Annotated in this window: 92 protein-coding genes, 1 tRNA gene, 4 pseudogenes and 2 CRISPR repeat arrays (1 of these 99 running past the window's edge); of the genes and pseudogenes, 11 read left to right on the forward strand and 86 right to left on the reverse strand. The window is 47.6% G+C overall.

The features are described 5' to 3' along the window. Positions 1–218 precede the first annotated feature (218 nt). The 36 genes and pseudogenes from NSB25_RS14235 to spoIIIAA form a co-directional block, all read right to left on the reverse strand. Positions 219–1,923: pseudogene (locus tag NSB25_RS14235) on the reverse strand (AAA family ATPase). Positions 1,924–1,955: 32 nt separating this feature from the next. Continuing rightward, entirely contained in the window at positions 1,956–2,210 is a 255-nt protein-coding gene (locus NSB25_RS14240; RefSeq protein WP_172455016.1) for a hypothetical protein, read from the reverse strand. Continuing rightward, positions 2,192–2,908, reverse strand: a complete 717-nt coding sequence (locus NSB25_RS14245; RefSeq protein ID WP_103238915.1) for an AAA family ATPase — start codon at positions 2,906–2,908, stop codon at positions 2,192–2,194. Before NSB25_RS14245 ends, NSB25_RS14240 begins: the two co-directional genes overlap by 19 nt. 126 nt (positions 2,909–3,034) lie before the next feature. Beyond that, the gene (locus NSB25_RS14250; RefSeq protein ID WP_103238916.1) at positions 3,035–3,499 is read right to left on the reverse strand and encodes an AAA family ATPase; all 465 of its coding nucleotides are present in this window, start codon (positions 3,497–3,499) and stop codon (positions 3,035–3,037) included. 695 nt (positions 3,500–4,194) lie between these two features. After that, positions 4,195–4,851: a class I SAM-dependent DNA methyltransferase gene (locus NSB25_RS14255; RefSeq protein ID WP_172455017.1), complete on the reverse strand. Its 657-nt coding sequence runs from the start codon at positions 4,849–4,851 to the stop codon at positions 4,195–4,197. A gap of 15 nt (positions 4,852–4,866) precedes the next feature. Further along, entirely contained in the window at positions 4,867–5,076 is a 210-nt protein-coding gene (locus NSB25_RS14260; protein WP_016285874.1) for a helix-turn-helix domain-containing protein, read from the reverse strand. Positions 5,077–5,416: 340 nt separating this feature from the next. Then, positions 5,417–5,932, reverse strand: a pseudogene (locus tag NSB25_RS14265) (ATP-binding protein). 26 nt (positions 5,933–5,958) lie between these two features. Further along, positions 5,959–7,084: a CRISPR direct-repeat array (repeat unit 32 nt; unit sequence GTTTCAATTCACGCCCCCGCACAGGGGGCATC). A gap of 101 nt (positions 7,085–7,185) precedes the next feature. After that, positions 7,186–12,050: a CRISPR direct-repeat array (repeat unit 32 nt; unit sequence GTTTCAATTCACGCCCCCGCACAGGGGGCATC). A 188-nt stretch (positions 12,051–12,238) separates the two neighbouring features. Next, positions 12,239–12,529 (reverse strand): CRISPR-associated endonuclease Cas2, encoded by a 291-nt coding sequence (gene cas2 / locus NSB25_RS14270; protein ID WP_103238919.1) that lies wholly within the window; start codon positions 12,527–12,529, stop codon positions 12,239–12,241. A 6-nt stretch (positions 12,530–12,535) separates the two neighbouring features. Continuing rightward, on the reverse strand, positions 12,536–13,552 hold the full coding sequence (cas1c, locus tag NSB25_RS14275) for a type I-C CRISPR-associated endonuclease Cas1c (protein ID WP_103238920.1): 1,017 nt from the start codon (positions 13,550–13,552) through the stop codon (positions 12,536–12,538). After that, the gene (gene cas4 / locus NSB25_RS14280; RefSeq protein ID WP_172455018.1) at positions 13,549–14,229 is read right to left on the reverse strand and encodes a CRISPR-associated protein Cas4; all 681 of its coding nucleotides are present in this window, start codon (positions 14,227–14,229) and stop codon (positions 13,549–13,551) included. Before cas4 ends, cas1c begins: the two co-directional genes overlap by 4 nt. After that, positions 14,204–15,199, reverse strand: coding sequence for a type I-C CRISPR-associated protein Cas7/Csd2 (gene cas7c, locus NSB25_RS14285; RefSeq protein ID WP_103238922.1), 996 nt, complete (start codon positions 15,197–15,199; stop codon positions 14,204–14,206). Before cas7c ends, cas4 begins: the two co-directional genes overlap by 26 nt. Before the next feature lie 5 nt (positions 15,200–15,204). Further along, positions 15,205–17,031 carry a type I-C CRISPR-associated protein Cas8c/Csd1 gene (gene cas8c, locus NSB25_RS14290; protein ID WP_103238923.1) on the reverse strand — a complete coding sequence of 609 codons (1,827 nt, stop codon included), beginning with the start codon at positions 17,029–17,031 and terminating at the stop codon, positions 15,205–15,207. Continuing rightward, entirely contained in the window at positions 17,024–17,716 is a 693-nt protein-coding gene (gene cas5c, locus NSB25_RS14295) for a type I-C CRISPR-associated protein Cas5c (protein ID WP_103238924.1), read from the reverse strand. Before cas5c ends, cas8c begins: the two co-directional genes overlap by 8 nt. A gap of 20 nt (positions 17,717–17,736) precedes the next feature. Beyond that, a complete protein-coding gene (locus NSB25_RS14300; RefSeq protein WP_103238925.1) occupies positions 17,737–19,959 on the reverse strand; it encodes a CRISPR-associated endonuclease Cas3'' in 2,223 nt (740 codons plus the stop codon). A gap of 297 nt (positions 19,960–20,256) precedes the next feature. Further along, positions 20,257–21,681: a SpoIVB peptidase gene (gene spoIVB, locus NSB25_RS14305; RefSeq protein ID WP_103238926.1), complete on the reverse strand. Its 1,425-nt coding sequence runs from the start codon at positions 21,679–21,681 to the stop codon at positions 20,257–20,259. Positions 21,682–21,783: 102 nt separating this feature from the next. Further along, the gene (gene recN / locus NSB25_RS14310) at positions 21,784–23,469 is read right to left on the reverse strand and encodes a DNA repair protein RecN (RefSeq protein ID WP_103238927.1); all 1,686 of its coding nucleotides are present in this window, start codon (positions 23,467–23,469) and stop codon (positions 21,784–21,786) included. Positions 23,470–23,597: 128 nt separating this feature from the next. Continuing rightward, positions 23,598–24,068 carry an arginine repressor gene (gene argR / locus NSB25_RS14315; protein WP_103238928.1) on the reverse strand — a complete coding sequence of 157 codons (471 nt, stop codon included), beginning with the start codon at positions 24,066–24,068 and terminating at the stop codon, positions 23,598–23,600. A gap of 13 nt (positions 24,069–24,081) precedes the next feature. Next, positions 24,082–24,945, reverse strand: a complete 864-nt coding sequence (locus NSB25_RS14320) for an NAD(+)/NADH kinase (protein WP_103238929.1) — start codon at positions 24,943–24,945, stop codon at positions 24,082–24,084. A 39-nt stretch (positions 24,946–24,984) separates the two neighbouring features. Further along, complete coding sequence (locus tag NSB25_RS14325; protein ID WP_103238930.1) at positions 24,985–25,869, reverse strand: TlyA family RNA methyltransferase; 885 nt, start codon at positions 25,867–25,869, stop codon at positions 24,985–24,987. Then, on the reverse strand, positions 25,866–27,728 hold the full coding sequence (gene dxs / locus NSB25_RS14330; RefSeq protein ID WP_103238931.1) for a 1-deoxy-D-xylulose-5-phosphate synthase: 1,863 nt from the start codon (positions 27,726–27,728) through the stop codon (positions 25,866–25,868). The genes NSB25_RS14325 and dxs overlap by 4 nt, the downstream gene beginning before the upstream one ends. 32 nt (positions 27,729–27,760) lie before the next feature. Beyond that, positions 27,761–28,783 carry a polyprenyl synthetase family protein gene (locus NSB25_RS14335; protein WP_103238932.1) on the reverse strand — a complete coding sequence of 341 codons (1,023 nt, stop codon included), beginning with the start codon at positions 28,781–28,783 and terminating at the stop codon, positions 27,761–27,763. Continuing rightward, positions 28,770–29,000: an exodeoxyribonuclease VII small subunit gene (xseB, locus tag NSB25_RS14340; protein WP_103238933.1), complete on the reverse strand. Its 231-nt coding sequence runs from the start codon at positions 28,998–29,000 to the stop codon at positions 28,770–28,772. The genes NSB25_RS14335 and xseB overlap by 14 nt, the downstream gene beginning before the upstream one ends. Before the next feature lie 59 nt (positions 29,001–29,059). Continuing rightward, on the reverse strand, positions 29,060–30,292 hold the full coding sequence (gene xseA, locus NSB25_RS14345) for an exodeoxyribonuclease VII large subunit (protein ID WP_242982355.1): 1,233 nt from the start codon (positions 30,290–30,292) through the stop codon (positions 29,060–29,062). Then, positions 30,286–30,705: a transcription antitermination factor NusB gene (gene nusB, locus NSB25_RS14350; RefSeq protein ID WP_103238934.1), complete on the reverse strand. Its 420-nt coding sequence runs from the start codon at positions 30,703–30,705 to the stop codon at positions 30,286–30,288. Before nusB ends, xseA begins: the two co-directional genes overlap by 7 nt. Before the next feature lie 64 nt (positions 30,706–30,769). Further along, positions 30,770–31,147, reverse strand: a complete 378-nt coding sequence (locus NSB25_RS14355; protein WP_103238935.1) for an Asp23/Gls24 family envelope stress response protein — start codon at positions 31,145–31,147, stop codon at positions 30,770–30,772. 67 nt (positions 31,148–31,214) lie between these two features. Next, complete coding sequence (locus NSB25_RS14360; RefSeq protein ID WP_103238936.1) at positions 31,215–32,477, reverse strand: transglutaminase domain-containing protein; 1,263 nt, start codon at positions 32,475–32,477, stop codon at positions 31,215–31,217. A 24-nt stretch (positions 32,478–32,501) separates the two neighbouring features. Continuing rightward, positions 32,502–34,097, reverse strand: a complete 1,596-nt coding sequence (locus NSB25_RS14365; protein ID WP_103239100.1) for a peptide chain release factor 3 — start codon at positions 34,095–34,097, stop codon at positions 32,502–32,504. An 18-nt stretch (positions 34,098–34,115) separates the two neighbouring features. Next, complete coding sequence (locus NSB25_RS14370) at positions 34,116–35,345, reverse strand: phosphopentomutase (protein ID WP_103239102.1); 1,230 nt, start codon at positions 35,343–35,345, stop codon at positions 34,116–34,118. Between the two features lie 111 nt (positions 35,346–35,456). Then, positions 35,457–36,251 (reverse strand): SpoIIIAH-like family protein, encoded by a 795-nt coding sequence (locus tag NSB25_RS14375; protein WP_103238937.1) that lies wholly within the window; start codon positions 36,249–36,251, stop codon positions 35,457–35,459. Positions 36,252–36,340: 89 nt separating this feature from the next. Further along, entirely contained in the window at positions 36,341–37,018 is a 678-nt protein-coding gene (locus NSB25_RS14380) for a stage III sporulation protein AG (RefSeq protein WP_103238938.1), read from the reverse strand. Positions 37,019–37,088: 70 nt separating this feature from the next. After that, positions 37,089–37,556, reverse strand: a complete 468-nt coding sequence (locus tag NSB25_RS14385; RefSeq protein WP_103238939.1) for a stage III sporulation protein AF — start codon at positions 37,554–37,556, stop codon at positions 37,089–37,091. A gap of 13 nt (positions 37,557–37,569) precedes the next feature. Then, entirely contained in the window at positions 37,570–38,607 is a 1,038-nt protein-coding gene (locus tag NSB25_RS14390; protein WP_103238940.1) for a stage III sporulation protein AE, read from the reverse strand. 40 nt (positions 38,608–38,647) lie between these two features. Beyond that, on the reverse strand, positions 38,648–39,034 hold the full coding sequence (locus tag NSB25_RS14395; RefSeq protein WP_242982356.1) for a stage III sporulation AC/AD family protein: 387 nt from the start codon (positions 39,032–39,034) through the stop codon (positions 38,648–38,650). A gap of 70 nt (positions 39,035–39,104) precedes the next feature. Next, positions 39,105–39,299, reverse strand: coding sequence for a stage III sporulation protein AC (gene spoIIIAC / locus NSB25_RS14400; RefSeq protein ID WP_103238941.1), 195 nt, complete (start codon positions 39,297–39,299; stop codon positions 39,105–39,107). Between the two features lie 17 nt (positions 39,300–39,316). Next, positions 39,317–39,811 (reverse strand): stage III sporulation protein AB, encoded by a 495-nt coding sequence (locus NSB25_RS14405; protein ID WP_172455019.1) that lies wholly within the window; start codon positions 39,809–39,811, stop codon positions 39,317–39,319. Continuing rightward, positions 39,801–40,766: a stage III sporulation protein AA gene (spoIIIAA, locus tag NSB25_RS14410; protein ID WP_103238943.1), complete on the reverse strand. Its 966-nt coding sequence runs from the start codon at positions 40,764–40,766 to the stop codon at positions 39,801–39,803. The genes NSB25_RS14405 and spoIIIAA overlap by 11 nt, the downstream gene beginning before the upstream one ends. Positions 40,767–40,921: 155 nt before the next feature. On the opposite strand from spoIIIAA, the gene NSB25_RS14415 reads away from it, so the two are divergent. From NSB25_RS14415 to NSB25_RS14425, 3 genes are all read left to right on the forward strand, one after another. Further along, positions 40,922–41,644, forward strand: a complete 723-nt coding sequence (locus tag NSB25_RS14415) for an ABC transporter ATP-binding protein (RefSeq protein WP_103238944.1) — start codon at positions 40,922–40,924, stop codon at positions 41,642–41,644. A gap of 35 nt (positions 41,645–41,679) precedes the next feature. Then, the gene (locus tag NSB25_RS14420; protein ID WP_103238945.1) at positions 41,680–42,597 is read left to right on the forward strand and encodes a SufB/SufD family protein; all 918 of its coding nucleotides are present in this window, start codon (positions 41,680–41,682) and stop codon (positions 42,595–42,597) included. A gap of 179 nt (positions 42,598–42,776) precedes the next feature. Continuing rightward, the gene (locus tag NSB25_RS14425; protein ID WP_103239106.1) at positions 42,777–46,337 is read left to right on the forward strand and encodes a 2-oxoacid:acceptor oxidoreductase family protein; all 3,561 of its coding nucleotides are present in this window, start codon (positions 42,777–42,779) and stop codon (positions 46,335–46,337) included. A gap of 76 nt (positions 46,338–46,413) precedes the next feature. Here the strand turns inward: NSB25_RS14425 and NSB25_RS14430 are convergent, their stop codons facing one another. The 6 genes from NSB25_RS14430 to NSB25_RS14455 form a co-directional block, all read right to left on the reverse strand. Next, positions 46,414–48,138 (reverse strand): CocE/NonD family hydrolase, encoded by a 1,725-nt coding sequence (locus tag NSB25_RS14430; RefSeq protein ID WP_172455020.1) that lies wholly within the window; start codon positions 48,136–48,138, stop codon positions 46,414–46,416. 166 nt (positions 48,139–48,304) lie between these two features. Then, positions 48,305–49,858, reverse strand: a complete 1,554-nt coding sequence (locus tag NSB25_RS14435) for a serine hydrolase domain-containing protein (RefSeq protein WP_103238947.1) — start codon at positions 49,856–49,858, stop codon at positions 48,305–48,307. Between the two features lie 319 nt (positions 49,859–50,177). After that, entirely contained in the window at positions 50,178–51,848 is a 1,671-nt protein-coding gene (locus tag NSB25_RS14440) for a DUF3502 domain-containing protein (RefSeq protein ID WP_103238949.1), read from the reverse strand. A 9-nt stretch (positions 51,849–51,857) separates the two neighbouring features. Then, positions 51,858–52,796 (reverse strand): carbohydrate ABC transporter permease, encoded by a 939-nt coding sequence (locus NSB25_RS14445; RefSeq protein WP_242982358.1) that lies wholly within the window; start codon positions 52,794–52,796, stop codon positions 51,858–51,860. Positions 52,797–53,068: 272 nt separating this feature from the next. Then, a complete protein-coding gene (locus NSB25_RS14450) occupies positions 53,069–53,992 on the reverse strand; it encodes an ABC transporter permease (protein ID WP_330406076.1) in 924 nt (307 codons plus the stop codon). Then, positions 53,989–55,110, reverse strand: coding sequence for a hypothetical protein (locus NSB25_RS14455; RefSeq protein ID WP_103238950.1), 1,122 nt, complete (start codon positions 55,108–55,110; stop codon positions 53,989–53,991). Before NSB25_RS14455 ends, NSB25_RS14450 begins: the two co-directional genes overlap by 4 nt. A gap of 365 nt (positions 55,111–55,475) precedes the next feature. Between NSB25_RS14455 and NSB25_RS14460 the strand changes: the two genes are divergently transcribed. The 3 genes from NSB25_RS14460 to NSB25_RS14470 all read left to right on the forward strand — a co-directional run bounded on the left by NSB25_RS14460 (position 55,476) and on the right by NSB25_RS14470 (position 59,159). Further along, a complete protein-coding gene (locus NSB25_RS14460) occupies positions 55,476–56,330 on the forward strand; it encodes a helix-turn-helix transcriptional regulator (protein WP_103238952.1) in 855 nt (284 codons plus the stop codon). A gap of 449 nt (positions 56,331–56,779) precedes the next feature. Next, positions 56,780–57,550, forward strand: a complete 771-nt coding sequence (locus NSB25_RS14465) for a sugar phosphate nucleotidyltransferase (RefSeq protein ID WP_172455021.1) — start codon at positions 56,780–56,782, stop codon at positions 57,548–57,550. Next, on the forward strand, positions 57,531–59,159 hold the full coding sequence (locus NSB25_RS14470; RefSeq protein WP_103238954.1) for an AbiH family protein: 1,629 nt from the start codon (positions 57,531–57,533) through the stop codon (positions 59,157–59,159). Before NSB25_RS14465 ends, NSB25_RS14470 begins: the two co-directional genes overlap by 20 nt. Positions 59,160–59,447: 288 nt before the next feature. Here the strand turns inward: NSB25_RS14470 and NSB25_RS14475 are convergent, their stop codons facing one another. From NSB25_RS14475 to NSB25_RS14580, 22 genes and pseudogenes are all read right to left on the reverse strand, one after another. After that, entirely contained in the window at positions 59,448–60,422 is a 975-nt protein-coding gene (locus NSB25_RS14475) for an RpnC/YadD family protein (protein WP_146039998.1), read from the reverse strand. A gap of 474 nt (positions 60,423–60,896) precedes the next feature. Further along, a pseudogene (locus NSB25_RS29675) lies at positions 60,897–62,242 on the reverse strand (nucleotide sugar dehydrogenase). Between the two features lie 6 nt (positions 62,243–62,248). Then, positions 62,249–63,388, reverse strand: coding sequence for a DegT/DnrJ/EryC1/StrS family aminotransferase (locus tag NSB25_RS14485; RefSeq protein WP_103238955.1), 1,140 nt, complete (start codon positions 63,386–63,388; stop codon positions 62,249–62,251). A 62-nt stretch (positions 63,389–63,450) separates the two neighbouring features. Further along, complete coding sequence (locus tag NSB25_RS14490; RefSeq protein WP_103238956.1) at positions 63,451–64,023, reverse strand: acyltransferase; 573 nt, start codon at positions 64,021–64,023, stop codon at positions 63,451–63,453. 18 nt (positions 64,024–64,041) lie between these two features. Next, positions 64,042–65,130 (reverse strand): Gfo/Idh/MocA family protein, encoded by a 1,089-nt coding sequence (locus NSB25_RS14495; RefSeq protein WP_103238957.1) that lies wholly within the window; start codon positions 65,128–65,130, stop codon positions 64,042–64,044. Between the two features lie 72 nt (positions 65,131–65,202). Next, the gene (gene wecB / locus NSB25_RS14500; RefSeq protein ID WP_103238958.1) at positions 65,203–66,297 is read right to left on the reverse strand and encodes a non-hydrolyzing UDP-N-acetylglucosamine 2-epimerase; all 1,095 of its coding nucleotides are present in this window, start codon (positions 66,295–66,297) and stop codon (positions 65,203–65,205) included. Positions 66,298–66,325: 28 nt separating this feature from the next. Next, positions 66,326–67,456, reverse strand: a complete 1,131-nt coding sequence (locus NSB25_RS14505) for an N-acetyl sugar amidotransferase (RefSeq protein WP_103238959.1) — start codon at positions 67,454–67,456, stop codon at positions 66,326–66,328. Further along, complete coding sequence (locus NSB25_RS14510) at positions 67,434–69,104, reverse strand: asparagine synthase C-terminal domain-containing protein (protein WP_103238960.1); 1,671 nt, start codon at positions 69,102–69,104, stop codon at positions 67,434–67,436. The genes NSB25_RS14505 and NSB25_RS14510 overlap by 23 nt, the downstream gene beginning before the upstream one ends. Then, on the reverse strand, positions 69,101–70,669 hold the full coding sequence (locus NSB25_RS14515) for a lipopolysaccharide biosynthesis protein (protein ID WP_103238961.1): 1,569 nt from the start codon (positions 70,667–70,669) through the stop codon (positions 69,101–69,103). The genes NSB25_RS14510 and NSB25_RS14515 overlap by 4 nt, the downstream gene beginning before the upstream one ends. After that, positions 70,666–71,811: a CapA family protein gene (locus NSB25_RS14520; protein WP_103238962.1), complete on the reverse strand. Its 1,146-nt coding sequence runs from the start codon at positions 71,809–71,811 to the stop codon at positions 70,666–70,668. The genes NSB25_RS14515 and NSB25_RS14520 overlap by 4 nt, the downstream gene beginning before the upstream one ends. Before the next feature lie 21 nt (positions 71,812–71,832). Beyond that, positions 71,833–73,212, reverse strand: coding sequence for a hypothetical protein (locus tag NSB25_RS14525; RefSeq protein ID WP_103238963.1), 1,380 nt, complete (start codon positions 73,210–73,212; stop codon positions 71,833–71,835). A 4-nt stretch (positions 73,213–73,216) separates the two neighbouring features. Then, entirely contained in the window at positions 73,217–74,422 is a 1,206-nt protein-coding gene (locus NSB25_RS14530; RefSeq protein ID WP_103238964.1) for a glycosyltransferase, read from the reverse strand. A gap of 20 nt (positions 74,423–74,442) precedes the next feature. Then, the gene (locus tag NSB25_RS14535; RefSeq protein WP_172455023.1) at positions 74,443–75,516 is read right to left on the reverse strand and encodes a glycosyltransferase family 4 protein; all 1,074 of its coding nucleotides are present in this window, start codon (positions 75,514–75,516) and stop codon (positions 74,443–74,445) included. A gap of 62 nt (positions 75,517–75,578) precedes the next feature. Beyond that, positions 75,579–76,808 carry a glycosyltransferase family 4 protein gene (locus tag NSB25_RS14540; protein ID WP_103238966.1) on the reverse strand — a complete coding sequence of 410 codons (1,230 nt, stop codon included), beginning with the start codon at positions 76,806–76,808 and terminating at the stop codon, positions 75,579–75,581. Positions 76,809–76,868: 60 nt separating this feature from the next. Beyond that, positions 76,869–77,792 (reverse strand): branched-chain amino acid transaminase, encoded by a 924-nt coding sequence (locus NSB25_RS14545; RefSeq protein WP_103238967.1) that lies wholly within the window; start codon positions 77,790–77,792, stop codon positions 76,869–76,871. A 57-nt stretch (positions 77,793–77,849) separates the two neighbouring features. Next, a complete protein-coding gene (locus tag NSB25_RS14550) occupies positions 77,850–78,542 on the reverse strand; it encodes a sugar transferase (RefSeq protein ID WP_207656149.1) in 693 nt (230 codons plus the stop codon). Positions 78,543–78,639: 97 nt separating this feature from the next. Continuing rightward, positions 78,640–79,893, reverse strand: a complete 1,254-nt coding sequence (locus NSB25_RS14555) for a type III PLP-dependent enzyme domain-containing protein (RefSeq protein ID WP_207656146.1) — start codon at positions 79,891–79,893, stop codon at positions 78,640–78,642. Positions 79,894–79,903: 10 nt separating this feature from the next. Next, positions 79,904–80,755, reverse strand: a complete 852-nt coding sequence (locus tag NSB25_RS14560; protein WP_103239119.1) for an aldolase/citrate lyase family protein — start codon at positions 80,753–80,755, stop codon at positions 79,904–79,906. 181 nt (positions 80,756–80,936) lie between these two features. Then, positions 80,937–81,440 (reverse strand): antiterminator LoaP, encoded by a 504-nt coding sequence (loaP, locus tag NSB25_RS14565; RefSeq protein WP_103238969.1) that lies wholly within the window; start codon positions 81,438–81,440, stop codon positions 80,937–80,939. Positions 81,441–81,472: 32 nt separating this feature from the next. After that, entirely contained in the window at positions 81,473–81,976 is a 504-nt protein-coding gene (locus tag NSB25_RS14570; protein WP_103238970.1) for a hypothetical protein, read from the reverse strand. 512 nt (positions 81,977–82,488) lie between these two features. Then, positions 82,489–83,337, reverse strand: a complete 849-nt coding sequence (locus NSB25_RS29420) for an NUDIX domain-containing protein (RefSeq protein ID WP_103238971.1) — start codon at positions 83,335–83,337, stop codon at positions 82,489–82,491. 273 nt (positions 83,338–83,610) lie between these two features. After that, positions 83,611–83,775: a hypothetical protein gene (locus tag NSB25_RS14580; RefSeq protein WP_172455024.1), complete on the reverse strand. Its 165-nt coding sequence runs from the start codon at positions 83,773–83,775 to the stop codon at positions 83,611–83,613. 240 nt (positions 83,776–84,015) lie between these two features. Between NSB25_RS14580 and NSB25_RS14585 the strand changes: the two genes are divergently transcribed. Then, positions 84,016–84,918, forward strand: a complete 903-nt coding sequence (locus NSB25_RS14585; RefSeq protein WP_103238972.1) for a ribokinase — start codon at positions 84,016–84,018, stop codon at positions 84,916–84,918. A 46-nt stretch (positions 84,919–84,964) separates the two neighbouring features. Here the strand turns inward: NSB25_RS14585 and metA are convergent, their stop codons facing one another. The 6 genes from metA to arfA form a co-directional block, all read right to left on the reverse strand. Beyond that, positions 84,965–85,873 carry a homoserine O-acetyltransferase MetA gene (metA, locus tag NSB25_RS14590; RefSeq protein WP_103238973.1) on the reverse strand — a complete coding sequence of 303 codons (909 nt, stop codon included), beginning with the start codon at positions 85,871–85,873 and terminating at the stop codon, positions 84,965–84,967. Positions 85,874–85,909: 36 nt separating this feature from the next. Beyond that, positions 85,910–87,943, reverse strand: coding sequence for an NAD-dependent DNA ligase LigA (ligA, locus tag NSB25_RS14595; RefSeq protein ID WP_103238974.1), 2,034 nt, complete (start codon positions 87,941–87,943; stop codon positions 85,910–85,912). Between the two features lie 52 nt (positions 87,944–87,995). Beyond that, a complete protein-coding gene (locus NSB25_RS14600) occupies positions 87,996–88,739 on the reverse strand; it encodes a pseudouridine synthase (RefSeq protein ID WP_103238975.1) in 744 nt (247 codons plus the stop codon). Positions 88,740–88,769: 30 nt separating this feature from the next. After that, entirely contained in the window at positions 88,770–89,444 is a 675-nt protein-coding gene (locus NSB25_RS14605) for a ribonuclease H1 domain-containing protein (RefSeq protein ID WP_103238976.1), read from the reverse strand. 83 nt (positions 89,445–89,527) lie between these two features. Next, the gene (locus tag NSB25_RS14610) at positions 89,528–90,208 is read right to left on the reverse strand and encodes an MgtC/SapB family protein (RefSeq protein ID WP_103238977.1); all 681 of its coding nucleotides are present in this window, start codon (positions 90,206–90,208) and stop codon (positions 89,528–89,530) included. Positions 90,209–90,404: 196 nt separating this feature from the next. After that, on the reverse strand, positions 90,405–91,904 hold the full coding sequence (gene arfA / locus NSB25_RS14615) for an arabinosylfuranosidase ArfA (protein ID WP_103238978.1): 1,500 nt from the start codon (positions 91,902–91,904) through the stop codon (positions 90,405–90,407). Between the two features lie 226 nt (positions 91,905–92,130). Between arfA and NSB25_RS14620 the strand changes: the two genes are divergently transcribed. Next, entirely contained in the window at positions 92,131–92,916 is a 786-nt protein-coding gene (locus NSB25_RS14620) for a helix-turn-helix domain-containing protein (protein WP_103238979.1), read from the forward strand. Between the two features lie 127 nt (positions 92,917–93,043). Further along, entirely contained in the window at positions 93,044–94,399 is a 1,356-nt protein-coding gene (locus NSB25_RS14625) for a methyl-accepting chemotaxis protein (RefSeq protein WP_103238980.1), read from the forward strand. Positions 94,400–94,492: 93 nt separating this feature from the next. Here the strand turns inward: NSB25_RS14625 and NSB25_RS29240 are convergent, their stop codons facing one another. From NSB25_RS29240 to NSB25_RS14700, 14 genes and pseudogenes are all read right to left on the reverse strand, one after another. After that, entirely contained in the window at positions 94,493–96,907 is a 2,415-nt protein-coding gene (locus tag NSB25_RS29240) for a DUF1848 family protein (RefSeq protein ID WP_103238981.1), read from the reverse strand. A 118-nt stretch (positions 96,908–97,025) separates the two neighbouring features. After that, entirely contained in the window at positions 97,026–98,369 is a 1,344-nt protein-coding gene (gene gdhA, locus NSB25_RS14640) for an NADP-specific glutamate dehydrogenase (RefSeq protein ID WP_103238982.1), read from the reverse strand. Positions 98,370–98,539: 170 nt separating this feature from the next. Then, positions 98,540–98,971: a hypothetical protein gene (locus tag NSB25_RS14645; protein ID WP_103238983.1), complete on the reverse strand. Its 432-nt coding sequence runs from the start codon at positions 98,969–98,971 to the stop codon at positions 98,540–98,542. 161 nt (positions 98,972–99,132) lie between these two features. Further along, on the reverse strand, positions 99,133–100,374 hold the full coding sequence (locus tag NSB25_RS14650; protein WP_103238984.1) for an SH3 domain-containing protein: 1,242 nt from the start codon (positions 100,372–100,374) through the stop codon (positions 99,133–99,135). A gap of 97 nt (positions 100,375–100,471) precedes the next feature. Further along, positions 100,472–100,543: transfer RNA gene (locus NSB25_RS14655), tRNA-Arg, on the reverse strand. An 89-nt stretch (positions 100,544–100,632) separates the two neighbouring features. After that, positions 100,633–101,547, reverse strand: coding sequence for a DUF5688 family protein (locus NSB25_RS14660; protein ID WP_103238985.1), 915 nt, complete (start codon positions 101,545–101,547; stop codon positions 100,633–100,635). A gap of 176 nt (positions 101,548–101,723) precedes the next feature. Continuing rightward, on the reverse strand, positions 101,724–102,281 hold the full coding sequence (gene efp, locus NSB25_RS14665; RefSeq protein ID WP_103238986.1) for an elongation factor P: 558 nt from the start codon (positions 102,279–102,281) through the stop codon (positions 101,724–101,726). A gap of 148 nt (positions 102,282–102,429) precedes the next feature. Next, positions 102,430–102,858 (reverse strand): type II 3-dehydroquinate dehydratase, encoded by a 429-nt coding sequence (aroQ, locus tag NSB25_RS29680; RefSeq protein ID WP_103239122.1) that lies wholly within the window; start codon positions 102,856–102,858, stop codon positions 102,430–102,432. Positions 102,859–102,924: 66 nt separating this feature from the next. After that, positions 102,925–103,392 (reverse strand): annotated as a pseudogene (locus tag NSB25_RS29685) (shikimate kinase); the annotation flags it as partial. 22 nt (positions 103,393–103,414) lie between these two features. Continuing rightward, positions 103,415–104,293, reverse strand: a complete 879-nt coding sequence (gene aroE, locus NSB25_RS14680; RefSeq protein WP_242982359.1) for a shikimate dehydrogenase — start codon at positions 104,291–104,293, stop codon at positions 103,415–103,417. A 51-nt stretch (positions 104,294–104,344) separates the two neighbouring features. Then, on the reverse strand, positions 104,345–104,890 hold the full coding sequence (locus NSB25_RS14685; protein ID WP_103238987.1) for a YqeG family HAD IIIA-type phosphatase: 546 nt from the start codon (positions 104,888–104,890) through the stop codon (positions 104,345–104,347). 149 nt (positions 104,891–105,039) lie between these two features. Then, positions 105,040–106,803 carry a single-stranded-DNA-specific exonuclease RecJ gene (gene recJ / locus NSB25_RS14690; RefSeq protein WP_103238988.1) on the reverse strand — a complete coding sequence of 588 codons (1,764 nt, stop codon included), beginning with the start codon at positions 106,801–106,803 and terminating at the stop codon, positions 105,040–105,042. A 27-nt stretch (positions 106,804–106,830) separates the two neighbouring features. Next, entirely contained in the window at positions 106,831–108,198 is a 1,368-nt protein-coding gene (locus NSB25_RS14695) for an MATE family efflux transporter (protein WP_103238989.1), read from the reverse strand. A gap of 111 nt (positions 108,199–108,309) precedes the next feature. Beyond that, entirely contained in the window at positions 108,310–110,526 is a 2,217-nt protein-coding gene (locus NSB25_RS14700; protein ID WP_103238990.1) for an extracellular solute-binding protein, read from the reverse strand. A gap of 327 nt (positions 110,527–110,853) precedes the next feature. Here NSB25_RS14700 and NSB25_RS14705 point away from each other — a divergent pair, with 327 nt between their 5' ends. After that, positions 110,854–111,372, forward strand: a complete 519-nt coding sequence (locus NSB25_RS14705) for a DUF4352 domain-containing protein (RefSeq protein ID WP_103238991.1) — start codon at positions 110,854–110,856, stop codon at positions 111,370–111,372. Positions 111,373–111,644: 272 nt separating this feature from the next. Next, positions 111,645–113,615 carry a methyl-accepting chemotaxis protein gene (locus tag NSB25_RS14710; protein ID WP_103238992.1) on the forward strand — a complete coding sequence of 657 codons (1,971 nt, stop codon included), beginning with the start codon at positions 111,645–111,647 and terminating at the stop codon, positions 113,613–113,615. 158 nt (positions 113,616–113,773) lie between these two features. Here the strand turns inward: NSB25_RS14710 and gtfB are convergent, their stop codons facing one another. Together gtfB and NSB25_RS14720 are read right to left on the reverse strand one after the other, a co-directional pair. Continuing rightward, complete coding sequence (gtfB, locus tag NSB25_RS14715) at positions 113,774–115,207, reverse strand: accessory Sec system glycosylation chaperone GtfB (RefSeq protein WP_242982360.1); 1,434 nt, start codon at positions 115,205–115,207, stop codon at positions 113,774–113,776. Between the two features lie 74 nt (positions 115,208–115,281). After that, positions 115,282–115,343 carry the final stretch of a glycosyltransferase gene (locus NSB25_RS14720; RefSeq protein WP_103238993.1) on the reverse strand. 958 nt of this gene lie beyond the right edge of the window, so 62 of the gene's 1,020 nt are visible here — the last part of the coding sequence; its start codon lies beyond the right edge, outside the window; its stop codon occupies positions 115,282–115,284.

Raw genomic sequence — 115,343 nt, forward strand, 5'->3', positions numbered from 1 at the left:
TTTCAAGGCATAGTACCCACTATGTCCAATGTTTATGTCCATTTTTCTCAAATTTCTTTTCCTGCACCATATTCAGTTGTCAATTTTCAGTTAGAATCACATTCATTGAGATTCCGAGAAGTTATTCGTTGTTGGAGCTTGCTGCGATTCTTTTTGAATATTTTATTTTTCAGTTGCAGCAAGCTCTGTAAAGGCGCTTTTGAGGGCTAAAAATTCTATCACCCTCTTATCAGGACTTCTTTTCCTTCAAAAGCGAAACCATAGCTTCTAATCCTTTCTCTTGAAATGCCGCTGTTCTCCAATACCGCTTCATACCGCTGGTCTCTAATCTGCTTCAGCGCAGCATCTGCTGTATTCTCCAAGGATGCCTCTTCCCTTGAATCTCTGACTTTAAATTCCATAACGATAGCATTGTCTGTTCTGTTCTTTGGTTCCATTACCACATCATATCGTCCAAAGCCACTCTCCCGGTTGGATGTGATGATATAGCGGTCCGCCAGTTCTACAGCCAGCCCCAGAACAAAGCCATGGTAAAACCGTTCCGGTTGAGTCTCCGCGGATGGATTTCTTCCACTGTCAAAATAGCTGAATGTGGACAAGGCTACACGGTTCATGTAGGCATTCATGGATTTTATGTCATCCTGAAGCAGCGCTCTGATAAAGCCATTATAGACTGTCCCTGAACGGGTAAACCATTTCTTTATCATCTTCCGGAACATAAACTGCACTTCCTTATTCGTCAGCGCCAGTTCATAAATATCTGCTCCTGTCTCCTCATTTAACATGTAACTCTCCGCTTTCAGATATCCGCTTGCCAAAAACAGGCTCCAGATAGCACTCTCATCTGTGTCCAACTGGTCAAAAATAATCTGCTCGTCAATTTCTTTTTGCAGATGTTCACCTTTCAGGAGATTTTCCATGGAAATTTTGATTTCCGCGCTTCCCTCACGAATCAGCTTATCCACCAGGCCATTGCTGCTGGTGTTGGCCCAGTAAGTGGCAAATCGCCCCGTTTTCAAGTAATTTATGATTGACCAGGGATTATAAATATCTCTATGTTCTCCAAAAGTAAAACCGTCATACCATCTTTTCACATCCGTACGCTTATCCTGCATCCCATATTCATCCAATGCAGAAAATACTTCTTCCTCCGTAAATCCAAAGCAATCCCCATACATCTCCGATGTGGATGTCACTACTGTCAAATGATTCAAATCCGAAAAAATGGACTCCTTTGCTTCGCAAGAAGCAATGTGACCACTTGTAATTCCTGTCATAACCGCCCGTTCCAGATACGGGTTCGTCTTGAACGTGGAGTTGAACAGCCCCCTTATGAGTTCCACCATTTCCTGCCAATAGCCGTACACCCAGGCCTCCTGAAGAGGTGTGTCATACTCATCCAGCAAAATAATGACTTTTCGGCCATAATAGCGATATAAAAACTCGGACAGTGTGCCCAAAGAAGAGATGGCAGAATAGTCATCCATATTTGCAGAAATGTTTTTTATGAATTCTCTTTCTTTTTCGTTCAAGCTGTCTTCTTTTAGAAGAAATTCATATCGGTTATATAATTTTTCTATCAGATAATATAGGCTTTTTTGCCTCAGAGAAAGAAGGTGCTTTTATTCCGGCAAAGCTTAAAAAGATTACCGGCCAGATTCCCTGAAGATTGCGGTATTTCTCTTCTTTCCATATGGCTAATCCTTCAAAGACTTTACCTCTCCCTGAATACTCTACCGAAAGAAATCGCTCCAACATATTCATGTTCAGCGTTTTCCCGAATCTACGGGGACGGGTAATCAGAGTCACATCATCTCTATTCTCCCACCACTGCCTGATAAAATCTGTCTTATCAATATAAAAGCTATTTTCCGTTATCAGCTTCTCAAAACTCTGAATTCCTATTCCTACGGTTCTTGCCATAATAATATATCCTCCACATATTTACGTAATAGCTATACTCCAAATGGCAATGATAACTGAACTATTTCATCTATAGAGTTTTCTTCCAACAAATCCACATCTACAGAAATATCCGTTTCTTTAGAGGATTCCTCATATTCTTCCAATTTATTTATATCATCATCTTGCAGCATATTAGATTGAAGACTTTTTAATATATTCTTAATTTCTATTGGAATATCGCTTTCCTCCATTGCTTCTAATATATCATCTTTATTTAGATTTAATCTCATTTCAGAAGTTTCCATTCCTCCGGCAATCCATCACTATCTCGAATAAATATTATATCTATATCCTTCTTTAAAAAATCTTTTAATAAAGGCTTAATTTGAAATGGCATTTTATCATCTTTACTTCTCCCCTTATGTATTGATACTGTGTTAGCCCCATAGAAAACCTTAGTTCCCAGAATCTTATCTACCGTTTCCCAAATTTCAATGTTAGCATCTTCAATAAAAACCATCTTTCCGCTAATAACAGATTTAGCCAGTTCATAATTATCAAGTTGCGCTATCTGCTCTTCAACATCTTCTTTCGCCGACAATGGTTTGCATATTAAATTATTCACAGTAATCGGCACTACACTTGAAGGTTTTACTGTTTTTATGATTGCCGCAGAATGAGTAGAAATAATAATCTGTATATTTAATTCTTTCTGAATCTTTTGTAATGATTTTGCCAGAGCAATTTGCATATTAGGATGTAAATGTGCATCTGGTTCATCCAATAACACAACTTTACATTCATTAGGACACACAGTATAAATTGGTGCCAAAATCTGCAATACCTGCATAAAACCACTACCAGATGAATTAAAGTCAAATGTAATCTTTTTATCGTCAAGATTTTCGCTATAAGCTGCCTTGATGTACATATCTTTCTGTTCATTAAAGATTACGTCATCCAAATAAAAACCCAAATCTTGTATTAATCTTTGTTTTAACATTCTATAATTTTCATCATTGTTCTTTTTTAAATCTAAAACTAAGTTTCTGACAATGGCACTTACATTTCCCGATGATAAATGCTGTCTTATATTAACTGGGAATGATCTCTGTTCTGTTTCTTGTAATCAAACAAATCCAGAAATCAATAGCGGAGTGAAATTATATATTGTAGGTGAATTTTTTAAATCATCAGCACTGGATAAACATTTCAAATTGAATCCGCCAAAAAGAGAAGATACCTGTAATTTATAAATGTTTCTTTTATCATCTTCAATATCAACTATCGCCCCAAAAGATTTATTACTTTTCTTGCTTTGACGGGATACTTTTCCATAATACAGTTCTCTAAAATCAGAGATATTTATCCCTGGCAAATCTGTTGCACCTATCCCTCTTGCTTTTGGGATTGCTTTCTCATTTTTTAATGTAATCAAATCACTTTTTGCAAAAGTATTCAGCGAAAGGTTAATTGCCTGTATGACCGTTGTCTTTCCACAGCTGTTTTCTTCCATTAGAACGGTAAATGGTTTCAGAACTATCTCATTATTCTTAAATTTTTTAAATCTTTGTAGTTTCACCTTTGTAATCAAAACAGTTTCCTCCTACTACAATATATTTATGGTTAATATTCCTAACATCCAGTTAGGATGTTATCCAACTTGTTGCTTAAGCTGTTAGAATGATAAGAGCAATCGGTATAGTGGAATCCTCCTTGGGCTTCGCGCCCGTTTTTAAGTCTGCTAACCAGCTCTTCATTCGCAGCGTTCGTTTTATGCAGGTTGTAATTGAAATTTATCTTCTATATCATTCCATTTTTAGTATCTTACCATTCTCCTCAATTCGCTACACGCGTGTAGCGAATTCAATTTGATAATTGACCGAAAACAGTTCCACATCATGATACAATCTGTATCTGATGATTTTCCAAGAGTACAGTCAATAAATTCCTTTTTCTCTCTATTTCACATTACTCCTATAAAAAGAAAAGTATAAATTAGCAATTCCTCGTAAAATTGACAGTAAAATATTGAGTGCCAGGTAAACTTCTACTCCTAAAAAAAGCAATGTCTTTGCCTTTAACCCATCCCAAGCCGTTCAAAAACAAATAGAAAAAGACAATAAGTAATAATAAAACCTCCGAAAACAGCAAATGAGAAAACTGAATATGCAGGCCTTAATTGCTTTCCCATGAACATTTTTATCGGTAATATTTTTCTTGAACTCGCTCTTATATAGTTCGCTGTAGATTTGATTTTATCCTTCTGGCGGATGGTAGTCCGGGAATCTATGGCGTCATCCATATGGCCAAAGATGGACAACGCATCTTGGGTCTTTGCCCCCACTTCTTTCCGCAGCTTAATCTGCGCCTCCCACAAATCATCAATCTCCAGGAATTTGATGATTTGTGGGAATAATTGCACATCCCCGGGTCTCCCAACAGAAAATGATAAATCTGCGTGCGGCCGAACTTATATCCCTTATCTGCCCTCTCCGTCCCAAAAGGCAGTCGTTCCGGTTTCATTTCATACCAACGCATCACTTTGGAAATAGCCTGGGCATTCTCAATCCGGTATACCTGGCGCCTTACCCCAAGCAGGGAGTTGCCATTTACCAACTGTGCGCCGAACCAGGGCACAAACCCGCCCTCATAAATAGTGTTCAGCCACAGAGAAACCTCTGGCAGTTCCACCGCAACCGGATTCAGGTCAAAGCCGTAGACATTACGTTCAGCAATATACATCTTCACCTTCTGCAGCTCATTAAAACGGTTTTCATAGCTGATGATTTCCCCCGTCTCCTGCTCCTTGCGGGAGATATAATTTTCCGCAAGCTGATTGATTGCTTCATTCAGGAATACAGCGCTGCCCATGGCGGGCTCTGTTGCCATGCCTAAAATGATACAATTACACGCACCTCTGAAATTTGCTTCACCCTTGAACAAGTTACTCCCTTCGGCTTATTCTTTCTTCACATAAGTCAATTCGACATCATACCCCAAGGATTCAAGCATCTGTATGAACGTCTTATTTACAATTTTTTCGCTTTTCTTAATCAGCCGATTCACATAGGACGGCGTGGTACCGATATCCTCGGCGAGTTTTGCCTGTGTAGTTTCCGCTTCAATGCATTTGACCTTTACATCGACTTCTATGTTGTTTTTCAGCATTGCCCCTCACCTGTCCAAGTCCTTTGAAATAAATTGTCCTATCTGTACAATTTATTGTATCACTTTATTTCCACATTTTCAATCCTTCGGAAAAAAGACATCCGGCCGAAACCGAATGCCAGTTTCGCTGTTATTCTGTTATGCCTGAATCTCTGTCCCATCGCGGAAGGTGACCGTGATTTCCTGAATATTATCCCCCTTTGGAGCCACCAGTTTCCCGCTTCAGAGCCACCTGGAAATTTCTTCCTTGAGAGCCACCTCAGACACAAGATATAGTAATACTGCCCTATCGCTTGAAAATACAACAGATGCAATATTAGGTCTAATGATGTTCAGATGATTATGTTTCTATCTCGTCAACAAACCTTTTCAGCTTCTTTGAATCATACAGCTTTCTCAGGTTTGTTTCATTTGTAGGGATTTCATAGGCATTATGAATAATCCTGTCCATGATGGAATCCGCCTGTGTCCCTCCGCCGAACCTGTTATGCCATTCATCCACAGGATACTGTCCGACAAAGATTGATGAGTTATTGCTACTGCGTTGTTCAAACAGCTCATAAAGGTTCTTAGCATCCTTTTCAGTAAGTTTATAATTCAGCCATTCATCAAGGATGAGGATCTGATAGCTACCGATCCTTTTCCTGTATTTTGTAAGCTCCCTGAGGTTGTCGCTCTAATTCTCAAAGTTACGCATCAGGTCAGACATCCTGATATACAAACCCCTGTAAGTCTGTCTGCATGCTTCCACGCCAAGGGCACATGCAAGGTAAGTCTTTCCCACACTGGTCGGTCCTGTGATGACAAGATTTGTTGCATTGGCAACAAGTCCCATTGTGGCGAGATTCAGAATCAATTAAAGAAAAATACTGAATCCTATTTGTTTCAATTCACGCCCCCGCACAGGGGGCATCTACCGCGAAGTAGGCAAAGATGACTATACATTTGGAGTTTCAATTCCAATACGATTAATAAGAGCTGAAACAGTTTCAATTCACGCCCCCGCACAGGGGGCATCTTCTCTGCGTCTTCCATGCCGGAAAGTATAGAAGTTTCAATTCACGCCCCCGCACAGGGGGCATCCTTTCCAATGGGATTTTAAAATATTAATCATGAGTTTCAATTCACGCCCCCGCACAGGGGGCATCTCTTATGTCCGGCCTCTCCCTGATTTTTTCATTTGCCGTTTCAATTCACGCCCCCGCACAGGGGGCATCGAAGGGGTCTGCAACCCTATAGGTAGAACATTATGGTTTCAATTCACGCCCCCGCACAGGGGGCATCAAGAAAACATAGCAGATATGTGGTTTGTGGGAGGAGTTTCAATTCACGCCCCCGCACAGGGGGCATCATGATTTCGGATGCTTCTTTTTTCTCATCGCTGCAGTTTCAATTCACGCCCCCGCACAGGGGGCATCCAATGTCTGTGACTGTTGTTTCCAGATAATCTGCTGTTTCAATTCACGCCCCCGCACAGGGGGCATCTTCAGTATGTGCACATCAATAATGTGCGCCAGTGCGTTTCAATTCACGCCCCCGCACAGGGGGCATCTGGGTTGACACAGTTGAAATGACGATTGTTATGTCGTTTCAATTCACGCCCCCGCACAGGGGGCATCTAACTCTTGAAGTACTTAACCCAGTTCGGAATAGTTTCAATTCACGCCCCCGCACAGGGGGCATCATTGGCGGGAGAGGCACCGGTAAGACGTATTCCGGTTTCAATTCACGCCCCCGCACAGGGGGCATCACCGCCGTCGATAATCTTATCAGTACCGCTGTCAGTTTCAATTCACGCCCCCGCACAGGTGCCGGAGCAGGTGCTGGGGAAGTATTATTTGCGTTTCAATTCACGCCCCCGCACAGGGGGCATCATGGAATCCGTTCCCTGCTTTTCCAATGGATGCGGTTTCAATTCACGCCCCCGCACAGGGGGCATCGTATTCATATCCATAATTCCGGCCATGAAATTGAGGTTTCAATTCACGCCCCCGCACAGGGGGCATCAGTCCTCCCATGATGTTTACGGGAACGTTTTTCGTGTTTCAATTCACGCCCCCCGCACAGGGGGCATCAGTTCATACAGTTCTACTATTTTATCAGAATCAAGTTTCAATTCACGCCCCCGCACAGGGGGCATCCGTATTCTGGTGAAATCTTCCAGGTGAGCCTGAGTTTCAATTCACGCCCCCGCACAGGGGGCATCCTGAAGGATGAAATTGCAATGCCCTATCTTTCTGTTTCAATTCACGCCCCCGCACAGGGGGCATCCCTGTCGGAGCACCGATTGCGCACGCCATCCCGATGTTTCAATTCACGCCCCCGCACAGGGGGCATCCTGGGAGAGTATACTGTGCCAGGCGTAAGCGGTATGTTTCAATTCACGCCCCCGCACAGGGGGCATCAAGTTAAACGCAATTTTCGGAATGATGTACACTGTTTCAATTCACGCCCCCGCACAGGGGGCATCACTCATGCACACGGGCGGACGGGATTGTTATCATGGTTTCAATTCACGCCCCCGCACAGGGGGCATCATGCAATACTCATTTTTCTGGAATGAGCTATGGGTTTCAATTCACGCCCCCGCACAGGGGGCATCGACAGACAGACACACACACAGGGAGACAGACAGACAGTTTCAATTCACGCCCCCGCACAGGGGGCATCTTCTCCCCCTATCTTCCGTCAAATACTGCAACATGTTTCAATTCACGCCCCCGCACAGGGGGCATCATATGATACTCTCCATGTCCACGCCCTTTTCCCGTTTCAATTCACGCCCCCGCACAGGGGGCATCAATATGTATATGCACTGGAGATTCAACTCCTACGTTTCAATTCACGCCCCCGCACAGGGGGCATCGGCGCTTCTCCTGGCGTTATGATAGTCGTTATGAGTTTCAATTCACGCCCCCGCACAGGGGGCATCAGATTCTGGAATGGGTTCGCGTCTTCGCCTTTATCGTTTCAATTCACGCCCCCGCACAGGGGGCATCCATAAGAATCATCAGAGCCAGGAGCGCGCCATTCGTTTCAATTCACGCCCCCGCACAGGGGGCATCTATGTATCCTATGCTGAGTGCAGAGGTGAACTTTTGTTTCAATTCACGCCCCCGCACAGGGGGCATCTCCGTCTCTTTCCATCCGTTCTCAAAGTCATACGTGTTTCAATTCACGCCCCCGCACAGGGGGCATCGATTCCGACGGCTATGAGCCCAGGGAGCAGAACGTTTCAATTCACGCCCCCGCACAGGGGGCATCTCTCAATACGCCATTGATAAGCGTGTAGCCAACTTGTTTCAATTCACGCCCCCGCACAGGGGGCATCGCGTATCCCCACCTCTTCCCGCCTCTTTCATCAGTTTCAATTCACGCCCCCGCACAGGGGGCATCATTTTGATACCATGAATGCTGATTACCGGCAGATTCGTTTCAATTCACGCCCCCGCACAGGGGGCATCTGGCATGGGCTGTTGTCCAGATGCCCCAGGCATAGTTTCAATTCACGCCCCCGCACAGGGGGCATCAAGCCAGTTTGCCGTGCAAGGTATGCTTTCGGGTGTTTCAATTCACGCCCCCGCACAGGGGGCATCGAGGTATTTCCGTATGACCCGAAGAAGAGTGAGGTTTCAATTCACGCCCCCGCACAGGGGGCATCTGCGCTCATGCATGTGTAATATAGATAATCCAATGTTTCAATTCACGCCCCCGCACAGGGGGCATCATGAATCTGTTATAATTTCCCTAGCACCCGGTCTGGTTTCAATTCACGCCCCCGCACAGGGGGCATCAACGTATGCAAACGTCCGGTAACATTTAAAATTGTTTCAATTCACGCCCCCGCACAGGGGGCATCCTGTTGAATTAATTAATCAAGAATTAATAAAATTGTTTCAATTCACGCCCCCGCACAGGGGGCATCGTATTTATCATCTACAAAACTTTTTCCCTCAGAGGTTTCAATTCACGCCCCCGCACAGGGGGCATCTATATCTTACAGGAAATAATGCACATATTACTATGTTTCAATTCACGCCCCCGCACAGGGGGCATCCTATAAGGGTGACAGATGTGGCCGCAGCATCCGCAGTTTCAATTCACGCCCCCGCACAGGGGGCATCTATTCATATCCATAATTCCGGCCATGAAATTGAGGTTTCAATTCACGCCCCCGCACGGGGGGCATCCGAATTCAGACAGGGACCAGGATTATGTTCTCGGGTTTCAATTCACGCCCCCGCACAGGGGGCATCGGTGGAGACCCGGACCCGCCGGGACCTACCCCAGTTTCAATTCACGCCCCCGCACAGGGGGCATCAGGAGATAATCATGCCTACAATTCCCGAAATAAGTTTCAATTCACGCCCCCGCACAGGGGGCATCTCTGTTGGCAGATATTCTGATAATATTTTATAAAGTTTCAATTCACGCCCCCGCACAGGGGGCATCTTCACGTGAAACATTATCCTAAAATACCCATAAGTTTCAATTCACGCCCCCGCACAGGGGGCATCGTGCGCTTTATTATATGCTCCTGCAGTCAGAAGAAGTTTCAATTCACGCCCCCGCACAGGGGGCATCCTACCATCACGCCGTCAAGGAATCTGATAAATTCAGTTTCAATTCACGCCCCCGCACAGGGGGCATCGGTTCTCCGGTAGTATGCTGGGAGCAACCATTGGAGTTTCAATTCACGCCCCCGCACAGGGGGCATCGTAAATATTCTGAAGCTTTAGGCAGGTTTTTACGGTTTCAATTCACGCCCCCGCACAGGGGGCATCCTTCCCAGAATGGCAGGTCAATGATTTCAGAGTCTGTTTCAATTCACGCCCCCGCACAGGGGGCATCGCTTATCAATGGCGTATTGAGAATAATTATTGGAGGTTTCAATTCACGCCCCCGCACAGGGGGCATCCAGAAAGAGCCTGCGACACCCTTAAGGTATCACAGTTTCAATTCACGCCCCCGCACAGGGGGCATCTTTTCTCGAAGCATGTCAAGGCATTTAGAAAATGTTTCAATTCACGCCCCCGCACAGGGGGCATCCGGATGCCAGCTGCATGATTTCCTGTTTGGTGAGTTTCAATTCACGCCCCCGCACAGGGGGCATCCATATATCGTCACACCGTTCACCTCCAGGTCAAAGTTTCAATTCACGCCCCCGCACAGGGGGCATCAATCCAGCGAGGAAGTGACACGGAATGACGAAGTTTCAATTCACGCCCCCGCACAGGGGGCATCTCTTAATAATTTCTGTTGCGGTATTCTCTTCGATGTTTCAATTCACGCCCCCGCACAGGGGGCATCTAATTTTATTAAGTCAGATAGGTTTTTTCCTATTGTTTCAATTCACGCCCCCGCACAGGGGGCATCTAAGGGGCTCTTCTGAATCTCTGCTACTGGCCATGTTTCAATTCACGCCCCCGCACAGGGGGCATCTCTATCCGTTTTTCTTCTTTTTCTAAATCATCGAAGTTTCAATTCACGCCCCCGCACAGGGGGCATCAGATAAGGCGCGCGGAGCGCTGGCAAAGTTTGATGTTTCAATTCACGCCCCCGCACAGGGGGCATCTACTTTACATATCCCATGCCGGTTTGCTCCTTATGTTTCAATTCACGCCCCCGCACAGGGGGCATCAAAATCCTCTGTCAGCTCCACCCCGAACTGCTCCGTTTCAATTCACGCCCCCGCACAGGGGGCATCTTTATACCGTTGTCTACTCTTAATTTATCCATACTTGTTTCAATTCACGCCCCCGCACAGGGGGCATCCTTTAGCAGTTTCCGCACTGATTGCAGTTACCTCCCCGTTTCAATTCACGCCCCCGCACAGGGGGCATCCTGTTATATCTTCCAATAGCGGCTCTACGGAGTAAGTTTCAATTCACGCCCCCGCACAGGGGGCATCGCAAAGCTACGAGGCGCACATGGAATGAAGTATTTGTTTCAATTCACGCCCCCGCACAGGGGGCATCTGTTTTTCCACTACGGCTGCAAGGTTGTTATGCCTGTTTCAATTCACGCCCCCGCACAGGGGGCATCCTTAACAGCCTGATCGGTGTCATTACAACAGCCGTGTTTCAATTCACGCCCCCGCACAGGGGGCATCCAGAATCCAGGAACTCATACTGGGTAATCAATGCTGTTTCAATTCACGCCCCCGCACAGGGGGCATCGATAAAAGGCCGCTGCTTTTCTTTGTACCACTGGAGTTTCAATTCACGCCCCCGCACAGGGGGCATCGGTGCCACCCATCCACTTTCCGAAGTCCAGCAGGGTTTCAATTCACGCCCCCGCACAGGGGGCATCAGCTGAACTTTCAGATTTCCGGAAAGAGTTCCCAAGTTTCAATTCACGCCCCCGCACAGGGGGCATCGTGCCCATTTCGGTATTGTATTCCGCCACCAGGTCGTTTCAATTCACGCCCCCGCACAGGGGGCATCAATATCCATACACTGATCCGGGACTATATAACGATGTTTCAATTCACGCCCCCGCACAGGGGGCATCCGATAATTTTCTTTGTTCCCTTGTCAAATACAACGTTTCAATTCACGCCCCCGCACAGGGGGCATCCACGCCTCCCTGTTTTTTCCGGCACTGCGGACAGTTTCAATTCACGCCCCCGCACAGGGGGCATCAATCCCCTTGCGCGCTTGTCTGGATGTAGCGATTGTTTCAATTCACGCCCCCGCACAGGGGGCATCCCAGCCGCCGAAGCCACCCCAGCCGAACATGGAGGTTTCAATTCACGCCCCCGCACAGGGGGCATCTGCTTTCACAATCTTCTTTCCTACTTCCAGAATGTTTCAATTCACGCCCCCGCACAGGGGGCATCACACTTCCGGGGCTTTGTACGGTTTCGGCAGATTGTTTCAATTCACGCCCCCGCACAGGGGGCATCAAACACAGCTGCACAAGGAAAGAGCCGCTTTATATGTTTCAATTCACGCCCCCGCACAGGGGGCATCGCCAAAAACAGACAAATTACTCCATCCATTTTTATGCAAACTATCTAAATTTCTATTTTTAAAGCCAGACAATAATCCTCTAAAAATGATTTTATATTTATCCAACCTCCAAAAAAGCCTTCATTTTCTGCGCGAACCTCCCGCATAAATCACAATGATTACAGTCCGCGCAAATACCCCATACCCTATCAAAACATAATTACCCCATCCTGCTCATATGTCAATTCCTTTCCCAGTGTTTCTATCCGAGGACGCCAATTACTTCCCAGACGATAAAACCGCACCGAATCTTTCTCCTTATCTATTACCTCAGATAAACCTGCTTTCAGCGTAACCAGCTGTGCCGGGTCAACCAATACCTCAAATACCGAATTCTGCACCCGGCAGCCATATGCTTCACAGAGCTTCGCTACTTTCCGCAGACGTTTCTCACCTGCCGCGTCCGTAGTATTCACATCATAGGAAACTACAAGCATCATACTGCATCACCTCCAATGAAATGGCGGATATTCATCCAGTTCATCACGCAATACCCTTGCCAAAAGCATTGCCTGTGCATGGGGAATCAGTCCAATGGGAATCTTTTCCTGTAAAAACGGATGCTGAATCTGTTCCTTTTTTCGTTCCTGCCATGCCTTTAACACGATTTTCCTTCCATTTTCCCCTAAAAGAACCGGCGGTGTCAGCTGTTCAAAATGTTTTCGGGTAATCTGTCCTCGGTTTATCAATGCAACACAGAGGCGGTCACAGAGCGGCGACCTCAATTCCTCCATCAAATCCAGAGCCAGAGCAGGCCTTCCCGGCCGCAGAGTATGCAGAAATCCTGCGGCAGGATCCAGTCCCACACCCTCCAATGCGGACTGCACATCGTTCTTTAATAACGTATATAAAAAAGAGAGCAATGCATTTACAGGGTCCTCCGGAGGCCGACGGTTTCTGCCCTCAAATCCCATTTCTTCACTCACCAGCATAGCCGAAAACGCCGCATAATATGCCGCAGCAGCCGCTCCCTCCAGTCCGCGCATGGAATCAATACCGGGACTCTCCCGAAGCTCTTCCGCAATTCGCGCAATCTTTTGAATCGAATTCGTAAATACCTCTTCTTTTTCTTTGCGTTCTCTTCGAACCCGCATCAAAAATTCTCTGCTGTTGACCAACTTCCCCAATAAGATACTCCGCACAAGCCTCTTGCTGAAAACCAAATCATCCAATGCAGCAAACTGTCTGCGTCTGAGCAGAATATTCCCCTGAACCGGTCCCTGGATCCTGCCATAGAATTTCCCATATTCGGATAGAAATACCAGGCTGATTCCCCTCTGTCCGCAAAATCCAATCAACGGTGTGGACACTGTCACATTACCAAAACAGTAGACAGAGTTAATGGTATGAGCAGGAACCCGCACCTTCTCCTCCCCGCCTATTTTCACACCGATTGCCTCATTCTCTAAAAACAGATATGTGTCCGGGGTCAGAATATATAACGTATTTAACAGCTGTTTCATTCTGTCTCCTTTATCGCTTCCTCCCAAAGACCTTCACTGTATGACTGGGCGGAACGTCTAATTCTCGGCTGGCAGGCCTCCCGCAAGGAACACTTCTTACACTTTGCGCTGTAAGCCGCCGGAATCGTCTTCTGGCTTTCCACCATGTCTGATATTTCCTTTGCCGTTTTCCATGTCTGTTCCCGCAATTCCTGTGAAAGCAGCACCTCATCACGTCTGTGGGCGTCAATGAAGAAAATAGCCCCCACTGGAATCTCTACACCAAAACGCTCCTCCAGACAGATTGCCTGAGCGCACAGCTGAAGATGATATTCCTCCTCGTCCCGCACAACTCCGTGCTTATATTCCACAGGGTAAAATGTGTACTTTCCTTTTCCATAGGGAATGGCAGCGCCCGATGGGGACAGATGCGCTTCCACGCAGTCGCAGAATCCGTTCACTCCAAGCCCGCGGGAAAAAACCGGCATCTCGAAAATATATATGGTATCTCCCCGCTGTTCCGTTCTCCCGGTATGTACCCGCTTATGCTGCATCCTCCCTGCTGCCGTATATTCATTCTCCTGCCAGATTTGCTCTAACGCAAGCAGAGAACAGCGCCTTTTACAATATCCGTACTGTGACAGCCACGACAGCGGAAACAGCTCCCTGAACTCATCCTCTGAAAAACTCTGCATCATCAGGCACCTCGTTCCAACTGATTTCCCCATATGGGTTGCAAAGGAAACCAATGTCGATTCCTGCAGGACGTGCCTCCGTATTGATTTCCGCCCTATAATCTCTCCATGATGTCGGGTATGCCACATCTTCTTTCTTCCGTACATGAACCATATCAAACAGCCGATGGGCCGGAGCACAACCAAGCGCTGCCTGCCGTTTTCTCTGGTTCAAATCCGAATCGGTCCCCGTATGACGGAAAATAATTAACGGCGTAATCACGGACATTTCCCCCTTACTGGAAGAGCGGTCATGCTCATACATATTCAGGATGGATTCAAACAGAATCTTTAAATCCTGCTCGTCGAAACCTGTCTCTTTCGCCAAATTTGCACTGATGAACCCTCTCGCTTCATACAACCCGTAGGGAATAAACTGTTTTCTTCCCATGGTGCGAAGCTTGTCCTCCGGCTGCTCCTGCTCCCACGCTTCATACTCCTCCACAGTCTTGGCATTTCCCGCAGCATCCGCTGTGGCCATTCTTGTAATGGAAATATCCAATGACTGAATGGGATCCAAAGAACGTGCAAATGCAATCTGTACCGGTCCGCGCACTTGACCGGCGTTTGGCCCCGTGGACATCACCGCGCCGAATGTACGCACGTCATAAAACATCTCACAGGCTTTTCTACGCCCTGCATAAACCTCATTTTTCCCTTTCGCCGAAAGCTCCGTGCCGCTGAGCGCTTTTGCCCGGGCAATGCCGGTATTGATATTGCTGGCGCTGCGGACCAGCATTTCCATCCCCTCATTTCCCTCATAAGCAGCCTGCACATAATTCCTGATTCTGCGCTTGATTGCCACATCCGTGATATATCCGTGAAGACTCTGCGGATCTGTCCGCGGCGTATTCCCCATATCCGGATCCCCATTGGGATTTCCGTTCCTACACTCAATATAAAACATAAATTCATACCGATTCTCAATTGCCATACCTATCACCCCTCTGTTTTTTCTTTCCCGGAATAAATTTCTGCCTTTTGCTGATAATATCCCAACGCAAACTCCGTCTGCTGCATCATGGTAAGCATAGTGGGAATCTCTTGCTCCCCCATGTTTTGATAGATTTCCGTCAGTATTTTCTCATAATAAACTGCCAGTCCCCTCTCCAACTTTGCCAGATGATACTGGGAAAGCTGGGACAACTTCCCGATTACCAGTCCGGGCCCTGCCATAGCCGCAGCATAATACCGCTCGGCAATTCCCACATTTACCTCCGGCATGGCATTCTCCTGAATCACAGTGTACACAGCCATCAGCCGTCCGCATAAGTATGCGGCGCTGCGATTCTGCCGGTTAAGCTCTTCTTTCATAATCTCTTCCCCTCCTTCCTTCCTCTGTTTTCTCCTGAACCAGGCTTTCAGGAACTGATAAGCCAGTGTCTCCTGCCCTGTGAGCTTAGAAACGCCCTTTTCCTGTGCGCTGTTTCCGTTCTCTGCGTTTCCCCCGCTCCCCTGCCTCTTCTCCTTATCTGCCAGAAAATAAGCCCTGAGCCACTGCAGAACACGGTAAGTCGCCTCGTCCGGCAGAGGGCTTCCATGAATCGCCGCATACATCACACGCTGCGCAAGATTTGATAATTCACGGTCCACCCGCTCCCATATCTTACTTCCTCCGCCGGGCTTCAGCATACGCAGACATAATGCCTTCAGCTTCGGCCCGCGGGTCATGCCCTGTCCTCCGGGCAGAATCAATCGCAAGTCTTCAAACCATAAACAGATATTCCTATACAGCTCCTCATAGCTCCCCTCATACCAGCCCCGCACCATCATTCTTCCGCCTGCCCCGGACAAAGGCATCATATAATACAGCACATCCGGCTTCCCGGCCAGTTTCCCTTCCCGTATGGACCGAATCAGTGCCTGCGCTGCCGCAAAAGCCTCCCTCTCTTCTTCCCTGCCTGAAACTTCTTCCTCCTCCCCTTCCACCAGATTTCCGCCAAACAGCATGGAAAGCATGTCCTCCTGCGCTTTTACCTGACCGGAATACCAGTGGACCATTTTCGCCCCTGCCAGAATGTCCGCTTTCCCAATCAATTCGCCCAAAGCGGCATTCACAGCCGTCATTGCCGCCTCGGACACCACCGCATTTGCACTCTGCTTTAATCCGTATGACTGAAAGGCGTCTTTATCAAAGCATAAAAACGCATCTCCTGATGTATGCCCGCCAACGCGCATCAATCCAGACACTTTCGGAACCGTAGCCATAGGCTGTGCCAACTCCCCGGTAATCAGACATCTCTCCTCTTTCCTCTCGGAAGCTGTCTGCATCCTCTTCCTGAACTGATTCCAATATTCGTAATAACACTCGCTTCGTTCAAGATACTGGCCATCCACAGCAAACCCAACCGGATCCGCAGGTTTCAATTTCTTTTCCATCAGGGCATTCCGCATTTCTTCCAATCTCCCGGAATCATGAAGCACATCTGCCGCAATGCCGAACAGCGGCTCCGCATTTCTGCCCTCTTCAAAAAAAGAAACAAAAAAATCATGCTTCACAGGCACATTCTTATCTTTCTTCTCATCGTTCACCATGCAAAGAACGATTCCCGCTTTCTCAATCAGCGGATTGCAATACCGCGTGCCGTTTGCGGCCGCTCCCGCGTCCGGTGCGCCCACCGGCTCCGCATCTTTTTCCCGGACCTCCAAATCCAGAAATTCTCCCGCCGCAGACAGATGAAAATATCCCCTAATCCGTTTGGGCTTAAAGCCGGGACGAGCGGCAAGCTTATGGTCAACCGCATACTGATACAATTCCTCAAGCATATTCCCCTGGCTCCTTTCCCCCTTTCAGGACCTCCGGTGAATCATAAGGCGGAACTTCCAGAACGCCCCGATTCAAATGCGCATGGAACAACGAAACCTCAGGCTCCGCCTGTTTTGTGACGCTCCACTTGTGGAGATTGAATACATCATACACCATTAACCCTAAATCCATCGTAACATCAACAGGTTCTCCTGGCCCGGAACCCCACTCAAAATAGGCCGGAAATTCCCGTGTTCCCATACATGGCTGCATAAAGGCCTGGCCCCGTTTTACCCTCCGTTCAAACTGGTCCATCAGATTTCCCGGCGCATGACCATACGCTGCCCTGGGCACAATCTCTGCCGTAATCCGATAGCGGACATCCTGCAGGACAACGGATTGCCTCTGTGTCCTGTCATCTTCTATGTCAATGCATGCCTTAAGGGAATTGGCCTGAGGAATCTTCATCATTTTGCTTTTTACTTCATTCCTCTTGAACGATATGTAGCGAATGGGCGACAACACTTCGATTCTCCGAACCTGCCAGTAAAATTCCGGCGGCTTGGAATATATGGAAGACAACAGCCCTCTGATGGCGCCGGGAGTGGGCACCGCATATGTCATCCGCTCCACCTTGCTCTCGGGCCGCGTCCAAAGGGCAAAATCTCCCCATACTTCAATGGTGGCACTTGGATTTTTACTCATACTTCACCTCCTCACTTTATTCAGAAAATCCCGTCAAAAATCTCTAATACACCAAAATGCAGTCCCAGCTTCTCATGATAGCAATCCGGATTCCCCAAAAGATACCAGTCGGTCTGTACCTCACTTTCCCTCCCATAGGTCCGGAAAAACAGAGGAATACAACATTCCTTTACCTTATCCTCCGCAAAAGAAGAGACTGTCAGCGGTCTTGCGCGTCTTATCAAATCCCGGGTCAGACCATTTTTTCTATATTCTTCCTCAAGAGAATCAAACAGCTTCATTTCCTCTTTCCAGGGGACAATTACCTGTACGCCCTTGGATTCAATCAGTTTATATGCTTCCTGCACTTTCCGATAGTCTCTGTCTTCCAATGCCTTTTTCAGCTTTTCCTTATCCCCATCCCCATTGGAATACAGGATTTCGTAGTATTCTTCCATATGCTTTAAGTCAAAGCAATCAATGGGATGCCGGGAAGCCAGTGTCTTTACACAGAGAGCGGCTCTCTGATAATACCCTCCGGGAGGATACAAACGTTCTTCCGCCGGAAGAAAAACAATCACCTGGCCGTCCGCGCTGTCGCCGTTTCGATTGCATCTGCCCGCTGCCTGAATGATTGATTCCAAAGGCGCCAGTGCCCGGTAAATTATGGGAAAGTCCAAATCCACACCCGCCTCAATGCACTGGCTTGCCACCAGATAGCATAATCTTCCTTCCGCAAGCCGTTTCTTTATCTCCTCCAAAACTTTGATTCTATGCGCCCCGCACAAGTCGCTGGTCAGATAAAAAATCCCGTCCGACTCAGCATCTGATACGATTTCTTCCAAAATACAAAAGAGCTTTTCCGCGTGTGCCCGCAAGTTGACGATAACACATCCCTGTCTATGGGAAATCAGCTCCTCCGCAATCTGTCTGTAGGAGACCTGCTCCTCCATCCGCCAGTCATATGTAACGCGCCTTGTAGCCTGAAACAGCCTGTCCGGATTGGGCACAATTTCCGTTGGTTTCCATTCCAAACCAGGCAGATGCTGAAAAGACGGCTGCGTGGCCGTAGAGAACACTACAGTACAACCGTACTGCGCACAGAGCAGATTCACCGTCCGCAGTGTAGCCTCCAACAAGTCAGGCGGCAAAGACTGGGCTTCGTCCAGAACAATCACACTGCCCGCCAGCTGATGCAGATGCCTGCAGTCCGTGGGCCTGGCAGAAAACAGGGGCTCAAAAAAGCCTACATTTGTGGTGATAATACAGGGAGCGTCCCATCGTTCCGCCAAAAGTCTGGCTCTCTCGTCCAACACTGCGGCACTGTGGCTCTCCAACAATTCCGGGAGAATCCTCCTGTAATCCCGCACATTCTGCTCCATAATCGCAAGATACGGAAGAATCAGAATAATCCTGCGCATCTGTCTATATCTTATACAGTGCTTTGCAGCAAAGGCCAAAAGGCTCAGAGTCTTCCCCAGGCCGGTAGGCGCTGTCAGCGTATACAGTCCCGGCGGCAATTCCGCAGCACGCAGACAGTCCTCAAAAAGCCGGTCCCGAAGAGCATTCAGAATGGGTGAGGACTTGGAAAGCTTTTGTTTCTCAGCTCGTATCAGCAAAAGATGTTCCAAAGCATCATCCGGATTCAGCGCCGGTCCTGTATGGGTCTTCAGGTAATCCGGTTGAAAATGCTCCGCTGAGGCGGAGTAATCCGCATCTGCCAGCGCAGAAAGCAGGAAACGCGCCAACAGCATGTCCGCAACCCCATCCTCCTCATCCGGGAGAGACTTTGGAATTTTTATCCCCATAAGTCGCGGATTTTCCCGCTGAAACGCATCTAAGGCTTCTTTCATTTCCGCCATGCCAAAAAGCGAAAAAAGATTGCCTTCTTCGTCATACCCGGCCCCGGTTCCCTGCATCAATTCTTTCAGACTCATAATACAGTTGCCGTCCAGACAGCTGTGATGTGCAGCAATCACAGTTGCCAGCATCCTGGCTGTTTTCTTTTGACCATACTGCCAATACACCAGCGCCGCTCCCGGATACGCATGGTTCACATGCACCCGCTTTCCCTCCAGCACCTCCGCAAAACGCTCGCTTGCTTTCCCAAAATCATGCAGTCCTCCCAGGATCGCTCCGATTTCCGTATAACCTATTGGTTTTAAAAATTCGCCACACAATTTGCCAGCGCGCTGCGCATGATGCTCAAGAGTCTCCTTTTCCCCGAGCACATTCGCGCTTCTTGCATAATAGCATTCTCTCATAGAATTTCCTCTCTGCCGTAATTGTAGTAACGCTGAGTATGCCAATAGAAATTTAGTTGTTTTTAGCTATTTTTAAGAATAATAACCTATCAATATCTTTTTGTCAACCATATTCCACAAAAATGGTTATGTCATTTTTCGTATATTTTATTCATTTTGCATGATATCATATCTTAATACTGCTTCATATTTCCAGCTGCATAGCTTGCGCCGGACATCACGCATAAAAAGAAAGCGAGGACTCTGGCAGGCAAGCCTGCCGCGGCCTCGCTTTCTTTTTCTGCTATGCTGCCCTTCTCAATGCTCCAGCATATTTTCAATAAAAATCCCATACCCCTTTTTGCTGTCCTGTACCAGCACATGGGTCACAGCCCCGATGAATTTCCCGTTCTGGATAATGGGGCTGCCGCTCATGCCCTGGACAATGCCGCCGGTCACGGCAAGCAGGTCAGGGTCCGTCACCGTCAGCTCAATCCCCCGGTTCACATTGTCGTGGTCCAGATGCACCGCGGTAATCTCCACGTCATAATACCTGGTACTGCCATCCACTGTGCACAGAATCTGCGCCACTCCCTCTTCAATTTCCTGTTTCAGTCCGATTGGCAGGGGTTCTTCGACTCCCATCTCCAGAGCCTTGCTGTTACAGGCGCCGAAGATGCCCCGGACACTGTTGTCCGTGATATCTCCCAGAATACGCTCATCCGAATAAATAATCATCCCGGTCATCTCGCCGGGATTTCCCGAAGTCCCTTTCTGAATATCCACAATATCCGTCTGGTAAAGGGTTCCCCCTTCCATGTGCATCAGCGTACTGGTGTCCACATCCGTGATGCCATGTCCCAGCGCGCCGAAATTTCCATGACTGTCAATATAGGTCATGGTGCCTACTCCCTGAGCGTTATCCCGTACCCAGACTCCGATTTTATATTTGCCGGAGACGTCCTGTTCGGGCTTGATTTCCGCCTCCATCAGCTCGCCGTCCCGCTCCACAGTCAGGCGTATTTCCGCTCCTCCGCTTTCTTCCACCCGCCTGATGAAATCATCCTTCTCCGTTACTGCTTCCCCGTTTATCTTTCGGATATAATCGCCGGATTTCAGAATGTATTTCCCCGGAGAATAGCTGATACCCTCGCTGCCCTGGAATTCTCCTGTACCTACCACCAGCACACCGTCCGTCTTCACATAGATTCCCACAGGGGTTCCCACCGGAATGAGTTCCTGATCCTCAATCACCCGGATATCCACGTTCTTGAAGGACAGAAAGCCGAAGAGCTTAACCTGCATCTGATAGCTGGATTCCATGGCCGCCCTTAAAGTCACCGGTTTGCTCAAATCTATGTCCACGGCCCCCTGAGGGATATTGCTGACCCCCTGGTCGCTGGCCGCCACAATTTCCGCTCTGGCCGGGACTCCCAGGTAGAAGGATTCCGCTTCCCCGGCACGCACATTAATCACAGAAGGAATGCTGCTGTCAATGTAATAATAGAGCAGGCCTGTCAGCGACAGACAGCTTATAAGCAGCGTCAGGCTCAGAAAAGCGCGGTAAATTTTATATCGCTTTTCCCGGCTTTTCCAGTTCTGCAACAGAACCACCATATTATTACCGGCCTGCTTTTTCAGCTGTTCACTGTTCCCCCGGACGCTTTCTCCGCCGGGGAATTTTTTTCCGTCTATAACAGATTTTATTTTTCTGACAGGTCTGGTCTCATTGCTCCGTCTCATTTTCACATACTCCTAACCGGTTTTACATTATCTCGCCATTTTCACCGTTACACCTGTTTAGTATGTGAAATTTTTATTTTTTCATTCTGATAAATGAAATATTTACTTTTTCTTATGCCCCAGCGCCTGCACCCGCATCTCTCTGGCATTGGACAGAGCAGCCTCCGTCATGGCGTCGCTGCCCAGCAGTCTGGCCAGCTCTCCCAGGCTCTCCTCCTCCTCCAGCACGCGAATATCCGTGATGGTATTATCCGCGCTGCTGCTTTTTTCGATGACAAAATGTCTGTCTGCCATAGCCGCAATCTGCGGCAGATGTGTAATGCAGAGCACCTGATGTGCATGGGCAACCGTGTCTAACTGTTCGGAAACCCGCCACGCCGTTCTGCCGCTGATACCGGCGTCAATCTCATCAAAAATCAGAGTGTCGATAGAATCTCTTCCTGCAAGCACGGTCTTGATTGCCAACATCACCCGGGACAGCTCGCCTCCGCTGGCTACCTGTCCCAATGGTTTCAGTCCTTCCCCCGGATTGGTGGAAATCAGAAATTCCACGTCGTCATAGCCTTTTGCAGTAACGGAAGAACCACGGTTTACTGCAATCTGAAATTCAACCGTCAGAAAATTCAGATGCACCAGCGCCGCCTTCAGCTTTTCCGTGAGCACCGCGGCATTCTCTCTGCGAATTCCGGAAAGCACTTCACATGCCGCCTCCAGCCTTTTTTCAGATGCGGCCAGCTTCTCTTCCAACTGCCGCATATAGTCATCATAATCGCTGAGCTTCTGGAGCATCTCCTGCTTTTCCCGGCCGTAAGCAAGCACGGCCTCTATGGACTGCCCGTATTTATCTTTCAGACGGTTCACCAGATTCAGCCGTTCCTCCACAGTTGAAAAAGCTTCATCGTCAAATTCACAGTCGCTCATATATTCCGCCAAATCCCGGTTGTAATCAGCCAGCAGACTGTCTATCTCGGAAAGCTGACCCTCCAGCTCTCCCAGACGCTCGTCCAGTCCGGCCACATTGCCCAGCGCCCGCAATGCCCTGCTCAGCGCACTGCCGGCTCCGCTTTCAAAGTCACTTCCGGTATACTGATAGCTTTCCGCCAGATTTTCCATGATCTTTTTCCCGTTTATCATAAAACGGTATCGCTGTTCCAGCTCTTCGTCTTCACCTGGCTTCAGCTGTGCCTGTTCGATTTCCTGCAGCTCGAATTCCGCCAGAGACTGTTCTCTGGCCATGGTCTCTTCATCCATGGACTCTTCCTCCAGAGAGTGCCGCAGCTCCCTGCTTTCTCTGTATGCGTCCTCCACTGCCTTCGCCGCCTGCAGACAGGCTTCTCCGCAGTAAGCATCCAGAATCTCCATATGTTTCTTTTTATTCAACAGCGACTGATGCTCATGCTGACCATGGATATCAATCAAAAGCTCTGCCAGTTCCTTTACCTGTCTGGCCGTAACCGTCTCCCCGTTCATCCGGTAGACACTTTTGCCCGTCTGCATCTTCCGACTGATAATGACAGTTCCGTCCTCCTCAGGCTCCAGCTCCAGCTGGAGCAGTTTCTGACGCACCCTCTCATCCTCGCTGGTAAATACCAGCTCTACCAGCGCACTGTCCGCCCCTCTGCGAAGCATTTCCTTCTCGAATTTTCCCCCGAGAGCAAGATTCACACTTCCGATCAGCAGGGACTTTCCGGCGCCGGTCTCCCCTGTGAGAATATTCAGTCCCCGGCCGAATTCCACTTCCGTTTCTTCCATCAGCGCCAAATTTTTCACATGTAAACTCTGCAGCATTTTCTATCTCCTTTCTGGCTTCAGCCAGAATATCCTTCTCCCACATGCCCGCTTACTTTATCTTTTGCTGATTCCAAAAATCACAGTCCTTCCCGTGATCTGTCAACTGTACCAAAAGATTTTCCGTATCATTCCTCACTGTGAACTTCCCTGGCCACAATCATACGCACCTTTTCTCTTAAAAGCCTTGTTTCTTCCTGCGTATGCACCGCCACAAAAATGGTGTCATCCCCGGCAATGCAGCCCACAATCTCCGGCAGCTTCATGGCATCCAGCGCTGCCGCCACCGCCATTGCCATACCGGATACCGTCCTGATCACCACCAGATTCTGGGCCGTGTCCACGGAGGAATATGCTTCCTGCAGCACACGGACATACCTGTTCTCCAGCTCTCCGCCGTTTTGCTCCAGCACAATGTATTTCTGTACGCCGTCCTCCGCGGACATCTTTGACAGCTTCAGTTCCCTGATATCTCTGGATATGGTGGCCTGTGTCACCTGAAATCCTTCTTCTCTCAGCCTGTCTGCCAGCTCCTCCTGAGTGCCCACATTATACTTCTGTATGATTTCAATAATCTTTCCCTGTCTCTTCTTTTTCATCGCTCCCTCCGCGCTACCCCTGCATTTTCCTGTGAAGCACTTCCAGAAAACTGACCTGATTCAGCCTGATAAACTCCGTCACCTTGTCCGACCTGGCAATCCGGATTCTGTCCCCGGTCCGAAGCGGCGTCACATGACTTCCGTCAAAGCTGACCTCCACCGTCTGTTCCCTGCCCTCTCTGCACTCCGGTATCTCTATCTCCACAATATCCCTGGAAGACAGAATGATACTCCTCTGATTCAGGGAATGCGGACAGATCGGCGTGAGCATAATCAGCTCGGCCCCGGGCTCCACCAGAGGCCCGCCCGCCGACAGATTATATCCGGTGGAGCCGGTGGGCGTTGTCACAATCATACCGTCCGCATGATATTGGTTCAGAAACTGTCCGTTCACATATATGCCGAACCGTATTATCTGCAGAGAACCGCTTCGGGAAATCACAATGTCGTTTAAGGCCCACCCTTCCTTTACCCGGCCGTCCGAAAGTAAAATCCGGCCGTTCAGCATCATCCGGCTCTCCTGCACATAGTCTCCTGCAATCAGCCGCTCCAGCGCTTCCTCCAGGCCGGAAGGTTCGATTTCCGTCATATATCCCAAAGTGCCCAGATTTACTCCGATAATGGGAATCTGGCGGCCTTTTGCCGCTCTTACCGCCTCCAGCACGGTGCCGTCACCGCCCAGCACAATCATGCAGTCCGCGTCCGCCGGAATATCCTCCGTGCCCCCTTCGCCCGGTTCCCTTCCCGCCTCCCGGCCGCCGCCCATGACAGAGATGGCCGCCCGCTGCCCCTTCAGCTGCAGGAAATCACGGATGCGATTTGCCGTGACCAGATTTTTATCTTTATATTCGTTGGCATATATCAGAAAATGTTTCATCCGCCCTCCCCAAAAATTCCCCGGCCGCTCCCGAAAGGATTACAGACTTTCCTGTGCCTTCTCCACGGTTTCTCTGATTTGCGTTTCCCAACGCAGAGTATGAGACAGCCCCGTCCTCTCCTCCGTGAGGAGTCTCAGACACTCCAGAGCCTCCTGTTCCGTTGGTATCTCCCGGCACCCCGCCCTCTCCACGTCTTTTTCCAGATACAGCAGGTACTCAATATTTCCTTCCGGTCCTCTGACTGGAGAGAACTCCATATCCAGCACGGTAAATCCAATCATATCCGCAAAATCTATGACCTTTTCCGCCACTTCCCTGTGGGTCTGCGCCTCCCGCACCACACCCTTTTTCCCCACTTTCTCTCTTCCCGCCTCGAACTGGGGTTTGATCAGACAGACCATCCGGCCCCCGGGCTTCAGAAGCTTCATAGCCGGCAGCAAAATCTTCGTCAGAGAAATGAAGGACACATCCACACTGGCGAAATCCAGATCGTCCTGTATGTCATCTCTCACCATATATCGAAAATTTGTCTGCTCCATACAGACAACTCTCTCATCGTTGCGCAGTTTCCAGGCCAGCTGCCCATGTCCCACGTCCACGGCATACACCTTCGACGCGCCGTTCTGCAGCATGCAGTCCGTAAATCCTCCCGTGGAAGCGCCGATATCCATACATATCATGCCATTCAGAGACAGCTCCCACCTTTTCATGGCTTTTTCCAGCTTCAGGCCCCCTCTGCTCACATATGGCAGGGTATTCCCCCGCACTTCCAGCTTTATTTTCTCCTGGTCAAAAAAGGTTCCCGCCTTGTCCTCTTTCTGTCCGTCCACATACACATTGCCGGACATTATGACAGCCTTTGCCTTCTCTCTGGACGCAGCATACCCCTGATTCACCAGAATCACATCCAACCGTTCTTTCATCTCTCCTTCAAAGCCTCACAGATTCTGTTCACAACACTCTCTGCATCTATGCCGATTTCCTGCTTCAGCAGTTCCACATTCCCATGCTCCACATAGGCATCCGGAATGCTGATATTCAGGAATCCGTTCTTATATCCACTCTCATTCATATATTCCAGCACTTTTTCCCCATAGCCGCCGCAGGATACATTTTCCTCCATAGTCACAATCAGTCCGTGATTTCCGCAGGCCTTCTTCACGGCCTCCCGGTCGATGGGTTTCACAAAACGGGCGTTAATCAGGCTGACCCCATGTCCTTTCTCCTTCAGAACCTCCCGCACTTTCTCCGCGGTTTTCACCATACTTCCCACCGCAAACAGAGCGATTTTCTCCTCCTCATAAATCCATTCGGCCCTGCCGAATTCAACAGGCGCCCTGTACTCCGACAGTCCTGTGTATGCCGTTCCCCTGGGATAGCGAACCGCAATGGGACAGCCCAGTCCCACAGCATATTTCAGCATATCCGACAACTCCCATTTGTTTTTGGGCGCGCAGATATGCATGTTGGGGATACCGGAAAGATATGTAAAATCAAAAATCCCCTGATGGGTTTCCCCGTCACTTCCCACAAGTCCTGCGCGGTCTATGGCAAATACCACCGGCAGATTCTGGATACAGACATCATGCAGAATCTGGTCGTAAGCCCTCTGCAGAAACGAGGAATACACTGCCACAATAGGCTTCATTCCTCCCGCCGCAAGCCCTGCGGCGAATGTCACCGCATGTTCCTCGGCAATTCCCACATCAAAGAATCGTTCCGGATACATATTCCGAAATCGCTTTAAACCTGTTCCATCCGGCATGGCAGCTGTAATCGCCACGATTTTCTCATCCCGCTGTCCCAGCTTGCACATTACCGTGGAAAAAATATCCGTATAGTTTGCCTCCGTCCTGGGGTGAGAAGGAATCCCTGTCTCAATATCAAACGGCTCCGCTCCGTGGAATCTGGCCGGATGTCTCTCCGCCGGCTCATACCCCTTCCCTTTCTGGGTCAGAACATGAATCATCACAGGGCCTTCCACCCGCTTCGCGTCATGAATCACGGAGACCATGGCGCCGATATCATGCCCGTCCACCGGTCCCAGATATGTAATTCCCATATCCTCGAAAAGCATGCCCGGAATCACCAGCTGTTTAAAGCTGCTCTTCGCCCGCCGGAGCCTGCTTATCATGCTGTCCCCTCTCCTGGTTCCCTGAAGGGCATTGTAAATTCCTTTCTTAAAATCCAGATAGCCTGCCGCAGTGCGGATATTGTTCAGATATTTGGAGACACCTCCCACATTCTCGGAGATGGACATGTTGTTGTCATTCAGAATAATTATAAAATTTGTCTCCAGTTTAGAGGCATTATTCAGGGCTTCATAAGCCATACCACCGGTGAGAGAGCCGTCTCCAATCACGGAGACCACTATATTTTTTCTGCCTGTGATATCTCTGGCCTTCACCAGTCCAAGTCCTGCGGAAATGGAAGTGGAACTGTGTCCTGTGTCGAAGACGTCACATTCGCTTTCTTTGCGTTTTGGGAAACCGCTGAGGCCATGAAACTGGCGTAAAGACTCGAAACCGTTCTTGCGTCCGGTGAGAATTTTATGAGTGTAGGACTGATGGCCCACATCCCAGACAATCTTATCCTCCGGTAAATTCAGGGAAAGATGCAGAGCCATGGTCAGTTCCACGGCCCCCAGATTGGACCCCAGATGTCCTCCTGTGACACTGATTTTCTGAATGAGAAATTCTCTGATTTCCTGGGCCAGCGCACTCAGGTCCTCCCGCTTTATTTTCTTGATATCATTTGCTCTTTCTATGGTTTCCAGCAACATAACTCAACCATGCCCTTCCGTGTGGGAACACACTATTTGCTCCTATGAATCAACGTCAGAATCAACTGCTTCAGAAACGTATGCTCACCCGGGAATCCGTCCAGAATTGCGGCGGCTTCCAGGGAAAGCTTCTCCACATCCGCCTTTGACTGTTCCATCCCCTTCAGCGTCACATAGGTCTGCTTGTGATTCTGGGCGTCGCTTCCCACAGGTTTTCCCAGCTCTCTGCTGTCCCCCACCACATCCAGAATATCATCCTGAATCTGAAACGCAATTCCGATGTCTGCCGCACATTTTTCGATATCCGCAACCTGCTCCTCCGAAGCGCCGGCCAGAATCGCCCCCACCATCATGGCCGCCTGAATCAGGGCAGCGGTCTTATACCGGTGAATAAACAGAAGCTTCTCCTCTGTCATCTCTTCCGGTTTTCCGCCTTCGGCCAGGATATCCACAGTCTGACCGCCGATCATACCGCCGGCTCCCGCTTTCCCCGCCAGCACGGACAGGGCCCGCCATATCCGCATCATCCGGGAGAGCGCCTCCCTGTCGGAATGCTCCCCGGCCGGCTTCCCGCCATCCGGACAGTTTCCGGCCGCTGCCTTTCCCTCCCCGGCAGAAGCATCGAAGAAGCTGCCGCACTCTCCCCCCGGACATTTCGCCGCTTTCAGCGCCGTCTCAAAGGCATAATTCAGCAGGCCGTCTCCAGCCAGAATCCCCATGGCATCCCCATATACATACCAGGTGGTCTCTCTGCCTCTGCGGTATTGGTCATTGTCCATGGCCGGCAAATCATCGTGAACCAGAGAGTAGGTGTGAATCATCTCGATGGCAGCCATAAAGCAGCCGATGACATATTCGTCTGTTCCGCCGCACATCCGATAGGTCTCCCGCATCAAAATGGGACGCAGCCGCTTTCCTCCTGCGGTGAGACTGTAATTCATGGCTTCGAAAAGCTCCCGCTGCAGCCCTGTCTCCTCCGGCAGAAAACGCCGCAGTATCTCTTCCGCCTCTCCGGCGGCCTCTTTCAGCCTGCTGTCAAATTCATTCGTATTCATGCTCAAATTCCTCCAGCTGTCCTTCGCCGCTCAGTTTCAGCACCTGCTTCTCCACCCGGTCAATCTGGTCATTGCAGCGCTTTAAAAGTGCCATTCCCTCGCTGTAGACCTGAAAAGCCGCCTCCAGCGAAATATCGTCCCGCTCCAGTTCTTCCGTCAGTTCCTCCAGCCTGGCAAAATTCTCCTCCAGCCCGGGTTTTTTTGTCTCTTTACCCATTTTTTTCCTCTATCTTAGTTCCGCCGCTGTCTTAGTTCCGCTGCTGCCCCACTGCTGTCTTATTCCATAATTGCTGTCACCTGTGCCCCAATGCGGCCGTCCTTCACCCGGACAGTCAGTTGGCTGCCTTCCTTCACCTGTTTCACGGAGCGGATATTGTGTCCCTCTCCGTCCTCCACATAGGCATATCCGCTGTTCAGCTTCTCCAGCGGGGAAAGTCCCTTCATTCTCTCAATATACAGCGCCAGCTCATGACGCTTTTTTTCCAGAAGGCGTTCCATTCTCTCCTGCAGCCGTTCCTCCAGAGAAATCGTCTGCATCTTCCGCTCTCTGATTCGTCCCGCCGGGCTGAACGCTTTCAGCCGCAGCTCCACATACCGGGCCTGTCCGCGTTTCTCCTCTATTTTCCGCATGATCAGGCGTTCCAGCGTATCCCTGAAGGCTGCCATTTCTCCTGAGATTTCCCGAATATCTGTCACTGCCAGTTCCGCTGCCGCGGAAGGGGTAGGCGCCCGCAGGTCTGCCACAAAATCCGCAATGGTGGTATCGGTCTCATGCCCCACCGCGGAAATCACCGGCACGGAACAGTCGAAAATCGCCTGAGCCACTTCTCTCTCATTGAAGGCCCAGAGATCCTCCATAGAGCCGCCGCCCCGTCCCACAATCATCACATCTACTTTAAGCCTCTCCAGCGCCCGGATGCCTCTCACAATGCCCGGCACAGCCTCGCTGCCCTGTACGGCAGCCGGATACAGAATAATCTGGACATATGGATTTCTCCTGCCCGCAATCTGGATAATGTCCCGCACAGCCGCGCCGGTGTCCGCTGTGACCACTCCCAGAGTCCGGATAAACCTGGGGATGGGCCGCTTATATTCCGGAGCGAACATGCCGCATTCCTCCAGCTCTCTCTTGAGCTGTTCAAATTTTTCATATAAAAGTCCGCTTCCGTCCGGCACAATCTCTTTTGCATAGAGCTGGTATTTACCATCCCGCTCATACACATCCACATTTCCGCCCACAATGACCTGCTGCCCGTCAGACATACGAAAAGAGAGACCTGAACGACTGCCCGCAAACATGACGCAGCCTATGGTCCCTTTGGAATCCTTCAGCGTAAAATAAATATGTCCTGAAGAATGATACTTGCAGTTGCTCACCTCTCCCTTCACGAAGAGACCCCGCATAAAATAATCCTGCGAGAACATATTCTTAATGTAGGAATTTACCTGTCCTACCGTATAAACATTACGAATCTCAATCACCCGGCTTCTGAAAGCCTCCATTAACATGGAGCCTTATCCAATTTTACAATTTTGGCCAGAATAGCGTTCACAAAGCCGCCGGCATTGTCCTGCCCATATTCTTTCGCCAGTTCCACTGCCTCATCGATGGCAACCCCTGCGGGGATGTCCGCGTCAAACCGCAGCTCATACACAGCCAGGCGAAGCACTGCCAGCTCCACCTTGCCCATCCGGGAAGTCTCCCACCCTACCGTATTCTCATCGATCAGTCTGTCTATCTCGGGAATCAGCTCCCTGACAGCCTGGCACCGTGCTTCTATATAATCTGCGTCCTTCCTGGAACTGATATCTTCATTGTTCTCCAGAAAGAGCCTCATCTGTCTCGGCATATCTCCTGCTTCGTGAAATTCCACCTGAAACAAAAGTCTGAATACCTGTTCTCTCTGCTCGTGTCTTCCCATGATACACTTCCTGCCGTTATCTGTGATTTCTTTTTGCTCTGTGCCTTCGGTCAGACGTTTCCCGCTATTTCACCTTCACGCCCGCAATGCGGATATTGACATCAGCACAGCTTAAACCAGTCATATTCTCAATGGCGGCCTTTACTTTTCCCTGCACCTGATGACAGGTGGCCGGAATGCTGTAGCCATACTCCATGATCAGAGCCAGATCAACCTTCACTCTGCGGTCCGCCACCGTCACTCTCACGCCTCTTGCAAGTTTCTTCATACCCACCCTGCTGATAAGCTCACCGGTAATATTCCCGGCCATGGAACTGACACCCTCCACTTCCATGGCGGCCAACGAGGCAATCATTGCCACCACATCATCTGCAATCTGTACCACGCCTACGCTTTTCTCCTCGTTCAGTACCACAGAACCGTTCTCTCTTTCTTTTTCCATAATATACCATGCCTTTCCTTCAGCTCTGAATATACTTTTACAGATACTATCCAGTATACCACATTCCCTACTCATTTGTCACCCAAAATGTCAGTGACAGCTGCTTTTCATTTTGAGCATATGCAATTCTGCTCTCACCGTCATTCAGATAATCAAAAATTTCCTGACCCTCTACCAGCGCATGCAGGATTTCTTCGTAGCAGGCGGTATCAGCACATTTGATGGTCACGTCCTGCTTTCCGCGCTCCGCTGCTCCTGAAAACAAAGCCGCCATCTGTTCCCTGTCATAGGACTGAAACAGCGCGCCCTCCCGCACATAATAATTGGCCGCCACAGCAGTACACACCGGCATCGGAATCTCGTCACTGATGGAGTGGGTGCGCAGGAGCTCCTCCGTGGTCACGTTCAGATAATCATAGTTGATTTCCGGCATGGCATTGTGCACATCCTCCCCCGGCCGGGTATCCTCCATCTGATAGGACACATCCCCCCAGGTGGCATCCATATAATAATATTCTCCGTCCACCTTCACCAGGTTCCAGGCATGCCCTTCTCCGGTCTCCACCAGCCCCAGCACCAGCGTGCACTCCACCCCCAGCCTGTTGAGCAGATACTGGGCCGCTTTCGCATATCCCTGACACACAGAAGCATGATGAATGAAAACCGAATAGATATTCTGATTATCGGGAGCATTCATATCATAGTCCGTATTGCGGATTATGGTATCGTATACATATTTCACTTTCTCGTACTCACCTGCATTCCCGTCTATACCTGCCAGAATCTGCTCCGCGGCAGCCAGTATTTCTTCACTGCGCACTGCCGCCGTGTCCACATCCATATTATACGTTCCGGAAAACTCAATGGAAGTGAGCCTGTCCCCTCTGGTATATTTCGTGTAGGAATATCCTTCCACGTAAAACAGCTCCGGGTGGTCGCTCAAAACACATTGAAAGATTCTGTCCACATCGGCCTCGTCCAGTCCTGCGTCAAATCCCTCTGTGTTCAGCTCCTCCTCTTCCCCATAACTCCCCAGAATCCGTTCCATGTCATGATACCAAAGCTGTTCCGCTTCACTTAAGCTGTCATGGGCAAAGGAACCCGCCTCTTCCATCAGAAAGCATACTGCAGGAATCTCCGCTTCCTCCGAAGACGCTTCCGAAGAGGGCTCTCCCTTATCTTCCTCTGAATCTTCTTCCGTCATACCCCAGGACAGAGCAAAATCCCTGGGAATATTATCCAGAATATTCGGGTCCGCACAACCTGTGAGCATCACACAAAACAACACCAGCCACAGGATATGCGGGTAATTACGCCTTCTTCGCCTCATCTGCAGGCTCCCCCTTTACCTCGCTTAATTTCTGCTGAATTCTGTCAGGACCAGTCCCTTATTCCTGTCCAGCGTCATGCCGATACTCCAGGAATTCACGAACAGCAGCAGCGGATTTCCTTTCATGTCCTTCACCTTTTTCATATCGGAAGTTCCGCTGAGCCTGCCGATATCCACTTCATCCTTGTTCTCAATCCAGCGAATATGCTCATAGGGCAGATTCTCCAGACGGATTTCCACATTGTATTCGTTCTCCAGCCTGTACTTCAGAACGTCAAACTGCAGCACGCCCACCACGCCCACAATGATTTCCTCCAGACCTGTGTTGAATTCCTGGAAAATCTGGATGGCGCCCTCCTGGGCAATCTGCTCTATCCCTTTGACAAACTGCTTCCGCTTCATGGTATCCATCTGGCGCACCCTGGCAAAATGCTCCGGCGCAAAGGTGGGAATCCCCTCGTACTGGAATTTCTCCTTCGGCATGCACAGGGTATCTCCAATGGAGAAAATTCCGGGATCAAACACACCGATAATATCTCCTGCATACGCCTCACTCAGTATCTTCCTGTCATCTGCCATGATCTGCTGTGGCTGGGAAAGCCGCATAACCCTGCCCCCCTGTACATGTCGCACTTCCATCTGTGCGTCAAATCTGCCGGAACAGATACGCATAAACGCAATACGGTCTCTGTGCGCCCTGTTCATATTGGCCTGAATCTTGAATACAAAAGCGCTGAACTGATTTTCCCCGGGCTCTATCAGCCCTATATCCGATCTTCTTGGAAGAGGGGTGGTGGTCATCTTCAGGAAATGCTTCAGGAAAATTTCCACCCCGAAATTTGTCAGCGCCGATCCAAAACACACCGGCGTCAGATTCCCGGCCCGAACTGCATCCAGATCAAATTCCGCGCCCGCGCCGTCCAGAAGGTCCATTTCCTCCAGCAGCCTGTCCACCGCATTGTCTCCGATTGCCTGCCGCAGATCCGCCTGGTTCTCCAGCATAATCTCCGTGGCAGTCCCTTCTTTCGTCCCCTTCTCCGTGTCGGAATAAGAGATGACACATTTATTCTCTCTGTCGTAAACGCCTTTGAATTCCTTTCCCGATCCGATGGGCCAGTTCAGAGGACAAGTGGCGATCCCCAGCTCCTTCTCAATATCGTCCAGCAGATCAAAGGTATCGTTGGCATCCCGGTCCAGCTTATTGATAAACGTAAAAATGGGAATCTTCCGCATGACACAGACCTTGAACAGCTTCCTGGTCTGGGCCTCCACACCTTTGGAAGCATCGATTACCATCACGGCAGAGTCCGCCGCCATCAGTGTGCGATAAGTGTCCTCGGAGAAATCCTGATGCCCGGGCGTGTCCAATATATTGATACAATAGCCGCCGTACTCAAACTGCAGCACGGAGGAGGTGACGGAAATTCCCCTCTCCTTCTCTATCTCCATCCAGTCGGAGACGGCATGCCTGGCAGTGGCCTTCCCCTTGACACTCCCAGCCAGATTGATGGCGCCGCCGTACAGCAGAAACTTCTCCGTAAGCGTAGTCTTCCCCGCGTCAGGGTGAGAAATAATCGCAAACGTACGGCGGCGGTTAATTTCTTCCGTATAATCGTTCATCTGTTTATAAACCTCCATCTATAGTCCTTCATTTCCGCTCTGCTGACACTTTTCCGGAATCCGGGACGGCGTGACTGCTTCTCTGTACTGCAGCATGGATTCTCCCTCAAAGGCCGGTGTAATCCCGAAATAATCCAGCACTGTGGCACCGATGTCGGCGAAGGTCTTCCGTGTGCCCAGATTGGCAGGCGCAATCTTCGGTCCATACATGAGGAAAGGAGTGTATTCTCTGGTGTGGTCTGTAGTGGCCAGGTAACCCGGGTCACAGCCGTGGTCGGCGCTGATCATCAGAATGTCCTCCTCCCGCATTTTCCCAAGAATCTCCGGAAGCCAGTCGTCAAAGCGGCTTAATGCCTTCGCATAACCGTCTATGTCTCTGCGGTGCCCATACAGCATATCATAATCCACCAGATTAATAAAGCATAATCCTTCAAAATCTCTGTCCAGATACTCCAGCGTCCTCTCCATACCTTCCTCGTTCCCGGAGGTATACACAGACTCGGTAATTCCCTTTCCGACAAAGATATCCTTTATTTTCCCCACACCAATCACCGTCTTCCCGTTTTCCGACAACTGGTCCAGCATGGTTGTGGAAGGCGGAAGAATGGAGAAGTCATGTCTGTGCGCAGTTCTGGTAAACTGTCCCCCGCAGGGACCCACAAAGGGACGGGCAATGACTCTTCCCACACCGTGTTCTCCCTGCAGAATCTCCCTGGCCATGCGGCAATATTCATAGAGCTGTTCCAGGGGAACGATTTCCTCGTGCGCCGCAATCTGGAACACACTGTCCGCCGAGGTGTATACAATCAAATCACCGGTCCGCATATGTGCGTCCCCGTATTCCTGAATGACCGCCGTTCCGGAATAGGGCAGATTACACAGCACGCCCCTTCCTGTCCTCTTCCGGAAAGCGTCCAGCACCTCCTCCGGAAATCCTTCCGGATAGGTGGGCAGCGGCTTCGGAGAATACACGCCTGCAATCTCCCAGTGGCCGATAGTGGTATCTTTCCCCCTGGAACGCTCTGTCATACGGGCAATCAGCGCCCTGTGAGTCTCTGTTTCCGCCATCTGCTTCACCTGCACACCGTCTATCTGGAACAATCCCAGATCCCCCATATTGGGCAGATGAAAGAACGGGCTGGAGGATACGGTTCTCAGCGTGTTCACATCCACATCGCCGTAAGAAACCGCATCCTCCATGGCACCGATTCCGAAACTGTCCAGAATGATTAAAAATGCTCTTTTCATATACTCTTCTGTCCTCTCAGCTGTAGCTTTTGTCCGATTATTGGCCATCCGGCCGTTTTCCGCCCTGAATAAGGTCATTATAACATATCATTTCTTCTATGTAAAATAAACTTATTTTTGATTTGCCACCGTGCTGATAATGATGTTCTCCGGAGATACTTCCGTTTTGCGCTTTACGATATCTTCAATCTGCGCTCTCATCACATCGTCCAGAGCCGCCACATTTACCACCACATCCACGGCATCGCCGTTAATGCTTACTACCACATCCTGAAATCCCTTGGCTTCCAGAAGGATTTCCGCAGCCGCTTCTTTTTCCGCAATGTCGGTCATTTCCACCATGCTGTCTACCGCCGCCTGCTTCTGGTCGTCGCTGAGTCCGGCACTGTTAATGATTTCCAGCAGGGTCTCCTTATTTTTCGCTCTGGTCTGTTCCTTCAGAAGCTTTGCGTCCGAAAGCATCGACACTCCCGGCGTGGAGGTAAACACCGCTTCCCCGGGAACTTCCCCTTCTTCCGGTGTAACGCCTGCCACTTCCCCTTCGGCTGTGCCTGACACATCAGCCACCTCTCCTTCTGCCGTACCTGACACATCGGCCACTTCCATTTCGCTGTCCAGATAGTCGTCCGCAATGATGTTCGTATCTGTATCCAGACTTTCAATATCTGTATATCCCGCCAGCAAATCTTCTTCCGATAAATCCAGCAGTCCGTCCAGTGTTTCGTTCTGGCTGATTATGCCGTCCGAGTCCACCGGACTGGCACTGCCCGTATCCGGGTTGTTGTCTTCTGTTGCCAGATATTCATCTTCCAGTCCATTACCCGCAAACTGCAGATAGCCTGCGATTGCAATCATAATTGCCAGCGCTGTTATCATAAGCTGATTTTTCTTGATTAGGTTTTTCACTTTGATTCCCCTCTTCGTGTTTTACTACTTCATTGTATGAGCCTTCCCGGGGATATATGCTTTTCCTTTTTTCAAAACAAAAGATATCCTCATTTTCCCTCCGTTTGGCTGTCCGCCTCCATCCGCACCACCTTTACCTTGTGCGCTTCCACGCCGAACAGGGCCTGCACGGTTTCCACAATCGTCCGGTTCACCGTTCCGATCCCTGCTCCCTCCGCCACTACCAGCACGCCTTCTATCTGAGGGGACAGTGTCTTAATCACATAAGGTTCACTTGCGCCCCCTTCCGTGCGATACACCGTGTTCTCCCGGGAGTCTGTCTCGCTGATTATACGGGTTCCTCCCTGGGAGTCGCTTTCATGGGTGGAAGAGCGGCTCACCGGCTGCTCCTTTTCCACCACCAGTTCCCGGGAAGCTTTCAGGGTGATCATCACCTCCACCTTTCCAACGCCTTCCATCTGAGACAGAAGTTCCGTCAGCCTCTCCTCCAGATGAGCGGCATATGCCTCGTCTGTATCCGCCGTCCTCCCGGTCTCCTGTCCGGCGGCTTCCGTCTCCCGGCCTCCGCTCCCCATTCCCACGTCCGCTGTCAGCTCACCGCCGACCCGCGCAGTCCCGTCGCTGTCGCTTTTTCTCCCGTCTTTTACCGGAAGTGCTATGATAATCAGCAGAATTCCCGCCAGTACCAGAATGATAAAATTATCTCTGCGAAACCATTTCCGGAACCCCTTTTCTTCCATCCATTTTTTCCAGTCCAAGTCCTTCATCCTCTCCCGCCTTTCTCCTCGGAAATGTCTCTCCGCCGTCCAAAGTTTCCGCTTCCTTTTATCCGGGAGGTCACCGGCCTTCCTGTGTTTCCGGAGATCCCGTTCCTATGGAAACCGGTTCTATGGGTTCCACTTCAATATTCTCTCTCCCGCTGTTCTGAGTCATGGTGCCGTGGTCTTCCTGTTCCTCTGTCTGTTCCTCCGCCTGTTCCGCAGCCTGCTCCTCCATACGGCTTCTCACTTCCTCCAATGTCATCTGTTCCAGAATGGCGTCTGCCGCGGCTGCGGTCTCCTCCGCAGCCTGAATCCCCGCCTCCATATCCTGCTTAAATTGCCGTAAGGCCTCCGCAGTCTCATCCCCTTTTCCGCCCATGAAAAAAACGCCCACGGGAATAAACAGCTGTATCAAAATCATAATGCTGACCAGCATTTTCAGATATTTTTCATAAGTCTCCTGGGCCCGGAAATGCAGCAGAGCCTGTGCACATATCATAAATATTCCCACCCGGCAGATTGCCTGGAAAAAAGAATTCAGCATATCTTCTCCTTTCTCACGCGGTCACCGCGATTGCAATCAGAAATAAAAGCATTGCCGTCCCTGTGGTGCGAAGAAGCAGAAGCCCCGCATCGCCGGTCTTGTCCGCACAGGCTGTTATCCTTTTGTCACTGACAATCCCCATAAAAGCCGCGGCACATTTCAACACCCCGGAAATCACAGCGATCTTCAGCAGCGGCAGCGCACAGAGAAGCAACAGCAAAAGCAGCAGAATCACACCGATGCTGTTCCGGATTACCACCGCGGACCCCAGTACAAGCTCCGCCACTCCCCCTGCGGCAGCCCCTACGCCCGGAATGGCAGATACCAGCTTCTGAAAGGCGGAATTTCTGGCGGAATCCACCACCGGCGCAATCAGTCTCTGAAACACGCCGATTCCCGTGACCACCCCCAGCGCTCCCTTCAGAACCCAGCCGGTCAGCTTCCCCAAAAACTCTATCAGAAAGCTGAGCTTTTCTTCTATCCAGATGCCATTCACTATGGACAGCATACAAAAGCTGTATATCAGAGGCAGCAGCAGTGCCGACAATATATATTCCACACCATATATCACAAACAGCATCAGCTGGCAGGAAGCCCCCGCCGTAATTGCCCCGGAGGAAACGCCCACGGAAAGCAGATAGGCCGGCACCAGAAGCCTGACAAAAAGCGTAATATTTTCAATGGTCTGGGCGGCCGTATCCGCCGCCTGCTGAAAGCATTTCAGCAAAACCGTGGTAAACAGCAGATACATAAAATAGAAGCTCATGTCCGCCACCTGACGCTTGTCGAATATTTCCACAAAATGCGTCATCAGAGAAGACACAATTCCCAGCACAACCAGCCAGATAAAGATATTCTTCATACTTGCAGCCTGTCCCAGGAAATCAGAGATACTTCCCTGAAACAACAAGCCCAGCGCACCGAAAATATCCCCGGACATCACCTGGGAGAACAATTGCTCCAGACTCAGACTTTTCTCCGGGAAAAGCCTGGCAATTCCCTCCTCCAGCTTATCCAGCCCGTAATCCTGCCAAATAAGATTCAAATCCATACCTGTCACCTGCCTCCTGCTGAGCTTTCCCGGAAGACCGTCACAGAAAGCTCTGAATCTGTTCAATCACGGCAAAAAGGATGGGCAGTCCCGAGAACATCACCGTCAGTTTCCCCAGTATCTCAATCTGCCCGGCCACCGACTGATAGCCGGCGTCTTTGCAGATTCCGGAACTAAACTCGCAGATATATGTAATTCCGATTACTTTGAGCAATATGGACAGATATTCCTCCGCGCCGTTCAGATAGCCTTTTATCCTGGAAAACTGTGCGGTCACCGCCTCCACCTGACGGATACTGAAGAAAAAAATAATCAGCCCCACAGCCAGTCCTATGTAAGTGGCATATTCCGACTTGCTTCCTCTGAACTGTATTGCCAGCAATACTCCCGCAATTCCCAGAAAAGCGATTTTAATCAGTACTGTCACATCTGCCTCCTGATTCAGCCGTCACACAGACGGCACAAATTGTCCCAAAAACTGCAATTGGGTAAAGTCCCTATAATGCGAACAATGTCTGTATTGTCTGGAACAGCTCATATATATACGGCACAATCCAGGTAAGCACCAGTATCAGTCCTGCAAGGCTGATCAGAAAAGCATGTTCCTCTCTGCCGCTGTGTTTCAATATCTGACTCAATATGGTTACCAATATTCCAACCGCCGCTATCTTAAATATCAGACTTACTCCCATGGCTCCTCACTTATCTTTCAAACCAATATCAGAATCAGCAATAATCCCCCCATCGCCCCCAGGCCTACCGCCATTCTGCACCTCTCGGTGTTCTCTCCCGCCTGCCGTTCTTCCGTGGCGTGGAGAAGCTCCATACTCTGTTCTATTGTGCGCAGCTGCATCTGTCCGTCCGAAAACCCTGTTTTGGCTGTAAACCGCAGAAAATTTTCCCTGTCCTCCGCCTTTAAGGGCAGCATGGCAAGAATTCCCTCTGTCTCCTCCCGGAAGACCGTCCCGAAAGAGATTCCCGTATTTTCCGCCATCCTGTCTCCTATTCTGGCAAACGCCCTGTCAAAGGGAGCGGAGAGATACCTTGCGGCATGTCCGCAGCATTCCGGCAGCGTGGCTCTTCCATAACGGATTTCCCCCGCCAGCAGCTCCAGAATGTTCTGCAGCTCCTGTAGTGCTTTTATTCTGCCTGTCAGCTGGTACCGATACCACATTCCCAGCCCCATACAGCCGCTAAAAATCATACAGCCTCCCAAAATTCTGAACATTCCTCTCCCCCCTTTCTTCCACCTGTTTAATCACGAATTCTCCATTCTCCCGTCCCAGCAGCAGAAACAGTTCAAACATACGTTCCCAGAAAATTGACTCCCGTCCGAATCTGCGCTCCACGTCCGCTCTGTTCTCCCCGTGTACGGTAGCCAGAATCTTGCACCCGCAGGCAGATGCCTGTCCCAGGGCTTTCAATTCCCCGTCGCTGCCCAGTTCGTCGATGGCAATCACCTGGGGAGACATGGAGCGCAGCAGCAACAGCATCCCCGTCTCTTTCGGACAGCCGTCCAGCACATCCGTGCGCATCCCCATGTCATTCTGAGGTCTTCCCAGGAAAGCCCCCGCCAGCTCGGAGCGCTCGTCCACCACGCCCACCGTCATTCCCCTCCCCCAGGTATTTCCGTTGGAAATCTGACGAATCAGGTCCCGCAGCAGTGTCGTCTTCCCGCATCCCGGCGGAGAAATAATCAGCGCACTTTTCAGGACTCCCTCTCTGTACATTTCCGGCAGCACCCTGTCTGCGGCGCCCTTCATCTGGTGAGATACCCGAATATTTAAAAAAGCAATATTTTTTAATGTGCGCACGCTTCCGTCCGCCTCCAGCACGGCTTGTCCCGCCACCCCCACACGATGTCCTCCCGCCACAGTGACAAATCCCCGCCGCAGTTCCTCCTCGAATGCATAGGGAGAATAATGGCAGATATGCTCCAGCATCTCCTCCAGATCCTTTTCCGTGATTGTCCGGGCCTGCCGGACTGAATCCGTAAATTCTCCCGAAGCCGTGAGATATCTCTCCCTGCCTTCCATATACAGTATTACAGGTCTGCCGGCCCGCAGCCGGATTTCCTGGATATGTTCCTGCTCCCTGGCCACCTGCTGCCAGAGCGTGCGGCTGTGAAACGGGAAGAGCTGTAAGATAGAATTTTCCATTGACCTGTCCTCCTTTCTCCAATATATGATGAAAAGAGAAAGATATTCCTCTGAAAAAAAAGTATAGATTTTCTGTTTTCTGTGTTATACTGTAGAAGCAGTAAATTGGCAAATACGCAAAAGCTGCCGAATACGGCGGCTTCAGGAGGACACATATGCTGGAATTACAAAATCTCTGTTTTCAGGTATCCGATGATGCCGACACACAGAAAGAGATTATCAGAGACGTAAGCCTGACCTTTGAAGATCATGCTTTCATCGCCATAACAGGCCCCAACGGCGGCGGCAAATCCACGCTGGCAAAATTGATTATGGGCATGGAACGGCCCACATCGGGCAGAATTCTATATAATGGCAGGGATATTACGCAGATGAACATAACGGAAAGAGCCGGTCTGGGCATCAGTTTCGCCTTTCAGCAGCCGGTACGTTTTAAGGGGATCAAGGTAAGCGATCTGATCCGGCTGGCCGCAGGAGAAAAAATACAGTTTCCCTCTATCTGCGATTATCTGTCAAAAGTAGGCCTTTGCGCCAGGGACTATGTGAATCGGGATGTGGATGCCAGCCTCTCCGGCGGCGAATTGAAGCGAATTGAAATCGCAACCATCATTGCCCGCAACACCCCTTTATCCGTTTTTGACGAACCGGAAGCGGGCATCGATCTCTGGAGCTTCAACAATCTGATTCAGGTCTTCGAAGAGATGCATCGGGAAACGGAGAATTCTCTGATCATTATCTCTCATCAGGAGAGGATTCTGAATATAGCGGACGAAATCGTGGTGCTGGCGGAAGGGGCTGTGCAGGCCAGAGGACAGCGAAAAGATATCCTGCCCGAGCTGCTGAAAGGTACGGAAAGCTGTAAATATTTTCAGCGGTAACCAAATCAAAAAATCTGAGAAATGAGGAAATCATTATGGACGAGATACAGAAAAATCTGCTGGAGCAGGTGGCAGGCCTGCATGAAATGCCTGCCGGCGCCTACAATATCCGCGCCGACGGAAAAAGCGTGGACCGCGCTACCACCGCACATATTGATATCGTGACCAAAACGGATAAATCGGGGATTGATATCATCATCAAGCCCGGTACCAGAAAGGAAAGTGTACACATCCCCGTGGTTTTAAGCCAGAGCGGGCTGACAGAAATGGTTTATAACGATTTCTATGTAGGGGACGATTGCGATGTGACCATTGTAGCCGGGTGCGGCATTCATAACAGCGGTGACAGCGACAGCCGCCATGACGGGCTTCACAGCTTTTATATAGGTAAAAATTCCCATGTGAAATACGTGGAAAAGCACTATGGCACCGGCGGCGGCAGAGGCGGGCGCATCATGAATCCCGAGACAAAGGTGGAACTGGGGGAGAACAGTTTCATGGAAATGGAGACCGTACAGATTAAAGGTGTGGATTCCACCAAAAGGTTTACCGGTGCAAAGCTGGCGGACGGGGCCAGACTTGTGGTCACAGAAAAGCTGATGACCCACGGCAGTCAGACTGCGGAGACTTCCTTCCAGGTAGACCTGGAGGGAGCGGAATCCAGTGCGAATATCATCTCCCGCTCCGTGGCGAGAGATGATTCCAGACAGATTTTTTATTCCAAAATCAACGGAAATAACCGCTGCAAAGGACATTCCGAATGCGATGGCATCATTATGGACAGCGCCAAAATCAGCGCAGTTCCCGAGATAACCGCCAATCATCTGGACGCGGAACTGATTCACGAAGCCGCCATCGGCAAGATCGCCGGCGATCAGATCATTAAGCTGATGACGCTGGGCCTGACGGAGGCGGAAGCCGAAGCACAGATTGTCAATGGATTTTTAAAGTAATCTCTGCAGACTGTTTTATAACGGCAACCATTCAGCGCCCTGTCTGAACTGTTACTTATAACGAATAATTTAATACCCTCCGGGACAAGATAGTACAAACTATCTGTACCCGAAGGGTATTTTGCATTATAAAACATTTTAAGAAATGGAGAACTTGTATGCCGGACAAAATGAAAAAAATACAGCGTATAACTCAGACCATGGACGGCAATCAGGCAGCCGCCCATGTTGCCTATGCCTACAGCGAAACGGCCGCCATTTACCCCATCACGCCCTCCTCTCCCATGGCGGAGCTCTGTGATGAGTGGGCCGGCGCCGGCAGAAAAAATATATACGGCCTGACACCTGTCATCTCTCAGCTGCAGTCGGAAGCAGGCGCGGCCGGAGCAGTACACGGCGCACTGCTGGCCGGCTCTCTGGCCGTGACTTTCACAGCCTCTCAGGGACTGCTGCTCATGCTGCCCAACTTATACCGAATCGCCGGAGAATTGCTCCCCGGCGTGGTTCATGTGGCAGCCAGAACCATCGCCACCCATGCGCTCTCCATCTTCGGAGACCATTCCGACGTCTATGCCTGCCGGCAGACGGGAATGGCCATTTTCTCGGAGAGCAGCGTTCAGGAGGTCATGGACCTTTCCCCTGCGGCTCATCTGGCAGCCGTGGAAGGCCGAATTCCCTTTCTCAACTTTTTCGACGGTTTCCGCACTTCCCATGAGCTCCACAAGATACAGGTATGGGACTATGAAACCCTGAAAGAAATGCTGGACAGGAACGCCGTGGAACGGTTCCGCACCGGCTCTCTTCACCCTTCACACGGAAAGGTATATGGATCGGCCCAGAATCCCGACATTTTCTTTCAGGCCAGGGAAGCATCCAATCCCTGCTACCAGGCACTGCCGGAAATCGTGGAACGACAGCTTACCAAAATCAACAGTCGTCTGGGTACTCATTACGGACTCTTCGACTATTACGGCGCTCCGGAAGCGGAACATGTCATCATAGCCATGGGGAGCGTCTGCGAAACCATAAAAGAATACATTGACAGTGTACCTGATCACAGGTATGGGCTCATCGTTGTCCATCTCTATCGCCCCTTCAGCGGCAGACATCTGGTGGAAAAGCTGCCGGGAAGTGTGCGGCAGATCACAGTGCTGGACCGCACCAAAGAACCAGGTGCTCCCGGAGAACCTCTGTATCTGGACGTGGTCGCGGCGCTGACCGGGTGCGGCATTCCCGTCTCCGGTACAGTGCAGACAAAGGCGGCGGCCTCCTGTATCCGCATTTTCTCGGGCCGTTACGGCCTGAGCTCCAAGGATACTACTCCCGCTCAGATTGCAGCCGTCTATGAAAATCACAGCCAGACACCTTTCACGGTGGGGATCCTGGACGACGTCACGCACCTGTCTCTCAACGTTCCTGACCTTCAGGACACAGCCCCCGCGGATATTATCTCCTGCAAATTCTGGGGACTGGGCGGAGACGGCACTGTCAGCGCCACCAAAAATGCTGTGAAAATCATCGGCAGTCACACGGATATGACAATCCAGGGATATTTTGAATACGATTCCAAGAAATCGAGAGGCCTGACCATCTCTCACCTGCGTTTCGGGAAGAGTCCTGTCCGCAGTGCCTACCTGATTCACAGGGCTGATTTCGTGGCCTGCCATAACCCTGTCTATCTGCATAAATACCAAATGGTTCAGGAGCTGAAAGACGGCGGTACTTTCCTGCTGAATTATCATTTCCGCCAAACTGCATCCCGGCTGCAGCGGGACCGGGAACAAAGCGCAGCGACGAAAGGGGCAACGGAACAGGCAACAGAACAGATAAGGGAGTTGGAATCCTACCTGCCCAAGTCCATGAAAGCCTATCTGGCAGAACATCACATCCGTCTCTTTGTCATCGATGCGTTGGGTATAGGCAAAGAAATCGGATTGAACAGCAAAATCAGCACCATTCTCCAGGCGGCCTTTTTTGCAGTATCCGGACTTCTGGAATCTGAAAAGGCAAAACAGTGGATGGTGGAAGCGGCGGAGAAAAGTTACGGAAGAAGCGGCGGAAATATCCTGGAAATGAACAGACAGGCCATTGAGCGCGGACTCACTGAAGTAATTGAAGTCAAAGTGCCGGAGGGCTGGAGGCATTCTGCAGACGACCCGGACGCAGCAGCCGCTCTGGATAATACCCCTCTGCCAGACCGGCCGGAAATGATGGATTTCGTCCGTCACATCCAGCAGCCGGTTACTGACCAGAGGGGCGACAGCCTTCCCGTATCCGCCTTCCTTCCCTATGCTGACGGCTACACGCCGCCCGGAAGTACGGCCCATGAAAGACGGGGTGTGGCCACGGAGATTCCCGTCTGGAAACCGGAAAACTGTATCCAGTGCACCCGCTGTTCCTATGTCTGCCCCCATGCGGTAATCCGCCCTGCGGCACTGACCGAAGAACAGCTTGCCGACGCCCCGGAAGGTATGAAAAGCCTTCCCATGTTCGGAATGGAGGGCTATTCCTTTGCCATTACTGTCTCCCGCACCGACTGTACCGGCTGCGGCACCTGCGCCGCAATCTGCCCGGGCAGGCCGAAGAAGCCCGGAGAAGAACCATCCAAGGCTCTGGAAATGGTACCTGTAACCAAACTGGAAGACGGGGAAGATTCCTCCGACGCACAGGCTGTCTTCGACTATTGTAAGCCTCTCCTTCCCTGTAAAGAAGCCGCAGACAAATTCCGTCCGGACACCTTAAAGGGAAGCCAGTTCCTGCGCCCTCTCCTGGAATTTTCGGGGGCCTGCGCCGGCTGTGGAGAAACCGCCTATGTGAAACTGCTGACCCAGCTTTTCGGCAGTCGGATGTATATTGCCAACGCCACAGGCTGCAGTTCCATCTGGGGGAATTCCGCACCCTCCTGCGCATACGCGCTGGACGGACAGGGACATGGTCCCGCCTGGTCCAATTCCCTGTTCGAGGACGCGGCAGAATTCGGTTACGGTATGCTGATGGCCAGGGAAGCGGCGGACAGGCGCAGTGCGGACGGCCACAGAGATACGCTCACCATCCAGTGGATAGTGGGCGGAGACGGATGGGCTTACGACATTGGATTCAGCGGCCTGGACCATGTGCTGGCAAGCGGCAAAAACATCAATATCCTGGTCCTTGACACAGAAGTCTACTCCAACACCGGCGGTCAGGCATCCAAGGCGACGCCCATTGGTTCCACGGCTAAATTCGCCGTGGGCGGCAAGCAGACCGCTAAAAAAGATCTGGCATCCATGGCCATGACTTACGGCAATGTGTATGTGGCGCAAGTCGCTCTGGGCGCGGACCTGAACCAGACCATACGCGCCATTACGGAGGCCGCGGCCTACCCGGGCCCCTCCCTGGTTATTGCCTATGCCACCTGTATCGCCCACGGTATCCGCGCGGGAATGGGCAGCACACCTCACGAGGCGAAAAAGGCCGTGGACGCAGGCTATTTCCATCTCTTCCGCTTTCATCCGGCACTGCGGGAACAGAACAAAAATCCCTTTATACTGGACAGCGGAGAGCCAAAGCTTGACTATAATGAATTTCTGGAGGGCGAAATCCGCTATGGCGCGCTGAAACGCAGCCGTCCCGAAGAAGCGGAGGCACTGTTCCGGAAGGCTGCGGCACAGGCTAAGAAGAAATATCAATATCTGAAGGGCCTGGAGGCACTGTATGCACCTGAACCTGGAGAAAGCCCGGATGCACAGCAGCATTTATAAAAATTCAAAATCGGGTTCCCACCCTTTTCTTTGTCCGGATATCTGACGGGGCCGCCTTTATGGCGGCTCCGTTCCATCACACGGAAATAAACGGCAGAATCAGCCGGGAGGGATATTCCGCAGTGTGGAAAATCTTCTGATGAGCCACTTTCATCTCCGTCTCGTATCCGATTCTTCCTCCTGTGTTCAGGTTCCTGTCCGCATCCGGGTAAAGGCTGCTGGTGACATCCAGTCTCAGTCGATAGCCGGCCTGCAGTTTCATGGCAATATTTCCCACTTCAATATGGAATAAGGTCACTTCCCCGGGAGTTAAGAACTCCGCCTTTTCACCGTTGCGAAATCTGGCACGGACAAGATAACATCCGATGCTGTAAGCCCTTTCGTCGGGATGTACCACGCTGACCTTACATACAAAATCGGTGTCGGCGGCATCGGAGGAAGCATACAGTTCCACCTTCAGAGGCCCTGTTATCTCCACAGTCTCCCGGAAGGCTTCCGTGGTATAGACCAGCACATCTTCCCTTGCCTCCAGAGGGCGCTGATCCTGAATCAGATATCTTCCCGGATCCGGGCTGGCGCTGGGACAGGGATTGGAAGGATCATACAGATACTGATCACAGGGTTCCTCCTTCGGCGCAGTCTCCGACAGGACACCGTTTCCGTTTAAGGTATTGGCATGGCCTTTGCTGTGCAGGTAGTAGGACACATATTTTGTTCTGGCCAGCGGCCATTCGTATTCGTCACGCCACACATTGTCCCCCAGGATGAAAAGCTTTATAGGTGCGCCTTCCACATAGGGCGTGGTCTTCCCTTTCAGCCAGCAGTCGAACCAGTCTCTGAACACTTCGGTAATTCCGAAGGCATCCCCGGAACCTTCCGGTCCGAAATCCACCCCGTCGATGACGCCGGGCAGCCTGTCCCCGTGATTCCAGGGCCCCACAATCAGCTTACTGTGGTTTCTGCAGTTCTCCGAGCCGCCCTCCGTCCGAAATTTCATGTAATTATAGATGGTTTTATCCCGGAGGAAATCATACCAGCCGGTCAGATTCAGGCAGGGCACCTGCACCTGATCGAAAGCGTCCGCTCTGCCGATTTTCTTCAGATATTCCGGATTGTCAATATTCTCAAGCAGCTTTCCCTGGAAATCCAGACCGGGAACGCCAGGCACATTCGCCGCCGGCATATCCTTGATGGGAAGCCACATCAGCTGCTCGTCCATATTCCTGCCGCAGGCCTCCATCTGCTCTTTGGCCTCCTGGGAAAGGGCTCCCGGATAGAACTTTTCCCTGCCCAGCGCTTCTCCGTACACCCAGCCGAAAAGCACGCTGGAAAAGACGCCGAAGGAGTAAAGGGCTGGAAACTTGGTCCACGATGTCTGAAAGGGACAGATGGCTTTCAGATGGGGCGGGTTCGCCTGAGCCGCCGCCAGCTGAGAGTAGCCATGATAGGACTCTCCCACCATTCCTACATTGCCGTCGCACCATTCCTGGGCCGCAACCCATTCCACAGTGTCGTAACCGTCCTCAATCTGGCTGCCTGCCGGGTCCAGAATTCCCTCCGAGCAGCCGCTGCCCCGCACATCCTGAATCACCACATTGTATCCGTAACCGGCAAGCTTCAGTGCATGGACATAACCGTCCACAATGTGACAGTTATCCTCCTTATGATAAGGTGTCCGGTTTAATATCGCCGGATATTTCTCATCGTCATCCGGCCGATAGACATCCGCATACAATATGGTCCCGTCCCGCATGGGTACCGGCAGGTCATACCAGATTCTCACATTACCTCTTTTTTCCATTTTCCATTCCTCACTTTTCTGTAAATATACAGTCATTCACAAAACGACGCAATCCGCACAAAACCGCACTCTTTCTTTCCTGTCTCTGACAGATCGGAAAACGTGCTCTACTCCACCTTACAATTCTGACTTTGTAGGAACCATTGTCCGGACAGTTACATCTTCCTTACGGCGCACAGAATTTCCACACCGCCTTCGCCTCCAGCGGCGGCACATCAAATCCGCCTACCTTCTGCTGGATAGAGCGTATTGTAATCTCTTCTTCTCCAAAATGGAATTCCAGCTCCCTGGTCCGGCAGTTTTCCAGCCATCGGATGTCCAGTGTCAGGATACTTTCCTCTCTCCAGCGTGCAGACAGCACCGCCGCCGTCATTGGAATCTTTCCCTTCACCTCATTGGCACAGCCTCTGCCTTCCATGCCTGCCTGCACCAGATGCTTTCCACTGGCGCTTTCCACCTCCAGCACAAGCAATCCCTCTCTGGGAAAGCGGAACGTAAAGGCATGAGCATAATCATGATATTCCTCGTTGAAAATGTCCCCCACATCCTCCGGGAAAAAGGCCGCTTTTCCTTCCTGTATCTCACACCGTTTTCCCTCTATTTTCTCCTGCCAGGGAGAAAATCCGGAACAGGGCGGCACCGGCAGAGACAGCTTTCTGCAGAAATTCCGCAGGTTCTCTGTCTCCTGTTCATCCTCAGGCAGACTGTCCGGATATTCCTTCTGTCCGAAAGCAAACAATGCATCTGTCATCTTCTGATTGGCCTCCGGCGTGGATACCGTCTGATGCAGAGAGATGACCATATCGTTCTCCGGGAATCCCACCGCCAGCTGCCCCATGGCGCCATCGGCATAAAAGCTGTTATCCCGAATCCACATCATGCCGCCGTATCCTCTGTGATGTTCTGCGTCCGTGGGATTCTGCATGTGGGTGGCGAACTCCACCCAGGCCGGAGAGAGAATCTGTTCTCCCTCCCATTTCCCCTTTTGAACATAAAGCTGCATCAGCCTGGCATTATCCAGGGTGGTAGTAATGATTCCGCCGCTTCCGTTCTGAGAACCGTCCGGATGATTCAGCCATCCCACCCTGTCCTCACTGATCCCCAGCTTCCGGAACAGTCTGGGTGTCAGATACTCCTTCAGTCCCAGTCCTGTCTTCCGGGTAATGCAGGCCCCCACCATGGAGCACGCAATGCTGTTGTAATAAAATGCTGTGCCCGGCTCATGAATGATGGGAATCCGGAAAAACTCTCTGATCCATTCAGAAGACTTTACGGAAGGCATGGTCTCCATTCCCGACGCCATTGTCAGGATATGCCGCACTTTCATCTGTCCCCAGTAAGGACCCGCACAGCCATCCGCACATTCCGGGAAAATGTCTGTCAGCCTGTCCTCCAGCGACAGCAGTCCCTCCTTTTCCGCAATGCCGTACGCGGTCCCCGTAACGGTCTTCGTCAATGACTGACCACCGTGGGGAATGTCCTGGGCAAAGGGCTGCCACCAGCCTTTTGCCGCAATCTGTCCATGCCGCAGAATCGCAAAACCGTGCATCTCCGTTCCGGAGGCTTCCAAATCTCTCACAAACTGTATAATGTCACGGCTTTTTATCCCCACAGATTCCGGTGTCACTTCCGGTAATTCTCTTCTCTCCATATGTACTCCCCTTTCCTCGATATCATTTTCTTTTCCGTATCCTCTTCCGCTCTTAACATCATCTTCCATTTTTCCTGTGTTGCTTTCCTCTCAGCGTCAACTTCTCTTTTCTCTGTCCCATGTTCCCTCCCGGCACCATCTTTCTCTCGGTATCGTTTTGATTTTCCGGCATAGACTTCCCTTTCCCTGCTGCCATCTTCCCTTTCTCAGTATTACTTCCTTTTTCCCAGAATAGACTTTCCTTTCTCCGGTGTGGCCTTCCCTTTCCTGTTACTGCCTTCTCCTTCCCTGCTGTCGTCCTCCTCTTCCCCGATGCGGACTTCCCTTCTACCACATTCACCGGCACAGTTCGGACAAAAACGTCAGACCGTGCCGGTTTATGTTTTGTTTATTTGCGGCTTTCAACGTATTCCTTCACCTGTTTCTTGTAGTCCGCTATGATCTCATCGATTCCCGCCTCTTTACACTTCCGGATAAACTCATCCAGTTTGGCTTCCGTATCGTCCTGGTAGATTCCGAAGCAGAAGGAGAAACGATATTCGTTGAACAGCGCATTCAGCACCGCAAGCTCTGCTTCATACTGTGTTCCATTATAGCTGAATCCACTCACAGGAAAGTTATCCATCGAGACCTCCGCCGCCAGGTATTTATCCTGATATTTCTGCAGGTCCTCATCAATTTTGGCGGAAGGATCGTCGTTATTCTGAATCCAGTACAGCCATCCGCCCCAGGGATACGCCTCTGCCCTGGGCCCCAGGTCCCGGGTATTGGTCTCTTTATCCAGAATATAATGCTCTCCTTCAATCCCCCCCAGAAGGAGCATATGCACCTCCTCGTCATACTTCATGCAGTCCAGAACCACCGCGGAGCGCTCCATTTTCTTAGAGGACACCGGGAAACAGGTGGTATAGCCGTAATAGCCGCCTCTCATGCTCACGCTCTTGTCATCAAAGGAGCAATCCAGATAGACTACCTCTTTTCCACGCTCCTTCATAGTCTGCCGAAGCGTACTGGCTCCGTAAGGATCCGATCCCATGACTGCGGATTTCCCCTCCGCGAAATTGTCATTCAGCATGGTACCGTTGGCCATCACATTGGCAGGAAAGATACCAGCCTTGTTCCATTTGGCCATTTTCAGCACGAAATCCCTGTAATTCTGTGTTCCCGCAAACCATTCCAGCTTGTCTGGGTCAAAGGCCTCGTCTGTCTCCAGTTTATTATAGTCATAGTTGTACAACATCCAAGTAATATTGCCTGCATCCATGCCGAAGGTATGATGTCCCAGAAGATCGCTGTCCAGAGGATAGGAATTCTGCGGGTTAAAGGCAAAGAGTCCTTCATTGTCCCCGGCAGCCACCGCAAGCATGTATTCCTCCAGGTCATCCATGCTTTTAATATCCTCCGCCTTGAATCCGTATTTATCCAGCAAATCCTGTGTGGTCACATAGCCGTTCCCGCCCAGCCAGGAGGCTGCAGGGGGAATTCCGTAAATCTTCCCGTCAAAAGTGGCTGTCTCCCAGGATTCTTCCGGCTGATACTGATAGGTCAGCGGCATCCAGGTCTTCACGAACTCCATATCAAAGGGAATGTACGCTTCGCTTCTCACATAATCCGCAAAGCCTGTCCAGGAAGCGGCATAGATCATATCCACATCCTCGTCCCCTGCCAGGAACACATTGTATTTTGCCTGAAAATCCGACCAGGGAATATGTACAAAGTTCACGGTTGTGTTGGTCTTTTCTTCTATCAGTGCAACCGCCTTCTGAGTGACGCTCTCCCAGTCTGTTCCCAATGCACCTACCACATAGCAGTTTACCGTCTCATGTTCGGACAGGTCAAGGTTTGCCCAGGGATTGTCCGGGTCCGCCTGTCCTTCCTGCTCATTGCTGTCTCCGGAGCTCTCCACATTCTCACTGCCGGCATTTGCGGCACTTTCCTGGCTTCCCGCCGACGAAGGACCTCCTCCCCCTTCCCGGTCGCCGCATCCTGCCGCGGACAATACCAGCATTCCGGCCAATAGTGCCCCTGTCATCTGTTTCCATACAGCCTTCTTTCTCATTTTGACCTCCTATCCTTTCACGGCTCCCACCGTAAGTCCTTTTACGAAATGCCTCTGTATCACCGGATACAGGAATATAATCGGCCCCGTAACCACACAGGTCATCGCCATTTTCATCCCTGCCTGAGGGACAGTTTCATACATCACAACATCCATTTCTCCCTTCGCCACAAGCTGCTTCAGTGCTTCTATGCTGCTGAGCATCTCCTGCAGGAAGTACTGCAGACTCTGCATATCCTTATTGGTAATAAACAGCATGGAGTTATACCAGTCATTCCAGTATGCCAGCGCTGAAAACAATCCCAACGTCGCTGTCAGCGGCTTGGACAGCGGCATCATCAGCCGGATATAAATCCAGAAATCATCAGCGCCATCCATTTTAGCGGACTCCACGATGTCAAAAGGAATACTTTTCATAAAGTTTTTGGAAATGATCATATTCCACACGGAAAATGCCATTGGCATTATCATCCCCAGATAATTGTTCTTAAAGCCCAGGTATTTGGTACACAGAATATACCAGGGTACCATTCCGCCGCTGAACAGCGTGGTGAAGAAGAAAAACAGGGCAAACGTATTTCTCCAGGGAAAATCCCTTCTGGCCAGAACATACCCCGTCATGGTAGCCAGGACAATGGACAGACATGTTCCCACTGTTGTGACAAAAATCGTGTTTCGATAGGAATATAGAATTCTGGCAGGATTCCGGAAAACCCATCTGTAGGAATCCAGTGAAAATTCCGAAGGGAGCAGCCGATACCCTTCTCTCAGCAGCGCCGATTCGGACGCAAAAGAAGAAATCAGAATCAGGTAAAAGGGGATCATGCAGGCCATTCCGAACAGAAACACCAACGAATATCCCATCACGCTGAAAACCACTCTGTCCGGGGACATTTTGATTTCTGTTTTCTGTCTTGGGGACTTTCCCATTTTTTCATGTGTCATCATACCTGCGCCTCCTGATTCTTTGTTTCGGTTGAGCCAGTTTTTTCAACTCTGTTTTCCTGCTCAGCTCTTAAGGACTACCTGACTTGTTTTTGGATTCGGCCGAAGCCTTTTTCAGCTCAGTTTTTTATAGATTGTCTGCCATTACCGTCTGGTTTCGGTTGAGTCCGCTTTTCAACCTGGTTTTTCATGGATTACCCGACGCTGCCTTTGGATTTCGTATCTGCCCTCACGGTATTCGGCTATCAGCAGAGGATAAACCAACAGGGCCGGTATCAGAACAGCGAATACTCCGGATCATATTTCCTGACCATCCAGTTGGCGACCAGAATGGTGAAGAAACAGAGGATTGACTGATAAAAGCCTGCCGCGCTTGCCATACCCAGATTACTGCTGGACACCATTGCCCGATAAATGTACAGGTCCAGAATATCTCCCACCTCCAGCAGTACACTGTTGTTCCCGATCAGCTGATAGAACATGCCGAAATCTCCCCGGAAGATATTGCCGACGGCCAGCAAGGTCATAATGATAATGGTAGGTTTCAGACTGGGAATGGTGATATAGCGTATTCTCTGCCAGATATTTGCCCCGTCAATCTCCGCCGCATCCACAATCTCCTGATCCATTCCCGTTATGGCCGCCAGATAGACAATGGAGCCATAGCCTGTCTGTTTCCATGCCTTGAAGAATACCAGCAGAAAAGGCCAGGGCGCCGCGTTCACATAGATGTTGAATCTCTCCATACCCAGATTCTGCAGCAGGTTGTTGATAATCCCGGAATCGTATCCGAAAATGGCATCCACAATGGCGATCACCACCACCCAGGATATAAAAAAGGGAAGAAACATAAAGGACTGAAACACTTTCTTAAACCATTTGCTGCCCAGCTCATTGACAATGATGGCGAATCCAACCTCCAAAATGATTCCCACAGTAATAAACGCTATATTGTACAACAATGTATTGCGCATCAGCGTCCACAGCTTGTCCGAGATAAAGAGAAACCGAAAGTTTTCCAGGCCGCACCAGGGACTTCCAAGGAACCCTTTGGTGAAGCTGAATCTCTTGAAAGCCACAATGATTCCGCCCATGGGAATATAGGAAAAAATAATAACATACACAACTGCCGGAAGCAGCATCAGGAGCAGAATCTTATTCTTCCGAACCTTTTTTGCAAAATTTTTGATAACCCTCACCTCCCGTTCCCCGGCTTTACATAGACACTTCTGAAACCGGTCAGATTATAATTGTGAGTTCTGGGGTAGGTAAGCCCCACAAAGAAGATTCCCGCATGATCCAGCGCCCGATATCCCCCGCCGCATAAGGGCAGGCATTCCCCACCGGACTTTATCCAACGCCAGCCGTCATACCCCTCTTTCTCCTCCGGGTACAACATCAGAGAATACAGCAGCTCGGGTATCTGAAGTCCTGCCTCCGCCCTTATATTTCCAAATGCACAGTTCCCTGTGGCATCCTTTCCTGTCTGTCCTCCGGCTGTCAGGAGAATTCCATCCTCGCCGCAAGTATATTTCAAGGCGCCTGGGACACCGGGCTCCGCCAGCTCTCCCTCCGGTGTAATGCTTCTCCAGTACCAGCAGTCTTCTCCCATGGTACAGTCTTCCTGCATCCACATTCCATCCGGTATCACCTGGATCTCTCCGTCCACAAGACGCAGCCCTGCATCCCATTCATTCAGATTTCCCGTCAGGTCATAGATTCCGTCTCTGCCGCCATTATGAGACCAGGTGACCGGACCGGATCCTGTCCGCACCACACCTTCCTCCTCCGATTCCCCATGCTCTTCTCTGTACAGGTAATCCACACCGTTATCACTGTTCCCATGAGGGAAAAAGCCTTTCCTTCTCGTTTCCAGAGCAAGTGCCGCCCGCAGCGCAAAGGGAGTCAGATTCCATCCGGCTCCTTTGCCCCGACAGGCCTGCAGAGCCTGTTCAAAATTGATTCCATATGCCGGGGTTCTCAGTGGCAGTGAATATCCTCTGCCGTCGATCAGAACATTCTGGAATTTGGAAATATATATTTCCTCCTGCATCACTCCTTTGGAGTAGAATGCCAGATGTATGGCCTCCGACCCTTTTTCCAGCAAGTCGCTGTTTCTGCACGCGGCAATCCTGACCATAACGGAAGGAAGACCCCAGTCATCCACAATCACTGTATTGCTTCCTCCGGACAGTGTCTCCACCGCCGCCCGAAAGTCCCGTAAATGTGCTTCTTTCCAGGATTTTCCCGGGTTCTCTCCGGCTAATGCCTCTTCCAGTCTTCTGTTTATTTCTGCACAGGCTTCTCGCTTCTCCATGGTTTCCTTTCTGTCTTGCAAATATTCTGTTTGTATTCTTTTTATGTTTTGTTCTGCTGTTGTATATTATTATAGATAGATTTCGGCTCTGCGCGTAACATATTAGATGATTTTGATAAACATATGGAACATATTTTACTTTTTTTGTCTGAATTCTATAATTACAGAAGTAACTTCTGCACAGTTACATTTTTCTTGCGTCGGATGAAAGCTGAATTTGCTGTGCCCTTTCTGTACTATAAAATTTTAACATTAGTTCAGCGCCTGCCTGTATGTATCCAGGCAAAAATAATTGACATTCAAAAACGTTCCAAGCTGTGCTACAATGAGAAAAACGAAGAGTACTATTAGATGAGGATTTCACGATGCTGCGAAGAAATGATCTGCCTTTTTATATGGAAATGACTGCCTGCGATACACTTCGTGACCGGCACAATCTGCCAGGTCAGGATACAGATACGGAAAACCAACTCCTCTATGTGGCAAACGGGTCCTGCTATGTGAAGGTTTCTGACAGGACAATCAAGGCGGCCTATCGAAGCATAGTCTATTTTCACCGATATGTGAAATACGATCTGGAGATTCCCTCCGGCGAAAACAATCTGGTCTATCGCCTGCATTTCCGGCCCTCTCAGAATTCTGCTCATCTGGATCTGGATACATTGTGTCAGAACAACGATATAATAGACGGTTTTATGAATTATAGAAATCGTTACTGTATCCTTTATGATCAGGAAAATACTTCCTCCACCATAAACGAACTGATTCGGGAATTCCATGCCCCCTCGCCCCAGAAAGATATCATGATGACGGCACTTCTCACAGTTTTATATATCAAGATGTCCCGGACCTTTTTCACAAAACGGAAAGCGGCCGGAATCCATTATATCAGCGAGGCCAAAAAATACATTGCCGAACACAGCAGTGAACCCCTGACCATTCAACAGATCGCCGGTGCCGTTGGAGTCAGCCGCTCTCACCTGGAGTCGCTGTTCTCCAAATACGCCGGCCGCAGAATCACCACCCATATCAATACAGTGCGGGCTGACAGAGCCGCCGCCCTGCTGACCCTGACCCGGAAGGATATTCTGGAAGTAGCGCTGGAGGTGGGCTATGAGAACCGCCAGCATTTCGCGCGGGAGTTCCGGCGGCGTCATGGGATTTCCCCCAGTCAGTACCGGAAGCTATATGGCACGATTGGGGGCGATGGGGCGGGGTAATGAGGAACTCAGGGATGAATATGGAAATTATTTTGAAAAGGATTCTTATGGACTGCCCGGCATATTGCGACAGTTATATGCGCAGAGCGGAAAGCGCTTTGTATTTATTATTGACGAAAGGGATTGTGTCTTTCGCATTGCAAAAGAAAAAAGGAACAGTATTCCATCCTGGCCCCGGCCGAATTGGCAACCTTTTTCGGATTTACAGAGGAAGAAGTATCCGCACTGTGTCATCAGAAATCTATCTCCTTCTCTTTACTTCAGGAATGGTATGACGGGTATCTGCTGAATGGGACACATATCTTGAAGTGTTTTTGGAAAAATACTTTGTCTGTCAATTGCCATTTCCATCTGGTTGCATTATAATATCTCTTGAAGATTGATTACCAATTGTATTACAGCGGATGGGAACTAAAATCAAAAACAAAAGAGACGGAGGACAAGTAGCCATGGAGTACAAATATAGACTTAGGGAAGCCGTCATTCTTGCCAGCGGCTACGGAAGGCGCATGCGCCGGACAAAAGATTCTCCCTCTAAACCAATGATTCCCATCGGTGATAAGCCGTTGATCTCCTATATCATAGATTTGTTGATCGGCAGTGGAATCGAAAAGATCTATGTGGTCCATCATTCCGTAACATCCGATGTGCGGGATTTGCTTACATATCATGCTCATTACACAAATCATCTCGAATTTATTGAAGAAAAGGAACAAAAAGGAACCCTGCTTTCCTTTTCTCGAGTAAAACATATGGTATCCCCTCCTTTTCTCCTGGCTTTCGAGGATATCATAGCAGATCAGGACGACTTTAGAGACATGCTGAATATCGGGCTCCAATCCATCGGCACCGACACGGATCTGGTGATCCAAACCGTGCGCCAGCCCTCGCTCCTCTCAGAGCGGGCGTTTCTCACGAAGGAAGGCCGGATCGTGAGATATGAGAAGAATGGGATTACGGGCGAGATAAGCGGGATTCAGGAAAAAAAGTACGGAGGAATGATTTCTCTTTGGCTTGCCTCTCCTTTCCCACTTATGGATTCCTACTTATCCATGAAGAATTACAGGCTCTCCTCCTTTTTGGAGGAATACATCCCTACACATACGGTATCGGAGATGCCCATTCATGATATGTGGGATATCGATACGCCGGAGGCGGCGGCAATGACAAAAGAACTTTTGAAGAGACGAGGAGGAGGAAATGGCTGTATTAAGTTATGACGATATTGTCAGGTTGATCAAAAAGGAGGAAGGAATCCTGATTCTGAACCGGCGTGACAAAAACATTTCCGGCCTGGGGTATGACCTGACCATCGGATTCATCCGGGACGCCGATACGGGCCAGGTCCCAGAAACGTTTGCGGAAGACAATAACAGATATGTGCTTTTATCCGAACATCGTTATATCGTCATCAGCAAGGAGTTCGTATATTTTTCCTCCCAGTATATGGCGACTCTGCACTCGCGCGGATCCTACGCCCTGAAAGGGATTATCGTAACCTCAACCACCGTTGACCCGAATTATGCGGGATGCATAACAGGTTCCCTGTATATTTGTTCCCCCAAAGACGTCTATATTAAGAAGGACAATTCATTCGCCACCATGGTAATCCATCAGCTTCGCACACCCACCCAGAAGGGTTTGTCTCGAAATGAAGACGGAAGATTAATGGATGCACAGGAAACATTTCACAGTCGCTATCCTAATATAAATGCTGATACAATCCAGGCAGGGGACGCGTATTACGGAGCTCTCCGGAAGCAAATTGAGTATGAATACATGGCTGCCAGAGAGAGAATGCGCGCAAAGTCCCAGGCTGGAGCAGTTGTTGAAGCTGCGCCGACACAAAAGGATGGCGGGAGTAGGATAACCTTTCTGATCGGAAACGGATTCGACATAAATGTGGGCCTGAATACAAGGTATAGTGACTTCTATCCTTATTTTATAAAGAACTATCCGGATAATCTTCTGGCAAAAAATATAGAGGGAAACATAGAGGCCTGGTCAGATCTGGAGTTGGGAATCGGAAAATACACAGAAAAAATATCCCTGCCAGACGAGAGAAATTTTGAGCAATATGAAAAAGATTTGGAAGAATGTCTGGCAGATTATCTGAAGGAGGAAACATATAAGATCAATCTAAGGGAAGAGGGGCGAAAAAAGCAAGTCGGGCTTATCATGCTGAACTCCATAACAAATTTCTACAGTCATTTCCCAAAGATCATCGAACAGGATATATTGCGCGTTTTGCCCGTCCATCCAGATGAACGAAAGTATTCTTTCATCTCGTTCAATTATACAGACACTCTGGAGTTATGTCTAAAAGCCGCGAAAGAACAGGATACGGGAAGACAATTCAGGTTGGAAGATGTAATACATATCCACGGCACCATATCCGACAATATGGTTCTGGGAGTCAACGACAAAAATCAGATCGCGAACAAAAATTTCCAGAGGGACATCGAAAAGAAAGAACTGTTAATCAAAGAAGAAATTAACAAGTCTTACAAAAACAGCAGAATTCAGGAAGCGCGTGCCGCCATTGACGACAGTAGCGTGATCTGTGTCTTTGGGATGTCGATCGGAGAAACGGACAAAATGTGGTGGCAGTATATCGCAAAATGGCTTCAGTGCAGCGAGGCCAGAAAGCTGGTGATCTTTGCAAGAGACAGCGAAGTGGCGAGAAACAGTAAATATACAAATAAATGTAAAAGGGATATGACGGAGAGATTCAAGAAAAACGGTGACTTGATTGAGGTTTGGAATCAGGTGGAGAGCCGGATCCATGTGGAGGTGAATGCGGATATATTTTCTTTTGAATTGGTTTAGCAGAAGAAGGGGCGGCGGGTCTGGGAGGGGCCACCACGTCATAGAGGTTTTTTCGCTCTCTTTACAACAGTTAAAATCTTCTTGCTCGTCCTTATACTCAGCCTGTACCTGCCTCTGATTTTTCTGTTTATCAGTTCCGGATTTTGTTCTCTCATATCATATCAGCTCCTGTTTAAAATATAATTCCGTCATCCTGGGCATATAATTTCAGTGTTCCAAAAATCCGCGCCAAGAGATATTTTCTACGTCGCCATCTCATTTGGTGGAAAATCGTATATCCATTTACCCTTATAACCCTTTTATAATTTCTTCGACATTCTTCACTCTGCCGGCAAGCTTCAGCCATTTTTTCAATATATCCATATCTGTTTCCGATGTAATCCTTTTCTCCAATTCCTCCGGCACAGTTCCCTTTTCCTTTAAAAGATCCAGGATATCCTCTATTTTGCCTTCAATTCTACCTTCAATCCTGCCCGTTTCTCTGCCTTCCTCATAGGATTCTTCCCTGATGACCTGCCTTACGTTCTCCTCATTATACTCAAAAATGCTCATATGCTTCACCTCTGCCTTGTTTGCAAGCAGGAATTCTCTCAGGATGTCCTGCTCAATGCATTCATCCACGGCTCTGTCCACCGCTTCGTCTATGTCCATATTCTTTGCGAATGCTCTGACTTTATCCACATATTGCATATATTCCTTTAAGGTCCGGCATGCCTCTTTCAGCTCTTCATTATAGCCCTCATTGATATTCAGCACCTGCACACGCAGTTCCAGTTCCGGATTTTCTTCCTGTACTTCATAGGATGCCGACAGACACAGTTCCGAATATTCCGCATATTTATCCACGCCATTGTAGAAGACAATAAAATGCGGGGCAGGTATCTTCACCTGTGCACGCTGGTACAGGCTTTGAGAGACAATCAGCTTCTCATACTCTGCGGATACATACTGCAGAAATCTCAGCGGCATGTTGTTATTAACAGTTGACTGGTGCTCAAACAGATACAGCCGCATATCAATCAGAAATGCCAGATCATTTTTCATTCCCAGATATACTGCACTCTCCAGCATGACAATATTCAGCATTTCCGGGTCCGCATATTCCTGTCCGCTGATGGCATTGTAAAGTCCCAGCAGTCGCTTCTTATCCTGAAACAGCATGCGGAATATTGTATCCTTATAATGAAGATTTGCCTTCCCTCTCTGCCTTTTTGCTGCCCTCCCGGGGTTAACCAGGTTCTTTTTGTTTTTTCTTTTACTCATTTCTTTCCTCCTTCCGGGATCTCCGGAAGAAGGATTGACGCATCACCCGCAGAAAGAAACCTCTCCATCTTCTGAAATCCCATGCAATTTAGTAGTTTGGAATAAAAAGCACAGGTTTCAATTGAAGTAAGATGGAAGTATTTCCCTGGAATACAGACTCGGCTGCAGATCATTCAATAGAATACATGCTTTTGGAGATAGTTTATCAGGATATTGTATGTTTTGCAAGGGGGGATTTGCGGAAAATGCTAAAAAAAGATAGCCGAAATTTTACTGTTCATTTGGTGTCAAGAGCAACGATCATGGGCTTAATCGGATAGATAACCGCCGCAATAGCTATGAGTGAACGGGACATTGTAAATACAGTACAGGATATCCTGAGGCTTTGGATTGGCAAGTCTAAAGCAAAGGCATTACTGGATGCAGATAATGCAGACAAGGGCAGATCCAGAAAACCGGCTCTGCCCTTGTAACTTATAATCTCCAAAATCTCAGGCCGCTTGCTTCCAGATCACTGAGTTGATATAGTCCCTTTACATCAATTAATACATTCTCATTATCTGCTTCTGCACTATACAACTTTTTTATACTGCTTAACTTCAATTGTCTAAATTCGTCATGTGCCACTGCCACAATGATGCAGTCGGCATTTTCAATATTCTCCAGTTTTTTAAGTTTTACTTTATATTCTATTTCTGCATCTCGTTCGGAAGCCCATGGATCTACTACTTCAGGTTTTATTCCATAATCATTTAAACGCTTTATAATATCTGCAACTTTGCTGTTCCTGGTATCCGGACAATTTTCTTTGAAAGTCAGTCCCAAAATAACTACATGGCTCTTCTTTGGTGCCTGTCCAGCTTCTATCATTTTTCGCACTGTAGCATCTGCTATATACGCCCCCATGGAATCGTTTACGATTCTGCCATTCAGGATAATTTGGCTGTGGTACCCTAATTTTTCCGCCTCATAGGTAAAATAATAAGGATCAACACCAATGCAATGTCCTCCTACCAGTCCAGGCCGGAATCCAAGTGCATTCCATTTTGTATTCATACCATCCACAACTTCGTTTGTATCAATTCCCATCCGGTCAAATACCATAGCCAGTTCATTCATAAATGCAATATTAATATCCCTTTGGCTATTCTCTACTACTTTTATTGCTTCTGCTGTTTTAATAGAACTGACAGGATAAGATCCGACTTCTATCACAATATCATATACATTTCTGATAATTTCACAGCTTTCTTCATCCATACCGGATACAATTTTACAAATCCTCGGAAGCGTGTGCACTTTGTCCCCCGGATTAATCCGTTCCGGACTATAGCCAATTTAAAGTCAACTCCACACTTTAGTCCCGACTCATGTTCCAAAATCGGAATGCACACATCTTCGGTGACTCCCGGATAAACAGTAGACTCATAAACTACGATAGCCCCTGGTGTAAGATTACGTCCCACAATCCTGGAAGCGCTTTCTACAGGTGTTAAATCTGGCGTATGATCTGTGTTTACTGGGGTCGGCACTGCTACAATAATGAATTTCGCCCGTTGTAATTCCTTTTCATCCGAGGTAAATGCAACAGAAGTTGCTGCTATAGCCTCATCCCCTATTTCTTTCGTTGGATCTTTACCCTTTTTATATAGTTCTATTTTAGCAGAATTCAAATCAAAACCTATCACATTAAGTCCTTTTGCCGCAAAGGCAACAGCAATTGGCATTCCCACATATCCCAGTCCAACCAGGGCCAGATTTGCCTTTCTTTCCACCAGTGCTTCATAAACAGTTAAATTTTCTGTACTCACCCTTTTCATGTTCATTCACTCCTCAATTAATGCTTTTTTCAAATTTCTACTCACTTTCCAGACTTCTTCTTCTGAAAGATACGGATGCATAGGAAGGCTTAATACTCTCCCACAAATATAATCTGTAACCGGGCAATCCGCTTTTGCGCTATCTGTTCCTGCAAAAGCTCCCTGCATATGCATTGGTCTGTTATAATACACCATTGATGGTATCCCAGCAGCTTTTAATCTCGCCTGTACTGCACTGCGATTCGCATACTTTGGCAGCTGTACAGTGTATTGAGCCCAGGAAGAACTATATTCAGACACAATTTCAGGAAGAATTAGATCACCGTTCTTCAAACTTGATGTATACCAACTCGCCACCTGATTTACGCAGTCAAGTTCATATTCCCGAAAAGCTTTTAGTTTCGGTAACAAAACAGCAGCCTGAATAGTATCCAGCCTGCTGTTTACGCCAATTCTGATATTATTGTATTTATCATTTCCCGCTTTGCCATGGACACAATAGGAACGAAGCAGTTCCGCCCAGTCTTCCCGATCTGTAAAAATAGCCCCACCATCTCCATAACACCCAAGGGGCTTAGCCGGGAAAAAAGACGTAGTACTAATATCTCCAAAACTACAGGCTTTCCTGCCACGGATACTTCCCCCGAATCCCTGTGCTCCATCTTCCAGAAGCAGTAAATCATATTTCTTACAGATCGATTGAATTCGATCATAGTCAGCCGGAAGCCCAAACAAGTCAACAGCAATTATCGCTTTGGCATTATATTTCCCTTCTGCTTTTACTTTACATACAGCCCTTTCCAGCCTGTCCGGGTCCATATTATAAGTTCTATCATCAACATCCACAAAAATCGGTGTTGCTCTGGCAAATGCAGGACACTCACCAGAGGAAAAGAATGTAAAATCCGGAACAAACACAGCATCACCTTCTCCCACACCCCATATCCTCAGTGCAAGAGAAATAGCATCTGTTCCATTCGCGCATGTAATGCAATATTTCACACCTACATATTCAGCAAGCTGTTCTTCCAGTTTTCTAACTTGTGTCCCGGATATAAAGTTAGCGGATGAAATAACCTCTGCAACAGCCAAATCAATTTCTTCTTTCATCACTGCATACTGCTTCTTTAAATCTCTAAATTCCATTCCAGTCCCCTGATTTTCCTTTCGAATTCTGCTCTATTCAATGATCTCCAAAATATCTTTGTCTACCCTGTGTTCTTCAATACCAAATCACCATTACTGCAAACATATTCCATCCCGCAATCCGGACACGTAAAATTTTCATTCAGCACCTGACCACATTGGCAAACCCATCCGATCCTCCTTGCCGGTATACCTGCCATCAATGCATATGGTTTTACATCTCTGGTAACCACAGCACCTGCGGCAATTGTGGCATATTCTCCAACGATATTGCCACAGACAACAGTACAGTTTGCTCCTAATGTGGCATCATGCCTGATCAGTGTCTTTCGATATCCCAGACTCCCTTTTGGATACCTGCCCCTGGGGGTCAGATCATTGGTAAATACCATAGAAGGCCCGCAAAACACATAATCCTCCAACTCAACCCCTTCATAAACAGAGACATTATTCTGAATTTTTACCCTATTACCAATTTTCACATTATTTGCTATATTTACATTTTGGCCAAATGAACAGTTTGCTCCAATCTGAGCTCCCGATTGGATATGACAAAAACACCATATCTTTGTTCCATTACCAATTTGTACATTTCTGTCAATAATACTGGTTTCATGCACAAAAAAATCGCCCATGGCGACTCCCTCCCAAAGTCAACTGAGTATTTTTCTTTCCCCAAATCTTCCAGAAAAGTCCATAGCAGAACAGGCTTCTAATGGCAGCTTTACAGATTTCCCTTCCGCTGCAGATTTATAAATTGCCAGTACCAGCTCCAGTGCTCTCCTTCCGTCCTCTCCGCTTACATAAGGCTCTCTGTCATTCTCAATTGCCTCTCTGACATCCGCATAGAGCGGGATATGTCCAAAGCCATATACATTTGGCGGATTCTCTCCAAACATTCGGATAATATCCTCCGGGTTGTCCAGTGCATCTGAGAAACGCCATTCTTCAATCTTATTCACAGATTGTCCTCCGGCTTTTACAGTCCCCTTTTCTCCAAATAAATAAAGCGTCTCTTCCAGATTCTTCGGATAGATATCAGTAGTCCCCTCAACAATACCATACGCACCGTTCTTAAACTTTATCAATGCAATTCCAAGATCTTCTGCCTCCATATAAGGATGATTCAACCGATCTGTCATTCCCACTACTTCATCAATCTCATTTCCCATCATCCAGCGCAAAAGATCAATATTATGAATACACTGATTCATCAATGCTCCACCATCCTGTTCCCAGGTTCCCCGCCAGGATGCTCTGGAATAATATTCAAAATCCCTGCACCATCGTATATGAGCTGTCCCGTAAAATAATCTGCCAAATCGTTCTTTTTCCAATGCTTCTCTAATCTTCTGTATTGATTTGTTAAATCTGTTCTGGTGATTTGCGCAGACTTTTACCCCTTTTTCTTTTGCTTTCCTGATAATCTCATCCGCATCGGCCAGTGAAAGAGCAATTGGTTTTTCAATAATTAGATTGCATCCTGCATCGATACAATTCAGGGCAATCTCAGCATGTTTACCTGATTCCGTACAAATGGCTACAAGTTCCGGTTTTTCCACTTCCAACATCTCTTTGTAATCCGTATATTGCGGGATTTTGCTGAGTCCAAATTTGACAACTTTATCATGGATGTTCTCCTGCATGATATCGCAGAGACCTACAAAGTCCAAATTATTAGTCTTTGCTGCCACAATATGATTTGGAGAAATACGACCACAGCCTATTAATGCATATTTCATACTTTTACCTCACAATACTTTATAGTTCACAACATCATATCCTTCTGTTACGACAATTCCATTCTAAACTTACTACTTCCGTATCAAATTTATATATCTTCTCTCCTCAATTTGCTTTACAATCTTCTGTGCAGAATACCCATCTCCAAATGGTTGATAGCTTCTATCTACCACTTGTGGTTCTGACAGCTTTTTCATAATTTCCTCTTTCTTTGGTGCAGACAAAGTATTTCTACCAGCTACCATCGTCTCCGGCCAGACAACAAAGTCAAGTACTGTTACACATTTTTTCCCAGCAAAAAAGGCTTCACGCTGAAGCCCTCCTGAATCCGTAACTATTTTCTTTGCATGCTTCACCAGACATATACTATCCAGATATCCAACTGGCTCTGTTAATACTAAATTCTGAAACTTCTCTCTCTCTTTTAAGGCAAGGGCTCTTTGTTTATTTCTTGGATGTACCGGGTAAATTACTTTTGCATCAAGACCTTCCATTGCTTTGAATATTTCCAGTAAGTTATCTTCCACACTCGTATTCTCCTCTCTATGACAGGTAAGATAATAATACGATTCGGGTACTTTTATTCTTTTCTGTTCAAGAGTAGTCAACTCTACTTCTGAAATATCCTTTTTCATACTATATTGCGTAAATGCATCATACATAGGATCTCCCACAAGAAAAGCCCTGCCCTTGAGGCCTTCCTTATGCATTTCATCCATACCACTCTGTGTACTTGCCAGTAATAAAGTAGAAATATGATCTGTACAAATACGATTGATTTCTTCTGGATTCGTCATACTGTGTGTTCTGGTACCTGCTTCAACATGGCAGATTGGAATATGAAGTTTTACAGCTGACAATGCTGCTGACAATGTGGAATTGGTATCCCCAAATAATAGCACCCAGTCCGGTCGTTCTTTTATCAACAGCTCTTCAAGGCCAATCATCATTTTCCCGGTCATCTGAGCATGAGTTCCTCCGGAAATACCCAGATTGTAATCTGGTTTCGGAATATCCAGTTCTTCAAAAAACTGTCCTGACATATTATAATCATAATGCTGCCCTGTATGAATCAAAATTTCTGAATGACTTTTTCTCAACTGGCGGGATACGACAGCTGCCTTTATAAATTGCGGTCTTGCCCCTACAACAGTAACTACTTTCATGATGTTTACTCCCCTGCTTCAGGCTTTATTACCTGTCCACAATTTTATGAATTGACCTGAAAATCTGATATAGTACTGATGAATCTTCCACCTTATACTCCTGATGCATATGCACCGGCGCCAACATAATCTTATTAAATTCCTTATCATCTAATTCCAGCTTTTCTTTTACAAAGGAAATATATTCTGCCATTTTCTTTTCATCATATAAGGGTTCTCCCAGCTCGCTCAATGCCTCTTCTCTGGTCATCTGACCACTTACTATCATACTCGATAAGTGTGAAGTCCTCTTATCAACACCGAATTTTTTCGGAAACCAATACAATTGAATGAATGCTGTCAATATATTCTCCAGGTGTTTTCTTCCATAATATTCAAACTGGCAAAAATCATATAGTTCCTTAAAAGCTCTGTCCCTGTTATAATCAATCAGGTTGAGTGGTCTTACCGTCTTGATATTAAATATTCGACTGTCAACTTCTCTTTTTATGGTTGAAATGAACCTTAATTTATTGATTGGCTGACTGCCAAATCTCCTGTTAATATCCTTTATATTTACAACATCATTCGCCTTATAGGTATTCCCTTTCTGCAGGATACACTCCAGTGCAAAGTTCCCTCCGGCAAGAAAGTACCTGATTTTGTACTCCTTCATTTTCTCATACAGAAAAGCAAAAAGCACATTATCCTGCGGAATTGCAATGTTCGGAACTCCTGCCTTCATATATGCTTTCGTCAGAGCATTGAACTGGACCGCATCCGGTTTTACAACCTCATAATCAAATCTGGTAGCCTTAATTAATTTTGCCAGATTTGCTTTTGATATTTCCGTATCAAATCCATCATCAATGTGCACAGCCAGAACCCTCAATCCCCATTTATGCCCCAGATATGCCAGATAGGACGAGTCCAGGCCCCCGGAAATTCCCATAATACAATCATACTTTTTACCCTTTCCGGATATCTTCACCTGTTGAAGAAGTCTTTCTAGCTTTTCTTCTCCTTCTTTACCTGGAAAATACACTTTTCCAATCTGCTTAAATGCTGTTGAACAATAATTACAATGTCCATTTTGATCAAACTGAATTGTCTTATCAGATGAATCATCCATAATGCAACGTGTACAGCGCCTGATTTTATTCAATTTCATCACCCTCATTTCCCTTTATCATAATATCGTGTACCATTCCAGCTGAAAGCTGTTTTTCCAGCCACCATAGCGTCAGTGTCTCAAACATTGCTATATTGGAAAAATGAATCTGGTTCCTGTTCTGCATTTTTTTATAACATAATCTGCAGAGATAATAGAAATTGTTTGAGTCTTTATTAAAATACAGCATGATACCACATTTATAATATATCCACATGATGATGCCATACAGAAAAGTTACATATGTTTTTCTTTTATACTTCTTCACATAAATTTTCTGCTTCTTTTTTGCTTTTGCATATTCAATTCCATACTTCTTAAACCAGCTTTCCATCAGTGAATAGTCATACAAAGATTGTTCCTGTTTATAATACATAGGAATTTGATACCAATATTCAATCATCTCCTTATCCCAAAAAGGCATTCTCCATGAATATCCAAAAAATTCATATGTCTTTAAACAGATAAGTATAAACTGTGCTATCTTATGAACAGCAAACCAGGATTCAGCTGCAGCATCAAATTCCCTCAGGTTTGTAACAGAATATTTGCCTTCTTGAAAAAAAGCTTTTATATCCTCTTTAATTTTCAAATTATAGTGCTTAAACTTTTCATTGACTGAAAAAAATCTGTGAAATATAAATTCTGTCAACAAATCAATACTATATTCATATTCCTGATCCTGCTCCACAGCAAGTGTATAGCTTCCTCCAAAAATATCAGCACAAAATCCGGGAATTATAACTCCTTTTTGAGGAAATAACGGATTCTTTCTCAGCTCAATAAGAGCCATGATCTCCTGTATGTGTGGTAAATTGCAACAAAAATAGTCATATTCCAAAAAATACCCTGCTGTTTCATTTTCGAAAAGATCCTCCCACACTGTTTCCTCTATTTTTGCATAAAAATGTTGATAGCCCAATTTTTCAGCAACCTTTTTGGAAATTCCTGTTTCTTCTGTATCATCTGAGAAGCCATAGGTATAGCAAACAACATTTTTACAACCCAGTTCCTTCAATTCTGTTACAATAAATCTGGAATCATATCCTCCACTTAGCGGGACAATCATAGTCTGGTCTCCAACAGAGTCAATCATACGTTTAAATACATTATGCGTAAGTACACTAATTTCTGATAGATACTGATCATATGAACTTTTAAAGTTACTGTCTGAATGAATATGCTGATAGTATATAATTTTTCTGCAATTTCCACTTCTGTCCAAAGCAACTATATTACATGCCATCACCTGCTTAACCTGTTCTGAAAAAGTTCTGTCATTAGATACATGCATAGTTGATTTTATTACTTCAGCCACTGCAACTTTATCAACTTCCTTTGAAGTTAATTCTACAAAACCTGTATTGTCTGATATGATTCTTCTCCGATTATCATAAAATAAGGGAATACTGCGAATATGATCCGTAAAAAGATATAAAATTTCATTTATCAATACACAACCTGCAAAGCATCCGTTAAATCGGTTTAAAGAATGTTCTAAAAGTTCCTCTGATTTTATATCGCTGAAGAATGAAAGTAAATTTTCACCATCCAAGTACTCTCCATTATGCCACCCATACCCCTTTATACAAACTGTCTCATTATGATACCATTGAAAACCTCTTTCATCTTCAAAACAAATTTTATATCCTATCATTTTTCATTTATTTCCTTACTTAACTTTGATTTAACTCGATTTACTACCCCAAAAGCAGCTTTACTTAAATATTTAAATTCCTCTGTATTTCTAAATAATAGAAACCAGATCAAATTTGGAAGTATCATACAAATCATCAGGCTTACTGCAAAACCTAATATTGAATAACTGTTATACAGGCCGGTAATAAACCTCAGTAACACAGTTGTCGCCAATATAATTAACAGATACTTAAAATAAGTAAAATAAAAGGATGCCGCTTTTTTCTGAAATACATATTTGAATACAATGATAGGGTCAATTGCCAGTGTAAGAAGCTCTGCCAAAATTGATCCCACCAAAACTCCAAATATTCCAAGTTTCATATTATATACAAAAAATATAGAGGTTGATACATTGATTACCACACTTAATAAATATCTGATTCTTGCATTATAAAATAATCCTGCTGCTTCTCTGAACTTGATGACTGCTGCCAGTAATCCGTCAATCAGAAATTTGATTACAAATGCTGCAACTGTCTTTTCATCCAAGAGCCATTCTTTTCCTAACCATATTCCTCCGATAAAAGGATTTAAAAGAATAAAAAGGCAAATACTGCAAAAACCGTATGTCCAAAAGCTCATCAGATTTAAGCAGTCGAAAATAAATTTATTTTTCTCTTTTGATTCCGTCACATTTAAATTTCCTATACTTGCCGTCAATGGATTATAAATCACACCCAATATCCTTACGACAGCTAGTTGTAAAAGCGTATAATTTGAATACAGGCCGACCGATGTTATATTCACAAAACTGGAAATGATAATACTGTCGGCTGATGAATTTATTGTACTTGTTATCCTGTATAATGATAATCCAAATACATTTCTAAATATTCCTTGTTTCTCTATCTGTTCTAATCTGCTTTCTTCTCTGGAATTTATATATGGATACTTTTTTCCAACTACATATGAAATAATTCCATTCATAGCTATATTAGACAAAACCTGGATAAAAATGTAAAGATATAATGCTATATCCTGTCCTTTAAAACAAAGTAATACTGTCATCTGGAATACACACATACAAACTGTGCACAGACAATTAACCAACGTGATAACATATTCATTTTGACTGGCAGTCAACATGGCACTTCTATATGCCAAAAACCAGTATGAAATTACTGATTGAAATAAATATAAAGCAAAAATAATCAATATATTAACAGATGTATTTTTTTCTTTTATCAAATAGGGCAAAAATGGAATTAATGCCACTCCCAAAAAGAAAATTACAGTGCCTATATATGAATACGCTTTTTTATAAAATCTGATAAGTGCCCGTATTTTATCCTGATTATCTTCCGCAAATGGCCTATATAAAGCGTATACTATCGCGGAGCCTATCCCCAATTCGGATAACGACAAAATTGAAAGTACATTGGAAAACAGTCCCGTAATTCCCAAATATTCACTGGCCAGACATTTTGTAAAAACTGTTCTCGTAAGAAAGTTCAATATTAAAATTATTATCTGGCAAGCTAATCCTACTGCCGCATTACGCCCTACATTCCAGCTCCTCATTCATCCTCTGTCTCCTGCATTTTTTCTTTATATATCAAAGCTCTCCTTATTACCCATCGTAAAGTTTCATCGGCGCACCACAAATAAAGAAGATCCTCATCAACCTTATTCTTTTTGAAAACAATCATATATATATTCCATAGATAATGTTTTAGTTTACTGCCTTCTGAGAGCCTGATCAATTCATATATTTTTTTAGAATATACCCGCCCATACTCCTGAATACATATTTCATTTATTCTATGTTCATACTCATATCTTTTTGTTAAAATCATGCATATTTCATTCAAGTATTCTCGAAATACCTTTTCCTTTGTGATTACAATTTGGTTATTTACTCTTTTAATCTGAATAATTTCGTATTCTACCGCTTCTCCATTCATCTTCAGCAGAACTGCTATTGCCGGATCCTGAGAAGAACTCACCCTATCCGAGTCCCAAATAAAGTTTCCCAGACTATAAAAGATGACTCCTTCCCTGTATTTTTCCCATCCCTGAACAACATGCGGATGATGTCCAATTACAATATCGACTCCAATGTCAATAAAGTTCTTGTATGCCTGACGCCATTCCGGAAGGGGTAGCTCAACATTTTCCAAGCCCGCATGACATACAAGTATCACCCTGTCACATTTTTGTTTTAAATTCAGAACAGCCGAATAAATTTGCGGGCTAAATATCCAGGCATGTCCTCCCTGCCCAAAGTTTTGTTCGATGGTTCCATATTGACATTCTGCGGCATTTATAATCCCTATCCTGACTCCATGCTTTTCAAATATAAAAGGTCTATATGCCTCTTCATATGTCAGTCCTGCTCCAATAAAGTGGATTCCGAGCCTGTTGATAGCGTTAAGTGTACCTTTTAACCCATTTAATCCATAATTCATTATGTGGTTATTTGCCAATGCAAACAAATTAAATCCGTTCTGTTTCAGTATTTCCACAGTTCTACTGGGTTGTGATAATTTTACACCTGGCTCCTTTGCTGCTTTCTGTAACTCCGTTTTAACAGGAGCCTCAAAATTGCAGCATACAACATCACAGTTTTGTAATGTTTCTTTCAAGATATCTTCCAGTATACTATCCTTCTCATTATCTATAAATGTATCACCAACAAATAGTAGTTTAACTATATTTTCCATTATTCCTCAAAGTTTGGACTATTAATTCAAAACAGCCCCCATATTTTTGCAATTCTTATAACGATAAAACAAACTAATAATACACACAAGTATACCTGTAAAGTTAAATAAATATAAAAAGATACAAGTCTCATTCAAATAATATATCGTATACACAAAAAACAACAGCACAAATGCAGAGCCGCAATAATGTTCTACCCTCTCAATCAAATAGAACAACATAATAAGTAATACCGGTACTACTACAAATGCATAAATTCCCAACTGCGCAAAATCTCCCCCAAAGATTCCTGTATTCGCATTTGATTTCATTCCTGTATAGTAATAACTCAAATCATATCTATATTCTGTCCCCAAACCTTTTCCCAAAAAAGGAGCCAGCACGGTTCCTCCCAGCCCCAATACTGTTTGATCATGAACCACAAAATAATCATAATAAAAATATTTCAAAGTAGCCGAATCTAACAGCATGCGCCTGTTTACCAGCGAGAAGATAAATTCAAATATTTCATTTTCAAATATACATGATAAATTCCCCAAAAAGGTAATGGATGTTATTCCATAAAAGAACACATTTCTTGTCAATCTACACCTTATTATAATGAGAAGTCCTATAATGATAATCAGAGAAAATAGAAAAACTTTATTTCCGGTCCACAGAAATAATGTTAACTGTACAATGGTATAAAAAATAAATTTTCCTTTACTGCCAGTTACATATCCATCCGCTATACCAAAGGGAACAATAACTGTAGATACCAGCGAAATTGCATAATTAAGATACTTTGATGCCTGATAACTGTTTCTCACTTCATAAACCTTATAAAGATTTAACGCAATGGTTCCCGGCATGCCATTTGACACATACATACATATTATTGTTATAATTGTAAAAAGCATAAGAGCAAAATTTATCAAGGTTCCAACCTGATCTGTTTTCCGAATATGCATTTTCCTGCCAAACTCATACGTTTTGTTCCTGATGTCACTTTTCCTGATTACATCGCTACGCCAGAGTTTCAGATTCAAAACAAATATTTCTGTTATTGCAAATGATAATGTAACCCACCCAAAAAAGACACTGCTTCCATCTCTCATACCATACACCGAAGTATTTGGAATAACTGTCACAAATAATAACATTCGAATAAAAAACACTTTAGAACCACTTTTGTGTACTGTCAGCATGCAAAGAATCAGTACAGCAATATACGAAATCAGCACTTTCGCTTCATTGATATTCAAAGCAAATTGCACTTTAAAATATGATGTCGAAAGCACTTTATATCCCCAGTCCAGCATAACGCGATATATCAGGGCTGAAAGCACAAATAAGCCGTCATTCCATCTAATAGTAGCCGCTTTCGCTCTTATTAATTCATCATTCTTATATTCCTTCATATTTTTATTTCCTGTTACCCATAATATATTTCTTATAAGCACTTTTCAGAATTTGCTTCTCCGAATTCCAACACAATTCTTCCTTTGCTATTTTCAAATTCATTTTACATGACAAATAAAATTCCCTGTCATTTTTCATCCGACTTACAGCTATTGCAATATCTGCCAGATTACCCGGGTCACATGTTATTCCAATTTTATATTTATCTACCAAAGTTTTCATAGCAGGATATTCAGGACATATAACAGGTGTTTCACTCTGTATATTCTCAAAGAACTTATTTGGCAGTGAATACAACGAATTTTTGCACACAGCCGGCGCCAATATCATGCCAACATCAACTGCGCCGACATATTTCCACAGCTCTGTTATTGAAACGGCCTCATGAAATAAGATACGTTTTTCTACTCCCAATTGTTTGGTCAGGCTTATAAGCGAATCATAATACTCCTGTCTCTGCGCATTTCCAAGTATCACTGCTACTGTATCTTCTCTGGCAGAAATCAGCCTGATCAACATCTCTATTCCTCTGCCATCTATCAAAACCCCATGATACATTAGCATAACAGGCTTATTTCCCATTTCCCCGCCGATACCCAGCTGCTGCTCAAATTCAGCTCTTATTCTTTCACAGTCGCTTTCCTGAATCTCCCATCTTTCTGCAACATTTCTGATCACAATCGGTTTTTGTTTTAGTTTGTGAATCTCACTTACTTCTTCTGCAATATTTTCATTCACCATAATTGAAAAGTTACATCTTTTGATCAAAAAGCGTTCCAGGTGGATAATTACATATTTTTGTAACTTATTTCTCTTCACATTTCTCTCAATTTCAAATTCATGGGAATCATATATCAAAGCTGGTCTGTTTTTCTTCAAGATACCAAATAGTGACAGCCATGCAATAAAAAGGGCATCGATGTCATGAGCAGTAATCACATCCACTCGCAGCTGCTTCACAAATCGCGCCCAAAAAAATAAGGAAAATATTCTATTTACTACATCAGGAACCTTGTTACCAAAAGGCCGGGTTGTCAAGCGAAACACTTTAAAGCCATCTACCATTTCGCTTCTCCCTTTATCCTTAATATTCCCCTTTGCAACTACTGCAACTTCTTCTCCCAATTCTCTATATGCGGATAGCTCTCTTTTATCATGGCTTGCATTTTTCCAATCATTGCAGCTTAATTTCAACACACGTTTTCCCATTTTTACTATACTCCATGTCACTAACCATTTAGAATATCTCTATAAAGTTCTTTATAATTATTTACAATTTGACTCCATTCAAAATTTTTAACCTTCTTAATACAATTTTCAGAAATTCCTCTGTAATCGGATACTATCCTTAAAATCTTTTCCACGGCATCATTCACTCTTCGATCTGAAACTGAAAACCCTACACAGCCATCTTCAAATTGCTGATCAAATCCTTCCCCTGAAGTATATATAACCGGAAGTCCCTGTGACATTGCTTCTGCATACACAAGGCCAAAGGTTTCTGTATGAGAGATTAAAGCAAAAATGTCGTTCTCCCGGTAACAACGAATCAGCTCTTCTTTTTTCATACTACCATGATATATCGTATATTTATCCGCTTCGATTTTGTTCAACTCCTTTTTGTCAGCAACATTTCCTATTAAATGAAATTGTATCTTCCAGCCTTTCTCTACAAGTTTCTTTAATGCCTTCTGTAAAAAAGGAATATTTTTATCCTTTAAAATGCTTGCCACACATATTATTTTTAGTTCCTTTTTGTCAAACCTTTTTTGCGTTTCAATATAATCTCTCTCATGAAATATATTTTCTAACCAGAAATCGTCAATTCCATTTGGAATAACCATTGATTTCCCTGCTATTTCTTTCCGCATATTATCAGGAACATATTTGTGCATCATATTTTGCTGATAGGCTTTACTGATAAAAATTATTTTCTCAGCATGCTGCATAATTTTTATCCCATGGGGAATCAGATAAGGTTTCAGATGGAAAAAATCTTTCAGGTCTGTCCCTCTTACAGTAACTATATAAGGAATACCATATTTTTTAGAGATCTGCATCGCAATATTTCCATCTGATAATAGTGTATAAGCGTGAACTACATTGTAATCAGAGATAGGCAACATATCGATAGCAGACTTCAAAATTTTTCTTTGTTTAAAAAAATAGAGTATCCTGTCTCTTTTTCTAAAACAACATGAAACTACAACATTAGAATTTGGGATAATCTTTTTATCTGCTTTATCATGTATTGGCACAAATACAAAATTATCTAATCCTACATCCGTTAAATGTTCTATCATAGTCTGATGTAATGCTGTAAACAAATAATTAATATTTATGTGCAAAATACGCATAATTTATTTTACCATATACTTTCTTTCAAAATCTTTTCCAGTTGATTCGTTAAATTATAAAAATCAAACTTCTTAGCAGCTTCTGCCGCATTATCACAAAATATTTTATACTTGTGGTACTCCATATTTTTAAATTCTATAATGGCTTCTCTTATCTCTTCTGCATTGGGAGATGACAGTGCTATCCCTGAACCTGTCTGAACTATTGGATTATAGGGACAATCAAAATCTACCAATGTGGGTTTCCCTGAAGCCAAATAATCAAATATTTTATTCGCACTTATTCCAAACTGAAAAATCTCAGAATCAGTACTATGCAAAAAATTTAAGTTGGCGCTACTTGTTATATAGGGAATATACTTTTTGTTAACCTTTCCCTTAAATTTTACATTATTAATGTTTTCTATTCGAATTCTTTTTTTCAACATGGCTAATTCATCACCATCACCCCAAATCAAAAACTGTATTTCAGGATTCTGAACCAGCTTCGCCGCATCCAAAAGTAATCCCAGATTATTTACTTTTCGTATTGATCCCACATATACTACTTTGAACAATTTATGGTTATTTAAGTCGTTATCTTGTATCTGAAAATGTGCTCTATTATAACAAAATTGCTCTAAATCAATTCCATTATTAATGTAAAAGACTTTTTCTCTGTCAATTTTCTTATCCCATCCTTTTTTCAGAATATAGTTATAGGCACCTTCCATCGTGAATATTAACTTATCTGCATAAATATACATCCTTTTTTCATACAAATACATTAGTTTCAATAAGGGATTACATTTATTGAGCAGATGATAGGCTACAAAACTTTCTGGCCAGAGATCACTTATTTCAGCAATCGCTCCGGCACCATATTTTTTTGCTAATCTTAATCCCTGCATACATGCTGGCGGAGTAGCCGAAGATGCCATAATAACATCCGGTCTTTCATAACATTGACATACCTTTTTTAATTTCCATGGAAATTCAAACATATTGAATATCCTGTCTATGCCATTTCCTTTATATGTTTTACAATGAACTAACACATAATGAATTTCATTTACCCATTCTTCTCTATATAAAATACGATTCTTAATCAGATTGATCTCACTGTTATGAACTGAACTGGCGGCAAATATAGTAACTTCATGACCTTTTCTGATCAAATATTTTGCAAAATTTGTAGTTCTGGCCAATGGATAATATTTTACAGGCACTGCATAATGATTAATTAACCACACTTTCATATCCACCTACCTCCGTTATTCTATATAAATTGCATTATAATAGCATGTCGTTACATAGGTTTAGTTGCTAATCATTGTCAGCCACTCCAAGTACATCCTGTCATTCCCAGTAACAATATTCAAATATTTGTTATGAATCCAATTTGTTATCCTATTCCCTCCTGTTATTTCATATTTATCCACACTGCAAACAGGTGTAATCTCCATTGCAGACCCACATAGAAACGCTTCATCCGCCGTATAGAGCTCTGTCCGGTCAATACTGCGTTCAAGCGTTTCAATCCCCATATCCCGTGCAATCCTGATAATAGTATCTCTTGTTATACTTTCCAACACAGAATCTGTAAGCAATGGGGTAATCAATATGCCATTTTTCACGATAAACAGACAGCTTCCCGGGCCTTCCGCCACTTTTCCGGCATCATTCAAAAAAATTGTCGTATCATATCCATTTCTCAGCGCTTCTCTTTGTGCCATTCTGGAATTTATATAATTTGCTCCACACTTTATTCTGGGACTGAGAACGGAATCACTGATTCGCCTCCAGGAACTGATACAGCAACGTAAGCTTTTTTTATTATATTCCGCGCTGGATTTTGCTTTGGGTATGGGAGATACGAACATATTTACAGGTCCTTCTGAACCCCAGGAGCCAAAGCCATCGGCAAATACAGTCTGCCGGACTGCTATATCTTCTCTGTAATCATTGGCTTTTACCACATCTATAAACGCATTTTTCAGGTCACTTAAGCTATATGGACTGTCCAGCTGCAAAAGCTTTATGGACCTCTGCAGTCGTTTATGATGATCGTCCAGCCTGAATGCAAACAGTTGTTCTTTCTCCTCATTCCAATAGCAGCGAATTCCTTCAAACACATTTAATCCAAATTGAGCTGTAGGAGCTAAAACGTTAACTGTTGCATCCTTTATGTTTACAATTTTTCCGTCCAGCCAGATTAATCTGTTTTCTACATCCGTTTTCACTGATTCACACTCTCCGTCTTTGTTCTATATCATTTTTATTATTTCTATGAATTACCTCTACTCCCTGTCCGCCTCATGTGCAAGCCGGATAATTTCCGCCTCCGCCAGTGCGGCGGACTCTGCATCACTGCCGGCGCCCTCTACCTTTTCCTCATAAATGTCCGATCTGCGAAATACTTTTGCCGCGGTTTCCGCCATTATCATTACATCCAGAAAAATCCCTTTCTTCTCAAATGCATCTATATACTGGTTGTCCAATGTCACTTTCTCATCCCAGGAATTCTCATTTCTTCCCCTGACCTGAGCCAGCCCGGTAATTCCGCCTTTGACGCTGAAACGCTTTTTGTATTTTCTGTTCAAAGTCTCATAGTCTCCCAGCTCATAGACCACTGCAGGCCGGGGCCCTACTATGCTGATATCTCCCTTAAATACGTTGAATAGCTGCGGCAGTTCATCCAGACTGGTATTCCTGAGAAAATGCCCCACCCTTGTCACCCGTGGGTCATTTTTATAATTAAAAAGTCCCGTTCCCATCTGCTCGGCATTTACCACCATGGAACGGAACTTATACATCCGAAATATTCGGCCGTTTTTCGTCAGTCTCTCCTGCGCAAATATCACCGGCCCCTTCGAGTCTGCCCTGACTGCAACAGCGATTCCGAGCAATAGGGGCAGTAATAACAGCAGCAATAATCCCGACACAAACAAATCAAATATTCTCTTGATCCCCAGATTTATTTTCAGCCTGATAGCGAAATCCTCCCCCCGTTATTATCCATACCTTTTGTTTCACTTACTTCATTCCTGCATATTTCAAAGCAAAGTCCCTGTTACAGAAAACAGAGCATCAGGCAAAATAGAATGTCCTAAACAGATCTTCAAAACCTTCCTTCCTCTTCACTACTTCCACTTTGTCCATTCCATATCCGATATCCAGCACAGGAACATTGGGCTGAATAAAAGGCGGCTTCATAACCACAGAATAGGAGCCGCAATTGTTTATCACCAGAAAATCTCCTGTCCCCAGCCAGCCGGTATAATGCCTGTAGAGATAATCCGCTTCAATACAGGTGTACCCTGCGATATCCATATCCGCATATTGTTTTCGTTCACCACCTCCGTCAAAGACCTCCAGCGGAGGATTGAGCCCTGTCATGGATATATTTTTCTGGCTCCCTGTAGCCGTTGCTATCCACTTTCCTCGTATATTTCTGATATTATCTATTCTGGTCACAAACTGCATACAATCGCCCACTAAGGCCGATCCCGGTTCAATCAGCAGTTCCGGTATCTGTTCTCTTTTTTCCCGTTGGCCGCCATAGAATCTGTCCGCTAATTCCGATGCCCCGGCTTTTGCATAACCCTCATACCCCGGTGGTTCATATCCCAGCTCCCGCGAAAGACTCTCTGGCATTTTCCCGTAAATCCCGCCGCCTAAATCTATTCTGTCAGGTATGATGCCATATTTTTCTCTGACTTTTTCATATACAGCCAGGATTCCTGCCGCTCTCCCGGGCCAATATTCCACCTTCCGCTTTGCAAAATGACATTGCAGAGATTTCAGATGAAGATTAAGAGTACCCGCCAATATCTCACATACTTTTCCAAAGTCCTCCCCATCCGTATCAAAACCGAACCGGCTTAATATCTCATCTCCCACATCAAAATTACACCGGACTCCCACTTGAAATATTTTATCCGGATGTCTGTCAGCAATTGTCTGAATCCTCTCCGCCTCCGCCAGGCTATCAATGTTTACACAGCCTCCTGCCAGAAGCAATTCTTCTATGCATTCTGCACTTTTCACCGGACCGTTCCAGATGATTTTCTCTGCCATTACCCCGCAGCAAAGAGCAATCTCCATTTCCATTTCAGAGACCACCTCGGCATATCCGCCCATTTCATCTACTATTTTACAAAGTTTCGGGGTATAATTTGTCTTATAACTGTAGGCTATATTAAAATGCGGATAAACTGCTTCAAATGCTGATTTCAGTTCTCTGTAATTGCTCCGAAACTGTGCGGAATCCAGCAGGTAAAAAGAATTACCATACCTTTCCGCAAGGGTCTGCAGTTTTTGTGTTGTTATTTTTTCTTTCACTCCCGTTTTCCTATCCGTTTGTCTTACTCTTTATCTTCGCTACTACCTTTTCTACATCTTCCCGCAATTTATCCCGATTTTTTTCCAGTATATCGGCCTCCATATGTTGCACGCTTTCCTCGAATGCTCTCAGCTTTTTCATATTCTCCCGGAACACCTGATCTATTTTTCCTGGATCATTTATTCTGGCACTGTCACAAAATGCTCTGGATAAAATTGCCCTTGTACTGTGAAGCCTGCAGTGTTCTATTATAACTTCTTCTGCCGGGACAGCTCCTTCCCCTATTTTTGCTATACCCCCAAATCCATATGGTATACCTGCTGCCTCTATCCTTCTGCATATCTGCTCTACAGTTCCGTTGGCCAACAATTCGAACATAAACGTCAACCCGTATGAAATATGCAAATCATTCAATCCCACATGTATCTCATCAAAAAAGAACGTCCTTTTTTCATAACGCTCCAATACTTCATTCAGGCATTTCTCTGCCTCCTTTGTCTCCAGCAGCAGAGAGGTTTTACATCTTCCTTTTACAGCATCCGCAAACAGAGCAACCTCTTCCACATTTTTCCACATGGGAAGCATAATCATGTCTGCTCCCGCTGCAATGACAGCATCAATCTCATCCTGAGATTTTTCATTCCATGGATTAATGCGAACCAATAGTTCCGATACCGATAACAATGGTGCTATCTTTCTGATGTCCTCTATGGTGTGGTCTGACTTTACGGAATCTCTGCCTTTCTGGCGCTCTGCCTTTCCCTCTCTCTCCAGGTCAATCCAGATGCGGTCCACACCATATTTTTCGGCTATCAGCGCAATTTCCGGTTTATTGGTTATATACATCAATTTTAAAGACACTGTTACTTTCTCTCCCCTGACAAAACAATAGAATCCACGCCCTGCAAGAATTTCTATTGGCATGAATAAAAGGACATAGCTTCGCCATTTCAGCACATTTTCATGCCCTGACGTCGCTATGTCCTGTTGTCCGCCGTTCCCTGCACTGCGCGCGAAGCGTCAAATGCAGTTTGCAGCTTCTTTATCTTTTCTCCACTACCCCGAGTCCCACGGTCACATCCACCATTCTGTCCAATAGCGGTACTTCCAGAATAACCAGCCTCTTATGCCGCAAAATCTTCTTTATCTTCCCTTCATATCCGGCCAATGCCCCGGAAATCACAGTCAGCCTTTCCCCTTCCATAAAGCCTTCTGAGTATCTGACTACATGTGTTTCTCCGCCCAGGCGCCTTAAATACTCTTCCTCTTCTCTTCTGAGTGGTGTCATATATTCACCTGTTTTCAGAATCTTTGTCATTGAAGGTATCTGTTTCAGGCGGATATGAAAATCTTCTATTTCTTCTGTCTCAATAAACACATAACCTGGAAACAGTCTGCTTTCCACAAGTGTCCACTGCCCGTCAATTTTAGTCTGTCGCTCCGCCAGCGGAACAAAGACATCTTCCCCTTCCTCTGCCACTCTTTCCCGACACATTCCGGCAATTTCCAGTTCACGGCCTGTAAACACCTGTATCACATACCACATTTTGTCAGCTCCTGTCCTGCAGGCTTTTTCTGCTAAGGTTCAATTTCAATCCCCAGATAAAGGAATTGTCTCTTTCCCAGGAAATCCATTTCTACTTTCGCAATCCTCTTATGAAGATCTACCTTCTTCACCAGTTCCTTTACCTGTAAAATCGGGCCTGACAGAAATTCAAAAGTTCCGTCTTCATTTACTCTTATCTTCGATACAGCAATTTCTCCGATCTTATCCGCAATTCTGTCCAGCAGAATTACCTCCTGCTCCCGCAGCGTGCAGATATCTGTTTCGTTATCAGATAACAGCTTTGGTTTTCCGGCCTTCTTCAATTCCCCATATACCTTTTCCGGCTGATCCGTATCGATGAAAACATACCCTGGCAATAATTTTTCCTGCACAGTCTGCCACCGCCCGCCATATTTCTTCCTTCTGCTTCTGGTGAGGTGAAAGCAACGGGCATTCAGACTCTCTGGAAGCAGGCCTGTCACAAATGCTTCCATTCTGGACTCTTCCCCATCCCCTACATGAACCGCACACCACATACCTGTCTCTCCCGCCTTTTTCCTTTTTTGCTAAGAAATCTTTATGGACTGCCTGTTTTCTGCGTTATCAGAGATACCACGGCTTCTGATTTCAGCAGTATCCGTTTGCGGACCGAATACGGATAAATGCATAGTTTTTTCCACGACTACTCTTGCAAAAGAAATACAAGTGTGTTAGAATGTGATTCAGCATTTCAGGGAATATTATTTGTTAATAATGCTTAAAATCAAGAAATGTTAATACATCTTTCTTGGTTGAAATTTTTTGCAGAAAAAAATTTTAAGACCACGGAAAAATGTATACTTTTTTCCGCGATCTCTCATTTATCCGCATCTCCCTCAGGCCTTCATTTACCTTTTTATTCACACTTATACGATTACAACGCCGAAATATATGCTTATGCGCCCGAGTACAATCACTCGTGATTCCTCCCTTTGCACACAAAAAAGACACATGGTTTCCATCTTACTGTTCCATGTGCCTTCCACACTAACCCTTACATGTAAAAATCCTATCCCCTCTGTGCCAGCTCCTTTCGCGCCTCCGCAACCGCATCCGGATCGGAGCTTTCCATAGCCTTCCGAAGCCAGTATTCTGCCCTTTCACGGTTCTTCCCCACATAGATACCCCGATTGTAGAAGCGCCCCGCCACTTCCATGCCTTTTCCATAGCCGCCCTTTGCAGACTCCAGGTACAGTTCAAAGGCTTTCTCCAGATCAGTCTCTGTGCCATAACCATAGTGATAGCAGATCCCCAGGTTGTAGGAAGCTTCCACATGTCCCATATCATGCGCCCGGGTCAGCAGCTTCACAGCCTGTTCATTGTCCTCCTCCACACCGTCGCCATAGATATGCTTCATGGCAAGTTCGTATAAACTCTTTCCGGCATTCATATATGCGGACAATGCCCTGTATTCCCGAAGATATGCGCCCCTCTTCATTTCATTATGGGCATATTCCTGATGCCTGGAGAATATGGAGATTGCTTCTTCCAATGAAATCCAGCGAGGTTCAAGGCCGGCTTCTGCTTCCCTCCGGGTCAGCCGGTGATGAGTCTCTCCGGTGAGCTCACAGATAAAATAGCGGCTGACAAACAACCATTCCTCATAGTATTCGTTGATGGTCAGATAGTGATACAGTGGATTGACAACACAGCCCGTTTCCTCTGCCAGTTCCCGGACACAGCACTCTTCCATGCTTTCCTGCGCCTCAACACCGCCGCCCGGAAGAAACCATTGATCCGAAAGCACCTCGTAGACCAGCAGGATTTCCCTGTCCTTCACCACAATTCCGCGGCAGCCTTCCCGTACTTTTGTATGCTTTTCATAACGATTATCGCCGTAAATATTGATTATTTCCACAGTTACCCCCTTATTACTCCTTCATAATCCATACCGCTTAACAGTTAAAATTTCCGAGTGGCAGGACTACATAATGCCAGCCATATATGTTTAGCCAGTGCAGTACGGTAAATTCTGGCGTTATGTAATATAAATCAATTGTAACACCAATATGTGAATTTGACCACAGCGATTGATTTTAAGGCACCGTTCAGAGCATATATCTGAAACGTAAAAAGGTGCAAAGCCTTAATATTTCTGACTTAACACCCTGGATTATATAATGATAAAATCTTACAAATCTAAATCCGTTGTTACAATACCGAAAGACTCAAGTTTTGCCTTCAGGATTTTTAACTGATACTCCAATTCTTTTTGCACGTCATCTGATTTTTTAATACGTTGCAAATTTGTGTAGTTATCAATCAAATTATTGAGCATTTCCTTATCACATGGCATATATTCACCTGCTTTCTATCTTGTGGCTTTTGCTGATTACTGCTTATATAAGTATATCATAGCTCAGATGCAAAATCCATTTAATTATCAAGTTTATCTAAAATATAAAATAATATAAATGGCACTTGCCTTCCTCTCTTATACGCTTGCCATGCCATGACTGTCATGCTACAATGGATTCATATTCACAGAGACATGATTCCAAAAGCCGAAAAAAATGTCCCAGAAAGGAAATCAATCATGAAAGTTCTGGTATTTGGCTCATTAAATATCGACCATGTATATACTGTCAGCCATTTTGTCAGGCCCGGAGAGACCATCGCTTCGGATGAACTTCAGCTGTTCTGCGGCGGAAAGGGGTTGAATCAGTCCATTGCCTTTGGCAAAAGCGGAATAGATACCTGGCATGCCGGGGCAGTGGGAAACAATGATTCTGAAATGTTGACTTCATATTTGCAGAGTATAGGTGTTCATACGGATCTGATACAGAAAAAAGAAGCTCCCAGCGGTCATGCCATCATCCAGAGAACACCTGAAGGAGAAAACAGCATCGTTCTGTATGGCGGAGCCAATCAGATGGTTACAGAAGAAGATGTGGATTTTGTGTTACAGCATTTTACGGAAGGCGATTTCATCATTCTTCAAAATGAAATCAATCAGATTCCATATATTATGGAAAAGGCCCGGAAGACAGGGATGATAGTCGTACTGAATCCTTCGCCCATGGATGGAAAAATTTTTGAAATGTCTCTGGAACATGTGGATTTTTTGATATTAAATGAGCTGGAAGGCGCTGCTCTGAGCAAGGCGTCTTCAACGAATCCTGATGAAATCCTGAATCGTCTGATGACCTGCTTTCCCAATGCTCAGATTGTACTGACTCTGGGAAAGGAAGGCGCTGTATACGGATATAAAGATAGAAAATATTATCAGCCGATCTATCCTGTGAAGACCGTGGACACAACGGCGGCAGGAGATACTTTTACCGGTTTTTTCATGGGAAGCATTATCAGCGGAAAAAGCGTGGAAGAATCTCTCAAAACGGCTGCAATGGCATCGGCGATTGCCGTCAGCAGAAACGGCGCCGGCCCTTCCATTCCTACTCTGGAGGAAATCAGGCAGGCTTTCACACATTTCTGCTGACTATCTATTTCCGCTAAACCATTGAGTTTTCCAGTGTTTCCGGGCATTACCGCAATTCGTAGGGCGTCATCTGGTACACATAATAATTCAGCCAGTTACTGTAAAGATTATTGCTGTGGGAGCGCCACTGGAGAAGGGGCCTTGCCTCCGGATTATCATCCGGATAATAATTGCAGGGAATCTGAATGGGCAGGCCCTTGTTCAGATCTCTGAAATATTCGTTGTTTAATGTATATCTGTCATACTCCGGATGCCCCGCAACGAAAATCTTCTTGCCTGCCTCTGCAATGGCCAGAAATACGCCTGCCTGGGCGGACTCCGCCAGCACTGTCAGCTCCTTACAGGCATGAATGGCCTCTGAGGGTGTCTCCGTATGCCGGCTGTGGGGCGCCAGAAAGATATCATCAAATCCCCGCACCAGCGGAATTTTTCTTTTTTCCACCTTATGTTCATAGATACCGAACAGTTTCTGCGGAAGAAGCCTTTTATCAATACCGTAATAGTGATAAAATCCCGCCTGGGCAGCCCAGCAGATATGTAACGTGGAAGTGACATGGGTCTCGGCCCAGTCGAAAATCTCACAGATTTCCTGCCAGTAATCCACCTCTTCAAAGGAAATGTCCTCCACCGGCGCTCCGGTCACAATGAGCCCGTCGTACTTCCTGTCCCGTATCTCATCCAGTGTGGTATAGAATTTATTCAGGTGACTGGCCGATGTGTTCACGGACACATGGCTCTTCACGTTCATAAAGGTCACGTCCACCTGCAGAGGCGTATTGGACAGGGCTCTGAGCAGCTGCAGCTCTGTGTCCTGCTTGATGGGCATATTGTTGAGTATCAGCACCTCCAGGGGACGGATGTCCTGATGTATGGCTCTGTATTCGTCCATCACAAATATATTTTCATTTTCCAGCGTTTCTTTTGCCGGCAGATCGCTTTGTGTCTTAATTGGCATTTTCAGGTCCTCCTATTCCAGTTCCGCGGCCGTTGATTATTCCTGCGCCTGTATCTCGTACTTTCGTATAAAATCCTCCTCCGACAGAACCGGGATTCCCAGGTCTCTGGCTTTTTTATTTTTCGAGGATGCAGAAGCCACGTCATTATTAATCAGGCAGGTGGTCTTGCCGGTGACACTGCCTGTCACCTTCCCGCCTTTCTGTTCAATCAGGTCTTTCAGTTCACTCCGGCTGGCAAAAGAATTCAGCGAACCTGTAATGACAAAGCTCAGACCCGAGAGGGTCTGGCTTCCCTCCTCTATCTTCGGAATTTCAATCACCAGTTCTCCGCACAGCGCCTCTATTCTGCGGAGATTATCAGTATCCTGCATGTAATTCACAAAGGCCGTGGCAATTACCTCTCCCACCCCGTCTATGGCGCTGAGGGTCTCCACGTCCGCTTTCTGCATTTTTTCCAGATCATAATCGAAATAGCGGCAGAGCATTTTGGCATTTGCCGCACCGATATTGGCAATTCCCAGTCCGTATATCACCCTGGGCAGAGTAGTATTTCTTGCCCTGTCTATACTGTCCATCAGGTTCCGGTAGGATTTCTCCCCGAAACCTTCCATCTCCACAATCTGCTCCCGGTGCCGGTCCAGATGGAACAGATCCGCAAATTCATGAATAAATCCCAGATCAATAAATTTCTCCAGTGTGGCCTCTGACAATCCGTCGATATTCATGGCATCCCGGCTGACAAAAAGGGTAAAGGACTTCACCTGCTTTGCCGGACATTTTCCGTTTGTGCAGTACAGCGACTGCACATCGTTGACCTGACGGATTTCCGTGGGACCGCCGCACACAGGACACACCTTCGGAATCTCCACCAGACAGCGACTCCCCTGGATCCTTACTTCTTCCGTCCGGCCTTCTGCTCCCGCCGACAGCTCCTCTGCGGTAAGGTTCTCCGCAATCTGCGGGATAATCATATTGGCCTTATACACAGTAATCCGATCTCCCAGAGCAAGCCGCAGACTCCGCACTATACTGATATTGTGGACGGAAGCCCGACTCACGGTAGTCCCCTCCAGCTCCACCGGCGCAAAGATTGCCACGGGATTGATCAGTCCCGTTCTGCTGGCGCTCCACTCAATCTCCTTCAGCACAGTCTCCCGCAGCTCATCGGCCCATTTAAATGCAATGGAATTTCTGGGGAATTTCGCCGTTCTTCCCAGAGAACGTCCGTATGCGATATCATCATAGGTCAGCACAAGGCCATCGGAAGGAACGTCATAATTCTCAATTTTCCTTTCAAAAGTATCCAGCGTATCCAGAATATTCTCTTCCGTCACCGGATAGTGCTCCACTGTCTCGAAGCCCTGATCTTCCAGGAAGCGGAACTGCTCCTCCACCGTTGTAATTTCCTTCGCTTCCTCCCCCCCGCTCACCAGGCTGAAAGCGTAAAACCGCACCTGTCGTCTGGCGGTAATTTCATTGTTCAGCTGACGCACGGAGCCGCTGCAGAGATTCCTGGGATTCTTGTACTTTGCCTCCGTCTCCTCTATCTGTTCATTGATTTTCTCAAAATCGGAATAGCGGATAACCGCCTCCCCCCGCAGCACAAGCTCTCCCTTAAAGGGAATGGAAAGGGGCAGATTGACAAAAGTCCTGGCATTATTGGTAATCACCTCTCCGATCTCGCCGTTTCCTCTGGTTACCGCTTTCTCCAGCTTTCCCTCCCGGTAAGTCAGCACAATGGTCAGTCCGTCCAGTTTCCAGCTTAAGACCGCTCTGTGCCCCTCCAGCCAGTCCCGAAGGTCCTCTCTGCTCTTCGTCTTGTCCAGGGACAGCATCGGGGTCTCATGCCGCTCCTTCGGCAACTCCTCCACCGCCTCATAGCCCACATTCACCGTGGGGCTGTTAGCCATCACCATCCCTGTCTGTGCCTCCAGAGATACAAGTTCATCATACAGAGCATCATACTCTCTGTTGCTCATGATTTCTCTGTCCTCGGCATAGTAAGCTTTTGACGCTCTGTTCAGCGTTTCCACCAGATATTTGATTCGTTCCGTTTTTTCAGACTGCATTTTCCAACAACCATCCTTCTACTTTCTTCCATCACCAGGCCATACAGCCCCCTCACACCAATGGACCACTATTCCCACCGACGTATTTCAGCCCGCAATCCCGGTAAAGGCGCTGTACGTCCTCCGGGCCCAGTTCCACATATTCGCCGGGCTTCAGGCTGCCAATCGTGACATGCATCACTCTGACTCTCTTTAATGCCCTGACCCGGCAGCCACAGGCCGCACACATTCGTTTGATCTGTCGGTTTAACCCCTGTGTCAGAACAATTCTGAATGTATGTTCTCCCGTCTTATCCACCTTACATTTTCCAGTAGTAATATCCAATTCCTCCAGATAAATTCCTCCGCTCATCTTTTTCAGGAAATCCGATGTGACCTTTTTGTCCACCTTCACCAGATATTCCTTTTCATGGCGGTTGGCTCCCTTCATCATGGCCTGTATCAGATCACCGTCATTGGACAGAAGCAGCAGCCCTTCCGAATCCTTATCCAGCCGGCCCGCATAAGTCACTCTGACCGGATAATCCACCAGGTCAGCTATCACCTGCTCCGCGTGCGGGTCCCGTTCCGTACACACGACGCCCACCGGCTTGTAAAAAGCCAGCACCACAGGTTTCCGAATCCCCTGGATTTTCTCCCCGGATACTACAACCTCGTCCTTCTCGTCAACAAGTGTGCCATGTTCCGCTCTCTGCCCGTTTACCAGCACCTTCCCCTCTTCGATAAGCTTATCCGCATCTCTTCGGGAGCAGACGCCGCTGTGGGCAAGGTATTTATTTAATCTGATCTGTTCCATCTGTTTCCTCTCAAACTTCCCATGTTCCTTTTAGATACTTTTCCCTTCCGACGGCCGCAGCTCTTCCACCCGCCGTACCTTCGGAATCCCGGCACCTTCCCGCAGCCCGGCTTTCGCCGTTTTATCCGCCATCTCGTTATAATATACATTGGAGTGGGCCGGAACCTTTGTAAAGGAAATCTCAATACTGTTGCCCCATTGGCGCATGGACTGTGCATATTTCATGGTCAACTCTGTTTTGGAACGCCACGCTCCCGTCACCCATTTCTCAATTCCTTCGTAATCATAGCGCAGTTCCACTTTCTGAAAGCCGCTGAGCATCGCGGTTCTGACGGCATACATAGCTCCCAGCATCTCACCGGTGACATTTCTGTGCTGCAGGGACTGCTCGTTATCCCCGTTTCCGTATTCTGTATACACACGGCCGTCCGGCAGAATAAATACACAGCCAAAAGCATATTTTTTCAGAGAATCATCATAGCTGCCGTCCACATAGGTCAGCAGCGTTCCCGGCTCCGGAAGCTCCCCTCCCGCTTCTGCTGTCTCTGCCGCTGTTCCCAGATAACGTTCCGCCTCCTCCATACTGGTGAAGCCTTTGTATTCTGCCCCGGGACAGCCGTCCACAGACGCCCTGCACTTGTCCCAGCTGTGAAAAATGCCTGTAATCTTTCCTTTTCTTACCGCATAAACCTTCTTCGCCGCCATTCTCTGTCTCCTGCCCCAAATAAAATTTCCCGGTTTGATTATACCATGTCCCCTCTCTTTTATCCATCCATTCATTTCGCCGCTTACAGAAAGTCCACCGACACGACCTTATCCAGCTTCGTGAGAATATCATAAACTTCCGTACGGCCTGCCGCCTTTTTCAGATAAAGCACCATATGTACGGAAAGGCCCACACCAGCCTCTCTGGATTCGCTGGTATCCATCGAATCTATGACCACACCGGCTTCTCTCAGCTTTTTCATGACAACATGTAAATCTCTGCTTTCCTCCAGATCAATAAATACATTACAATAATGGGAATGTCTGGTTACAAAATGTTCCACCCGGGGAAGTACATGCAGAGAGACCAGCATCATTGCCGTGATCAGGACACCGCCCTCAATAAAGCCGATTCCCACAGCCAGCCCCACGCACGCGCTGGCCCAGAGTGTAGCCGCCGTGGTCAGGCCTCTGACCCGGTGTCTGGATACAATGATGGTTCCCACGCCGATAAATCCCACGCCGCTGATCACCTGCGCCGCCTGCCGCCCCATATTGGCAAGTCCCGGGAAATTAACCTGAATGTACTGCTCCGTCAGCATAACCAGCGTTGCCCCCAGACAGACAACTGTAATAGTCTTCGTACCTGCGCCCCGGTGCTTCATTCCTCTGTCCAGCCCAATGATGCCGCCCAGGATTGTGGCCGCAATGACACGAAGGAACATATTCTGAATGCTCCACTGGGCAAAATTTCCGAAACTCATCTGTACTTTCCTCCTTTATCTCCCGGTAACCTCTTCACTGACAAGTCGAAGCGGTATATCTGCCTTCCAGTATAACATAATCCCGGGAAAATAACCAGAAAAAAGGGAACGCATTCGTTCCCTTTCCCCTTTTAAAACCCTCTTCCTTTTTGTCAGAAAATCAGTACAGACAATTGCTGAACAGATAAATCCGGCCTTATGCCTTCTGCAGTAAAATCATGTGGAAGCTCTTATCCGGCAGGTATGCCGTGAGCACGCCATTCTCCAGAGAAGATTTTCCGTTCTCCCGGGGAACCACCGTGTCCGGATGCTCCTCCGTATTCTCCGCCTTCACATCTTCATGGGTCAGCACCACATGCTTTTTCACCTGATACCCCTCAAACTGTCTCAAATCACAGGTGAGCTCCATCTCTTCATCCAGGCTCTTGTTCACGGCAAATACTGCAAGCGTCTCTTTTTCCTCGTCCATCGTCATGACACAATCCAGGAAAGGCGCATTTCCATGTGCACTTTCGTATACAGGTGACTGAACCAGCGTGTGAAGTACCCTGCCTCTCCCATAATTGCTTATCAGTTCAAACGGATAATAAATGGTCTGCTTCCAGGCTGCGGTGTCAGAGGTCATAATAGGTGCAATCACGTTGACCAGCTGGGCAAGGCAGGCCACCTTCACACGGTCCGCATGGCGCAGAACCGTAATCATCATGCCGGCAACCAGCAGTGCATCCTCGAAATTATATACATCCTCCAGCTGATGAGGCACTTTGCTCCAGCGCTCAACCTTTTTATCCTGCTCATTGGAATGATACCACACATTCCACTCGTCCAGGGAAAGGTTGATGTACTTTTTCTGCTTTTTCCTGGCTCTGACGCCGTCACAGATAGAGACCACTGACGCGATGAACTGATCCAGCGCGACGGTATTGGCCAGGAACTCCGGTGTATTATTGTCCCTGTTTCCATAATACTGATGCAGAGACAGATAGTCCACCTGTTCATAGCACTCCTGCAGAACGGTATCTTCCCAGTATCCGAAAGATTTCATTCCATAGGAAGAGCTTCCACAGGCTACCAGCTCAATAGACGGATCTGTCATTTTCATGATTCTTCCGGCCTCAGCCGCAATTCTGCCATATTCCTCCGCCGTCTTATGCCCCATCTGCCAGGGACCATCCATCTCGTTTCCCAGACACCACAGTTTGATATTGTGGGGCGCATCATAGCCATGGGACTTCCGCAGATCACTGTAAAGGGTTCCTCCAGGTACATTACAGTATTCTACAATATTTCTGGCGTCCTCGATTCCTCTGGTCCCCAGATTTACAGCCATCATGGCTTCCGTACCTGCCTTCTTCGCCCAGTCCATAAATTCGTTCAGCCCAAACTGGTTGGTCTCGATGGTTCCCCAGGCAAGGTCCACTCTGGACGGCCGTTTCTCCTTCTCTCCCACACCGTCTTCCCAGTGGTATCCGGATACGAAATTCCCTCCGGGATACCGCACCACAGGCACATTCAGCTGTCGAATCAGCTCGATTACATCCCTGCGCATTCCCTGTTCGTCCGCAAAGGGACTTTCCGGCTGGTAGATTCCTTCGTAGACGGCACGTCCAAGATGCTCAATAAAAGAACCATAGATTCTTCTGTCCACTTCCCCCAGAATAAACTCTTTGTCCACTACAACCTTCGATTTCTTCATTTTTCACACTCCTCATACTTCGCTGTTTCTATTATCTGAAACCAGCACTATAAACTGTAATACAAGTTCTATTATAGCCACACTCCCATTTTCCGGTAAGAACCTATATTCTCAAATGATTGACTTTTCTTCCGTTTATGTTACACTGAATCTGTAGAGACATGCAGGACATTGTCCCTTTGATCCCCCTGCTGCTATATCGTTGTAATATCAGGAGAAATGCTTTATGATAAAGATAGAATATTGCGGTTATCATACTCACAATCCGGACCAGGCATTGATTTATCGTCCTTCCGGCACTGCCAGCTATCTGTTTCTGCTGGTTCTTTCACCCATGTGCTTTCAGTTTCCGGACCATGAGTCTGTGAATGCGCTTCCCGGTGCATGTATTCTATACGAACCGGATTTTTACCAGCACTATCAGGCTGAAAAGCACTTTTTCAACAGTTATGTCCACTTTTTTGCCGAAAAATCAATGGTAGACAGTTATCACATGCAGACAAATACTCTGTTCTACCCTTCAAATATAGAAGAAATTCACTGGATCCTCAAAAAAATTTACCAGGAATTCCTGAATGGACAGCAGGCTTACGGAAGTGAAATGATTGATTTGTACGTGCAACAGCTTCTCATCCAGACAGCAAGAGAACAGCTGCAGAGAAAAAAGCCAAATGAGCAGTATCCGAATCTGTATCATGAACTATTGTCTATCCGCGGTCAGATGCTGAACAGCTGCGAAGACCCCTGGTGCATCGATCAGCTCTGTAAAATCCTGAATCTGGGAAAAAGTCAGCTCTACAAATATTACAATGCGTATTTTCACTGTTCCCCCATGGATGAGCTGATACGGGCCAGGCTGCAGAAAGCATGCTTCCTGTTGACAAATGAAGCCTCCACTGTCAGAGAAGCGGCATTTGAATCCGGCTTCCAGAATATCAATCATTTCAACCGCCTTTTCCGTAAGGCCATGGGCTGTACTCCGGGGGAATACCGAAAACAGAAATCATCCTAGAAGAAAGTACGCCGTATGCGCTTCGGAAAAATATAACTTAATATATTTTCAGAAAATGCTTGCAAAAAGTATAAAATCCCGTATGATATAGATATAGGCAATTCTAAAGAAAGAAAGAGGATATGCAATGGCTACTAAAAAGAAAAAAATCATGCTTATGCGGGCTGTTTCAGAATTAAAGAAGGCTGACTATTCTCCCGAACCGGAGCTGGGCGGTATCTATCAGCGGCTGGCCAACGGAAGAAAGCAGTTTGCAGAAGTTTTTGAGAAAAATATCAACGCCGTCATGCAAATCAGCTCTCTCGACCTGACGATGCAGCACCAGACGGAAAAAATCATGGATATCTCCCAAAAGATAATAAGCGCCACAGAAACCATTTTCGGCAATTCTGTCGGTACTTCTGACAGTCAGCATGAACAGTTGGCCAACACCATCGTCACCGTTGCCGGCAAAACGGATGAAGTTTACCAGAAAATAGAATCCGGCCAGAAGGAACTTACGGCTATCAAAGATCTTTCCGAGCAGACCATAGCTGTTTCCCGGGAAATGCAGAAGGATATGGATGAACTGGTCAATATTATCAATCACATAAGCGGTGTCATCTCCGGAATCGGGTCCATATCCATGCAGACCAATCTGCTGGCACTGAATGCCTCTGTGGAAGCTGCCAGAGCAGGTGAGGCAGGGAAGGGTTTTGCCGTGGTGGCAAACGAAATCCGGGAATTGTCGGAAGAAACGCAGAAGCTGACCTCCAATATGGAATCCTTTGTGAAGACCATGAAGGAAGCTTCCCGGAAAAGCGTGGGGAGTTCTACGGAAACCATCGAGTCTCTGCTTTCCATGACCGATAAAATCAAAAACGTATGGGAGCTGAACAGCGAAAGCCAGCAGTATGTTTCCAACATCAATGAATCTGTCAGTTCCATTGCCGCCGTCAGCGAAGAAATCAGCAGCTCCATGGCAGAGATGCAGAATCAGCTGAAGGACAGCAGTGAATTCATGCAGAGAGTCGGCGAAGATTTACGAGAAGCCACCAAACCTGTGGTAGGCATAGAAAAGACATTGGACGATACAGTGAAGAAGATGGGCGATATGGCAAAGGACGCATTTTACCATCTGGAAAATCAGGAATTTGCGCAGTATATGAACAGCGCTGTTTCTTCTCATCAAACCTGGCTCAGCAATCTGAAGAAAATGGTAGAAGAGCAAAAGATTATCCCTCTTCAGCTGGATTCTTCCAAATGCGGATTCGGGCACTTTTATTACGCCATGACTCCCGATATCCCGGGGGTACTGCCTATCTGGAACGGACTGGGAGCAAAGCATCAGAAGTTCCATAAATACGGCGCCGGAGTCATCAATGCTATCAATAACGGTAAGCCCATGGAGGCAGAACAGATTTATAGGGAAGCAGAGCTGTACTCCCGAGAGCTGATTGCCGATATGAAGAAAATTCTGCAGCTCACTACCGGACAGGTATGACAATTGATTTTCAGATACTGAATTATACGCAAACACAAAGAATTAAGCCGGAGTTGTCCCTGACAGTTCCGGCTTTTTATTGTCTGATTTGACCTATCTCAATTTCTTCTGTCTCAGCTTCCGCTTACGCACAACACCGCCTGCCTCCGCTTCTCTTCGCTCCTGTTCTTCCGCTTCCCTCTCCGCCTCTTTTCGCTCCCGTTCTTCCGCTTCCCTCTTCGCCTCTTCCTCCGCTCTTCTGGCTGCTTCCTCCGCTTCTCTTCTCGCCTCCTCCGCCTCCTGCCGCAGCTCCGCAGCCGAATATCCCTCTGACGCAGCCGCCATCAGAAAGGCTTCCTCTGATGCTGTCTCCGCCACAGTATATATTTCATTCCGCAGTGCTTCGTCCGCACTTCTCCATTTCTCATATTTCTCCTGTATCTCTTCCTGTGTAAAAACGGCGCGCTGCATCGCCACCTCAATCCAAATGTTCCGATACTTTACAGAATTCTGATGTCGCTCCTTTTCCAGGGCATTTATCTGCTCCACTGCTGCCCGCTGTGGGTATTCTTCCAGTATGCCAAGGTCAATTCCATCCGCCAGTTCTCTCCCTGTAAAGCTTCCCAGCTCCGCTTCTCCCACCGTTATATGGAAAACGGTATCCTCGGAAAAACCTTCCACCTGAAAGAGATTTTTGTACAGTATATCCCCGGCTTCAGAAAAAGCCCGAAACCTCTGCATGTCTTTATCCGCTGCCGCAGGCAGTGCATCCGGCTTCCAGGTCCAGCATATACCTTTCTCTCCACGATAGAAGTCAGTAACCTCTCCACGGACAGTCTGCACATCCCCTTCCTGCGACACATACACTTCCGACAAAGGCTCACTTCCTGCCCCCTGTGCCTGGAGAATGTAAGATACGATCAGCCTGTGCCCCAGAGCATTGGGATGAATGCAGTCTGTGGTCAGCGTATTCCCCCTGCTTTCTTTCTGCATTTCCTCAGTCAGCCGAACCATGGGCGTGTGGATATCCAGATAATGCACACCCCACTCCTCTGCCTTTGGTTCCAGCCCGGCCATATAGTCTGTCAGCTTATCCTCATAGGTCCAGCGCAGATTTCCGTTCTTATCACGGTTCAGGGTGCAATTCTCATCGCATATGGGCGGAGAGAGAATCAGAATATCCTCCCCCTTCAGCCCGTCGTTCTTCAGCCGCTCTACCAGTTCTCCCATATCGGCAATGTATTCTTCTGCAGGCACTCCCAGAATAGCTTCGTTGGTTCCCAGCATAATCACAGCTTTACTGAGTCCCTGAAATGCAGGATCCCGGTCATAAATGTTCAGTACATCCGCAGCCTTGTATCCGCCTGTCCCCACATTGCGGAACTCTGTCCTCTGTCCGGGAAAACGGCTCAGATAATATTCTTCCAGTATCTCCATATAACTTAAGGGATCATATGTCACATGGGTAATACTGTCCCCGATAAATCCCACCACATCGCCGTCCTCATAAAATGAAAATGGTTCCGACGACGCCGAGACATCCTCCTTCATGCCCATCCAAAAGCATACTGCAAAAAGTATAATACAGAACCATTCCGTCAGTCGAAGCTGCCCTTCCCTCAGAGACTTCACCTTTCGCTGGCTTATTCTGTCTTCCTCTGTCAATGACCCGCACAATATGGGCGAAAACGGATCATATCTGTCCTGACTGCGCAGTACGCTCTCCTGACTGTAATTGGCATAGCAATATCGGCAGCCATTTTTGCATGTATTATAAGTGCCGATTTCCACACTCTCCACACATCCGCACTCCGGTCGTTGATTTTTGTCTTTCTCCACTTTTATCCTGCACCCCATAATATCCTCAATCACCTTTTTATCAATACAGCAATTATGTTCAATCCCACATTCCGATAAATCTATCCTCTCCGCACAACTTCCCACTGTCATTCCGTTTGCCCGGGCAATTTCGCTGATTTTCCCGGAAAAATCCATCAGTCCGGCATCGCTGAGCTCATAAACCCTCATCGCTTCCATACTTTTTTTCGTTTTCCCATAGGTGTCCGCAAAGCTGATGACACATCTGCCGGTATAGCCATTTAACGCCGAAGCCATTCGCCGGAACATATCCAGATGATACTGCGGCGTATACCTGTCCGTAAAAAGGACAGGATCATATCTCCAGATGACTCTGTCCCTTCCAATTTTTTCAGACAGCCGCTGAAAGACCGGTATCATTTTCTCCTCTTTCTCCGGAACATTAACTTCCACATCCCTGCCATAGCAGGTCAACGTAAACTGAAAATAATAATGATATGCGGACAGCTCGTCCAGCCGTTCCAGCATGGGTTCCGGGTTCTTCGTCCAGAACACAATGCAGTCCACCACTTCCGGTGAAAGCGTTATCCTGCTGACCTGGCTTCTGTTCATGGGATTGCGCACATACACGAAACCTTCCTTTATGCGGTTATAAAACCACTCGGAATAATAATTCGGGATGTCGGTTCTGCGGCTTACGCTTAAAATCATCTGTGTGTCACCTCTAATAAAAATGCCGGAACAAGGCCCATCTCACCCCTCCGGCATTTCTCTCATTTCTCTATTGCAATTCCTTTTAGCGGCACAGTACCTTCCCGCACTCTGACTTTTATACAATCCCCTGCGCCGTCATGGCCTCTGCCACCTTCAGGAAACCTGCTATGTTGGCACCCGCCACATAATTTCCTTCCATGCCGTACTTCTTCGCGGCGGCGTCCAGACTGTGGAAAATGTTCACCATAATCTTCTGCAGCTTGGAATCCACTTCCTCAAAGGTCCAGCTCAGACGCTCGCTGTTCTGGCTCATCTCCAGTGCGGAAGTAGCCACACCGCCTGCGTTGGATGCCTTTCCGGGACAGAACAGCACACCGTTTTTCTGGAGATACTCCGTGGCATCCATAGTGGTGGGCATGTTCGCCCCTTCGGCCACGGCAAAGCAGCCATTGGCAACCAGATTCTTCGCATCTTCCAGATGCAGCTCATTCTGCGTCGCGCAGGGCAGCGCAACATCACATTTCACTGTCCATACATTACTTCCCCCGGCACATTCATGATACTGCGCACCAGGTCTGGCTGCCGCATACTCAGTCAGTCTGGCTCTCTTCACTTCCTTGACTTCCTTCAGCAGAGCCACATCAATTCCCTCGGGATCGTAAATCCAGCCGGTGGAATCAGAACAGGTCACAGGCTTTGCACCCAGCTGCCATGCCTTCTGAATCGCGTAAATAGCCACATTTCCGGCTCCGGATACCACAACTGTCTGGCCCTTGATATCCCTGCCGTTACATTTCAGCATCTCCTCCGTCAGATACAGCAGACCATAACCGGTTGCTTCCGTTCTCGCCAGCGAACCGCCAAAGGTAAGTCCCTTTCCCGTGAGAACACCTTCATACAGTCCTGTCAGTCTCTTATACTGACCATACATATAGCCGATCTCTCTGGCACCGGTTCCGATATCTCCCGCCGGCACATCGGTATCAGCACCGATATATTTATGTAATTCATTGATAAAACTCTGGCAGAACGCCATCACTTCTCTGTCTGATTTCCCCTTAGGGTCAAAGTCGGAACCGCCCTTTCCGCCGCCGATAGGAAGGCCTGTGAGGGAATTCTTGAAAATCTGCTCAAACCCAAGGAACTTGATAATGCCCAGGTTTACACTGGGATGCAGACGCAAACCTCCTTTATAAGGTCCTATGGCAGAATTGAACTGTACACGGAAGCCGTTGTTCACCTGCACCTGCCCCTTGTCATCCACCCAGGGAACACGGAACAGAAGCTGACGCTCAGGCGTTACCAGCCTCTCCAGAAGCGCATCCCTGCGATATTGCTCTTCATTTGCCTCAATCACAACACGAAGGGACTCCAGAACCTCTTTTACGGCCTGATGAAATTCCGGCTGTGCAGGATTTTTTGCCACTACCAGATCAAATACCTCGTCAACATATGACATTTTATTTCCTCCTTTATCTCCTATGCCTTACCACTACTGTTATCCACAAATATTATACCTCCTGCGGCCGGATTTCTCAACATGCTTTAATTCACTAAATCGTAAAAGTATTTTGCAGTTTTCTAAGCAATTTGCACAACACAACTTACTGAAAACCGTAAACTTTCCCCTCAAAGATACTGTTTCAGATTTTTAATATTTTTTTCTTCCAGTCTGATCAGCTGCTGCGCCAGCGACACCGGGCGTTCTCCGGCATTCTCATTGTGTCTGAGCACCTTCTCCAGCTCCAGGATTCCGTTGTTATTCTCCCTAATCATCATCTCCGCCAGATGTCCCGTGCTGGTGTTCAGCATGGTATGATAGTGAATTTCTGTCTTCTGCATGGCGTCAGACAATGCATTACTCCGATAGAGCTCTGCTTTGCCGTCTATCAGCTGTCTGGACGCTTCATTATAAATCTCCGCATACTCCAGGGACTGTCTGGATATCTGCAGCGCCAGATCATCGTCATATACCTTAGCCGCAATGGTGTCGATGGCTTTCATAGCCATATCCGTATTCTTCTGAATCTCCCGATATACAGCCGCTTCCTGTGATTTCATCTCTCATTCCCTCCTGATGTACATAAAAAAACCTTCTACAGAAAATAAAATTATTCTCCGTAAAAGGCTTCCCTGATTTTCATATTTTATGCATATCCGCGGTATCAGCAGCGCAGCCATCCGCACAGAGGATCTTTTCTGAAATCACACGATACATAACTTTACTGCGTCACATACTCGGCCTTCACATATCCGATTTTCCCGTTATAATTCACTTTACACCAGTCATTTTCATTGGCGAGAAGCTCCAGGGAATCTCCCCCTGACAGAAGTCCCAGGCGTTCCGCGTCTTCACTGGCAGCCGCGCGGACATTGATATTCGTGGTAGCTGTCACCGTGCCGATAGCGGTCTGTCCCTCCGCACTCTCTTCCATCTGCAGAAACTCGGACTTAATGTAACCGTCGCTTCCCTCGAAGACTATCTTCGTCCAACCGTTGACACGCACTTCCTGCACCTGGACTTTGGTTCCTCCCGGCACTTTTCCCAGCTTGTCAGCCTGCTCACTGTCGGAGCTTCTGACATTGACAGTGGTTGTGGCAGTGGCATACTGCGGACCGCTCTGCACCGGAGGCTCCGGCTCTGCAGGCGCCTCCGGACTCTCACCGCCTTCGCCGCCTGCCTCCGGATTTTCCCCTTCACTGCCTTCCTGAGGAGTCTGTTCCGGAACATTCTGCTCCGCCAGCGTGACGCCGATGGCCGCCTGGACCTGACTGCCGAATTCACTCATATAAGCCCCGATATCCGGGTTCTGAGACAACAGATCATTAAATTCCACCGACACACGGTTATTAAACTCCACCACGTCATCCTGAGCCGAAACCGCCACCACATATTCGTTTTCTTCCGGGGTAAGGTTCTTCCCGTTTTTCATATAAAGCTTCCCTGTATCGTCTCTGCTCACATAGAAAGTCTGCCAGCCCGGCACTTCCTCCTCGTGATTCTTAAAGCAGAGCCGGTAATACACATAAACCAGTGTATCTCCCTCTGCATAACCCGGTTTGGTATAAACCTCCAGCGCCGGAATGTGGTCCAGATACTTCGCCATTTCCGAATAGCGCAGCACATCGTTGTCGGACACCTCGTCATACAGAGAAGCCAGCACATCGCTTTCTCCTGTGGCCATGGCATTATAATAAGTAGCTATCAATGTGTAGAGATCCGAATCCTCGTTGGCCACCAGCGGCACTTCTTTGCTCGCCGGCTCCGGGTCGGCTGCCTGGCTCTCAGGTACGGATGCAGTCTCGGAAGGAAGCGATTCCTCCTGCTCATCCTCCTTCGCATTGCCGGCATTCAGGGCGATGGAAACCGTAAACGCCACAACAACAATCACAATTACAGGAAACACGAACTTGGAATGCTTTACAATATAATCGCGGATGACCTCCATTTTACTCTTCTGCATATTCTGCACCTTTCCCTTCAAATCCAAAGAGCCGCAAGCGGCTCTTTTTGAAAAACACTATTCACAACAAATACTGATCAATCGAAGTGATGTAAAGTGCATCCGACAGGAATCGAACCTGCATTAAAGGCGTCGGAGGCCTTCGTTCTATCCATTAGACTACGGATGCAAATATTACAAAATTGTTACATCACTTCGATTATAATATCATAAAAAATCTAATATGTCTACACTAAATTTACGGAAATTTTAAAGAAATTATTTTGAGACGATTTTGATCTGCTTTTCCAGAACATCATAACGATAGAGTTGATCAGAGAGGACCTCTTCCGGAGCCACCTGCGTACGGTTTATTTCCATAATCATTTTCCGCAGCGCGCTCTCACTGCCGGTACCCATATCCCTCAGAAATATCACCTCGTGCACGGAGCTGGGAAGGATATAGCAGCTCTGTCCGCACTTCCCGGCCATCTGCTCCAGCACCCCCGGATAAATCATGCATACCGCTCCATAGGTACGTTTCACATTGCTCAGCACCCTCATGGGCAGTTCCGGCAGAAGCTCGATCTCAGCTTCCGGCTTCTTCCACGCGGATTCCTGTTCCGCTATCTCCCGCAGAATATCCTGCATGGAGTAGCTGCTGCAGGGATACAGTCTCGGCGTATTTATCTCAGCCAGTGCCAGCAGCTCCGCAGTGGAAGTCTTCCACATGTCCACATGAGAATTGTTGATGAGGATGCTTCCCTCCCCCAGAGCTTTCCCCTGATAGGCATAGTAAAAGCAGATTGCCAGGTCAAGAAATGCAATATGCGGCATCTCCTCCAGCAATTCTTCATTCTCCTCTCTGTTAATCAGACGATAACAGATTCTCTCCTTTACTTTTTCAAAAAACTTAAAATATTCCATATCGACATCTTCATCCGGCATGCCTTCCCGATAGACTGCAGCCAGTCTGCGCATAATCACAGCAAAAGGCATCCCCTCTTCATAAGCCTCCCAGAAGGCATCCAGGTAAATCGTGGGAACCACATTCCTGCTCCCGGGCTGGATCAGAAGTCCATGCAGAATGATGCCATTGTTTTTCCGCACCTCCTTAACCTCCACTTTGTAATTGCTGCCCAGCTCCCGCTCAAGCGCATTCTGAACCTTTTTGGCAAATGCTTTTATCTCCATACGTTCCTCTCTTTCCGCACCGTTTCCTCTTCCCGAAGGAACAGTGCAAATCCAGTCATCGCCGCCCAGGCGGCGGTTACTTCGGGCTCATTGCACGCAAAAAAGGCAATGCAGCCCCTTTGGGGTATCATTGCCTTACAAGCCTTAACGAACGGAAAATAAAATGCAGTCTGAGATTACACCCGGGAGAGGTATTCGCCCGTTCTGGTGTCAATCTTGATCTTGTCGCCCTGGTTCACGAACAGAGGCACGTTGACCTGCGCGCCGGTCTCAACAGTGGCGGGCTTAGACGCTCCGGTAGCGGTATCACCCTTAAAGCCGGGCTCCGTATCGGTAATCTCCAGCTCCACAAAGAGAGGCGGCTCCACAGAAAACACACTGCCGTTATGAGAACAGATCTTGCACATTTCGTTCTCCTTGACAAACTTCAGGGCGTCTCCCACAGCCTCGTTGTTCAATGCGATCTGCTCATAATTCTCCGTATCCATGAAATAATACAGATCACCATCGGCATACAGATACTGCATATCTTTTCTATCAATACGCGCCTGAGGGCATTTCTCGGTAGGGCGGAAAGTCTTCTCAACCACACCGCCGCTCTTGACATTCTTCAGCTTGGTTCTGACGAAAGCCGCACCCTTTCCAGGCTTTACATGCTGGAATTCAATAATCTGGTACACATTATTATCGTACTCAATCGTAATACCATTTCTGAAATCACCTGCAGAAATCATATTATATTCCTCCTAATTTTGTTCACAAATATAATTCTCCAATAGTTTAATATAAATATGTACAAATTTCAACTGTTTTTGAAAAGAATTTGAAAAATATTGGAAAAGCTTTCCCGGATTGCGCTGTGCGGTGCGAAAGCCGCCAGCCTCATCTGCCCAGAATAAAATCAACAGCCTGCAGATATCCTTCCAGTCCCTGTCCGTAAATCTGCCTGTCACACACCGGCGCCGTCACGGACACTTTTCGGAAATCTTCCCGCTTCGTAATATCTGAGATATGAATCTCCACTTTTGGTACGGTGATGCTGGCCAGCGCGTCCCGAATGGCATAGCTGTAGTGGGTATAAGCTCCCGGATTGATGACAATGCCCTCGGTACCGTCAGAGTACGCTTCCTGTATTCTGTCAATAATGGCCCCCTCATGATTGCTCTGGAACACTGTTATCTCACTGCCGGTGTCCTCCGCTTTCCTCTGAATCATATCCAGCAGATACTGATAATCCTGTGTGCCGTATACACTTTTCTCCCGGATTCCCAGGAAGTTCAGATTGGGACCGTTGATAACCAGAATCTTCATTTTATTTATCTCCTTCACGATTTCATCCAGAATCTCTTCCATTTCCTTACCATCCACATCTACAATCACATCCGCGCCGTCCTCATATGCCTCCTGCCGGCTCTCCAGCAGCTGCCGGATCCTCTCCCGGGGATTGGCGCACTGTAACAGCGGTCTGGCAGTGTCCCCCTTCAGCCGGTCATACACCGTCTCCGGCTTTATCCGCAGAAGCACCACTTTCCCCAGACGCCGCAGAAGCGCTCTGTTCTCCGGCCTTACCGGGGTTCCGCCTCCCACGGAAAAAATGCCGGCATAATTTCTCTCTGCCAGCTCCCGAAGCAGTTCCGTCTCCTGCCTCCTGAAATATTCCTCCCCTTTTTCCGCGAACAGTTCACTGATACTGCAGCCCTCCCGGCGCTCAATGAGCCTGTCCGTGTCCTCCACGGGCAGACGCAGCCTGTAGGAAAGCCGCAGCCCCACCGAGGTCTTCCCGCTGCCCATGAAACCGATCAGCACAACATTTCTGCTTCTCATCCTCTGTCTCCTGATTATCATTCCGCAGAATTCTCTGCGGTTTTCAGCATCCGCCGAACGGCATGCCCATTGCCCTTCTCATCTCCCCGTATGCTTTCGCCGCCAGCCCAGGGTCTATCTCCGTTCCCGTCCAGAGCTCATGTGCAATGATTCCCTGATACAGAAGCATCTTCAGACCATTGAAGGCTCTGCCGCCGTTTTCCCTGACCAGCTTCATGAACCTGGTGTCCGCAGGATTAAATATCAGATCATAGCCCGTATGCACTCTCCTGTAAAATGCCGCATCTTCAATCACTGCCTCTTCTGTCTTCGGAAACATTCCCACATTAGTGGCCTGAATGGCCAGGTACCTCTCCTGCGGCAGCATATCATATTCCGCAAGCGCCCTGGCTTCCGCAAGCTTTCTCCCGGCGATTCCGTTCACTTCATCCGCAATCTGCCGGGCCTTTTCCAGGGTACGGTTCAGGATCATCACCTGGCGTACCTCCTTGTCAGCACACAGAATCGCCACAGCTCTGGCCACACCTCCTGCCCCCAGAATCAGCACATTCTCTCCGGCCAGCTCCACGCCGTCCGCACACATGGCCCGGTAAAGTCCCGGCATGTCCGTATTATAACCTTTAAATCCCTGTTCTGTGCGGACCAGGGTATTGACGGCTCCGATGGTCTCCGCAAGAGAATCCATCTCCCTGAGAAAAGGAAGCACCTCACTCTTATAGGGAACCGTCACATTCATCCCCAGCAGATTCAATGCAAAGGCCCCTTTCACAGCTTCGCCCACCTGACCGGCGGGCACATGAAAAGGCAGGTACACCAGATTCTCTCCCAGTGCTTTCGATATGGTGTTGTGAATTGCCGGCGACATGGTATGTTCCACCGGATTTCCCATAACCCCGCAGACGCGGGTATATCCGTCTATCATATGATTCCTGTTCCGCAGCGCCCCGAAAACTGCCCGGAGAACGCCGCTGTTTTATTTTTTGCTGTCTCCGGACTTTCCGCCGCGGCAGCGAGGTCCGGAACTTGGAGGGGTTCTGTGATAAAAATACAGTACAATCCGCTCCAGACAGCGTTTCAGAACTATCTGAATCTCCTCTTTGGGATGAATGGGCTTCACCAGCCATGTGAAAATGCCCGCTTTCTTTGCCCCCCAGACGTCTGTAAACAGCTGATCTCCCACAAAAAAAGTGCTCTCCGGCACAGTCCCCATGACTTCCATGGCCTTCTCATATCCTCTTCGCCCCGGTTTCCCTGCCTTGAAAAGGTATCCTGTTCCCACCGCGTCAGCAAAGCCCTTCACTCTGGGTTCCTTATTGTTGGACAGAAGAACTGTCTGCAGACCGATTTCCCGCAGATTCCTGAAAAACAATACCGCCTTTTCATCCGCCGGAGCCCCATGAGGCACAAGCGTATTGTCAATGTCAAAGATCACACCCCGATACCCTTTTTCATACAATTCCTGATAATTAATGGTATAGGCGCTCTCCGTTTCCCGGTCAGGGTAAAATCTCTCCAGCACGTCACTCCTCCGCCGGCCCTTGGGCCGTTTCCGCCATCCTTTTTCATCTCCTGCACAGCAATCAGGGGAATCCCCCGGTTCCTGCGCCCTTACACTATAGCACGACTGACAAACGGATTTCAAGTGCCGGAATAAATAATTCTGTTTCGTCAGATATAATGTTGCATGATGTACTGCAGTTCTGCCCTTCCTCTGTATATGTTCTTCCCCAGCTGATACGCCACCGAGACAGGGAAATTCCCCCTGCCCGAGTACAATGCCTCCACGGCGCCGGCGCCGTACTTTTCTTCCAGGAAATTCCCGAACGCTTCCAGATCTCCGAAAAACACCAGCTGTTTTTCCGCTCCCCCGGGTGTCGTCACCCGGTATCTGGCACAGGTTTTATTGGCCCCCATCTTATAACCTCCCCGGAAAATCAGCTCCTTCTGGGCAAAGAGAGGTCTGGGATTCCCCACTCCGAAAGGTTCCAGCAATTCCAGTTCCTCCGCTATCCTCTCATCCGCATAATCCAGAGGCATGGGAACGTCTATATGTACTTTCGGAATAAAATCCTCCGGCTGCAGCGCACATTTTTCATTCAGCTCCCGCCGCAGAGCCCCGATATCTTCCTCCTTCATGGACAATCCCGCCGCCATGGCATGTCCGCCGAATTTGGTAAAGTAATGGGCTGTCTCCGTCATGGCTTCATACATGTGATACCCCTCCACAGAACGGCCGGAGCCTTTCACGCCTTCCTCCCCCCTTGTCAGAATAAACACAGGATGATTGTACCGTTCTTTGACCCGCCCGGCAATGATTCCCGCCAGACTCTCATGTACCTCCGGCAGGAAAATCACCATGACCTTATCCTGCTCCATGTGGTGCTCTCCGATATAGCGTTCCGCCTGTTCCAGCCCCTTTAACGTCAGGTTCTTCCGGCTGTCATTGAGCTCCTTCAGCTCTCCGGCAGCACTCATGGCCTCCGCTTTGGACCGGCTCTGCAGCAGCTCCAGCGCCCGCCTTGCCGTATCCAGTCTCCCGGTGGCATTCAGACAGGGCCCGATTACAAACCCAAGATGATAAGCGCTCAGACGCTCAGGCTCGATGCCATTGACCTCCATCAGTGCCCGGATTCCCTGATTTCGCGAGTGTCTCAGCCGCTTCAGTCCCTCTTTTACCAGAATGCGGTTCTCACCCTTCAGCTCCATCACATCGCAGACAGTGGACAGCGCGGCAAATTCCAGCAGCTCCTCCATCGCTTCCCCAAGTGCCCTGCTGTGCGTTCTCTCCGCCAGCGCCGCCGCCATTTTATAGGCCACCACCCCTCCGCAGATTCCGGGAAAAGGATACCCGCACCGCTCCTGCTTCGGGTCGATTACAGCCAGCGCAGGCGGCAAAATCTCCTTCCGTCCGCTCTCCTCCTGCACAAAAGGCACCTCGTGATGGTCCGTGACAATGACCCGGATTCCCATGGAATTCGCAAGCGCTATCTGTGACGCGGCGGCAATTCCGTTGTCACAGGTCACAATCAGTCCCACCCCATCCTGTCCCGCCACCTCTATCAGATGGTCGTTTAAGCCGTAACCATCATGAATCCGGTGAGGGATGGCTGTGTCCACCTTCCCCCCCAGAAGCTGTATGGCCCGGGTCAGAATATAAGAAGAGCAGATTCCGTCCACATCATAATCTCCGATAACCCGGATGAAAGTTCCCGCCTCCACCGCTCTGCAGAGTTCTTCCACCGCTCTGTCCATGTCCTTTAACAGCCACGGAGAATAAGAATCCTCCAATGTCCCATACAGAAATTTCTCCACTTCCGCCTCTTCTGTCAAATCACGGTTCCGCAGTACTCTGGCCACAACGGGGCTGATGTGAAATTCTGCCGCCCATCTGTCGAAATCTGCTTTTTTCGTCGCTACATACCATTTTTCCATTCGTCCTGTCCCTCTTTTGTCCTGCTTTTATCTCTTCCGTTCCCCTGCTCCTCTGTCCAGAATCCCGTTCAGCCTGGAGAACAGCATAAATGCAGTCACCGAGGCCGCAATGATATCACTGACCGGCTCCGCCACAAACACACCGAACACCTTATCAGAAATCAGATACGGCAGAATAAATATAAGCGGAATCAAAAGCACCAGCTTGCGCAGGCATGCCATCAGCAGGCTGATTCTGGCCTGACCGAGAGCCATAAAAGTCTGCTGACAGCCAATCTGTACACCTGTGGAGAAAATACCCGCCATATAAATCCGCATTGCCCAGACAGTATAATCTACCAGAGAGGAATCACTGCTGAAAATCCCTGCGAACACCTGCGGAACCAGCAGCAGAAGCAGCCACATCAGCGACGCATACCCCGCACAGGCCAGGAACTGACAGCGGAAAGCCTGCTTTACCCTCTCCTTTTTGCCGGCGCCGAAATTAAAGCTCATAATGGGCTGTCCTCCCTGACAGATTCCCTGCAGGGGAAGCGTCACCAGCTGGCTGCAGGAGGATATAATGGTCATGGCACCCACGGCCACATCTCCCCCGAACCGGGACAGGCTGCTGTTAAAGCTGATATTCAGAATACTCTCTGTGCTGAGCATGACAAAAGTCGAGACTCCCAGCCCAAGACAGGGCAGAATCACTCTCGACTCAAGTTTCATATTGGCGGCCGTCAGCTTCAGCATGGTCCTTTTTCCCCGCAGAAAAAGCATCACCCATACGGCACTGACAGCCTGGCTGAGCACTGTGGCCACAGCAGCTCCCCGCACTCCCATGGAAAATCCAAAAATCAGAATGGGATCCAGAATAATATTACACACCGCGCCTACCACCGTGGTAAGCATGCTGAATCTGGCAAATCCCTGTGTGGTAATAAAGGGATTCAGCCCCATGACAATCATCACGAACACAATTCCCAGAATATAAATCCGTGCATAGGACAGAGCATAGGGCAGCGTCACATCGCTGGCCCCGAAAAGCCGCAGAAGCCGGGGCGCAAACCAGTAAAACAAAACGGTAAGCGCCACGGCAAAAATCATCAGAACCGAAAAACAGTTCCCCAGAATCTTCTGTGCTTCCTCTCTGTCATTCTTCCCCATGGCGATAGCCGCCCGGGGTGCGCCGCCGGACCCTGCCAGCATGGCAAAGGCATTGATCATCATTAATATAGGAAGGAACAGTCCCACTCCTGTCAGCGCCGACGCCCCCGCATTGGGAATATGTCCAATGTAAATTCTGTCCACAATGTTGTACAGCATATTGATCAGCTGTGCCACCACAGCCGGAATCGCCAGATTCAGCATCAGTCTGGGGATGCTGCCGCTTCCCATGTCCTGTTTTGCCATATAGAACCTCCTGTTAAAGTCGCTGCGCGACGGCACTTAAGTGTTAAGCCCCGCAACCCGCTCTCTTAATGCATTGTAGCAGATATGGGGTTTTATGGCAACAGAGCAATTTTATTCTGCCAGGTACATTTTCAGTCCGTCCTCTACTTTCTGCAAGGTACTCTCTCTGGACTGTCCGCCGTTGAAGTAGCCCTCCAGGGCTTCTATCAGCACTTCCCGGATTTTGGCGTCTTCGCCGGCAGGTCTGTTCAGGCCTTTACAGATTTCCACCAGTTTCTGTGCCGTCTCGGGCGGGAAATCTTTAATGGTAAATTCCACATAGCTGCCGTCCGCCTCAATGGCGGTCTCCGCCTCCGCGTCGGAGCGGTCACGGCCGGCCAGTTTCTCCAGAGATGCACTGTTGACGGGGAATCCGCTGTAGTAGTCGGTATCCTGAACTGTCTCTGACAGCGCATGTCTCAGGAAGTCTTTTGCGGTATCCTTATACTTGCTCTTAGAACAGATTCCCATCTGCATGGAAGGGATAAAGTTGTTCTCAAAGGCTGCAAATTCTCCTTTCACATAATCCACCATGGCTATGGGCGCCATGCTTCCGTTGAAACCGTCAGCTTCATAAAAGGCCAGTTTCGCCTCCGAGGCCAGCTCCCACATATTGAATGCCCGTTCATTCTCATCTCTGGAAGCCAGTATGCCGCAATTCTCTGACATTGCTTTCAGATAATCCAGATAAGTCCCCAGAATCTCCCTGTCCAGCTGCTTATCCCTGACAATTTCATTACAGAAATAAGGATAGAATCTGTCTACCAGCTCACTGACCGTCAGTCCGCCCATGTAATTATAGTCTGCGCCGGAAAGGAACGCCGCCAGCTTCTCCATGGATTCCATGTCCCCCGCACTGATATCTCTTCCCAACACCATGGAAAATGCAAACTGCAGAGGCACCACATACCGTTTTCCGTCTTCCTTAATATAACTCTTCGTAATATTGGAAAGTATCTCTCCGCTTTCTTCCATGGGATTCAGCACATCATTGATATCTTCCAGCAGTCCTTTCTCCGCATAAGAATCCATATCCAGGTGATCCATAACCAGAATATCCGGCGCGTTCTCTCCCAGAAGCATGGTGTTCAGCTCCTGATATACCGCATTATAATCCGTTTCATCGTAATAATACATGGGATATACCGATTCCACTGTGATCAGCACCTCCGGGTGCTCCTTATGGTAGGAAACCGCAGCCTGTTTCAGAATACTGTTGTCATAAACGGTATAGAGGCGCAATGTCTCCTTCACTTCTATCACCGCTTCCGGATCAAATTCATACTTTCTGAGCACGTTCCCGCCTTCGGAAGTTCGGAATATGGCATATATCTTCCCGTCCACTGTGGCTGTGAGGTCCACACACCATCTTCCCGACAGCGCGAAATCTGTCTCCACTCCCTGCATCAGCATCTCCCACTCCACATTGCCGGCAGACTGTGTCCCACGGAAAATACCGTCCTCTCCCGCCGCAACCAAAGTGCCGTCACTCAGCGCGCAGAACTTTATTCCGGACACACCTTTATCAAATATAATACTCTCCGAGCCGCCCGTCTTTCCATCCTTACACTTTTCCAGCTTTATACTGGCAGACCCCACAGAATTCTGGGCGTACAGATAGACATTCCCTCCATCCGAAATCATTGCATCATAATATTCCGTTATCTGCCCGCTTTCCAGTATCCTGCCGTCCTCTCCGCTCAGAATTTCCAGATTCATCGAATTAACGGCTGCCAGCGTTCCGTTGTCAAGCACCGCTGCCGCCGAAATCATGGCATATCCGCCCCAGTCATTGACAACATTCCACTCCTGGGGAGTAATTTCCGCGGCTCCCCCTTCTCCGCCCTTCCACAGATGAGATTTATATTCTTCCTCTCCTTCTGCCACATACCCGGCAAGCAGATACTGCGTTCCGTCTTCCGCAGACAGCAGTTTCGTCTCCGTCCATTCATTTGCCAGAGACAGCTCCAGATTCTTCAGCCAGTCCGGTGTCACATCCGCAAACCCGTTCTCCTGCTGAGCCCACTCCGTCAGCAGCAGTTTATTGTTCTCCTTCTTTATGGCCAGCAGATGTACTTTATCTTCCAGAATAAAAATCTGCTGTACTTCCCAACCCGCCAGCTGTTCCGGCAATGCTTCCTCTGTCTCCACATACCTTCCCTTCTGCGGTTCCCCGGAATCATCCGTTCCGGCTTCACCGCCTCCGTCACCTCCCTTCCCGCATCCGGCAAGGCTGCCCGCCAGAAGCCCCATGCATAATATGGTCACAATCCATTTCTTCAGTCTCATTTTTACCCTCCATCTCAGTGCCGCAGGTGCCTGAACAGTCCCCTCTTCCCCAGAGAACTTCCGGCCGCTTTCTTCGTCCGTAACTTCTCTGGGGGACTGTTCAGGCCCTGCTGTTTTCAGTTCCAGAACATTGTATACCTTATCCGTTCTGAGTATCCTAATATTATCCTAATTGTATCTTTAGTGTATCTTAATCCTGCGTGATACAATATGTCCAATTCCCTTCATCCTTTTCCTGCCTTTTTCTACACTTTTCAAATTGTATCCCGGAAATAAATGTGATACAATACATTTATCAACCATTACATATTCAGAGAGGAAAAAACAATGAAAAAACTGGTCACATCACTTTTACTTGTCGCTCTCATGGCACTCACACTGGCAGGTTGTGGCGGCGACGACAAAAAAACGGGCTATCCCAACGAAGACGGCATCGCAGAAGGCAGTCTGGGAGACACCATGCACAACTGTTTCTTTGATTTCACTGTAAAGAGCGCCTATCTCTGCAAAGATTTCGACGAATATACCACGGACGAAGGCTATCTGTTCCTGGTTGCGGAGATTACAGTTAAGAATACCTTCGGCGAAACGCTCCCCATGTTCGACACTGACTTTGTAGTAGAGTGGGATGACAGCGCTGATTATCCCTGCTACTTCGAAGATGGAATCGGAGGAGACGTGCTTCCCGCCGAGTATGAGCTTGCCAAGGATGAAAGCAAGTCAGGCCTGCTGCTGTTTGCAGTGCCGGAAGACAAGAAAGATTTCACCTTCTCCTACATGGAAGTCTTCGAGGACAATACAACCGGCAATACCTTTAATGTATCCTTTACTGCCGAGCAGAAATAACCGGTTGTTTTCCCTTCCCCGGCTCTCTTTCCCAAGGAGTCGGGGTTTTTACCTGTAATTACTGACAATACACTGAAAGTCAAAGACCCCGCTGCAAGCAACGGGGCATCAAATTTGTAGCGCTGCAGAGCAGCGGGGTATTTGACCCTCGCGGCAGTCGCCAAATGTGCATGCAAGCATGCCCGCTTGGCTCGTTGCTCGCAGGAATAAAATGGGATATCCCAAAATATGATAAGGAGGCTGACGCCGCAGAAGATCTGCGGTAAACAGAAATGAAAAAGATTCAGACCAAAATCATGCTGCTGGTAATCCTGGCCACAATAGGTGTCTCCGTAATCAACGTGATACTGAGCACTTTAATTTCCCGGAATTCTACCACATCCGCAATCGAACAGACCCTCACCGAGACAACGGAGCTTGCCGCCCTGGCCGCACAGAACATGATATCAACCTACACACTGACCATTGCGGAAATCGCTTCCTCTCCGATTCTCTCTTCACCGGAGATAACACTTTCCGAAAAGCAGGCTTTTCTGCAGACAAAAGTGGACGCATACTATATGCGGTTTGGCGGTATGGCTGATGCCGATGGTTATGATTCCATTCATGATACAGATATATCTGATGAACCGTTTTTCCAGGCAGCACTGCAGGGCAAAAGCTACATGTCCAGTCCCTATTATGAAGGAAACGACGGATATCTGGTGGTATCCGCACCTGTAATATCAGACGGCTCCGTGACAGGGGTAGTCTATTTTCAGTGTGACACCAATATCCTGCAGTCCATCATAAGCGAAATCCAGATCGGTGAAGAGGGGGATGCTTACATTCTGGATAAAGAAGGTACCACTATTGCCGCTCTGGATACAGAGGAAGTATTGAGTCAGGAAAATCTTATCCGGGAAATGGCTTCCAATCCGGATGACAGATACATACAGGAACTGGGCTCCATTGAGCTGAAAATGGTTGCCGGTGAAAGCGGCGTGGAAAGATATACTTATCCGGAGGACAATGTAAATTACATTCAGGGCTACACCTCCATTCCCGGAACGGACGGCTGGAGTGTGGGCGTAACCATTAGCGAAGACGAATTCCTGCATTATGCATATGTAGGGAATAATCTTCAGCTGGTTATCAGCGCTGTGCTCTGTGTCCTTGTCATATTGCTCTCCGCCTTTGTATGCCGTACCATCACAGGCCCCATCGTAAAATGTGCCAGACGTCTCCACTCCCTTTCCGAGGGCGATCTGAAAAGTCCGCTCCCCGAAGTGAAAGGCCGGGACGAAACACGCATACTTTCGGATTCCACCGCTCATCTGGTGACGAATTTCAAAGTCATGCTGGAAGAAATCGGCATGGTATTGAGCAGTATTGCCAATGGCAACCTGACAGCAGACAGTGTGAAAGCTCATTATCCCGGTGATTTCAAAGCACTGCAGGAAGACCTGCAGACCATAAACGATAAACTGAATCAGACCCTGAGCGGCATCGCAGAGGCAACTGCCCAGGTGTCCAGCAGTTCCGCCCAGGTGGCTTCTTCCAGTACCTCCCTCTCTCAGGGCTCAACGGAACAGGCCAGCGCCGTGGTGCAGCTCTCCTCCACCCTGTCAGATATGGATAAGGATGCGAAGCAGACCGCTGCACTGTCAGAACAGACCAAAACGGCGGTGGACGGCGCTCAGCTTCAGCTGGAAGAAAGCAGAAAGCATATCGAAGGCCTGAATGAAGCCATGGATCAGATTACCTCCACATCCAATGAAATCAGGCATATCATCGATACCATTGAAGACATCGCTCTTCAGACAAATATTCTGGCCCTCAATGCTTCGGTGGAAGCCGCAAGAGCCGGGGAAGCCGGCAAAGGTTTTGCCGTGGTGGCAAATGAAGTACGGGAGCTTGCCTCCAAATCCGATGAAGCCACGAAGGCTACCATAGAACTGATTCAGCGTTCAATTGCAGCCGTCAACAGCGGCAGCGAAGCTGTTACCAATGTCACCGCATCTGTGTCAGAAGTGGTAGTGCTGGCGGAACAGGCTGCAAGTCAGATGGATGTAATGACAGAGGCGGTAGAAAGGCAGACCAATTCCATCAATCAGGTCTCCCTGGCCGTCAGTCAGATTTCCGAGGTAGTACAGTCCAACTCCGCAACGGCCGAAGAAAGCGCTGCCACAAGCGAAGAGCTCTCCAATCAGGCCGTAATCCTGAAGCAGCTGGTAGGAGGCTTCACGCTTCGCAGAAGATAAGGGATGCCATTAAATTCATTATTGTGAGTCAAACGACACACAGACCGGAGACCTCTTTCCTGGAATCCCGCTTTCTGTGTGTCGTTTTTCTTCTGTTCCCGCTATTCTGCTTTCTCAGCAATTCCAATTTAATAACAGCTGTTATCAGTCAGTTTATGTCACTTTGCCGTTTTGCCATTCCCCAGACTTCGATAACTTTCCACGCTCTCCGCAAGCGCTGCTTTTTTCTGCTTCTGCAGCATCTTTCTGAGTACTTTTGTGTCCGCCATTGCTGCCTCCGCACACGTTCTCATCTGCTCCCACTCTGACGCAGGGAAAATGTGTTCCGCAGCCATGAAATCCTCACTGTGAACTGTCTCCTGAAAAGCGAAGATCAGATGGTTGTGCAGAAATGCCCTGCGTACTGCAGAGACAATTTCTGATTCATGATTGATATCGAAATAATAATCACAGGTTTCAAACAATTCATCCAGAACAGCTGTCTTCACCCCCGGGTACAGACTTACATTGTCATATCTGTCCATCCCGGTAAGCTTAGAGGACATTTCCGTCAGCGCGGCAATGTGGAAATGCATCTGGGGCAATGCCTTCACCAGCTCCTCGCAATGCTCGATTCTGTCTGAATTCGTGCAGATCAAAGCCTCCGGCCGATGTGCGTTTTCTTTTTCAAAAGGATAGAGAAAGCCCAGTTTTTGTACCATATTTTTGGGCGCGCCAAGTGCGGTCAGCCTGTCATATGTATCCTTCTTCTGCACCACCACCGTCGCCGTGCGACTGGCTTCTCCCCTGAATATAACCTGCATATTGCCCGGGATCTCATTCGTTATCGGCTCCTGCCAGAATAAAATATCCCGCTTCACCTGAGAGCTCAGCCGATTGGATATGAAGAACGGCGTGGACAGAGAATTGAAGAAAATCCGACTCTGCTTAAAGTGTCCGCGCACCAGGAAGTGCAGTGCAAACTCTGTCTTATTCCGGAAAATCCTTACTTCCCCGTCCTCGTTCAGGATGATATCTCCCGTGACAAAGTTCTCTACAATTATTTCCCGCCCATCCGCCGCAAAATACGTTCTGTTGACCTTCTGCCCCCTGGAGTTGAAAATCGTCCGCCCCCACAGCGCACCATAGCGATTATAATGGTCGCTGGACCGCACAACGCCCTTCTCGTCATACCAGTCCACCACTTTCACCAGTCTCCTGTGCTTCGGCTCCGCATAGAATATTTTTCCTCTCTCCCGATAGAGGTCCTGCACCTTGCCGCCGCTGTTGGTACCGCTGATCTCCCAGTACTCCGGCACGGTAATCTCATTAAAATACTTCGGTCTGGCTTTTGCACCCATCGCCGCTCTGAAATCGCCAAGGAAAAAGCCATAAACCGATATCACATCCTCCGGCAGAAAGCCGTCATCCTCAAGCACCACCGCAGGGCAGTCAAAGCCCGCCAGCTTCAGCGATGTGTGCAGAGCCTGGCTGTCGGGGCCGTAATTGTCCATCAGCAGGATGGCGTCGTCTATCATGTTTTTATCTTCTTTTTTTTCACTTTCCTTCTTCATCTTCGCTTTCTTTATCCCTCCTGTTGTCCCTTCCTTCATAAAGTCATCTCCGCCAGGCATTCTCCGCAGATTGTCTCACCTGTTATACAGGGAGATTTCTGATCCTCGCAGCTTTAATCAGCGAATACCTGAAACACAGCATCTGTCAGCACTTTCCTGGTAAAATATCCCTCCC

It is taken from the genome of Acetatifactor muris, from assembly GCF_024623325.1.
In the GTDB taxonomy this organism is placed as follows: domain Bacteria; phylum Bacillota; class Clostridia; order Lachnospirales; family Lachnospiraceae; genus Acetatifactor; species Acetatifactor muris.

What these genes read in the sequence shown, in the direction of transcription:
- NSB25_RS14240 (WP_172455016.1), bottom strand. Translation starts at nt 2,210, where the DNA reads ATGGAAACTTCTGAAATGAGATTAAATCTAAATAAAGATGATATATTA.
- NSB25_RS14245 (WP_103238915.1), bottom strand. Translation starts at nt 2,908, where the DNA reads ATGTTAAAACAAAGATTAATACAAGATTTGGGTTTTTATTTGGATGAC.
- NSB25_RS14260 (WP_016285874.1), bottom strand. Translation starts at nt 5,076, where the DNA reads ATGCTGAAAAACAACATAGAAGTCGATGTAAAGGTCAAATGCATTGAA.
- cas2 (WP_103238919.1), bottom strand. Translation starts at nt 12,529, where the DNA reads ATGATGCTTGTAGTTTCCTATGATGTGAATACTACGGACGCGGCAGGT.
- cas1c (WP_103238920.1), bottom strand. Translation starts at nt 13,552, where the DNA reads ATGAAACAGCTGTTAAATACGTTATATATTCTGACCCCGGACACATAT.
- cas4 (WP_172455018.1), bottom strand. Translation starts at nt 14,229, where the DNA reads ATGATGCAGAGTTTTTCAGAGGATGAGTTCAGGGAGCTGTTTCCGCTG.
- cas7c (WP_103238922.1), bottom strand. Translation starts at nt 15,199, where the DNA reads ATGGCAATTGAGAATCGGTATGAATTTATGTTTTATATTGAGTGTAGG.
- cas8c (WP_103238923.1), bottom strand. Translation starts at nt 17,031, where the DNA reads ATGCTTGAGGAATTGTATCAGTATGCGGTTGACCATAAGCTTGCCGCT.
- cas5c (WP_103238924.1), bottom strand. Translation starts at nt 17,716, where the DNA reads ATGAGTAAAAATCCAAGTGCCACCATTGAAGTATGGGGAGATTTTGCC.
- NSB25_RS14300 (WP_103238925.1), bottom strand. Translation starts at nt 19,959, where the DNA reads ATGAGAGAATGCTATTATGCAAGAAGCGCGAATGTGCTCGGGGAAAAG.
- spoIVB (WP_103238926.1), bottom strand. Translation starts at nt 21,681, where the DNA reads ATGAGACGGAGCAATGAGACCAGACCTGTCAGAAAAATAAAATCTGTT.
- recN (WP_103238927.1), bottom strand. Translation starts at nt 23,469, where the DNA reads ATGCTGCAGAGTTTACATGTGAAAAATTTGGCGCTGATGGAAGAAACG.
- argR (WP_103238928.1), bottom strand. Translation starts at nt 24,068, where the DNA reads ATGAAAAAGAAGAGACAGGGAAAGATTATTGAAATCATACAGAAGTAT.
- NSB25_RS14320 (WP_103238929.1), bottom strand. Translation starts at nt 24,945, where the DNA reads ATGAAACATTTTCTGATATATGCCAACGAATATAAAGATAAAAATCTG.
- NSB25_RS14325 (WP_103238930.1), bottom strand. Translation starts at nt 25,869, where the DNA reads ATGAAAGAACGGTTGGATGTGATTCTGGTGAATCAGGGGTATGCTGCG.
- dxs (WP_103238931.1), bottom strand. Translation starts at nt 27,728, where the DNA reads ATGTTGCTGGAAACCATAGAAAGAGCAAATGATATCAAGAAAATAAAG.
- NSB25_RS14335 (WP_103238932.1), bottom strand. Translation starts at nt 28,783, where the DNA reads ATGAATACGAATGAATTTGACAGCAGGCTGAAAGAGGCCGCCGGAGAG.
- xseB (WP_103238933.1), bottom strand. Translation starts at nt 29,000, where the DNA reads ATGGGTAAAGAGACAAAAAAACCCGGGCTGGAGGAGAATTTTGCCAGG.
- xseA (WP_242982355.1), bottom strand. Translation starts at nt 30,292, where the DNA reads ATGTTAATGGAGGCTTTCAGAAGCCGGGTGATTGAGATTCGTAATGTT.
- nusB (WP_103238934.1), bottom strand. Translation starts at nt 30,705, where the DNA reads ATGGGAAGACACGAGCAGAGAGAACAGGTATTCAGACTTTTGTTTCAG.
- NSB25_RS14355 (WP_103238935.1), bottom strand. Translation starts at nt 31,147, where the DNA reads ATGGAAAAAGAAAGAGAGAACGGTTCTGTGGTACTGAACGAGGAGAAA.
- NSB25_RS14360 (WP_103238936.1), bottom strand. Translation starts at nt 32,477, where the DNA reads ATGAGGCGAAGAAGGCGTAATTACCCGCATATCCTGTGGCTGGTGTTG.
- NSB25_RS14365 (WP_103239100.1), bottom strand. Translation starts at nt 34,097, where the DNA reads ATGAACGATTATACGGAAGAAATTAACCGCCGCCGTACGTTTGCGATT.
- NSB25_RS14370 (WP_103239102.1), bottom strand. Translation starts at nt 35,345, where the DNA reads ATGAAAAGAGCATTTTTAATCATTCTGGACAGTTTCGGAATCGGTGCC.
- NSB25_RS14380 (WP_103238938.1), bottom strand. Translation starts at nt 37,018, where the DNA reads ATGAAGGACTTGGACTGGAAAAAATGGATGGAAGAAAAGGGGTTCCGG.
- NSB25_RS14385 (WP_103238939.1), bottom strand. Translation starts at nt 37,556, where the DNA reads ATGCTGAATTCTTTTTTCCAGGCAATCTGCCGGGTGGGAATATTTATG.
- NSB25_RS14390 (WP_103238940.1), bottom strand. Translation starts at nt 38,607, where the DNA reads ATGGATTTGAATCTTATTTGGCAGGATTACGGGCTGGATAAGCTGGAG.
- spoIIIAC (WP_103238941.1), bottom strand. Translation starts at nt 39,299, where the DNA reads ATGGGAGTAAGTCTGATATTTAAGATAGCGGCGGTTGGAATATTGGTA.
- NSB25_RS14405 (WP_172455019.1), bottom strand. Translation starts at nt 39,811, where the DNA reads ATGATTTTTAGCGGCTGTATGGGGCTGGGAATGTGGTATCGGTACCAG.
- spoIIIAA (WP_103238943.1), bottom strand. Translation starts at nt 40,766, where the DNA reads ATGGAAAATTCTATCTTACAGCTCTTCCCGTTTCACAGCCGCACGCTC.
- NSB25_RS14415 (WP_103238944.1), top strand. Translation starts at nt 40,922, where the DNA reads ATGCTGGAATTACAAAATCTCTGTTTTCAGGTATCCGATGATGCCGAC.
- NSB25_RS14420 (WP_103238945.1), top strand. Translation starts at nt 41,680, where the DNA reads ATGGACGAGATACAGAAAAATCTGCTGGAGCAGGTGGCAGGCCTGCAT.
- NSB25_RS14430 (WP_172455020.1), bottom strand. Translation starts at nt 48,138, where the DNA reads ATGGAAAAAAGAGGTAATGTGAGAATCTGGTATGACCTGCCGGTACCC.
- NSB25_RS14435 (WP_103238947.1), bottom strand. Translation starts at nt 49,858, where the DNA reads ATGGAAGATGATGTTAAGAGCGGAAGAGGATACGGAAAAGAAAATGAT.
- NSB25_RS14440 (WP_103238949.1), bottom strand. Translation starts at nt 51,848, where the DNA reads ATGAGAAAGAAGGCTGTATGGAAACAGATGACAGGGGCACTATTGGCC.
- NSB25_RS14445 (WP_242982358.1), bottom strand. Translation starts at nt 52,796, where the DNA reads ATGATGACACATGAAAAAATGGGAAAGTCCCCAAGACAGAAAACAGAA.
- NSB25_RS14455 (WP_103238950.1), bottom strand. Translation starts at nt 55,110, where the DNA reads ATGGAGAAGCGAGAAGCCTGTGCAGAAATAAACAGAAGACTGGAAGAG.
- NSB25_RS14460 (WP_103238952.1), top strand. Translation starts at nt 55,476, where the DNA reads ATGCTGCGAAGAAATGATCTGCCTTTTTATATGGAAATGACTGCCTGC.
- NSB25_RS14465 (WP_172455021.1), top strand. Translation starts at nt 56,780, where the DNA reads ATGGAGTACAAATATAGACTTAGGGAAGCCGTCATTCTTGCCAGCGGC.
- NSB25_RS14470 (WP_103238954.1), top strand. Translation starts at nt 57,531, where the DNA reads ATGGCTGTATTAAGTTATGACGATATTGTCAGGTTGATCAAAAAGGAG.
- NSB25_RS14475 (WP_146039998.1), bottom strand. Translation starts at nt 60,422, where the DNA reads ATGAGTAAAAGAAAAAACAAAAAGAACCTGGTTAACCCCGGGAGGGCA.
- NSB25_RS14485 (WP_103238955.1), bottom strand. Translation starts at nt 63,388, where the DNA reads ATGGAATTTAGAGATTTAAAGAAGCAGTATGCAGTGATGAAAGAAGAA.
- NSB25_RS14490 (WP_103238956.1), bottom strand. Translation starts at nt 64,023, where the DNA reads ATGGGCGATTTTTTTGTGCATGAAACCAGTATTATTGACAGAAATGTA.
- NSB25_RS14495 (WP_103238957.1), bottom strand. Translation starts at nt 65,130, where the DNA reads ATGAAATATGCATTAATAGGCTGTGGTCGTATTTCTCCAAATCATATT.
- wecB (WP_103238958.1), bottom strand. Translation starts at nt 66,297, where the DNA reads ATGAAAGTAGTTACTGTTGTAGGGGCAAGACCGCAATTTATAAAGGCA.
- NSB25_RS14505 (WP_103238959.1), bottom strand. Translation starts at nt 67,456, where the DNA reads ATGAGGGTGATGAAATTGAATAAAATCAGGCGCTGTACACGTTGCATT.
- NSB25_RS14510 (WP_103238960.1), bottom strand. Translation starts at nt 69,104, where the DNA reads ATGATAGGATATAAAATTTGTTTTGAAGATGAAAGAGGTTTTCAATGG.
- NSB25_RS14515 (WP_103238961.1), bottom strand. Translation starts at nt 70,669, where the DNA reads ATGAGGAGCTGGAATGTAGGGCGTAATGCGGCAGTAGGATTAGCTTGC.
- NSB25_RS14520 (WP_103238962.1), bottom strand. Translation starts at nt 71,811, where the DNA reads ATGGAAAATATAGTTAAACTACTATTTGTTGGTGATACATTTATAGAT.
- NSB25_RS14525 (WP_103238963.1), bottom strand. Translation starts at nt 73,212, where the DNA reads ATGAAGGAATATAAGAATGATGAATTAATAAGAGCGAAAGCGGCTACT.
- NSB25_RS14530 (WP_103238964.1), bottom strand. Translation starts at nt 74,422, where the DNA reads ATGGGAAAACGTGTGTTGAAATTAAGCTGCAATGATTGGAAAAATGCA.
- NSB25_RS14535 (WP_172455023.1), bottom strand. Translation starts at nt 75,516, where the DNA reads ATGATAGAACATTTAACGGATGTAGGATTAGATAATTTTGTATTTGTG.
- NSB25_RS14540 (WP_103238966.1), bottom strand. Translation starts at nt 76,808, where the DNA reads ATGAAAGTGTGGTTAATTAATCATTATGCAGTGCCTGTAAAATATTAT.
- loaP (WP_103238969.1), bottom strand. Translation starts at nt 81,440, where the DNA reads ATGTGGTATGTGATACAGGTGTTTACAGGCCGTGAACTGGAAATTGCC.
- NSB25_RS14570 (WP_103238970.1), bottom strand. Translation starts at nt 81,976, where the DNA reads ATGTGGTGTGCGGTTCATGTAGGGGATGGGGAAGAGTCCAGAATGGAA.
- NSB25_RS14580 (WP_172455024.1), bottom strand. Translation starts at nt 83,775, where the DNA reads ATGCCATGTGATAAGGAAATGCTCAATAATTTGATTGATAACTACACA.
- NSB25_RS14585 (WP_103238972.1), top strand. Translation starts at nt 84,016, where the DNA reads ATGAAAGTTCTGGTATTTGGCTCATTAAATATCGACCATGTATATACT.
- metA (WP_103238973.1), bottom strand. Translation starts at nt 85,873, where the DNA reads ATGCCAATTAAGACACAAAGCGATCTGCCGGCAAAAGAAACGCTGGAA.
- ligA (WP_103238974.1), bottom strand. Translation starts at nt 87,943, where the DNA reads ATGCAGTCTGAAAAAACGGAACGAATCAAATATCTGGTGGAAACGCTG.
- NSB25_RS14600 (WP_103238975.1), bottom strand. Translation starts at nt 88,739, where the DNA reads ATGGAACAGATCAGATTAAATAAATACCTTGCCCACAGCGGCGTCTGC.
- NSB25_RS14605 (WP_103238976.1), bottom strand. Translation starts at nt 89,444, where the DNA reads ATGGCGGCGAAGAAGGTTTATGCGGTAAGAAAAGGAAAGATTACAGGC.
- NSB25_RS14610 (WP_103238977.1), bottom strand. Translation starts at nt 90,208, where the DNA reads ATGAGTTTCGGAAATTTTGCCCAGTGGAGCATTCAGAATATGTTCCTT.
- arfA (WP_103238978.1), bottom strand. Translation starts at nt 91,904, where the DNA reads ATGAAGAAATCGAAGGTTGTAGTGGACAAAGAGTTTATTCTGGGGGAA.
- NSB25_RS14620 (WP_103238979.1), top strand. Translation starts at nt 92,131, where the DNA reads ATGATAAAGATAGAATATTGCGGTTATCATACTCACAATCCGGACCAG.
- NSB25_RS14625 (WP_103238980.1), top strand. Translation starts at nt 93,044, where the DNA reads ATGGCTACTAAAAAGAAAAAAATCATGCTTATGCGGGCTGTTTCAGAA.
- NSB25_RS29240 (WP_103238981.1), bottom strand. Translation starts at nt 96,907, where the DNA reads ATGATTTTAAGCGTAAGCCGCAGAACCGACATCCCGAATTATTATTCC.
- gdhA (WP_103238982.1), bottom strand. Translation starts at nt 98,369, where the DNA reads ATGTCATATGTTGACGAGGTATTTGATCTGGTAGTGGCAAAAAATCCT.
- NSB25_RS14645 (WP_103238983.1), bottom strand. Translation starts at nt 98,971, where the DNA reads ATGAAATCACAGGAAGCGGCTGTATATCGGGAGATTCAGAAGAATACG.
- NSB25_RS14650 (WP_103238984.1), bottom strand. Translation starts at nt 100,374, where the DNA reads ATGCAGAAGAGTAAAATGGAGGTCATCCGCGATTATATTGTAAAGCAT.
- NSB25_RS14660 (WP_103238985.1), bottom strand. Translation starts at nt 101,547, where the DNA reads ATGGAGATAAAAGCATTTGCCAAAAAGGTTCAGAATGCGCTTGAGCGG.
- efp (WP_103238986.1), bottom strand. Translation starts at nt 102,281, where the DNA reads ATGATTTCTGCAGGTGATTTCAGAAATGGTATTACGATTGAGTACGAT.
- aroQ (WP_103239122.1), bottom strand. Translation starts at nt 102,858, where the DNA reads ATGAAGATTCTGGTTATCAACGGTCCCAATCTGAACTTCCTGGGAATC.
- aroE (WP_242982359.1), bottom strand. Translation starts at nt 104,293, where the DNA reads ATGATAGACGGATATACCCGCGTCTGCGGGGTTATGGGAAATCCGGTG.
- recJ (WP_103238988.1), bottom strand. Translation starts at nt 106,803, where the DNA reads ATGGAAAAATGGTATGTAGCGACGAAAAAAGCAGATTTCGACAGATGG.
- NSB25_RS14695 (WP_103238989.1), bottom strand. Translation starts at nt 108,198, where the DNA reads ATGGCAAAACAGGACATGGGAAGCGGCAGCATCCCCAGACTGATGCTG.
- NSB25_RS14700 (WP_103238990.1), bottom strand. Translation starts at nt 110,526, where the DNA reads ATGAGACTGAAGAAATGGATTGTGACCATATTATGCATGGGGCTTCTG.
- NSB25_RS14705 (WP_103238991.1), top strand. Translation starts at nt 110,854, where the DNA reads ATGAAAAAACTGGTCACATCACTTTTACTTGTCGCTCTCATGGCACTC.
- NSB25_RS14710 (WP_103238992.1), top strand. Translation starts at nt 111,645, where the DNA reads ATGAAAAAGATTCAGACCAAAATCATGCTGCTGGTAATCCTGGCCACA.
- gtfB (WP_242982360.1), bottom strand. Translation starts at nt 115,207, where the DNA reads ATGAAGGAAGGGACAACAGGAGGGATAAAGAAAGCGAAGATGAAGAAG.